Origin of the sequence: Streptomyces sp. SLBN-118 (genome assembly GCF_006715635.1) — a bacterium.
Taxonomy (GTDB): domain Bacteria; phylum Actinomycetota; class Actinomycetes; order Streptomycetales; family Streptomycetaceae; genus Streptomyces.
The window spans coordinates 746,631-861,973 of record NZ_VFNP01000001.1 but is presented as its reverse complement, the minus strand read 5'-3'; the positions used below and the strand labels follow the sequence as shown (position 1 = coordinate 861,973).

98 protein-coding genes and 6 pseudogenes (1 of these 104 only partly in view) are annotated in these 115,343 nt (G+C 70.3%); 47 read left to right on the top strand and 57 right to left on the bottom strand.

From position 1 onward, the window contains the following. Positions 1-418, top strand: partial view of a dihydrofolate reductase family protein gene (locus FBY35_RS04015; RefSeq protein ID WP_142212450.1) — the 3' portion only. The gene continues 149 nt to the left of window position 1, outside the view; only the last 418 of its 567 coding nucleotides appear in the window; its start codon lies beyond the left edge, outside the window; it ends in the stop codon at positions 416-418. 67 nt (positions 419-485) lie between these two features. Continuing rightward, on the top strand, positions 486-932 hold the full coding sequence (locus tag FBY35_RS04010) for a nitroreductase family deazaflavin-dependent oxidoreductase (protein WP_142212449.1): 447 nt from the start codon (positions 486-488) through the stop codon (positions 930-932). Positions 933-1,187: 255 nt separating this feature from the next. Here the strand turns inward: FBY35_RS04010 and FBY35_RS37695 are convergent, their stop codons facing one another. Genes FBY35_RS37695 through FBY35_RS37685 form a run of 3 tightly spaced genes read right to left on the bottom strand, consistent with a single transcriptional unit; the run spans position 1,188 to position 1,954 of the window. Beyond that, positions 1,188-1,553 carry a glycoside hydrolase gene (locus FBY35_RS37695; protein ID WP_313904643.1) on the bottom strand — a complete coding sequence of 122 codons (366 nt, stop codon included), beginning with the start codon at positions 1,551-1,553 and terminating at the stop codon, positions 1,188-1,190. A gap of 7 nt (positions 1,554-1,560) precedes the next feature. Next, positions 1,561-1,815 carry a glycoside hydrolase gene (locus FBY35_RS37690; RefSeq protein ID WP_313904669.1) on the bottom strand — a complete coding sequence of 85 codons (255 nt, stop codon included), beginning with the start codon at positions 1,813-1,815 and terminating at the stop codon, positions 1,561-1,563. Beyond that, positions 1,763-1,954, bottom strand: a complete 192-nt coding sequence (locus FBY35_RS37685; protein ID WP_313904642.1) for a hypothetical protein — start codon at positions 1,952-1,954, stop codon at positions 1,763-1,765. Before FBY35_RS37685 ends, FBY35_RS37690 begins: the two co-directional genes overlap by 53 nt. Before the next feature lie 110 nt (positions 1,955-2,064). On the opposite strand from FBY35_RS37685, the gene FBY35_RS04000 reads away from it, so the two are divergent. Beyond that, positions 2,065-3,102 (top strand): HAMP domain-containing sensor histidine kinase, encoded by a 1,038-nt coding sequence (locus FBY35_RS04000; RefSeq protein ID WP_142212448.1) that lies wholly within the window; start codon positions 2,065-2,067, stop codon positions 3,100-3,102. Between the two features lie 312 nt (positions 3,103-3,414). Then, the gene (locus tag FBY35_RS03995) at positions 3,415-4,914 is read left to right on the top strand and encodes a nucleobase:cation symporter-2 family protein (protein WP_142212447.1); all 1,500 of its coding nucleotides are present in this window, start codon (positions 3,415-3,417) and stop codon (positions 4,912-4,914) included. Positions 4,915-4,954: 40 nt separating this feature from the next. On the opposite strand, the gene FBY35_RS03990 is transcribed toward FBY35_RS03995, so the two are convergent. The 3 genes from FBY35_RS03990 to FBY35_RS03980 form a co-directional block, all read right to left on the bottom strand. Further along, positions 4,955-5,584 (bottom strand): TetR/AcrR family transcriptional regulator, encoded by a 630-nt coding sequence (locus FBY35_RS03990; RefSeq protein WP_142212446.1) that lies wholly within the window; start codon positions 5,582-5,584, stop codon positions 4,955-4,957. 105 nt (positions 5,585-5,689) lie between these two features. Continuing rightward, positions 5,690-7,756 (bottom strand): discoidin domain-containing protein, encoded by a 2,067-nt coding sequence (locus tag FBY35_RS03985; protein WP_142212445.1) that lies wholly within the window; start codon positions 7,754-7,756, stop codon positions 5,690-5,692. A 226-nt stretch (positions 7,757-7,982) separates the two neighbouring features. After that, positions 7,983-8,537, bottom strand: coding sequence for an isochorismatase family protein (locus tag FBY35_RS03980; RefSeq protein ID WP_142212444.1), 555 nt, complete (start codon positions 8,535-8,537; stop codon positions 7,983-7,985). Positions 8,538-8,881: 344 nt separating this feature from the next. On the opposite strand from FBY35_RS03980, the gene FBY35_RS03975 reads away from it, so the two are divergent. Both FBY35_RS03975 and FBY35_RS03970 read left to right on the top strand, forming a co-directional pair. Then, positions 8,882-10,237 carry an MFS transporter gene (locus FBY35_RS03975; protein ID WP_142212443.1) on the top strand — a complete coding sequence of 452 codons (1,356 nt, stop codon included), beginning with the start codon at positions 8,882-8,884 and terminating at the stop codon, positions 10,235-10,237. A gap of 195 nt (positions 10,238-10,432) precedes the next feature. Continuing rightward, complete coding sequence (locus FBY35_RS03970; protein ID WP_142212442.1) at positions 10,433-10,759, top strand: carboxymuconolactone decarboxylase family protein; 327 nt, start codon at positions 10,433-10,435, stop codon at positions 10,757-10,759. 225 nt (positions 10,760-10,984) lie between these two features. Here the strand turns inward: FBY35_RS03970 and FBY35_RS03965 are convergent, their stop codons facing one another. The 12 genes and pseudogenes from FBY35_RS03965 to FBY35_RS03910 all read right to left on the bottom strand — a co-directional run. Further along, positions 10,985-11,239: a hypothetical protein gene (locus tag FBY35_RS03965; protein WP_142212441.1), complete on the bottom strand. Its 255-nt coding sequence runs from the start codon at positions 11,237-11,239 to the stop codon at positions 10,985-10,987. Between the two features lie 38 nt (positions 11,240-11,277). Beyond that, positions 11,278-12,075, bottom strand: coding sequence for a VOC family protein (locus FBY35_RS03960; protein WP_142212440.1), 798 nt, complete (start codon positions 12,073-12,075; stop codon positions 11,278-11,280). Between the two features lie 345 nt (positions 12,076-12,420). Then, positions 12,421-12,795: pseudogene (locus FBY35_RS03955) on the bottom strand (ATP-binding cassette domain-containing protein); the annotation flags it as partial. A gap of 172 nt (positions 12,796-12,967) precedes the next feature. After that, positions 12,968-14,491, bottom strand: coding sequence for an aldehyde dehydrogenase family protein (locus FBY35_RS03950; protein ID WP_142212439.1), 1,524 nt, complete (start codon positions 14,489-14,491; stop codon positions 12,968-12,970). A 98-nt stretch (positions 14,492-14,589) separates the two neighbouring features. Then, positions 14,590-16,152 (bottom strand): GMC family oxidoreductase, encoded by a 1,563-nt coding sequence (locus FBY35_RS03945; RefSeq protein ID WP_142212438.1) that lies wholly within the window; start codon positions 16,150-16,152, stop codon positions 14,590-14,592. 47 nt (positions 16,153-16,199) lie between these two features. Further along, positions 16,200-17,789, bottom strand: a complete 1,590-nt coding sequence (locus tag FBY35_RS03940; protein ID WP_399208228.1) for an APC family permease — start codon at positions 17,787-17,789, stop codon at positions 16,200-16,202. Next, positions 17,786-18,733, bottom strand: a complete 948-nt coding sequence (locus tag FBY35_RS03935) for an aldehyde dehydrogenase family protein (protein WP_142212436.1) — start codon at positions 18,731-18,733, stop codon at positions 17,786-17,788. Before FBY35_RS03935 ends, FBY35_RS03940 begins: the two co-directional genes overlap by 4 nt. A gap of 212 nt (positions 18,734-18,945) precedes the next feature. Then, on the bottom strand, positions 18,946-20,199 hold the full coding sequence (locus FBY35_RS03930) for a GAF domain-containing protein (protein WP_142212435.1): 1,254 nt from the start codon (positions 20,197-20,199) through the stop codon (positions 18,946-18,948). Between the two features lie 97 nt (positions 20,200-20,296). Then, positions 20,297-20,707, bottom strand: coding sequence for a hypothetical protein (locus FBY35_RS37925; RefSeq protein ID WP_142212434.1), 411 nt, complete (start codon positions 20,705-20,707; stop codon positions 20,297-20,299). Positions 20,708-20,796: 89 nt separating this feature from the next. Beyond that, positions 20,797-21,534 carry a dienelactone hydrolase family protein gene (locus FBY35_RS03920; RefSeq protein WP_142212433.1) on the bottom strand — a complete coding sequence of 246 codons (738 nt, stop codon included), beginning with the start codon at positions 21,532-21,534 and terminating at the stop codon, positions 20,797-20,799. Between the two features lie 280 nt (positions 21,535-21,814). Continuing rightward, positions 21,815-23,842 (bottom strand): AAA family ATPase, encoded by a 2,028-nt coding sequence (locus FBY35_RS03915; RefSeq protein WP_142212432.1) that lies wholly within the window; start codon positions 23,840-23,842, stop codon positions 21,815-21,817. Between the two features lie 444 nt (positions 23,843-24,286). After that, positions 24,287-25,219: pseudogene (locus FBY35_RS03910) on the bottom strand (SNF2 helicase-associated domain-containing protein); the annotation flags it as partial. Between the two features lie 338 nt (positions 25,220-25,557). Here FBY35_RS03910 and FBY35_RS36885 point away from each other — a divergent pair. The 3 genes from FBY35_RS36885 (at position 25,558) to FBY35_RS03895 (ending at position 26,738) form a co-directional block, all read left to right on the top strand. Next, positions 25,558-25,833, top strand: coding sequence for an MMPL family transporter (locus FBY35_RS36885; protein WP_260848501.1), 276 nt, complete (start codon positions 25,558-25,560; stop codon positions 25,831-25,833). Positions 25,834-25,942: 109 nt separating this feature from the next. Continuing rightward, positions 25,943-26,125 carry a hypothetical protein gene (locus FBY35_RS03900; protein ID WP_142212430.1) on the top strand — a complete coding sequence of 61 codons (183 nt, stop codon included), beginning with the start codon at positions 25,943-25,945 and terminating at the stop codon, positions 26,123-26,125. A 70-nt stretch (positions 26,126-26,195) separates the two neighbouring features. Beyond that, on the top strand, positions 26,196-26,738 hold the full coding sequence (locus FBY35_RS03895) for an MOSC domain-containing protein (RefSeq protein ID WP_142212429.1): 543 nt from the start codon (positions 26,196-26,198) through the stop codon (positions 26,736-26,738). Between the two features lie 68 nt (positions 26,739-26,806). On the opposite strand, the gene FBY35_RS03890 is transcribed toward FBY35_RS03895, so the two are convergent. The 4 genes from FBY35_RS03890 to FBY35_RS03875 all read right to left on the bottom strand — a co-directional run bounded on the left by FBY35_RS03890 (position 26,807) and on the right by FBY35_RS03875 (position 29,309). Beyond that, a complete protein-coding gene (locus FBY35_RS03890) occupies positions 26,807-27,313 on the bottom strand; it encodes an SAM-dependent methyltransferase (protein WP_142212428.1) in 507 nt (168 codons plus the stop codon). Positions 27,314-27,384: 71 nt separating this feature from the next. Continuing rightward, positions 27,385-28,185: a hypothetical protein gene (locus FBY35_RS03885; RefSeq protein WP_142212427.1), complete on the bottom strand. Its 801-nt coding sequence runs from the start codon at positions 28,183-28,185 to the stop codon at positions 27,385-27,387. 115 nt (positions 28,186-28,300) lie between these two features. Next, complete coding sequence (locus FBY35_RS03880; RefSeq protein ID WP_399208227.1) at positions 28,301-28,597, bottom strand: hypothetical protein; 297 nt, start codon at positions 28,595-28,597, stop codon at positions 28,301-28,303. Between the two features lie 112 nt (positions 28,598-28,709). Further along, on the bottom strand, positions 28,710-29,309 hold the full coding sequence (locus tag FBY35_RS03875; protein ID WP_142212426.1) for a class I SAM-dependent methyltransferase: 600 nt from the start codon (positions 29,307-29,309) through the stop codon (positions 28,710-28,712). 151 nt (positions 29,310-29,460) lie between these two features. Between FBY35_RS03875 and FBY35_RS03870 the strand changes: the two genes are divergently transcribed. The 4 genes from FBY35_RS03870 to FBY35_RS03855 are packed head-to-tail and all read left to right on the top strand — an operon-like array spanning position 29,461 to position 33,620. Next, positions 29,461-30,237 (top strand): MHYT domain-containing protein, encoded by a 777-nt coding sequence (locus FBY35_RS03870; protein WP_142212425.1) that lies wholly within the window; start codon positions 29,461-29,463, stop codon positions 30,235-30,237. 49 nt (positions 30,238-30,286) lie between these two features. After that, positions 30,287-32,767, top strand: a complete 2,481-nt coding sequence (locus tag FBY35_RS03865) for an ATP-binding protein (RefSeq protein ID WP_142214883.1) — start codon at positions 30,287-30,289, stop codon at positions 32,765-32,767. After that, entirely contained in the window at positions 32,764-33,186 is a 423-nt protein-coding gene (locus FBY35_RS03860) for a roadblock/LC7 domain-containing protein (RefSeq protein ID WP_142212424.1), read from the top strand. The genes FBY35_RS03865 and FBY35_RS03860 overlap by 4 nt, the downstream gene beginning before the upstream one ends. Before the next feature lie 23 nt (positions 33,187-33,209). Then, positions 33,210-33,620 carry a DUF742 domain-containing protein gene (locus tag FBY35_RS03855; protein WP_142214882.1) on the top strand — a complete coding sequence of 137 codons (411 nt, stop codon included), beginning with the start codon at positions 33,210-33,212 and terminating at the stop codon, positions 33,618-33,620. On the opposite strand, the gene FBY35_RS03850 is transcribed toward FBY35_RS03855, so the two are convergent. Continuing rightward, positions 33,617-34,216, bottom strand: a complete 600-nt coding sequence (locus FBY35_RS03850) for a GNAT family N-acetyltransferase (RefSeq protein ID WP_142212423.1) — start codon at positions 34,214-34,216, stop codon at positions 33,617-33,619. The two genes, FBY35_RS03855 and FBY35_RS03850, sit on opposite strands and share 4 nt — an antisense overlap. A 64-nt stretch (positions 34,217-34,280) precedes the next feature. On the opposite strand from FBY35_RS03850, the gene FBY35_RS03845 reads away from it, so the two are divergent. From FBY35_RS03845 to FBY35_RS03815, 7 genes are all read left to right on the top strand, one after another. After that, positions 34,281-34,886 (top strand): ATP/GTP-binding protein, encoded by a 606-nt coding sequence (locus FBY35_RS03845; RefSeq protein ID WP_142212422.1) that lies wholly within the window; start codon positions 34,281-34,283, stop codon positions 34,884-34,886. Between the two features lie 85 nt (positions 34,887-34,971). Then, entirely contained in the window at positions 34,972-35,376 is a 405-nt protein-coding gene (locus FBY35_RS03840) for a roadblock/LC7 domain-containing protein (protein ID WP_142212421.1), read from the top strand. 109 nt (positions 35,377-35,485) lie between these two features. Next, complete coding sequence (locus tag FBY35_RS03835; RefSeq protein WP_142212420.1) at positions 35,486-36,457, top strand: DUF6397 family protein; 972 nt, start codon at positions 35,486-35,488, stop codon at positions 36,455-36,457. Between the two features lie 223 nt (positions 36,458-36,680). Continuing rightward, on the top strand, positions 36,681-37,202 hold the full coding sequence (locus tag FBY35_RS03830) for a two-component system response regulator (RefSeq protein ID WP_260848500.1): 522 nt from the start codon (positions 36,681-36,683) through the stop codon (positions 37,200-37,202). A 148-nt stretch (positions 37,203-37,350) separates the two neighbouring features. Beyond that, entirely contained in the window at positions 37,351-38,379 is a 1,029-nt protein-coding gene (gene tdh / locus FBY35_RS03825) for an L-threonine 3-dehydrogenase (RefSeq protein ID WP_142212418.1), read from the top strand. 45 nt (positions 38,380-38,424) lie between these two features. After that, positions 38,425-39,606 carry a glycine C-acetyltransferase gene (locus FBY35_RS03820; protein ID WP_142212417.1) on the top strand — a complete coding sequence of 394 codons (1,182 nt, stop codon included), beginning with the start codon at positions 38,425-38,427 and terminating at the stop codon, positions 39,604-39,606. A 23-nt stretch (positions 39,607-39,629) separates the two neighbouring features. Beyond that, a complete protein-coding gene (locus tag FBY35_RS03815; RefSeq protein ID WP_142214881.1) occupies positions 39,630-40,544 on the top strand; it encodes a LysR family transcriptional regulator in 915 nt (304 codons plus the stop codon). A gap of 23 nt (positions 40,545-40,567) precedes the next feature. On the opposite strand, the gene FBY35_RS03810 is transcribed toward FBY35_RS03815, so the two are convergent. From FBY35_RS03810 to FBY35_RS03735, 15 genes are all read right to left on the bottom strand, one after another. Beyond that, the gene (locus FBY35_RS03810; RefSeq protein WP_142212416.1) at positions 40,568-41,077 is read right to left on the bottom strand and encodes an SRPBCC family protein; all 510 of its coding nucleotides are present in this window, start codon (positions 41,075-41,077) and stop codon (positions 40,568-40,570) included. 46 nt (positions 41,078-41,123) lie between these two features. Beyond that, complete coding sequence (locus FBY35_RS03805) at positions 41,124-42,737, bottom strand: cation acetate symporter (RefSeq protein WP_142212415.1); 1,614 nt, start codon at positions 42,735-42,737, stop codon at positions 41,124-41,126. Beyond that, positions 42,734-43,153 (bottom strand): DUF485 domain-containing protein, encoded by a 420-nt coding sequence (locus tag FBY35_RS03800; protein ID WP_142212414.1) that lies wholly within the window; start codon positions 43,151-43,153, stop codon positions 42,734-42,736. Before FBY35_RS03800 ends, FBY35_RS03805 begins: the two co-directional genes overlap by 4 nt. A 457-nt stretch (positions 43,154-43,610) precedes the next feature. Then, positions 43,611-44,882: a glycoside hydrolase family 16 protein gene (locus FBY35_RS03790; protein WP_142212412.1), complete on the bottom strand. Its 1,272-nt coding sequence runs from the start codon at positions 44,880-44,882 to the stop codon at positions 43,611-43,613. A gap of 247 nt (positions 44,883-45,129) precedes the next feature. Further along, on the bottom strand, positions 45,130-46,839 hold the full coding sequence (locus FBY35_RS03785; RefSeq protein ID WP_260848499.1) for a transglycosylase domain-containing protein: 1,710 nt from the start codon (positions 46,837-46,839) through the stop codon (positions 45,130-45,132). A 267-nt stretch (positions 46,840-47,106) separates the two neighbouring features. After that, positions 47,107-48,342, bottom strand: coding sequence for a HAMP domain-containing sensor histidine kinase (locus FBY35_RS03780; protein WP_142212410.1), 1,236 nt, complete (start codon positions 48,340-48,342; stop codon positions 47,107-47,109). Position 48,343: 1 nt separating this feature from the next. Then, positions 48,344-49,081, bottom strand: coding sequence for a two-component system response regulator CseB (gene cseB, locus FBY35_RS03775; protein WP_142212409.1), 738 nt, complete (start codon positions 49,079-49,081; stop codon positions 48,344-48,346). Further along, on the bottom strand, positions 49,081-49,812 hold the full coding sequence (locus FBY35_RS03770; RefSeq protein ID WP_142212408.1) for a hypothetical protein: 732 nt from the start codon (positions 49,810-49,812) through the stop codon (positions 49,081-49,083). Before FBY35_RS03770 ends, cseB begins: the two co-directional genes overlap by 1 nt. A gap of 115 nt (positions 49,813-49,927) precedes the next feature. Beyond that, positions 49,928-50,782, bottom strand: coding sequence for a hypothetical protein (locus FBY35_RS03765; protein WP_142212407.1), 855 nt, complete (start codon positions 50,780-50,782; stop codon positions 49,928-49,930). After that, positions 50,779-52,395, bottom strand: coding sequence for a serine/threonine-protein kinase (locus FBY35_RS03760; RefSeq protein ID WP_142212406.1), 1,617 nt, complete (start codon positions 52,393-52,395; stop codon positions 50,779-50,781). The genes FBY35_RS03765 and FBY35_RS03760 overlap by 4 nt, the downstream gene beginning before the upstream one ends. A 541-nt stretch (positions 52,396-52,936) precedes the next feature. Next, entirely contained in the window at positions 52,937-53,275 is a 339-nt protein-coding gene (locus FBY35_RS03755) for a helix-turn-helix transcriptional regulator (RefSeq protein ID WP_142212405.1), read from the bottom strand. A 196-nt stretch (positions 53,276-53,471) separates the two neighbouring features. Further along, entirely contained in the window at positions 53,472-53,813 is a 342-nt protein-coding gene (locus FBY35_RS03750) for a hypothetical protein (protein ID WP_399208226.1), read from the bottom strand. Positions 53,814-54,326: 513 nt separating this feature from the next. Beyond that, the gene (locus FBY35_RS03745; protein ID WP_142212403.1) at positions 54,327-54,974 is read right to left on the bottom strand and encodes a hypothetical protein; all 648 of its coding nucleotides are present in this window, start codon (positions 54,972-54,974) and stop codon (positions 54,327-54,329) included. A gap of 552 nt (positions 54,975-55,526) precedes the next feature. Further along, entirely contained in the window at positions 55,527-55,847 is a 321-nt protein-coding gene (locus FBY35_RS03740) for an antibiotic biosynthesis monooxygenase (RefSeq protein WP_142212402.1), read from the bottom strand. A gap of 168 nt (positions 55,848-56,015) precedes the next feature. Beyond that, positions 56,016-56,825, bottom strand: coding sequence for an NPP1 family protein (locus tag FBY35_RS03735; RefSeq protein WP_142212401.1), 810 nt, complete (start codon positions 56,823-56,825; stop codon positions 56,016-56,018). 332 nt (positions 56,826-57,157) lie between these two features. On the opposite strand from FBY35_RS03735, the gene FBY35_RS03730 reads away from it, so the two are divergent. Continuing rightward, a complete protein-coding gene (locus FBY35_RS03730) occupies positions 57,158-57,976 on the top strand; it encodes a methyltransferase domain-containing protein (RefSeq protein ID WP_142212400.1) in 819 nt (272 codons plus the stop codon). A gap of 128 nt (positions 57,977-58,104) precedes the next feature. On the opposite strand, the gene FBY35_RS03725 is transcribed toward FBY35_RS03730, so the two are convergent. Next, positions 58,105-59,055 (bottom strand): nucleoside hydrolase, encoded by a 951-nt coding sequence (locus FBY35_RS03725; RefSeq protein ID WP_142212399.1) that lies wholly within the window; start codon positions 59,053-59,055, stop codon positions 58,105-58,107. A gap of 177 nt (positions 59,056-59,232) precedes the next feature. Next, positions 59,233-60,126, bottom strand: coding sequence for a LysR family transcriptional regulator (locus tag FBY35_RS03720; protein WP_160159222.1), 894 nt, complete (start codon positions 60,124-60,126; stop codon positions 59,233-59,235). 363 nt (positions 60,127-60,489) lie between these two features. Here FBY35_RS03720 and FBY35_RS03715 point away from each other — a divergent pair, with 363 nt between their 5' ends. The 10 genes and pseudogenes from FBY35_RS03715 to FBY35_RS03675 form a co-directional block, all read left to right on the top strand. Then, entirely contained in the window at positions 60,490-67,140 is a 6,651-nt protein-coding gene (locus FBY35_RS03715; RefSeq protein WP_142214880.1) for a type I polyketide synthase, read from the top strand. Further along, positions 67,133-71,545 (top strand): beta-ketoacyl synthase N-terminal-like domain-containing protein, encoded by a 4,413-nt coding sequence (locus FBY35_RS03710; RefSeq protein WP_142212397.1) that lies wholly within the window; start codon positions 67,133-67,135, stop codon positions 71,543-71,545. Before FBY35_RS03715 ends, FBY35_RS03710 begins: the two co-directional genes overlap by 8 nt. Next, positions 71,542-71,892, top strand: coding sequence for a phosphopantetheine-binding protein (locus tag FBY35_RS03705; protein ID WP_186356851.1), 351 nt, complete (start codon positions 71,542-71,544; stop codon positions 71,890-71,892). The genes FBY35_RS03710 and FBY35_RS03705 overlap by 4 nt, the downstream gene beginning before the upstream one ends. A gap of 5 nt (positions 71,893-71,897) precedes the next feature. Continuing rightward, the gene (locus tag FBY35_RS03700) at positions 71,898-72,713 is read left to right on the top strand and encodes an alpha/beta fold hydrolase (RefSeq protein WP_142212396.1); all 816 of its coding nucleotides are present in this window, start codon (positions 71,898-71,900) and stop codon (positions 72,711-72,713) included. Then, positions 72,710-73,879 (top strand): glycosyltransferase, encoded by a 1,170-nt coding sequence (locus FBY35_RS03695; protein WP_186356850.1) that lies wholly within the window; start codon positions 72,710-72,712, stop codon positions 73,877-73,879. The genes FBY35_RS03700 and FBY35_RS03695 overlap by 4 nt, the downstream gene beginning before the upstream one ends. Continuing rightward, positions 73,876-75,747 (top strand): class I SAM-dependent methyltransferase, encoded by a 1,872-nt coding sequence (locus tag FBY35_RS03690; RefSeq protein ID WP_260848498.1) that lies wholly within the window; start codon positions 73,876-73,878, stop codon positions 75,745-75,747. Before FBY35_RS03695 ends, FBY35_RS03690 begins: the two co-directional genes overlap by 4 nt. A gap of 2 nt (positions 75,748-75,749) precedes the next feature. Then, positions 75,750-76,619: a galactokinase gene (locus tag FBY35_RS03685; RefSeq protein WP_142212395.1), complete on the top strand. Its 870-nt coding sequence runs from the start codon at positions 75,750-75,752 to the stop codon at positions 76,617-76,619. Between the two features lie 139 nt (positions 76,620-76,758). Further along, on the top strand, positions 76,759-76,938 hold the full coding sequence (locus tag FBY35_RS37920; RefSeq protein ID WP_399208223.1) for a hypothetical protein: 180 nt from the start codon (positions 76,759-76,761) through the stop codon (positions 76,936-76,938). Then, positions 76,935-77,243: a hypothetical protein gene (locus FBY35_RS37915; RefSeq protein WP_399208222.1), complete on the top strand. Its 309-nt coding sequence runs from the start codon at positions 76,935-76,937 to the stop codon at positions 77,241-77,243. The genes FBY35_RS37920 and FBY35_RS37915 overlap by 4 nt, the downstream gene beginning before the upstream one ends. Further along, a pseudogene (locus FBY35_RS03675) lies at positions 77,131-77,544 on the top strand (TolB family protein); the annotation flags it as partial. The gene FBY35_RS37915 and the pseudogene FBY35_RS03675, both read left to right, overlap by 113 nt. A gap of 19 nt (positions 77,545-77,563) precedes the next feature. On the opposite strand, the gene FBY35_RS03670 reads toward FBY35_RS03675, so the two are convergent. Both FBY35_RS03670 and FBY35_RS03665 read right to left on the bottom strand, forming a co-directional pair. Beyond that, on the bottom strand, positions 77,564-78,847 hold the full coding sequence (locus FBY35_RS03670) for an MFS transporter (protein WP_142214876.1): 1,284 nt from the start codon (positions 78,845-78,847) through the stop codon (positions 77,564-77,566). 53 nt (positions 78,848-78,900) lie between these two features. Beyond that, on the bottom strand, positions 78,901-80,280 hold the full coding sequence (locus tag FBY35_RS03665; RefSeq protein WP_142212394.1) for a hypothetical protein: 1,380 nt from the start codon (positions 80,278-80,280) through the stop codon (positions 78,901-78,903). Between the two features lie 128 nt (positions 80,281-80,408). Between FBY35_RS03665 and FBY35_RS03660 the strand changes: the two genes are divergently transcribed. After that, positions 80,409-80,849 carry an SsgA family sporulation/cell division regulator gene (locus FBY35_RS03660; RefSeq protein WP_260848497.1) on the top strand — a complete coding sequence of 147 codons (441 nt, stop codon included), beginning with the start codon at positions 80,409-80,411 and terminating at the stop codon, positions 80,847-80,849. Between the two features lie 73 nt (positions 80,850-80,922). On the opposite strand, the gene FBY35_RS03655 is transcribed toward FBY35_RS03660, so the two are convergent. Further along, the gene (locus FBY35_RS03655) at positions 80,923-81,447 is read right to left on the bottom strand and encodes a hypothetical protein (protein WP_142212392.1); all 525 of its coding nucleotides are present in this window, start codon (positions 81,445-81,447) and stop codon (positions 80,923-80,925) included. Between the two features lie 184 nt (positions 81,448-81,631). Between FBY35_RS03655 and FBY35_RS03650 the strand changes: the two genes are divergently transcribed. The 8 genes from FBY35_RS03650 to FBY35_RS03615 all read left to right on the top strand — a co-directional run bounded on the left by FBY35_RS03650 (position 81,632) and on the right by FBY35_RS03615 (position 91,075). Further along, entirely contained in the window at positions 81,632-82,186 is a 555-nt protein-coding gene (locus FBY35_RS03650) for a (2Fe-2S)-binding protein (RefSeq protein WP_142212391.1), read from the top strand. After that, positions 82,183-84,558 (top strand): xanthine dehydrogenase family protein molybdopterin-binding subunit, encoded by a 2,376-nt coding sequence (locus tag FBY35_RS03645; RefSeq protein ID WP_142212390.1) that lies wholly within the window; start codon positions 82,183-82,185, stop codon positions 84,556-84,558. The genes FBY35_RS03650 and FBY35_RS03645 overlap by 4 nt, the downstream gene beginning before the upstream one ends. Continuing rightward, positions 84,555-85,412, top strand: coding sequence for a xanthine dehydrogenase family protein subunit M (locus FBY35_RS03640; RefSeq protein ID WP_142212389.1), 858 nt, complete (start codon positions 84,555-84,557; stop codon positions 85,410-85,412). The genes FBY35_RS03645 and FBY35_RS03640 overlap by 4 nt, the downstream gene beginning before the upstream one ends. Before the next feature lie 2 nt (positions 85,413-85,414). Then, positions 85,415-86,293 carry a MoxR family ATPase gene (locus FBY35_RS03635; protein ID WP_260848496.1) on the top strand — a complete coding sequence of 293 codons (879 nt, stop codon included), beginning with the start codon at positions 85,415-85,417 and terminating at the stop codon, positions 86,291-86,293. A gap of 5 nt (positions 86,294-86,298) precedes the next feature. Continuing rightward, positions 86,299-87,459, top strand: coding sequence for a VWA domain-containing protein (locus FBY35_RS03630; protein WP_260848495.1), 1,161 nt, complete (start codon positions 86,299-86,301; stop codon positions 87,457-87,459). Then, positions 87,452-88,564: an XdhC/CoxI family protein gene (locus tag FBY35_RS03625; protein WP_142212387.1), complete on the top strand. Its 1,113-nt coding sequence runs from the start codon at positions 87,452-87,454 to the stop codon at positions 88,562-88,564. Before FBY35_RS03630 ends, FBY35_RS03625 begins: the two co-directional genes overlap by 8 nt. A gap of 10 nt (positions 88,565-88,574) precedes the next feature. Beyond that, positions 88,575-89,237, top strand: a complete 663-nt coding sequence (locus tag FBY35_RS03620; protein WP_142212386.1) for an SRPBCC family protein — start codon at positions 88,575-88,577, stop codon at positions 89,235-89,237. A gap of 434 nt (positions 89,238-89,671) precedes the next feature. Then, on the top strand, positions 89,672-91,075 hold the full coding sequence (locus FBY35_RS03615; protein ID WP_142212385.1) for a hypothetical protein: 1,404 nt from the start codon (positions 89,672-89,674) through the stop codon (positions 91,073-91,075). 36 nt (positions 91,076-91,111) lie between these two features. On the opposite strand, the gene FBY35_RS03610 is transcribed toward FBY35_RS03615, so the two are convergent. Together FBY35_RS03610 and FBY35_RS03605 are read right to left on the bottom strand one after the other, a co-directional pair. Then, a complete protein-coding gene (locus tag FBY35_RS03610; protein WP_260848494.1) occupies positions 91,112-94,027 on the bottom strand; it encodes a LuxR family transcriptional regulator in 2,916 nt (971 codons plus the stop codon). 192 nt (positions 94,028-94,219) lie between these two features. Continuing rightward, on the bottom strand, positions 94,220-95,911 hold the full coding sequence (locus FBY35_RS03605) for a S8 family serine peptidase (protein WP_142212383.1): 1,692 nt from the start codon (positions 95,909-95,911) through the stop codon (positions 94,220-94,222). A gap of 629 nt (positions 95,912-96,540) precedes the next feature. Here FBY35_RS03605 and FBY35_RS36880 point away from each other — a divergent pair. Then, positions 96,541-96,809 (top strand): annotated as a pseudogene (locus tag FBY35_RS36880) (hypothetical protein); the annotation flags it as partial. A 2-nt stretch (positions 96,810-96,811) separates the two neighbouring features. Here FBY35_RS36880 and FBY35_RS36875 read toward each other — a convergent pair. The 6 genes and pseudogenes from FBY35_RS36875 to FBY35_RS03570 form a co-directional block, all read right to left on the bottom strand. Continuing rightward, a pseudogene (locus FBY35_RS36875) lies at positions 96,812-97,059 on the bottom strand (glycosyltransferase); the annotation flags it as partial. An 83-nt stretch (positions 97,060-97,142) separates the two neighbouring features. Next, a complete protein-coding gene (locus FBY35_RS03590) occupies positions 97,143-98,207 on the bottom strand; it encodes a serine protease (protein ID WP_142212381.1) in 1,065 nt (354 codons plus the stop codon). Positions 98,208-98,219: 12 nt separating this feature from the next. Then, entirely contained in the window at positions 98,220-99,353 is a 1,134-nt protein-coding gene (locus FBY35_RS03585) for a trypsin-like peptidase domain-containing protein (RefSeq protein WP_142212380.1), read from the bottom strand. Further along, entirely contained in the window at positions 99,350-102,295 is a 2,946-nt protein-coding gene (locus FBY35_RS03580; protein ID WP_142212379.1) for an ATP-binding protein, read from the bottom strand. The genes FBY35_RS03585 and FBY35_RS03580 overlap by 4 nt, the downstream gene beginning before the upstream one ends. Next, on the bottom strand, positions 102,276-103,400 hold the full coding sequence (locus tag FBY35_RS03575) for a hypothetical protein (protein ID WP_142212378.1): 1,125 nt from the start codon (positions 103,398-103,400) through the stop codon (positions 102,276-102,278). Before FBY35_RS03575 ends, FBY35_RS03580 begins: the two co-directional genes overlap by 20 nt. Before the next feature lie 78 nt (positions 103,401-103,478). Next, the gene (locus FBY35_RS03570; protein ID WP_142212377.1) at positions 103,479-104,423 is read right to left on the bottom strand and encodes a hypothetical protein; all 945 of its coding nucleotides are present in this window, start codon (positions 104,421-104,423) and stop codon (positions 103,479-103,481) included. A gap of 176 nt (positions 104,424-104,599) precedes the next feature. On the opposite strand from FBY35_RS03570, the gene FBY35_RS03565 reads away from it, so the two are divergent. After that, on the top strand, positions 104,600-105,448 hold the full coding sequence (locus tag FBY35_RS03565; protein WP_142212376.1) for a caspase family protein: 849 nt from the start codon (positions 104,600-104,602) through the stop codon (positions 105,446-105,448). 11 nt (positions 105,449-105,459) lie between these two features. Here FBY35_RS03565 and FBY35_RS03560 read toward each other — a convergent pair whose 3' ends face one another. After that, complete coding sequence (locus FBY35_RS03560) at positions 105,460-107,694, bottom strand: endonuclease (RefSeq protein ID WP_142212375.1); 2,235 nt, start codon at positions 107,692-107,694, stop codon at positions 105,460-105,462. 496 nt (positions 107,695-108,190) lie between these two features. Beyond that, positions 108,191-108,655: a hypothetical protein gene (locus FBY35_RS03555; protein ID WP_142212374.1), complete on the bottom strand. Its 465-nt coding sequence runs from the start codon at positions 108,653-108,655 to the stop codon at positions 108,191-108,193. Between FBY35_RS03555 and FBY35_RS03550 the strand changes: the two are divergent. After that, positions 108,656-109,063 (top strand): annotated as a pseudogene (locus tag FBY35_RS03550) (sensor histidine kinase); the annotation flags it as partial. Further along, complete coding sequence (locus tag FBY35_RS03545) at positions 109,060-109,737, top strand: response regulator transcription factor (protein WP_142212372.1); 678 nt, start codon at positions 109,060-109,062, stop codon at positions 109,735-109,737. The pseudogene FBY35_RS03550 and the gene FBY35_RS03545, both read left to right, overlap by 4 nt. Here the strand turns inward: FBY35_RS03545 and FBY35_RS03540 are convergent. Further along, positions 109,715-110,425 carry a helix-turn-helix domain-containing protein gene (locus tag FBY35_RS03540; RefSeq protein WP_142212371.1) on the bottom strand — a complete coding sequence of 237 codons (711 nt, stop codon included), beginning with the start codon at positions 110,423-110,425 and terminating at the stop codon, positions 109,715-109,717. The two genes, FBY35_RS03545 and FBY35_RS03540, sit on opposite strands and share 23 nt — an antisense overlap. A 203-nt stretch (positions 110,426-110,628) precedes the next feature. On the opposite strand from FBY35_RS03540, the gene FBY35_RS03535 reads away from it, so the two are divergent. Continuing rightward, on the top strand, positions 110,629-111,468 hold the full coding sequence (locus FBY35_RS03535) for a class I SAM-dependent methyltransferase (protein ID WP_142212370.1): 840 nt from the start codon (positions 110,629-110,631) through the stop codon (positions 111,466-111,468). Positions 111,469-111,500: 32 nt separating this feature from the next. Here the strand turns inward: FBY35_RS03535 and FBY35_RS03530 are convergent, their stop codons facing one another. Then, positions 111,501-112,256, bottom strand: a complete 756-nt coding sequence (locus FBY35_RS03530) for an ATP-binding protein (RefSeq protein ID WP_142212369.1) — start codon at positions 112,254-112,256, stop codon at positions 111,501-111,503. Here FBY35_RS03530 and FBY35_RS03525 point away from each other — a divergent pair. Both FBY35_RS03525 and FBY35_RS03520 read left to right on the top strand, forming a co-directional pair. Further along, complete coding sequence (locus FBY35_RS03525; RefSeq protein ID WP_313904641.1) at positions 112,198-113,346, top strand: MMPL family transporter; 1,149 nt, start codon at positions 112,198-112,200, stop codon at positions 113,344-113,346. The genes FBY35_RS03530 and FBY35_RS03525 overlap by 59 nt on opposite strands. After that, positions 113,343-114,047, top strand: a complete 705-nt coding sequence (locus tag FBY35_RS03520) for a DUF2993 domain-containing protein (RefSeq protein WP_142212368.1) — start codon at positions 113,343-113,345, stop codon at positions 114,045-114,047. The genes FBY35_RS03525 and FBY35_RS03520 overlap by 4 nt, the downstream gene beginning before the upstream one ends. Positions 114,048-114,149: 102 nt before the next feature. Here FBY35_RS03520 and FBY35_RS03515 read toward each other — a convergent pair whose 3' ends face one another. Further along, entirely contained in the window at positions 114,150-114,971 is an 822-nt protein-coding gene (locus FBY35_RS03515; RefSeq protein WP_160159221.1) for an alpha/beta fold hydrolase, read from the bottom strand. A gap of 144 nt (positions 114,972-115,115) precedes the next feature. Beyond that, positions 115,116-115,316 carry a DUF5988 family protein gene (locus FBY35_RS03510; protein ID WP_142212366.1) on the bottom strand — a complete coding sequence of 67 codons (201 nt, stop codon included), beginning with the start codon at positions 115,314-115,316 and terminating at the stop codon, positions 115,116-115,118. Positions 115,317-115,343: the final 27 nt, after the last annotated feature.

The window sequence follows — 115,343 nt, the reverse complement described above, 5'->3', positions numbered from 1 at the left end:
CGTGGTCTGGGACATGATGGCGGGCTACTGGCCGGACGTCGAGTCGATCTCCGACGACCCCCACGACCTCGCCTTCGCGCCCGTGTGGCGGCGGACTCCGAAGATCGTCTTCTCCCGGACGCTGGAACAGCCGGAAGGCAACGTCCGTGTGATCGGCGGGGATCTCGCCGAAGAGGTCGGCGCCCTGAAGCGGAGTCCGGGCAAGGATCTGCTGCTGTTCGGCGGTTCGACACTTGCGGCCGCCCTCACGGAGCTCGGCCTGATCGACGAGTACCACATCGTCGTGCACCCGGTGGTACTCGGCGGTGGCAGGCCGCTGTTCCTGCAGGGCAAGGAGCGGCTCAGCCTCCGGTTCGTCGAGTCGCGTTCCTTCGACGCAAGGACCGTCCTGCTCCGCTACGAGCGTCCGGCGGAATGACTGCCCCGATCCCCGGTGTTGGAGAGACGAAGCGCGACTTCGACTCTTCGACGATGGGATGGAAACCATGCCTCTTGAGGGTGAGTACGAGCCGAGCCCCGAGAAGTGGGTACGCGATCAGGTCGACCTGTACGAAAGCTCCGGCGGCACGAAGGGGACCACACTGAGGGGGATGCCCGTCATCGTCCTGACCACCCGTGGCGCCAAGAGCGGCAAGCTGCGCAAGTCCCCGCTGATGCGGGTGGAGCACGAGGGCACGTACGCCGCCGTGGCATCGATGGGCGGCGCTCCCAAGCACCCGGTCTGGTACCACAACATCGTGGCCGACCTCCGCGTCGAGCTGCAGGACGGGCCGGTGCGCCAGGACATGACGGCGCGTGAGGTGACCGGGGACGAGAAGGCACTGTGGTGGGAGCGCGCGGTCGCGGCGTACCCCGACTACGCCGCGTACCAGAGGAAGACGGAGCGCGAGATCCCGGTGTTCGTCCTGGAACCGGTGGACAAGGAACACTGACCGGACGGCGTGAGCGCGCGGGTCAGGGCTGAGCGGTCACGAGTGCCGCCTGCAGCCTGGCCGCGGCGGCGGCCGCCGCCCGGTGTCCTTGCGGTCGGCCCCGTCCCGCAGTTCGCGCAACCGGGCATCGATCTGCGCGGCCTGGGTGCGCGCACCGCGAGACGCGCGTTCACGTAGTCGACGTCGGCGTGCCGCCGCGGCCACGGCCACGGCGGCACGCCCGGGCGTCGTGGATGACACCGATTGCTTCGGCCGTCACGGACAGAGGGTGCGTCCAGGGCTGCCCGGCACCTCGGCTCGTACGCAGCCGCCCGGCAGCCCCCGGTACGGCGAGGATCCGAAGTTCGCGGTGACGGTCAGCGCCGTGTCGCCGAAGGTGGTGCGCTGCACCCTGTGGTCGGCGGTGAGCCGGGTGAAGCCGGTCATCGCCCTGGTACCCGCCGCTTCCTGGAGATGAGAGAAGAAACGCTGGAGCTTGGCGATCTCGGGGCCGTGCTTCTTCAAGCTCGCGCCGTCCAGCGTGAAGTTGAGCGGCGTGTTGTAGAGCATGGCCAGCAGCGCGCGGACGGTCTGCTGCTCGGGCAGCTTGTGGTAGCCGAGTTCCCACCTCTCCACGCTCACCACGGAGTCATGGAGCACGTCTGTTCGCGCCGTTGGCGGTCATCGACCTCGTCCGGTCGGCCAGATAGTGGTGCGTGGGCTCGGCCTGCGCCAGAATCTCGGAGCTGACGTAGCACCCTCGGCCGCCGAAGCCGGTCTTCACCCTGCCGTCCGCTCCGCGCACACACGCGTCCGGCCAGACCGGCGCGGGCCACGTGGAGGACGGGGCGTCAGCCGTTGCCGGATCCTGGGCGTTGGACCACGAGTCGTAGGGACCGACCAGATACCCGGCAGGGCCTGGCGTCGGCGTCGTAGCCCAGCCACATCCGGTCCAGGCCCAGTGCTCGCATCCGCTCGACGGACTCCTTGCTCCGCCCGTCGCCCCACAGATACGCGTGGAAGGCGCCGATGAGCCGCGCCACCTGCGGGTTCTCTTCGATCTTGCGTTCCAGGCTGCCGAGCCGCCCCTGCTCGACCAGCCACCGCCGGTAGTCCTTCGCCGCCGCGACCGGCGAGGCGTCGGTCAGGGCGAATGCGACCGTGTAGCGGCGGGGCCGAGCGAGGGGCCCTGGACACCCGTGACGCGCGGGCCGTCGCAGACGGCAGGAAGGCCGCGTTCTTCAGCGCTGCCCGGCACCAGGGCCACCCGGTCCGCATCTACACCGCGCCGGTCGCCCAGGGCCGGGCGGTGCAGGTCTGGGTGCGCTCCGACGGGGTGGAGCGCGGTGTGGCACGCGTCCGTACGGTACTGATCGAAGCCGGAGCGGCAGGCGTGCTCCTCGCCTGCCTTCTGGGATGCATCGTCGCCCGCACGAGCCTCGCCCCGCTGGCCCGGCTGACGGCCGTCGTCGAGCGGATCGCCGCAACCCGTGACACCCGGCACCGCATCGCCGTCACGGGCCACGACGAAGCGGCCAGGCTGACGGGCAGTTTCAACACGATGCTGATCGCTCTGCACGGCTCGCTCACCGCCCAGCGCCGCCTGGTCGCCGACGCCTCCCACGAGCTGCGCACTCCGCTGACCAGCCTGCGCACCAACGCCGAACTCCTGGCCATGATCGCCCCCGACGACATCCGGCGCCGGGAACGCGCCACGGCGGCCCTGGGCCGGCAGATCGGCGAGCTGGTGGACCTGGTCGAGGATCTGGCGGAGCTGGCCCGAGGCGACGAAGGGGCGGACGAACCGGCCGACGAGCTCCGGCTCGACGCACTCGTGACCCAGTGCGTGGACCGGGCACGTGCGCATCGGCCCGCCACGGTGTTCACGGTCGAGACCGAGCCGACGCTGATCTTCGGCGTACGCGCCCGGCTGGCTCGCGCGACGGCGAACCTGCTCGACAACGCCGCCAAGTTCAGCCCCGAAGGCTCGGTGGTGGACGTCCGACTGCGTGATGGCGAACTCACCGTCCGTGACCATGGTCCGGGCATCGATCCTGACGACCTGCCGTACATCTTCGACCGCTTCTACCGCGCCCCGGCCGCCCGCGCACGGCGGCGGTACGGTCATGCGCCTGTCCTTCCGGACGGTCGGGGGCAGGGGAATCCCGTCCTCCAGCTTGTGAACATGTGAATCGTGGATGGTGGCTCGAAATCGCCCCGCTTCAGGGGGACTTGACGGATGCGGGCGAGGGCGGGCCGCCCTGCCTTTGGAGGTTTGGCCAGGTAGAGGCCCCGAGAGCCGCTCTTTCTTTGGATATGTCTACGATGTTCGCCGAGTTCCTCGCTGGCGTTGGATATGCGTCACACAGGACGAAGAGCTGACGGAGACACCGCAAGGCTTCGATCCCCTGCGACTGGCTGAAACCAGGGTGCGCCATCGTCGTCGCGCCACGGATAACCAGAGCTCCCTCTCACTACTTACCTCTTGAAGGGCAAGGCGGAGATGGCACGAGTCGCCCCGTTTTCTGTTGCCGGAAAACAAAGCGAGCACCCGGTCGACGAGGTGCTCGCCCTCCCGAAACTGGCTCTCTACGGTTTCCAGCACGTCCTGGCGTTCTACGCCGGTGCCGTGATCGTCCCGATCATCGTTGGCGGGGCCCTCGGGCTCAGCCGTGAAGAGCTCGTCTACCTGATCAACGCGGACCTGTTCACCTGCGGTATAGCTTCGATCATCCAGGCCCTCGGCATCGGCCGGATCGGCGCACGGCTGCCGCTGATCCAAGGAGTCACCTTCACCGCGGTGTCCCCGATGATCGCCATCGGCCTCGGCGCGGGCGGTGGAACTGCCGCCCTGCTGGTCATCTACGGCGCGGTGATCACTGCGGGCGTCGCCACCTTCGCATTCGCCTGGCTCCCCGCCCGGGCCTTCAAGGCGGTGCTGGGGCTCTTCCCGCCGGTCGTCACCGGCACGGTGATCACCGTCCTCGGGCTGGTCCTCATCCCTGTGGGGCTGAACGACGCGGCGGGCGGGGTGGGCAGCCCGCACTTCGGCGATCCTCAGAACTTCGCCTACGCGGGCGGCACCATGGCCTTCATTCTGGTGCTGATGAAGATCGGCCGGCCGTTCCTGTCCAGCATCGCGATCCTGCTCGGGCTGGTGGCCGGCACCGCCGCCGCCTTCCTGCTGGGTGACGCGAGCTTCACCGACGTCGGCAAGGCGGACTGGCTGGGCGTCACCACCCCGTTCCACTTCGGAGCCCCGCAGTTCCAGTGGTTCCCGATCCTGCTCATGCTGATCGTCATGCTGATCACCATGGTGGAGACCACCGGTGACACGTACGCCATCGGTGACATCGTGGGAAAGAAGATCGACGGCGAGACCGTGGCCCGCGCGCTGCGCGCCGATGGCGCGGCGACCGCCCTCGGAGGTGTGCTCAACTCTTTCCCCTACGTCGCCTTCGCCGAGAACGTCGGCCTGGTGCGTATGACGAAGGTGAAGAGCCGCTTCGTGGTCGTCGCGGCCGGCGTTTTCATGATCGTGCTGGGAATGCTGCCGAAGGCCGCCGCCGCGGTCGCCTCGGTGCCGCACCCGGTGCTCGGTGGTGCCGCGACCGTCATGTTCGCCATGGTCGCCCTGGCCGGTATCCAGACCCTGGCCAAGGTGGACCTCAAGGAGGAGAAGAACGCCTTGGTGGTGGGCATCTCCCTGGCCATGGCCCTGCTGCCGTCCACCGTCCCGGTGCTGTTCAAGGAGCACATGAACGCGGACCTCTCCTCGCTGCTGAACAGCGGCGTCACGCTCGGTGCGAGCACCGCGATCCTGCTCAACCTGGTCCTGAACCGGCTGGGCCCGAAGGAGCAGCAGAGCGAGTCGGCGGCGACAGGCGGGGACCCGGCGGAGGCCGCCCCGGCTCCCACCGTTCCCGCCCCGGCCGGGGTGGCGGCCCAGGTCGCTCCGGCCGCTGCGTCGGGCCCGTCGGTGGACGGGCCGGACGGCGCGTAGCGACTCCCGCCGGGCTCGCTCGCGGGCCCGGCGGACCGCTTCAGTGGTCGATGTCCTCCCGTGCGGTCGGTCGGACTTCGGCGCACACAAGGCCGGTGACATGGTCGGTGATCATGTCGAGGATGTCTGCCGAGGCTTTGTCATCGCCGAGGACGAGGAAGTTCAGGGTCAGCCCGTCCGTCATGGCTGCCAGATAGCGGGCCAGCACGGGGACGGGTACGCGGAGCTCGAACTTCATGCTCTGACAGAGCTGTTCGATGAGTTCGCAGTAGGTGTCGCAGTACAGCGCGTACTGCCGCCGGGCCAACTGCTCGAACCCCGGCCGGCGCAGGGCGTACTGGGTGAGTTCGTATGTGAGCATGTGCTCGCCGGGGTTGGCGGACACATGGTCCCAATAGGCCTGGAAACCGGCCCTGATGGTCTCCCGGAGGGTGGCCTTCGGCCGTATCGCTTCCTTCACCAAGGCGACCGAGTGTTCGGTGATCGCCGCCATGACGGACTCGATCAGGTCCTGCTTGGAGTCGAAGCAGTAGTGGAAGACGCTCAGCGACAGCCCCGCCTCGGCGGCGATGGACCGGGTCGTCGTCCGGGAGACGCCGTCGCGGGTCATCGCACGGATGGCTCCCTCGATCAGCTGCCGGCGCCGCTCGGCCGACGGCATGCGTGCCATGGTGTTCCCTTCGCTCTTGTGCCGCCCGAAGGCAATGGCCGGGGCCGGCAGGATCAGGTGGGCTGATCCGGCCGGCCCCGGCCGTTGGGGCCTCAATCGGTGGTGTCAGCTGCTGTAGACGCCCACTTCGCGGAGCGAATAGCCCCACTTGGTGCCGCGTTCCAGCCCGTGGACGCGTACGTAACGGGCCGTCGTGCCGGGGAACTGCACCGTGTCCAGGCCGCCGTCACCGGCGTTCGTGGACCATACGGACTGCCAGTTCGTGCCGTCGGTGGAGACCTCGATGCGATAGGCCTTCCCGTAGGCGGGCTCCCAGTTGAGGGTGACGCGCCTGATCAGGCTCGGCGCTCCCAGGTCGATGCGGAGCCACTGGTCGTCGCGCCAGCCGCTCGCCCAGCGGGTGTCCGCATTGCCGTCCACGGCCCGGGCGGGTGCGTAACTCGTGAACGGGTTCCACTCCGACGAGCTTGCCGAGACGGACGAGCCCGCGGCCAGGTTCACCCCGGCCTTGTGGTCCTCGGACGCCTTCCAGGTGTCGAGGTAGGACTCGGCCCCCTTGAAGAGGTCGTCCACGACGCCCTGGCCGCCGACAAGCCGGATGTCCTCGATCCAGTCCGGGACGAGACCGTAGTGCGCCGCGCCGTCGGTGTTGATGTCCCAGGTGCGCTCGCCGGTGGTCTGCCTGTCGATGACGGCGCTGCCGTCGGTGCTGCGGAAGGGGTACTTCACCGGGTTCGGAGTGTTCGTGCCGCGGGGGCCGGGCCAGCCGCCGACGCCGTTCATGTCGGTGCCGTAGCCGTAGCCGACGTTGTACTTCTCGCGCAGCGCGTCAGTGCGCTTGGCCTCCGCGCTGAACGCCTCGGAGCCGTTCATGTACTGGGCGACGAAGCCACCGAGACGGTAGACCCGCTCGGTCCAGCTGAGATCCATCCAGCTGTGCGACGAGATCACACCGGGGTACGACGCCGACTCGAAGATGTCGAAGGCCTGGCCCGCTGCCTTGACGCCCATGTGGTCGATCTCCAGCATCATCTTGCGTTTCATCATGCCTCGCACCGCGTACTCCCCGAGCGAGGTGAGACCGCGGGAATTGCACTGCGCGTCCGCGGCGTACGAAGGGACCTGGACGCCCGGTGGCAGCTCCTTCTCCGCCTGCGGCGCCGCCGCGAGGCCGATGGGGTTGTCGTGCTGGGGGCCGGCGCACTTCTCCGTCTTCCAGAAGGTGCCGGTCGACAGGAACTGGCCTACGTTGATCGCCGTGCCGAGGGTGCCCGAGTCGAACCGGACGCCGCACAGGGCGTTGTCGAACTTGTGGCACAGGAACATGCTGCGTACGCCCAGGCCGTACAGCTCGTCCAGCCCGCGGTCGATGTCTTCCCTGCTGCACTGTGCGACGTCGAGGATCTGCTTGCAGCCGAACGGCTCGGAGGTCTCGACCCCCAGGACGACGGCCAGCTTGCCCTGCTTGATGACGTCGCGGGCCTGGGCGCTGTCGGTGACGATCCGGAACCAGCCCTTTCCGGGGCCGCCGTACATCTTGTCGATGTACGCCTGGAGGTCGTACGTCTTCTGCGCCTGAAGGCGGATGGACGTCATCTCGTCGCAGCTGCGGTCCTTGAAGAAATAGACCGAGCAGATCACGCCGTTGGTGACGAGGTCGTTGACGAGCACGCGCTGGCCGCCGCGCCAGGCCCGTTCGACCCAGGCGTAGTAGTTCTGCTGATGCGTCAGCGAGTCATGGGCCGGCCAGTCCTTGAACGTCGGCCATCCGTTGGGGTCGTGCCTGCCGTCGCCGCCCTTGGTGATGAAGTCGAAGACCGCGAGCGAGCCGTCGGGGTAGTGCTCGGGGCAGTCCTTGAGCGCGTCGGCGATGCCCTGCTCGGAGAATGTCTTGCCGCAGATGAGACGGCCACCGAAGGCCTCGTTGGACATCAGGTGATCGTGGGCGTCGACGAAACCCCGTACCTGCCCCTGGGCGTCGGTTCCCTTGAAGGGCTCGCCCGTGACATTGATCTGCGAGTCGGGTGCGGGCCGCGCGGGCGGGGTCCACCAGCCCGACTCGGCGGAGGAATTGGGCGCCGTGCCGAGAACCATGGCCACGACGGTGAGGAGCAGCGACAGAACCGCGAGGGGCCTGCTTCGGCGGTGCGAGTGTCGGGTCGTGGTGGTCATCACTCACGCCTTCGGTCAGAGGATTGTGGGGGTCGGGGATCAATACCGTCCGGGACATGCGTGATTGTCATGTCCGCGTGAACGATGCGACGAGAATCGCTGCTGTCAGATTCGGAGTCAATAGTCCGGGACAGATGACCTGATGGCTCGTCGGATCCGCCGAACCCGGCTGAATCCGGGGCGGCGTGGTGGCCGGATCGCGCTCAACACCGTCGACCTGCCGGGTTCAGCCCGTGAACGTCACGTCCTTCGTCTCCGTGACGCGCGCGGTGCGGGCCGGTGCCGTCTGGTACTGCCAGTAGAGGTTCGTGTGCGCGATGACCATGTCCGGCGGGGGAGCGCCCCAGGTGCTCTGATCCTGCGTCGTGTGCGCGTCACCGACGAGCGTCACGTCGTAACCGCGGACAAAGGCGCCATGGATAGTGGACCGGACGCAGGCATCCGTCTCGGCGCCGGTCACGACAAGGGCTCCGATGCCGGCCATGGCCAGCACGTTCTCCAGCGCGGTGTCCTCGAAGGAGTCGCCGAACCTCTTGTGCACGAGCGGTTCCGACTCCTGGCGTGTCAGCTCCGGGACGTACTCCCAGGCGTCACTGCCCTGCTGCAACTGCTCGTCGGAGTGCTGGACCCAGACGATCGGCGCCCCCTCTTCGCGAGCCCTGTCGACGAGCGAGCTGATGTTGGCGACGACCGCGTCGCGCCGGTGCGCATCGGCCATGACGCCGTTCTGGACGTCGATGACCATCAAGGCGGTGTTGGGCCGATCGGACAGTGTGGTCACGACGATCTCCTCTGCCGGGGTTCGGACGGGCTCACGCCACGCGCATCACGCTAGGCCGATCCATCGACCGCCGCGTCTGGTCCGGTCAATTCGACGCCCCGCGCACCAGGGGATCGTTTGTTTGCCGTATCGGCAAATTGGCTTTGCCGCCCCTATGGGCCGGGCGCACCGTGGGCGCAGACCGGCCGGCGACTGACATCGGCCCCGCGACCGGCACGGCTCACGCCGCCACACGTACGGAGTTCACGTTGAAGCCAACTGTCGCTGGACGGGACGAACCAGTAGCGGGACCTGCACAACGGACGCCTTCGGTCCGGTGGGCGCTCGCCGGCCTCTCGCTGTCCATGCTGCTGTCCTCGCTCGGCACCAGCATCGCCAATGTCGCCCTGCCGACCCTGGCACGGGAGTTCGCCGCCCCCTTCCAGGAAGTCCAGTGGATCGTCCTCGCCTATCTCCTCGCCATCACCACCATGATCGTCAGCGTCGGACGGCTGGGTGACATCACCGGCCGCCGACGGCTCCTCCTGGCCGGAATCTCCCTGTTCACGGCGGCCTCGGTCCTGTGCGGCGTCGCGTCCACGCTCTGGATGCTGATTGCCGCCCGGGCGGCGCAAGGGCTCGGTGCGGCCGTCATGATGGCCCTCACCATCGCGTTTGTCGGTGAGACGGTTCCGAAGGCAAGGACCGGTAGCGCCATGGGGCTGCTCGGAACGATGTCGGCGATCGGGACCGCTCTCGGCCCGTCGCTCGGCGGCGTTCTGATCTCCGGGCTCAGTTGGCGGGCCATCTTTCTCGTCAGCGTGCCGCTGGGTGTCCTGACCTTCCTTCTCGCCCATCGCTACCTGCCCGTTGACCGTCGGGCACCGAAGGCGGGCGGAACCCGCTTCGACAGTGCGGGCACACTGCTGCTGGCTGTGACGCTTGCGGCCTACGCACTCGCCATGACGACGGGGCGCGGCAGTTTCGGTCCGCTCAATGTGGCTCTGCTGTTGGCCGCCGCCTTCGGAGTCGGCCTCTTCGTCCTCGCCGAGACGAGAACGGCATCACCCTTGATCCGGCTGACGATGTTCCGTGATGCCGCGCTGAGTGCGAGCCTCGCCACGAGCGCGCTCGTCTCGACGGTGATGATGGCGACGCTGGTGGTCGGACCCTTCTATCTCTCTCGTGCGCTCGGCCTCGACGCGGCCCCGGTGGGACTCGTCATGTCGGTGGGTCCGCTGGTCGCCGCAGTGACCGGTGTGCCGGCCGGTCGCATCGTGGACCGCCTCGGCGGCGGGCGCATGACCATCCTTGGACTCATCGGCATAGCAGTCGGCTCCCTCATCCTGTCCGCGATGCCGACGAGGCTCGGCATCCCCGGCTACATCGCCCCCATCGCCGTCATCACCGCCGGCTATGCGCTGTTCCAGACGGCCAACAACACCGCCGTCATGTCCGATGTCCGCCCGGACCAGCGGGGCGTCATTTCAGGCATGCTCAACCTGTCGCGCAATCTGGGGCTCGTCACCGGTGCATCCGTCATGGGCGCCGTGTTCGCGCTCGCGTCGGCGACGACCGACATCGGGGCGGCGCACCCGGACGCCGTTGCGACGGGGATGCGGGTCACGTTCGCAGTCGCGGCGATGCTGATCGTCGTGGCGCTCGCCATAGCGGCCGGAAGCCGTGCTCTCGCCCGTCGCTCCCTGGAGCCGACCGGCTGACCGGCTGCGTGGCCCGCAGGTTCCCTCCCGTTGCCCGCCTGGCTGCCTGACTCCTCCGGCTCCTCGGACGGCCCCCTCGACAGGCGATCTGCGGGGAACGGACTTACCGTCGAGCAGTAAGCGCTGCACAGGGATGCGGAGCCCTCTCTTCCGCACGTTGATCCTCGTCACGACACCAGCAGGAGACGACCCGCCATGGCCACAGCATCTGAAACCCCGGTACTCGACACCCTCGCCGCGATGACGGTTGACTCGGTTGAGCGGTGCGGGCTGACCCCGGACATGTTTATGCTCACCCGCATTGCTGCACTCGCCGCCTCGGACGCTCCGCCGATCTCCTACGTCGCCAACATCGACCCCGCCCTCCAGTCCGGTATGACTGCCGATCAGCTGCAGGATGTCCTGGTCGCCATCGCCCCCATCGTGGGCACAGCCCGCGTCATGACGGCAGCCGGCAACATCGCCCAGGCACTCGGCATCGCGATCGCCGTGGCCGACGCAGAGGCGCGGGGCGGAATGTAGAGACGTCGCCCGAGGTCACGGCCGCGCCCGGCGCCGATGAACGGCAGGCTGCGACAGGGACCGACGAGTCAGGGGCACGAGTACGCAAAGGTGCCCTGAGCCAAGGCGCCGGGGACCGCGAGGTCACCGTCCACCGAAGGTGGACGGTGACCTCGCGGTCCCCGCGGCGCGCCGTGCGGCTCAGCTCGCCGGAGTCATGACCGTCACGGCGAAGCCACCGGTACGTCATGGGCCGACCCGACCGTCGGTGGTCAGGACGCCCACCAGTTCGGCGGTCTGCCCGCAGTGCAATCGCTGGGTGGGGACGTGCACTTCGGCGGCGGTGACGGTCGGGCCTGCCGCCGGCCGCAGGAGCAGCGACAGAGCGACGGCGACGGCGACGGCTGACACGACCACTGCCGCCCCGAACCAGGCCCGCCGTCGGCGACGGCGGAGGGGTGCCGGTGCGTCGGCCGGCCACAGAGCGCGGAGAGTCTCCATGCCGAGCACGCCCTGGGTGCACCCCTGTCAACAAAGTCCTAGCTCGGGGTCGGGGTCAGCACCACGAAGTCGGCGTTCGACGGGTCGAGGCAGACGGCCAGGCGGCCGACGCCCTCGGCGTCCTCCGGCCCCATCTGCACGCTGCCACCGTTCTCGGTGACCTTGGCGACCGCGGCGTCGCAGTCGGTGACGTTGAAGACCGGGTGCCAGTACGGACGTCCCTTAGTCAGGGCGAGGTTCTCCTTGGGAAGTTCCATGAGGCCGCCGTGCATGCGCTCCTGGGGAAGTCCGCCGGGGGTGATGAGGATGTACGTGCCTCCGCCGCCCGGCAGCTGCATGTCACTGAACTGCCAGCCGAGGACACCGCCGTAGAACTCCTTCGCGGCCGCGGCGTCGCTCGTGTACAGCTCGGTCCAGGACAGCGAGCCCGGCTCGTCCACCAGATCAACGCCCTTGTTCGTTCCGGGCTGCCAGACGGCGAACTGGCCCCCCAGCGGGTCGCTGTACTGCGCCATCCGTCCCCACTCGTCGAGGTCCATGGGCGCCACCCGCACCGTGCCGCCGGCGCTCTCGACGGCCTGGGTCGTGGCATCGGCGTCGGCGACGCTGTAGTAGATCATCCAGGCCGAGCGTGCGCCTTCCTCGGTGAGCTTGCCGAGCCCGGCGACGATCTTGCCGCCCTTCCGGAACATCCCGCCTTCCATGTCCTCTCCCTCGCCCATGGACTCGTAGTCCCACCCGAGTACGGCGTTGTAGAAGGCGGCGGTGGCAGGGACGTCGGGAGCGGCGAGGTCGAGCCAGCAGGGGGAGCCGGGGACGAAGTCAGTGGTGATCACGGCGATTGCCTTTCGCGGATCGAGTACGACTTCAGCCTGGCACCGGACACTGACACTCGCCCGTCGACCGACCGCGCCAGTTCTCGAGAAGTGAGCAACATTGCAGGTCATGGGCCATGGACGACACCTCGCCTGCCTGCCTGCCGGGCTGGCCGGGCCAGCCACACCTCAAGGCACGACGCCCGGTTGGAGGCGGCCGCGGCCGCCGCTTGCGGTCCCGCAGGCCGAGCACCAGCAGAGGGCGGGGTCTCGGCGCCGGACACGCGAGGAGACGATGGGCAGGGATCAGGGGCGACGATGGGGGCGTAGCAGCGCAGTACGTCGAGGTCGGTGCTGCGGACGACGGACCAGCAGCGGCGGGCGGCGGTACAGGGCCCTGGAACATGCCAGCCTCTGCCACTGCCCGCCGGACAGCTCCGCGCCTCCGAAGATTTCGCGGGCGAGGAGGGTGTCCAGGCCGGCCGGGAGTTCGTCGATCGCATCACGCATGCCGACCGCGTCGACGGCCTCCCACACGGGCCCGTCGTCGACGGTGCGCGGCTGGCCGAGGGTGACGTTCTCGCGGACCCGCAGCGGCCACTGCGCGAAGATCTGCGGGACCAGGCCGGTGGCGTTCCAGACGGTGGCCGGGTCGACTTGGGCCAAGTCCGAACCGTTCCAGCTGACATGACTCTTGTCGGCCAGGTAGATGCCGGTGATCAGACGCGTCAGGGTTGACTTCCACGCGTCGCCGCGTTCGAGGTGCCCGGCATCAGCCGGGCTCGGCGTCCGGCCGGGATCCGGTTCACCCGCACGCGAGTGGCCCCGAACTGCCCGGGAACTGCTGGTCAAGTGTGCGTCGAGAAGGGCGCCTGACGGGCATCTGCCCTGGTCAGGCGCCCTTTCTCTGCGTCTAGAAGAAGCCCAGCTTCTTCGGCGAATACGACACCAGCAGGTTCTTCGTCTGCTGGTAGTGCTCCAGCATCATCTTGTGGTTCTCGCGGCCGATCCCCGACTGCTTGTACCCGCCGAACGCCGCGTGCGCCGGATACGCGTGGTAGCAGTTCGTCCAGACCCGGCCCGCCTGGATGGCCCGTCCCGCTCGGTACGCCGTGTTGATGTCACGCGTCCATACGCCCGCGCCGAGCCCGTACAGCGTGTCGTTCGCCGTGTTGACGGCGTCGTCGAAGTCGCTGAAGGACGTGACCGCGACGACCGGCCCGAAGATCTCCTCCTGGAAGACCCGCATGCGGTTGTCGCCCTCGAAGATCGTGGGCTGGACGTAGTAGCCGCCGGCCAGCTCGCCGTCGTACTCGATGCGCTGACCGCCCGTCAGGATCTTCGCTCCTTCCTGCTGGCCGATGCCCAGATAGGAAAGGATCTTCTGGAGCTGGTCGTTGGACGCCTGCGCGCCGATCATCGTGTCCGTGTCCAGGGGGTGGCCCGGCGCGATCTTCTCGGTGCGGGCGATGCCCGCCTCCAGGAATTCGCTGTAGTGGCCGCGCTGGATCAGCGCCCGCGACGGGCATGTGCACACCTCGCCCTGGTTGAGGGCGAACATGGTGAAGCCTTCGAGCGCCTTGTCACGGAAGTCGTCGTCGGCCGCCCAGACGTCGTCGAAGAAGATGTTCGGTGACTTGCCGCCGAGTTCCAGCGTGACCGGCCGGATGTTCTCGGAGGCGTACTGCATGATCAGCCGCCCCGTCGTGGTCTCGCCGGTGAACGCGATCTTCGCGACGCGCGGGCTGGAGGCCAGCGGTTTGCCCGCCTCCACACCGAAGCCGTTGACGACGTTGACGACTCCGGGCGGCAGCAGGTCGGCGACCAGGCTCAGCCAGAAGTGAATGGAGGCCGGAGTCTGTTCGGCGGGCTTGAGCACCACCGCGTTGCCCGCCGCCAGGGCGGGCGCCAGCTTCCACACCGCCATCAGGATCGGGAAGTTCCAGGGAATGATCTGGCCGACCACACCCAGCGGCTCGTGGAAGTGGTAGGCGATCGTGTCGTCGTCGACCTCGCTGAGCGAGCCTTCCTGGGCTCGCAGCGCGCCCGCGAAATAGCGGAAGTGGTCGATGGCGAGCGGGATGTCGGCGGCCAGGGTCTCGCGGACGGGCTTGCCGTTCTCCCAGGTCTCGGCGACCGCCAGTTCCTCCAGATGTGCCTCCATCCGGTCAGCGATCTTCAGCAGAAGGGCGGCGCGGTCGCCCGCGGAGGTGCGGCCCCAGGCGGGGGCCGCCGCGTGCGCCGCGTCCAGGGCGCGTTCGACGTCCTCGGCGGTGCCGCGCGCGATCTCGGTGAAGGGGCGGCCGTTGACCGGGCTCGGGTTCTCGAAGTACTGGCCGCGGGCCGGGGGGACGTACTCGCCCCCGATCCAGTGGTCGTAGCGGGACTGGTACGAGACGATCGCGCCGTCGCTGCCCGGCGCTGCGTATCGGGTCATCCAAGGCCTCCCGGTGAGGGTGCCGCCCGCCTCTGGACGGCGCTCGCCGCGAGGCTAGGGACCGGGACGTTGCGACGACGTTGCACGACGGTCGTCACTCAGCTCGACCGGATCAGATCCCCGCACTTCTCGCCGATCATCATGGTCGTGATGCAGGGATTGACCGCGGGCAGGAGCGGCATGACCGACGAGTCGGCCACGCGCAGCCCGGTGACTCCCTTGACCCGCAGCTGCGGATCGAGCGGCGAGTCCACGTCGTCCTCGGCCCCCATCCGCACGGTGCCCGCCGGGTGGTAGACCGTGTTGTGGGTCTCGCGAACATACGAGAACAGCTCGTCGTCGCTCCGCAGCGACGGGCCCGGAGCGAGTTCGGTGCCGGTCCACTCGGCCATCGGAGCCTGGGCGGCGATCTCTCGGGCGAGCCGCAGGCCGCAGGTCATCACCCGGATGTCGTGCTCGTGCGTGAAGTAGCGCGGGTCGACCTTCGGCTTGTCCCGGAAGTCGCGGGTGCGCAGCCGGACCGTGCCCAGGGACCGGGCGCGGGTGACATTCGGGGTGAGGCAGAAGGCGTTGTCGGAGGTCGGATAGCCGCGCCGGTAGGTGTTCATGTCGAACGGCACCGAGCCGTAGTGGAGCATCAGGTCCGGCCGGTCCAGGCCGGGCTCGGTGTCGGCGAGGATGCCGATCTCCCACCACTGGGTCGAGGAGGTGACCATGGGCTGCTTCGCCTCCCACATGATCACGCCCTCGGGGTGGTCCTGGAGATGGGAGCCGACACCGGGGGAGTCGACCCGTACGTCGACGCCGCAGTCGCGCAGATGCCCGGCGGGGCCGATACCCGACAGCATCAGCAACTTGGGCGAGTCGATGGCCCCGCAGCAGACGACGACTTCGCGGCGGGCGGTGACAGACCCGCTGTGGATGGCGTCGGGTTCCAGGTACTCGACGCCGGTGCAGCGCCCCTGTTCGCCGAAGAGCAGCCGCTTGGCCTGGAGCCCCGTACGTACTTCGAGCTTCGGCCGCCTCCCGAGAACCGGGTGGAGATAGGACACCGACGCGGATGAACGGATGCCGTCGGGGCGGGCGTTGATCTGGAACCAGTTCGCGCCGCGTACCACCGTGGTGCCGGTGTTGAACGGCGTGGTGGGGATGCCCGCCGCCTCGCAGGCCGCGAGCAGCGCTCTCCCGCACGGGTCGTTCGGCGGTACGGTGCGGATGGTGACCGGGCCCGTCCGGCCGTGGTGCTCGCCGGGCGCGTCATTGGCCTCCAGGCGCTGGTAGAGCGGAAAACAGTCCTTGGCGCTCCAGCCCGTGCACCCCATCGCCGCCCACTCGTCCAGGTCCTCGGCCGGGGCCCAGAAGGCGATGCATGAGTTGTGCGACGAGCAGCCGCCGAGCACTCTGGCGCGGGCCTGCCGCAGGAAGCTGTTGCCGTTCTCCTGCGGCTCCACCGGATAGTCCCAGTCGTATCCCGACTCCAGCAGGGCCATCCACCGGTCGAGTCTGAGGATGTTCTCGTCGCCGACGTCCGAGGGCCCGGCCTCCACCACGCAGACGCTCGACTCCGGGTCCTCGGTCAGCCGGGCGGCGACCACGGCTCCGGCCGTGCCGCCGCCGACCACCACATAGTCGAACTCGTGGGCGGGGTTCTGTGCGGACATCGCAGCTCCAGGTTCGGGACGTCGGATCGGGATGCCGGATCGGGACGTCAGGGGGTGGCGGTGGCCGGAGGCTCGTCCGCTGTGACGGCGCGGTGCTCGGCGAGTACGCCCGTACGGTGGCGCTGCACGAACCAGTAGTAGGCGAAGCCGCCGAGCGCGACCACACCGACGAACAGGAACGCGCCCCAGCGCAGATACCAGTGCTGGGGACCGGTGGCGTTGTAGACAGCGGCGCGCGGCCAGGCGAGGTTGATGGACATGGCCAGGCCCCACACCACGGCCAGGATGTTGACAGGCAGCCCGAACCGGCCGAGCGAGAACTTCCCCTCGGCCGGCTGCCACCTGCCGCGCAGCCGCCGCAGCAGCATGGGGAAAGTGACCAGCAGATAGGCGATGTAGATCATGATGATCGCGATGCTGGTGATCACCGAGAAGATCTGCGGCTGGTTGATGTTGATGACCAGGATGACCACCGCCACCACGCCGATTACCACGGCGGGCACGACCGGCGTCTTGAAGCGCGGGCTGACACGCGCCAGCATCGAGCCCGCAGGCAGGTTGTTGTCGCGTGCCATCGCGAACATCAGCCGGATGCCCGCGGCGTGCACGGCCAGGGCGCACACGGTGATCGCGACGACGACGCACCACAGGAAGATCTCGCCGATCGTCGAGCCGAGGGTCTTGAGCACCACGTACTGCAGTCCTTCCGTCCCCAGCTCCTTCGCGGCGAGATCGGGCACGGCCATCATCGCGAAGAGCAGAATCAGCCCGCCGATGACGAAGGACGCGATCAGGGCACGCAGGATGGCGCGCGGGGCGTTGCGGCTCGGATCGTGCGACTCCTCGCCGAGCGAGGATGCCGTGTCGAAGCCGTACATCACATACGCCGATGCCAGTGACGCGGTGAGGAACGCGCCGAAGTAGCCGAGGGTGTCGCCGCTCCCGAGCCCGTATGTCTCGGTCAGGACGGAGCTGGGGCCGCGGGTGATGTGCGCCGCGAGGAAGATGGCCAGGGCCACGGCGGCGATCAGCTCGATGAACACCCCCGCGGAGTTGATGGTGGCCATGAGCTTGACGCCGAAGGCGTTCACAACGGTCGTGAAGAGGATGAGCACCGTGCCCAGCAGGACGGCGTTGGCGGCGGCGTCGGTCTTGCCGGAGCCGTCACCGACGAACTGGAACCAGTCGTCGATCTGGGGCAGCGTGATCTGGTAGGCGAGGGCCACGGCGGAGAGCGTCACCATGGTGGCTGTCATCATCATCCAGCCGCCGAGCCAGCCGACGTGTGGTCCGCCCATGGTCTTGGACCAGTTGTAGACGGACCCGGCCACCGGGTAGCGGGCGGCGAGTTCGCAGAAGCAGAGCGCCACCATCAGCTGGCCGACGAAGACCATCGGCCAGGACCACCAGTAGGCGGGGCCGCCGAAGGCGATACCGAAGTAGAAGAGCTGGAAGATGCCGGTCAGGATCGAGATGTAGCTGATCCCTGCGGCGAAGGTGTGGAAGTTGCCGAGGGTGCGCTTGAGTTCGGGCTTGTAGCCGAGCTCGCCGAGCGCGTCGTCGTCGTGCTTGCCCTGGGCGCGACGGAGGTAGTGGGCATGTGACCGGTCAGGTCCGCCGCCGCTGCCGCCGCTCACGCGAACCACCTCTGGGGGCGCGGTGCGAGATTGCGCCAGATGTGCTTGGCCTCCTGGTATTCCGCGAGTCCCGCGGGGCCCAGTTCACGGCCGAAGCCGGACTGTTTCATACCGCCCCACTCGGCCTGTGGGACGTAGGGATGGAAGTCGTTGATCCATACGGTTCCGGCGCGGATCCGGGACGCCACCTTGTGCGCCCGGCCGACGTCCTGCGACCAGACCGCCCCGGCCAGCCCGTAGACGGTGTCGTTGGCGAGCGCGACCGCCTCCTCGTCGTCGCGGAACGTCTCGACGGTGAGCACCGGGCCGAACGACTCGTCACGCACCACCGACAGCACCAGATTGGCCACCCCGTCCGGCAGCCCGGCCTCGGACAGCAGACGCATCAGGATGACGGCGGTGTGCGGGGTCAGCTCGCTGGGCTTGAGTACGAAGGTGTTGCCCGCGCCGAGCGCCGGGGCGACCTTCCACGCGGTCTGCAGCAGCGGATAGTTCCACGGAGTGATCAGCGCGCACACACCGACCGGCTCGTGCACCACCCTGCTGTCCGCGTCGGGATTGCCCGTGTCGACGACCCGGTCTCTGCCGCCGGAGCCGGTCAGGCTGCCGAAGTAGCGGAAGCAGCCCGCGATGTCGTCCATGTCGTACTCGCTCTCCACCAGCCGCTTCCCGGTGTCCAGGGACTCGGCGCGGGCGAGTGCGTCCTTGTCGCGTTCCAGCAGGTCGGCGACGCGCAGCAGCAGCCTGCCGCGCTCGGCGGCCGGGGTGGCGGGCCAGGGGCCGCGGTCGAAGGCGTCACGGGCCGCGGCGATCGCCGCCGCGGCATCCTTCGATCCGGCCTCGTCCACGGTCGCGACCAGGGTGCCGTCCGCAGGGCAGCGGATCTCACGTACCTGCCCGTCGACCGCGGCGCTCCACTGACCACCGATGAACAGGTCCGGCATGGGGGCTCCTCCGGGTTCACATGGCCGGGCACCCGACACGGGCCGGCCGGGACATGCCCTGTGGTGCTCCACCCATCGACAGTAAGGAGATCGGCCCGTGTTCGCAGTGCGGGGACCGTCATCCGGTGGGGAAGGAACGCTCCCCTGATCACCGAGTGATCACCGAGTGAAGCCCGGTGCGCGCCGGACCTCCGCGGTCATGGCCCCTGCGGTCACGACCCCTGCCACGCGTCCAGCTCACGCACGCGCGCGAGCGCGGAGGGGCGCTGCGGCAAGGGGAGCGCTTCGGCGAGAGCCCGCCACACCACAAGATCGTCCTCACCCCAGGGGCTGTAGGCCCAGTCCGCCAGCAGCCCCGGATCGGCGCGTGCGACGAGCGCCGCCCGCAGCTGGTCCTCCAGACGCCGGCGCAGCCGCGCCACCGCGGGCGCCTGCGAGGCGGGCAGCAGCGGACCCGCGTACGCGCTCAGCGCCCCGGTCACCGCGCCCGACGCGAGACGCCGCGCCACCGCGGCGAAGTCGGCGTCGACGCGGACCGCGAGCCGGTAGGGGCGGGAGCGCAGCAGTTCGGGGCCGAGCAGACCCCGCAGCCGGGACAGCTCGGCCCGGAGCGTGACGGGGGTGACCGAATCGTCCTCGTACAGCTCCACCAGCAGCTCCTCGCCGCCGATGCCCTCGGGGCGATGGGCCAGCAGCACCAGGATCTCGCTGTGCCGGCGACTCAGGCGCAGCTTGCGCCCTCCGGCCGCGAGCAGTGCCTCGTCCCGTCCGAGGGCGGAGAGCTGCACGCACTCGGCGGCCGGCGCCGGGGCGAGCAGCGCGAGCTGTGACTCGGCGGCCCGCGCCACGGCGCCCACGAAGGCGAGGCTGTGCGGATGCGCCAGCAGGTCCCCGCCGGTGATGTCCACGGCGCCGAGCACCCGTCCGGTGCCCGGATCGTGGATCGGGGCCGCCGCGCACGTCCAGGCCTGGACCGGCCGCCGGAAGTGCTCGGCGGCGAAGACCTGCACGGGCCGGTCGACGGTGATCGCCGTGCCGGGAGCGTTCGTCCCGGCGGCCGCCTCGGCCCAGCGCGCACCCGGCACGAAGTTCATCAGGTCCGCCTTGCTGCGGGTAGCGGGCGGCCCGTCGACCCACAGCAGCCGTCCGTGTGCGTCGCAGACGGCGACCAGATGCTCGCCGTCCTGCGCATAGGCGCCCGTCAGCTCCCTGACCAGGGGCATGACCCGGGCCAGCGGATGGTTTTCGCGGTACGCGGTCAGTGCGTCGGCATCGAGTTCGACGCCCGCCGTGCCGTCCGGGCTGACGCGGGCGCGCGCCGAGCGACGCCAGGAGTCGGCCACCACGGAGCGCACCGGGCGCTCGACCCGCCCCGCCGTCACATACGCGTCGTACGCCCGCCGCAGCACGCCGATCCGCTCCGCCGGATCCGCGCCGGACTCAAGGGCCACCCATGCGTCGCTCAACTCGTCCTCCTGCGCCCATCGTGGCCCAGGCGCGGGGAGCCGACAAGCGTGTCCGTAGGTGTGCCGTATCAACAGCTGGGTCAGCTGAAGCGCTGCGTCACACATCCGCCAGCGCCGCCGCCGGGTCATGGTCCGCCGATCCGGCCGGAGCCCAGCGGCCCCGCTCCTTGCGACAGGGCCACCAGCGGCCGTCCCGTCCCAGTCGCAGCTGAGCATCGGCGCCCACCACCGTCCAGGCGCCTGTGCCTGTTCCCCGCAGCTGCGGTCGGTCGGCCCCTTCCCAGGCCTCGTCGAGCGCCGTCCGCGCCCGGGCGAGTGCATCGGGCTGCGGTGTCCACTCCTCCTCCGGCTTCGCGACGATGTCCAGGGATTCCTGGCGGAGAACACGCGACTGACCCTGGAGAACGAGGAGTTGCGGGACGTCCTCAGCGGGCGCCCGAGCAACGTCACTCCGCTGCGGGCGGGACCAGGTAGCCGGTGAGCGGTAGCGCGAGACACTGTCCCGCAATGCAAATCCACTACAGCCTGGTGGTCGCCTACCCGTCCGAGGCGAACCCCTCGGACGGGTAGAGCAGGGCGCCAGCATGTTTGCCTGGGTCATACCCCCAGGTTCTCTGTCACGGGAAGGCACTCGGCGAGCAGATCGACGACGTCGCGCCAGGCTCGCTGCGCGTGCCGAGGGTGGTAGCCGACTCCGGGGACCACGGGGTGACCGACCGGCGGGTGGTGGAAGGCGTGCAAGGCGCCGCCGTAGACCGTGAGGCGCCAGTCGACGCCCGCCGCCTGCATCTCAGCGGTGAACGCGTTCCGTTGCGCGGGCGGCATGATCGGGTCCTCTGACCCGACCCCGGCCCACACGGGGCAGCGAATGCGCGCCGCTTCGCCCGGTCGACCCGTGGTCAGTGCGTTGACTGTCCCGATCGCGCGCAGGCTGACGCCGCCGCGCCCGAGTTCCAGCCCGACGGCGCCCCCGGTGCCGTAGCCGACGGCGGCTATCCGGTCGGGGTCGGTCCGCGGTTCGGTGCGCAACACGTCGAGCGCCGCATGGCCGATGCCTCTCATCCGGTCGGGATCAGCGAGCAGCGGCAGGCAACGGGCCAGCATCTCCTCGGGGTCACCTAAATAGCGCCCGCCGTGAAGGTCGAAGGCCAGCGCTGCATATCCCAGCTCGGCGAGAGCATCGGCCCTGCGGCGCTCGACGTCGCTGAGCCCCATGCCCTCTGGTCCGAGCAGCACCGCGGGCCGACGGTCGACACCGGCCGGGAGCGCGAGGTGCCCGATCATCGTCAAACCGTCGGCCGGATACTCGACCGTACGCGTCGTAATTGTTGTCATGAGTCTGGACTGTAGTGATCGTCGAGCCCGGTCCGGCCGGTGTTCTGCCGCTGGCAGAACAGCCCGGGTATTCCTCTGACCGGCCCTCGCAGCGGGATACTGAGAAACGCTGCAGGCAAATGACAGCTCCAAGGATCGGCGTCCTCGACGAGCAATAGCGAGCTCGTGCCGGGGTTCATTCACAGCTTCTGAGCAGGGAGGCCAGGGCTACACCAGTGCGTACGTTGACGGCGCGTTGGGGCACTTGTGCGCCCGCGGCGACCACGCGGGCGCCGCGCCATCATGCGGGCTGGGTGGTGATGGTGCACAGGCGCTTGGTGGCCCGGGTCAGGGCCACGTACAGGTCCCTCTCCCCGCCGGGGCGGGCCGTGATGATCTCCTCGGGGTTCAGGACGACGACCCCGTCGAACTCGAGGCCACGTGCTTCGGACGCGGGCACGATGCGTGCGTGGTCGGCGATGCCGTGAGCCGTCAACTGGCTCACCCGGGTGTCCGCGCAGATCACTCCCAGGAGTTCGTCCGGCTGCGCGGTGCTCTGGGCGCGCAGTTCCTCCATGACGGCGGTGACCAACCCGTCCCCATGTGTGGTCACGGTGCGCGGGCTCTCACCGCTGCGCAGTGACCGTGTGGGCCGCTGGTCCGGAGCGATCCGCGCGAGCAGGTCCCGGACGCTCTCCAGGATCTCCTGCGTGGTGCGGTAACTGACCGTCAGGTCGTGCAGTCTGAAACGGTTCCCGACATGCGGGCTCAGGGCTTCCTTCCAGTCGCGTGCCGTCGTGGCGGGGCCCGACTGGGCGAAGTCACCCACCAGCGTCATCGCCCTCGCTGGGCAGCGGCGGACGATCATCCGCCACTGCATAGCGGTCAGTTCCTGCGCCTCGTCGACGACGACGTGCCCGTACGTCCGCTCGGGCGGGCCGTCGACCAGGCTCGCTGCCTCGTCCAGCAACGGCACGTCCGCATCGGTCCACGGGGCCTCCGGGGAACGCAGGAGAAGGGACCGCTCCTGCGGGGTCAGGGTCGGCAGGCGCTCGGCCAGGGCGTCGGCATCCGTCAGCAGTGCCTTCACGAGGTCGCCGGGTACCAGCCTCGGCAAGAGCGCCTCGACCGCCCGGTCGACACCGGCGTCGTCGAGGAGATCGGCCCCGATGGCGTCCAGGTCCAGCTCGTGGACCGGACCCGGGTCGGCGGCGCCCTCGGCACGGCGCTGGGCGATCCCCGTGAACCGGTCGAGGTTCAGGCCCGTCATCTGCTCGGCATCGGCGTCGATCTGCTCCAGGAGGTCGCCCATGTCCCGTTGCATCGCGTCGGTGACGGCGTCGACCAGGAGTTCCTTGAACGCCTGGCGCGCGGGGTTGTGGCCGGATGCGGCCGCCAGGGCGGCGGCGCGTGCAGTGGCGACCTCCTTCTCGGACAGGTGGACCAGTTCCTGCCCGACCCGGACGGTGAAGTCACCGGCGGGGGCCTGGTGGTCTCGCAGCAGGCCGGCCAGGGCGTCGGCGAGGTCCAGGCCGCCCTTGAGGCGCGCCGTGTCGAACGGGTCCACCGCGTCCGGGGACACTCCGGCCAGTTCCTGACAGGTCGCCAGATCGACGTCGTTCTCCCCGAGTGAGGGAAGGACCTGGGAGATGTAGTCGAGGAAACGGGCGTTGGGGCCCACCACAAGGACGCCTTCCTCCGCGGCAGGCGGGAACGCGTACAGGACGTAGGCCGCCCGGTGCAGGGCGACCACCGTCTTGCCGGTGCCGGGCCCGCCCTGCACCACGGTCACCCCGCGGTGGGCGGAGCGGACGATCTCGTCCTGCTCGGCCTGCAGCGTCGCGACGGCCGCGTGCATCCTGCCCGTACGCCGTGCCGACAGAGCCTCGGTCAACGGGCCGTCCCCCACGACGTCTTCGTCGGTCGGGGCGGTCCCGTCGAGCAGTTCGTCGCTCACCGAGACGACCGTGCGCTCCTCGAGGCGCAGGTGCCGGCGCCGCCGCAGATCCATCGGGTGGACCGGTGTCGCCTCGTAGAAGGGCCGCGCCGCGTTCGCGCGCCAGTCCACGAGCAGCGGCAGTTCGTCCTCCTCCGTGTGCAGTCCGATCCGCCCGATGCGCAGGGCCGTGCCGTCCGTCCAGTCGATGCGCCCGAAGACCAGCCCCTTCTCGGCGCCTTCCAGCCGGCCGATCTCTTTGGTCAGACGGTCGGCGGCGATCTCTCTCTCGTACGCCTCGCCGGCGCCGTCCGCCGGGGCCTTCAGTACACTCGCCCGGTTCGCTCGTGCCTCGGAAAGCCGCTCGGTGAGCAGCTCATACAATGAGGACACGTAACCTTGCTCTGATTCAACCGCACGCACGGCAGAATCATTTATGTTTGACAACAAGGGACTCCTTCGATTCGAGCCGCACCATACGGCCAAAGTTCCCTAAAGGTAAGTCTTGACTTACTTGTTGCGTCTATGTCCTTACGGCTGACCGCACTTCGGGTCATACATTCCGTCGTTTCCCTTGAATGCCGGTGGCATTTTTCCGTGCACGGGAAAGGCAGTGAATTCACGGGAAAGGTTCGTGGTCGCGTCACAGGCCGGGACGGGGCTGGCCTGCATTCCAAATGCGGTGGATTCCCGGGACCACCCCCGAGCACGCGTGGACAGACACCGGCGGCCGCCGTGATCCGGTTGTGCGACGCGGCGAGTTGGGTGATGTTCCCGCCGCCGTGTGCGGCCCGGATGCCGGACCTCAACGACTCAACATGCTGACTTGACAGGGAAGATGAGGGTGATGGTCTTGCCCAGGCCCATGTCGTCGGCGAGACATGCGCCGAGGCCGAGTGATGTCATCCCCTTCAGCCAGTTGAGGCCGCGCAGCTGGTAGTCGCGCAGTGTCGCGGCGAGGGCCTCGGGCTGGCCGATCTCCAGTCCACCCTCGGGGTCGGCGAGCCGGTCGCGCAGCCGCTTCAGCCAACGCGACGCCTGGACGTCGACGCGGCGGCCGTCGACCTCGGTGGATCCGGTCGGTACGGCGCCGAGGGCGTCGACGGGAGTCAGCTTGCGGTCCTGGCTCTCGCGGGCGCGCCTGGCCTCCTCGGGGTCGACGAGCACCCATTGATCACGCAGTCTTACGACGGGGCGGCTCGCCTCGGCGAGCTGGTCCAGCTCGGCGCGCGTGAGCCGCTGATCTCCCAGCGCGAACCACCAGTTGACCAGGCCGGGCAGTTCGACACGCAGCGAGAGCCGAACGCCGGCGTCATGGCCAGCGGCGGTGTCGGCCGCCCAGGCGTGCCGGTCCGGCAGCAGCTGCGGCTCGTGCGCGGTGAAGGCGGGGCCGCCGGCGGCGATCGGGGCCGCGGGCGTGCGGGGCAGCCCGTCCGCGACCGCGTCGAGGAACGCGCACAGAAGGCGCTCCGGTTCGGGCAGCAGCAAGGGATCGCCGGCGGCGTCCAGCGGCACGGCGTGCGCGGCGGGCGGCATCGAGGCCGCGAGCGTACGCACCCGCTCACGATCCTGCGGGCTCAGCGGCCCGACCCGCCATGCGTCGCGATCGGTGACGGTCAGTCCGGGCAACAGCAGCCCGCGCGCGGCAAGTTGAAGCGCGAGGATCGTCGCCGCACCCCAGAACGCCGCTGCCGGGGAGGCGTCCGCGTCGGACCGGGCCCTGGTGAGCATCGGCAGCGCTTCTCGTACGGGCAGCACCAAGGCCCGCATGGACCGGGGGCGGACGTCGTCACCGACCACGGTCAGTGGCTCGACTCTGCCCGGCGAGGCGGGGGGTTCGCCGCCGTCGGGAGGGAGTAAGGCGATGCGTCCGGTGCGAGCCGGGTCCCCGGGCAGGAAGACCGCGGCGCAGCGGGCGAGTTCGGCGAGTTCGGAGGGGGCGAGTGGGGGTTGGTTGACCGGGGAGAGCGTTGCCGCAAGGGACGTGTGCACAGCGATGACGCATTCCTCAAATTTGACTACTGCGGGCCGGAGTCGCCGAGGGTACTCCATGTCGTGCCATGAAGAGGCAGGCAAGGCTGTGAGGTGGCCCACTTCGCCGGGTCGGGATGTACGCGCCAGCTCTCCCTCTCGCCCTGTACTGCGGACGGCAACCAGACGGTCTCGGGTTCCACGTCAGCGGACCGGCCGGCTACGCATCCGACTCGATCGAGGCCTTCAGCGGAGGGGGCGGCCTGACAACGATCACCGCGCTGGTGGTGGTCGTGATCCTGCTGCTCACCTACCGCAGCCCGTGGCTGCCACTGCTGTCACTGGTGACCGTGGGAGGCGCCCTGGTCATGACAGCCTTTCTTGATCGCGGGGCCTCGCCGCCGACTCACTGACCCATGTGCACTGCGCGAACCGCTGCGCGCCGACGCATAGTGGAACCGTGGAACGTGGGTGCACGTTCTCACAGCAGGAGCGGCCGAGGCCGCGAATGGAGGCGTCGAGATGTCGACACGTACAAAGCTCGTCATAGGGGGAGTGGCCGTAGGCCTGCTCCTGATGCCGCTGATCGGATTCTGGCTGTCGCTGCTCGTGGTGATCGGAGTCCCCGCGGTGGCGTATTTCATGCTCGACCCCAGCCAGCGCCGCAGGCTGCGCCGGATGTCCCGCAAGGAGATCGGCCGCTGACCAGGTCTTCTCGACCGTGCCGGTAGGGTCGAAGACGATCACCGGCACGGAAGAGGGGGAGTTCCGAGCGATGGACGGAACAGTCACGACGGTCAGCAGCAATGGGGAGTACTCCTTCACGAAGCCGAACCGCGCGAGCATCACGCTGCTCGCCGGACTCGGCGTGGAGGGCGACGTGCACGCGGGGGTGACCGTCAAGCACCGCTTCCGGATCGCGCAGGATCCGACCCAGCCGAATCTCCGCCAGGTCCACCTCATCCACGATGAGCTGTTCAAGGAGCTGGCGGAGGCCGGGTTCGGTGTCGGCCCGGGCGATCTCGGCGAGAACATCACCACGAACGGGATCGACCTGCTGGCTCTGCCTGCCGGCACCGTGCTGCGCCTGGGCGAGGAAGCGGAAGTGGAGATCACAGGACTGCGCAATCCGTGCCGGCAGATCGACGCCTTCCAGGACGGACTGCTCAAGCAGGTTGTCGGCAGGGACGACGAGGGCAACATCGTGCACAAGGCCGGGATCATGAGCATCGTCCGGACCGGCGGAGTCGTCAGGCCGGGCGATGCGATCTCGCTCGAGCTGCCGGACGGGCCGCACACACCGCTCGAACGCGTCTAGGTGCGTTGTCCGGTCGGGCTCGGGGTGCGCACGGTCCCCGGACCGTGCGCTGTCACCCCCCAGCGCCGTCAGTAGTAGTCGCGCATCAGCTCGACCGACCAGCTCGGCTGCACCGTCTCGCCGATCGGACCGAACTCCGCCATATACGGCTTGATGTCGAGGACCGGCGTGCTGTCCACCGCGTCGAGCCCGGTCACATGGATGTCGAGCCCGTCGACCTTCACCAGCCGGCAGCGAGAGACCCCCAGCCGATTGGGCCGGTTCTTGCCGCGCTGCGCGAAGATCCCCACCAGCGGCCAGTCCGTATTGCCGCGCGGGTGGCGAGCGCCCGTCTGGATCTTCTCCGGTGCCACCCGGTCGAAGTGGTACACGATCTCCAGATGTGAGAAGTCCTCGAGGCCGAAGAGCGCTTCGGGCCCGAACCGGCTGCCGTCCAGCCGGATCACCGCGCTCTCCAGACCCCAGTCGTCGTCCTCGACCACGCTGCGGCCTCCGATGACCCGGCCGACCGGGCGGCACTCGACCAGCCCGTCCCGTCCGTTCGGGTCCTGTCCCCCAACTGCAGTCTCCGGCATGACGGTTCCTCCCCGTAACGTGCTGTACTCGCGGGCACGAGCCCGCTGTACGGCGCGCCCCTCGGCCGATCCTAGGCCGGGCGCACCGCCATCGCGTCGAGCGCCTCCAGGAGTGCCGGCAGCTTCGCCCCGCGCCCCACCGGAATCACCTCGCACGGCTCCTCGTCCAGCAGGACGAAGGCGATGTCGTCGGTTCTGGCAACCATGGACCAGCCGGGGCCGTCGGCACGCAGCGTGCGTGCCCCGCCGGGCGCGAAACTGGAGCGGACCCGCCCGACCGGCGGGGCGGATTCCACATAGCTTCGGGCCTCCTTCAAGGCCCGCTGCACGCCCTCGTGCCGCTCCTTCTGTGCGTCCTCTGGCCCGTCCGGCGACGACAGGTCCGCATCGTCGATCTGCTGCCGCCACTCCGACCACTGGAGTGCGATCTCGTCCGCCCCGAGCCGGCGCTGCGCGGACCCCCACGCATCGCTCTCGGGGGGCGTCAGCGGCTCCGGATCGCCCTCTTCGGGCTCCGGATCGTGGGGCTCGGGCAGCCCGGGCGCGGCGACCGCGACGGCCAGGGGCCAGCCCGGCAGCGCCGTGACGACCGAACGCTCACCCGGGGACAGGTCGTACTCCATGCCGCAGTCCCAGGAGGCGATCGCGACGGCGACGAGCGAGACATCGTCGACCACGACCGTCCAGCGGGCACCGTCGGAGTCCTGGCCGAGTACCAGCCCGTATCCCTCGGCGTAGGGCTCGAGACCGAGCGCCGCACACGCCGCGGGGAAGTCGTCGCCGAGCACGCTCGGGTACTGCGCAGGCGTCAGAAGCAACGCGGTCAGCACATAGAGCGCGTCCTCGTCGACGGCGTCGTCCGTCCCGGCCACGTCACCCTCCCCATCCCATCGTTCGTCGGCGCACCTTAACCAGTGGGTAACCCGGCCGTCGAGAGTCCGCGGACGGAAAGTACTCCGGCCGGTTCCGCATCGGCCCCGGCCCGCCTCACGCTGCGGGCAGGCCGAGCAGGCTGCGGGCCACCGTCTGCGGCGACTCGTCCCGCTCGCGGGCGAGGGCGATGACCGCCCGGCAGGCGAGCTCGTTGATCCCGAAGGACAGTGCCTCTGGAGACACCCAGGTCACCGCCTCGTCGATCTGGTCCTGATCGTCCTCCGCGCATCCCGACACATAGACGGCCGCGGCCTCGAAGATGTTGTGCTGCCGCGTCGGAGGCCGGTCTGCCGGCACCTCACCGGGGCGGGGCGCGAGGAACGTGCGGAGCCTGCGGAGTCTGCTGAACACCCGGACCACCTTCCTCAGGGCGGCGGCTGCCACCGATCTTCCAAGTCTCGCATCGCCGGGCAACGTTGGAACTGGGGCGACCGAGAGGGGAAGAGAGCTGTGCGCGCTCAGTTCAGTCCCGGCGGACCGCCAGGGCGAGGAAGCGGGCGTCCTCGTCGACGTAGGAGATCATCCGCCAGCCCGAACCGGCCAGCAGGGGACGCAGATTGGGCTCGGCGCGAAGATCGTCCTCGGTGATCTGCCTGCCCTGGCGGGCAGCGAGGGCCGCCCGCCCGATGGGATGGAAGAGGGCCAGCTTCCCGCCCGGCCGGACCACACGTGCCAACTCCCGTAGATTCAGAGCGGGTTGGGGTAGATGGGCGATCAGGCCCGCGGCGAAAACGGCGTCCAGCGACTCGGTGCGCAGCGGCAGCTGGGCGACATCGGCCAGCAGCAGGTGCCCGCTGCTCCCGCGCCCGGCGCGCAGGGCCGCATGCAGCATCGCGGGCGTCAGGTCCGCACCGATCACCGTCCCCCGCGGTCCCACGGCGGAGCGCAGGGGCGGCAGGGCCCGTCCGGTGCCGCAGCCCGCGTCGAGCACGGCGTCGCCCGGGCGCAGAGAGAGCTCTGCGACGGCGGCGGCGTAGGCAGGACCGTCGTCGGGGAAGCGCGCGTCCCAGTCCGCGGCGCGGGCGCCGAAGAACTCCTGCACATGTGTGTGGTCGTCGGCCATGAGGACATGATCCCCCAAAGCCTCACGCGACCGTTCGGTGCACACGTTCGAGCTCGGCACGATCGTTCTGAAACGTTTCTCTGTCATATTCCATCAGCTTTCGAAATGCGCCCCCAGCGCACGCCCCCCGCGGGTCTAGCGTCCCTGACCCATGGGACACCTGGACCACGCCGCCTTCGGCCTGCTGACCCCCGTGCTGTCGTACGCGATGGCCGTCATCGGCGCCGCCCTCGGGCTGCGCTGCACCGTCCGCGCACTCGACGTGTGGGGCCGCTCCCGCCGCAACTGGCTGATCACCGCGGCGTCGTCCATCGGCACCGGCATCTGGACGATGCACTTCGTCGCGATGCTCGGCTTCGCCGTACGCGGCACCGACATCCGCTACAACGTGCCGCTGACCATCCTCAGCCTCCTCGTCGCGATGCTCGTCGTCGGCGCCGGAGTGTTCTGTGTCGGCTTCGGCCGTGACCGGGTCCGCGCCCTGCTGGCCGGCGGGCTCACCACCGGGCTCGGCGTGGCCAGCATGCACTACCTCGGCATGGCGGCCCTGCGGCTGCACGGCTCGGTGCACTACGACCCGCTACTCGTCGTGCTCTCCGTGGTCATCGCCGTGGTCGCCGCGACCGCTGCGCTGTGGGCGGCGCTCAACACCAAGTCCCCGATCGCCGTCGCTGTCGCCTCGCTCGTCATGGGCGCGGCGGTCAGCAGCATGCACTACACGGGAATGCTCGCGGTCAGCGTGCGAGTCGTGCCTTCGGGCGGTGACCTGCCCGGGGCCGCGGCGATGCAGTTCATCTTCCCCCTTGCCGTCGGTCTCGGGTCGTATCTCTTCGTCACCTCGGCGTTCGTCGCACTCTCACCGACGGCACGCGAGCATGCCGCCTACGCCTCGGCCGAGCGGCCGACCAGTACCACTGCGACCGCCTAGCCGGCCCGGCCGCCGCACCCCCAGCCCCATGAACCGGAACGAGGAGGCCATGCCCACACCCCCGAGGATCCCGGGCGACGGTTCGCCGCCGCCTCCGCTGCCCCCGGGTCCGGCCACCCGCGGTCGACGGGCGCACGCAGGGCCGCCCGCGGTCGAACACACCGGGCAGGAGCCGCCGGACATGCCGGTGCCCCCGCGCGTCGCAGGCGAACGGGGACTGCCGCGTCCCAGAACCGTACGCGCGAAGATCATCTCCCTGCTTATGGTGCCCGTCGTATCACTGCTTGCCCTGTGGGGACTCGCCACGGTCAGCACCGCCCAAGAGGTCTCGCGGCTGCGCCAGTTGCAACGCGTCGACACCCAGGTCCGTGAACCGCTCACCGCCGTTGTCGCCGCTCTGCAGGCCGAACGGCGCGCCGCCGTACGGCAGATCGCAGCACCGTCCGACGAGCGTGCTGCCGCACTCCAGCAGGAGGGCCGGCGCACCGACGAGGCCGTGCGCAGGCTGCGTATCGACGACACGACGACGGTCGCGGCGGGCGGCGGCATCCCGGCTGTGGCGGCGGGACGGCTCGACCGGTTCGTCGCCCGCGCCGAGAAGCTGCGGACGCTGCGCAGCGCCGTACTCGGCCGCAAGGCCACCTGGGACGCCACCTATGAGCAGTACACCGCGGCCGTCAGCTCCGCCTTCGGCGTCAGCGGAGCACTCACCGGTATCCAGGACGCCGGAGCCGGATCCGATGCCCGTGTCCTGCTGGAATTCGCCCGGGCAGGCGAAATGCTCGCCCGCGAGGACGCGTTGCTGGGCTCGGCACAGCTCAGCACGTCCCTTGTCACGGAGCGCCTGCGGCTGTTCACCGGCGCCGTCTCGACCCGTAGAAGCCTCACCGAATCGACCGTAGCCGACCTGCGGGGTCCCGAGCGCACCGCTTGGCGAGACCTCGCCGCACAGAGTTCCTACCGACAGTTGGAAGCGGCCGAGGACAAGGTCCTCGTGGCCCCCGCCGGCCGCACGGCCGCACAGATCGTCCCGGCCGAAACCTGGGACAGGGCCCGCGCCGCCGTGGGCGACGGAATGCGCGGCATCGAGGACGGCGCCCGCACCAGCGCCGCCGACCGGGCCGATCCCGTCGCGGACGGCCTGCTGACCCCGGCCGGCGCGGCCGTGCTCCTCGGACTCGTCGCTGTCACCGCATCTCTGGTCATCTCCGTACGCATCGGCCGCGGCCTCGTCGTCGAACTGATCAGCCTCCGCAACAGCGCACTCAAGATCGCCCGGCACCGGCTGCCGCAGGCCATGCGCAGGCTGCGGACCGGCGAAGAGATCGACATCCATGCCGAGGCCCCGCCGGGACCGCCTGCCGAGGACGAGATCGGCCAGGTCGGCGAGGCGCTCGGAACCGTCCACCGCGCCGCCCTGAGCGCGGCCGTCGAACGCGCCGAACTCGCCGGAAGCATCTCCGGAGTCTTCGTCAACCTCGCCCGCCGCAGCCAGATCCTGGTCCACCGCCAGCTCACCCTGCTGGACACCATGGAGCGCCGCGCCGACGACCCGAACGAGCTCGGCGACCTGTTCCGGCTCGACCACCTCACCACTCGTATGCGGCGACATGCCGAAAGCCTGATCATTCTGTCCGGCTCGGCGCCCGGACGTGCCTGGCGCATGCCGGTCTCGCTGACCAGCGTCGTACGGGCCGCCGTCTCGGAAATCGAGGACTACGCGCGCGTGGAGGTACGCCGGCTCCCCGAGACCGCCGTCGTCGGCGCTGCCGTCGCGGACGTCACGCATCTTCTGGCCGAACTCGTCGAGAACGCGGCCCAGTTCTCCCCGCCGCACACCAAGGTGCGCATCAGCGGCGAGCCGGTGGGCAACGGCTACGCCCTGGAGATCGAGGACCGCGGCCTGGGCATGGGCAAGGACGCGCTCACCGAAGCCAATCGCAGACTGGAGGAGTCCGAGGCCCTCGATCTTTTCGACAGCGACCGGCTCGGCCACTTCGTCGTCAGCCGGCTCGCCTCGCGACGCGAGATCAAGGTCCATCTGCGCCCCTCACCCTTCGGCGGCACGACGGCCGTCGTCCTGCTGCCCACCTCGCTGCTGCAGAGTGCGATGTCCGCGCCGCTCGGCGCCCGCCCTAACGAGGACGCCCCGGCCGCCCGGCCCGAGCGGCGAGCGCGTACGGACAGCGCCCCCGTCCCCGCACCGGAGCCCCGTCGCGCACTCGCCTCCCGGGCAAAGTTGCCGACCCCGCCGCCCGGAGTCACCGCCCTGCGTCCTCGCGCAGCCCCGCAGCAGCCCGACGACTGCGAACTCCCGCGCCGGATCCGGCAGGCACACCTCGTCCCGCAACTGCGCGAAGAGCCCAGGACCGACGAGCCGGAAGCGAGCGGGGCAAGCGCCGAGGACACCCATGAACGCACCCCCGAACAGGTACGGGACCGCATGACGGCGTACCGCAACGGCTGGACCAGAGGCGGCGGCGCCGCACCCGGCACGGCAGCCCCCGGCAGCGAAGGAGACAGAGCATGACCGACTACGAGTCGGCGGCAGGCCGCCCCACCACCGGCGACCTCGACTGGCTGCTGGACGACCTGGTCCTGCGCGCCCGAGAAGTCCGCCATGCGGTCGTGCTGTCCAACGACGGCCTGCCCGTCGGCGCGTCGACGGCGCTGACCCGGGAGGACGCCGAGCATCTGGCGGCCGTCGCCTCCGGATTCCACAGCCTCGCCAAGGGAGCGGGGCGTCACTTCCACGCCGGGAGCGTGCGCCAGACGATGGTCGAAATGGACGACGGCTTCCTCTTCGTTGCTGCCGCTGGTGACGGGTCCTGCCTCGCCGTCCTCGCCTCCGTCGTCGCCGACATCGGCCTGATCGCCTATGAGATGGCCCGCTTGGTCAAACGCGTCGGCGAACATCTGCGGACCCCGCCCCGGATGACCGCGACATGAGCGCCGTGACCGAGGCGAGAGGCATGGACGACGCGCAGGGGACAGCCCACAGCGCCGTCGGCCAGTGGTACGACGACGATGCCGGGCCGCTCGTACGTCCCTATGCGATGACCGGCGGGCGGACCAAACCGGGCCCCGGCAACGTGCGCTTCGACCTCATTGCGCTTGTCGACATCGCCGCCGACGCACCCGGCCAGGACGAGGAGTCCCTTTTCGGCCCCGAACACCGGGCGCTGCTCGCCCTGTGCCACTGCGAGACCCAGTCCGTCGCGGAGCTCGCCGCCGACGCCGATCTGCCGGTCGGCGTCGTACGCGTCCTGCTCGGCGACCTGCTCGAAGCGGGATTCGTCCGCGTCAGCCGCCCCGTACCACCGGCTCAGCTGCCCGACGAGAAGATCCTCAGGGAGGTGATCCAGGGGCTGAGGGCCCTCTAGGGGATGTCGCCCCTCCTGTGGGCGTCGCCCCGAGCCCCAGCGCTCCGTTCCCAGTCGGCCCTGGTCAGGGCGTATTCCACGTCGCCGAGCTCGGAGCCTTCGATGGGCTCCGGCCACTCCTCGAAGAAGGTCCGGACATAGCTCAGACCCGCCTTTTCCATCACCCGTCGCGAACTGGCGTTGGCCGTCATGGTGTTCGCGGTCACCCGCTCCACGCCGAACTCCGTGAAGCCTTTGCGGACCAGTGCAATGGCTCCTTCCGTCGCATAGCCGCGACCCCACGCCGACCGGTTCAGGCGGTATCCGAGTTCGGCCTCCGCGGCGCTGTGGTCGTCCAGCGGCTTCAGTTCGAACCAGCCGAGGAATTCATGGGTGGACCGATCCTGTGCCGCCCAGAAGCCCGGGTGGCCGATGCACGGACAGCGATGGACAAAGCGCGGCAGCGACTCGGCCAGCACCGTCTCCCGGGTGGTCGGCCGGCCTCCGTTGATGAATCGCATGACCTCGGGGTCGTTGTCGAGGTCGAGCAGAGGGTCCACGTCGGCCTCGCCGAGGGGGCGAAGCGCCAGACGGCCGGTCTCCAGGAAGAAGGGCATGCGCCGATCCTCCGCGCGCCCGGCACCACCCGCCAGTGAATATCACTCCCGAGAGAAGTTACCGATGGCCTTCGAGAGCTCTCACAGCACCGGTGGGGACGCCACCGCCCTCGCGCTGAAAATCCTCGTCGCCGGCGGATTCGGCGTCGGCAAGACCACGCTCGTCGGCGCGGTCAGTGAAATCCGGCCCCTGCGTACCGAGGAACAGCTCAGTCAGGCGGGCAGAGCGGTCGACAACACCGGGGGAGTCGACCACAAATCCACGACGACCGTCGCCATGGACTTCGGCCGCATCACCATCCGCTCGGGCCTGTCGCTCTATCTCTTCGGGACACCCGGCCAGGACCGCTTCTGGTTCCTGTGGGACGAGCTTTCGCAGGGTGCCCTGGGGGCGGTGGTGCTCGCCGACACCCGGCGCCTCGTGGACTGCTTTCCCGCTGTCGACTACTTCGAGCACCGCAGGATTCCCTTCGTCGTCGCGGTCAACTGTTTCGCCGGGGCGCGCACCTACGGGGCGCACGAAGTCTCGCGCGCCCTTGATCTCGAACGTGGGACACCCGTGGTGCTGTGCGACGCGAGAGACCGCGACTCCGGAAAGGAGGTGCTCGTACGCCTGGTCGAATATGCCGGTCGAATGCACACGGCCCGGCTGCTCGATTCGGTGGGCTAGGCGCACCTTGCCGAGTCGTCGCGTGTACGAAAGGCTTACGTCAACGCGGGACCACGGGGAACGTATGAGCGGGGAGGAACCGACCATGGCGCTGGACAAGGGACTTGACTGGCTGCTGGACGACCTGACGAAGAGAATCGAGCACATACGGCACGCATTGGTGCTGTCCAACGACGGTCTGGTGACGGGCGCGAGCACGGGGCTTGCCCGGGAGGACGCGGAGCATCTCGCCGCGGTCTCCTCCGGTCTGCACTCCCTCGCCCGCGGGTCCGGACGTCATTTCCGCGCGGGTAAGGCGCGGCAGACCATGGTCGAGTTCGACGAGGCGCTGCTCTTCGTCACGGCGGCCGGCGAGGGAAGCTGTCTCTGCGTACTGAGCGCCGCAGAAGCCGACGTGGGACAGGTGGCGTACGAGATGACGCTCATGGTGAACCGGGTCGGCGAGCACCTGGGGGTCGAGGCCAGGCAGCCGGGCGGAACTTCCCTCTGACCTGGGGGAATTCGGATCGCCGGGAGGTTATCCACAGGTCGGGCGGGATGTGCCTGTGTCCGGATACGGTCGTCACCGAGAGTTGTCACACCTCACGGGGGAGACCGACATGACGGTGAAGGAAGCAGCTACGCCCGGCGGGGCCGTGCGCAGTCTGGCGCCGGGGCGAGCCGCGCAGGAGCTGGGCCTCAAGCGGGGAGAGCTGGATCTCGCGGTCCAGTTGGGACATGTCCGCACCATGCCGGACGCGAGCGGTGACCCGCCCAGGTTCGACCGGCAGGAGATCGACCGGCTTCGAGGGGCAGAAGGCTTCCCCGACGCCCTTCGGGAGCGGGTGCGGACCGTGGGCACGATGGAGGCGGCGGGGCTTCTCTCGATCAGCCCGGCGCGCTTCACCCGGCTCGCCCGCACGGGCCATTTCACGCCGGTCCGGTTCTATCTGAACCGCTACCGCGCGGTCGTCTGGCTCTATCTGGCCGAAGAACTGCGCGAGTTCGCCCTCGCGCACCCCGCACTCCTCAGCGGCAGGACCCCGCCCGAGCTGCGGGTCCTGCTCGATGCGGGCGAGGACCGGCGCGCACGCAACTGGCGGGGCAGGCGACTGGGACTGCTCCTGCGCGTGACCGAAGACCCCTGGCAGCAGGCCGCGACGATTGGCTCGGTGCTCGATTCGGCGACAGTGGCCGAGGTGGTGACCGATCCCTACGAACGCTCCTATCTGCGCGTGCTGCGGCCCGAACTCGTTCCGGGCCGCACGGGTACGCCGGCCGCGAGGGAGGTGGTGGAGCGGCTGCTCCGGGCGGACCATCCCGACGAGATCCTGTGGCACCGGGTCAGCCTGGCTCATGCCTTGCGGGAGGCGCGCGAACTGCGTCCGGCGCCCCGGCCGGACGCGAGGTCCGAAGCACGGCCGCTGGGACGCGAGGTCCCCGTGCGCTCGCGGCCGGAGCCGGGGCTGGGGCCGGTGGCGGTGGCCCACCGGGGTGGCCGCAGTCCGCACGGACGGGGACTGCTCGCGAGACTGCGCCTGCGAAAGGAGCGAAGGGACGCGGCGAGGGTGGGGGGAGAAGGGCGGGGGTGATGGTGCGACAGAAGTTGTTACAGACTGGTCGGTTCGCGTTTCCGGACGAAGGGGGCGCGATACCGTCTGGTGCTTGAAGCCGCCGGAGGCTTCATACTGCCCCTACGCCCGAAGCCCCGCGGGAGCCGGAGGACAAGGACGGGGCTGCTCCAGCCGTATCGCGCGGCATACGTTGATGTTGCCGACTGTCGAGGGAGGCACAGATGGAGACGCGGGTTGTGCCTTGAAAATCCTGGTGGTGGACGACCGCGAGGACAACCTCTTCGCGATAGAGAGCCTGTTACGCCCTGTGGGGCGTCCGGTGGTACGTGCACACAGCGGGGACGAAGCACTGAAGACCGTTCTGCGCGGCGGCATAGCCGTGGTGATCCTCGACGTGGTGATGCCGCAGATGGACGGCCTGGAGGTGCTCGCCTACCTCAAGCGACTGGAACACACCCGCAATCTGCCTGTGGTGCTGATGACCGGCCTCGGCAGGGACGACGACCTGGCCGCCCGTGCGTATGACCTCGGAGTCTCTGACTTCCTGGTCAAGCCCGTGGATCCCTGGGTGGTGCGGACAAAAATCAGGGCGCTCGCCGATCTGTACATGGAGAACCAGAGCCTGCGCGCACAACTCGGCGCCCTGACCGACCGACGGGCCGACACCTCCGCGACCCTATTGCCCGACCTCCTGGAATCGCGTCTTCCGCGCCCCGGCGGAGGCGCGAAGGGCCGCGCCGGAAGCACCCGGGGCACCGACTGAGACCCGCGGCCTGCCGACCGCTTCGCAACGCGATGTGAAGCTGGCCTGTTGACCCGCTTAAGAAATCCTCGATGGACTCCGAAGTCATGGCTGGGCAGATTGGTCCAGGTCCACCACCGATCCCGTCACCATGGCTGGAGCCGCACCGATGAAGGCACTTGTCAAGCAGCATGCCGAGCCCGGCCTGTGGCTCATGGACGTGCCGGAGCCGGAGACCGGCCCGGGCGATGTGCTGATCAAGGTGCTGCGCACCGGCATCTGCGGCACGGATCTGCACATCAGATCGTGGGACGGCTGGGCTCAGCAGGCTGTCAGCACGCCGCGCGTACTCGGCCACGAGTTCGTCGGCGAGGTCGCGGCGGTCGGCGCGGACGTCCAGGACATCGCGGTGGGCGATGTGGTGAGCGGCGAGGGCCATCTGGTCTGCGGCAAGTGCCGCAACTGTCTCGCAGGCCGCCGCCATCTGTGCCGCAGCACCATCGGCCTCGGCGTCGGCAGGGACGGCGCGTTCGCCGAGTATGTCGCGCTCCCCGCGTCCAACGTGTGGGTGCATCGTACGCAGGTGGACCTGGACATCGCCGCGATCTTCGACCCGTTCGGAAACGCCGTCCACACCGCGCTCTCCTTCCCGCTGGTCGGCGAGGACGTGCTGATCACCGGCGCGGGCCCGATCGGCATCATGGCCGCGGCCGTCGCCCGGCACGCGGGCGCCCGCAATGTCGTGATCACCGATGTCAGCGAGTCCCGCCTCGCCATCGCCCGCAAGGCCGGCGCCACGCTCGCCCTGAATGTCGCCGAGCACGAGATCGCCGACGCGCAGCGGCGGCTCGGCCTGAAGGAGGGCTTCGACATCGGCCTGGAGATGTCCGGCCGTCCCGAGGCCATGCGCGACATGGTCGACAACATGACCCACGGTGGCCGCATCGCCATGCTGGGACTGCCCGCGCAGGAGTTCGCCGTCGACTGGTCGAAGATCGTCACTTCGATGATCACCATCAAGGGCATCTACGGCCGCGAGATGTTCGAGACCTGGTACGCGATGACCGTTCTGCTCGAAGGCGGACTCGACCTCAGCCCCGTGATCACCGGCAGCTACGGGTACCAGGACTTCGACGCCGCGTTCGACGAGGCCGCCACCGCCCGCAGCGGCAAGATCATCCTCGACTGGACTGTCTGAGCCCCGCCTCGTCCGAGCCTCCGCAGCCTCATAAGGAGCCCCACCATGTACGCGTCCGTCCGCGACGACCTCCGTACCACCCTCGACGAGATCCGCGCCGCCGGTCTCTTCAAGCCCGAGCGGGTCATCGGCACCCCGCAGAGCGCCTCCGTCTCCGTCGCCTCGGGCGAGGTCCTCAACTTCTGCGCCAACAACTACCTCGGCCTCGCCGACCACCCCGAGGTCGTCGCCGCCGCCAAGGAGGCGCTGGACCGCTGGGGCTACGGAATGGCCTCCGTCCGCTTCATCTGCGGCACCCAGGACGTCCACAAGGAACTCGAGGCGCGCCTGTCCGCGTTCCTCGGCCAGGAGGACACGATCCTCTATTCCTCATGCTTCGACGCCAACGCCGGTGTCTTCGAAACGATCCTCGGCCCCGAGGACGCGGTGATCTCCGACGCGCTGAACCATGCCAGCATCATCGACGGCATCCGCCTGTCCAAGGCCCGGCGCCATCGCTACGCCAACCGGGACCTCGCCGACCTGGAGCAGCAGCTCAAGGAGACCCAGGACGCCCGCCGCCGCCTCATCGTCACCGACGGCGTCTTCTCCATGGACGGCTATGTCGCCCCCCTCGCCGAGATCTGCGACCTCGCCGATCGCTACGACGCGATGGTGATGGTCGACGACTCGCACGCCGTCGGCTTCGTCGGCCCGGGCGGCCGCGGCACGCCCGAGCTGCACGGCGTCATGGACCGCGTCGACATCATCACCGGCACCCTCGGCAAGGCGCTGGGCGGCGCGTCCGGCGGCTATGTCGCGGCCCGCGCCGAAATCGTCGCCCTGCTGCGCCAGCGCTCGCGCCCGTACCTCTTCTCCAACTCCCTCGCCCCCGTGATCGCCGCCGCCTCGCTGAAGGTCCTTGACCTGCTGGAGTCCGCCGGTGACCTGCGCGAGCGGCTGAACGCGAACACCGCGCTCTTCCGTACGAAGATGACCGAGGCGGGCTTCGAGATTCTCCCCGGTGACCACGCCATCGCCCCCGTCATGATCGGCGACGCCGCCGAGGCCGGCCGTATGGCCGAACTCCTGCTGGAGCGCGGCGTCTACGTGATCGGCTTCTCCTACCCCGTGGTCCCGATGGGGCAGGCGAGGATCCGGGTCCAGCTCTCCGCCGCGCACTCCACCGAGGACGTGGAGCGGGCCGTCGCCGCGTTCATCGACGCGCGCGAGGCACTGAAGGGCTGATTTCACCTGGCAAAATGGACCGGGTGATCGACCCCCGGCGGCTGCGCATCCTGCGGGCCGTGGCGGACCACCGTACGGTGACCGCCGCGGCCGCCGCGCTGTACCTGACCCCCTCGGCCGTTTCCCAGCAGCTCAACGCTCTGGAACAGGAGACCGGCCACGCCTTGCTGATCCGCAGCGGCAAGGGGGTGCGGCTGACGGCCGCGGGGGAGATCCTGCTGGCCCACACCCACACCGTGCTCGCCCAGTTGGAGCGGGCCGAGGCGGAGCTCGCGGCCTACGAGGGCGGCGCGGCCGGCGAGGTCACCGTCGCCGCGTTCGCCACCGGCATCGCCGAGGTCGTCGCCCCGGCGATCGCGCACCTTGCCGCCGGCCATCCGGACATCCGGGTGCGGGTGCGGGACGCAGAAGGCGACGAGAGCCTGCCGCTGGTGCTCGACGGCGAGGCCGATCTGGCGGTGGCGGTCGAGTACCGGGGAGCCCCCCGCGAGGACGACCGCCGGCTGTCCCGGGTGCCGCTGTACGCCGAGCCGTTCGACGCCGTACTGCAGGCGGGACATCCCCTCGGCGCGGGTGAACGTGTGGAACTGGCCGAACTCGCCGACAGCGACTGGATCGGCCCCTACCCCGGCAACCCCTGTCACGACATGGTGCTGCTCGCCTGCGAACTCGCCGGGTTCCAGCCCCGCCTCATGCACTCCTCGGACGACTTCCGCGCCGTGGTCGCCCTCGCGGGAGCGGGGGCGGGAGTGGCACTCGTGCCGCGCTCGGCGCTGCGCGGGATGGAGCTCAAGGACGCCGTCGTGCGGCCCGTGGCGGGCCCCGCCGCGACCCGCCGGGTCTTCGCCGCTGTGCGGCGCGGCGCTGAGTCCCACCCGCTGATCAGCCCGGTGCTCGACGCGCTGACCAAGTCGGCGGCCGGGCTCTCCTCCGGCTGAGCGGGGCCGCGCGGACCGGCCGGTCAGCCGGTCGGCGGTGCCTCCATCGCCTTCTTGAGGTTGTCCAGCGTGATGCGGATGTTGCGGCGCTGGAAGTCGGCGAACGTGTGCCCCCGGGTCGCCATCCGGTCGAAGGCGTTGGCCACGGCATCGGGCCAGCCCCGACGGTCGTCGGTCCAGGTCTCGGTCACCCGTGTCTTGCCGTCGACGGCCTCGAAGCGGTACTCCCAGGTGGCGATCCGGCCGGGCAGCAGGGGCCGGCGTCGGCCTATGGCGCGTACCCGGAAGGCGAACCGCTCACCGGGATCCGCGGCGGTCACCGTACACCGCGTGGTCCAGCGCAGCGGCCCGCGCTTGTTGTGGCCGTCGAAGACCATGCCCACGTACGCCTGTTGAACGCCGTCGCGCAGTGTCGCGCCCCGGTTCTCCGGACTCCAGCGGCCCATCAGAGCCGGATTGCTGATCTGCGTGTAGATCGTCGAGGGGGCGGCGTCGATGACGACGCTGTCCGACACCGAGAAGGTTCGTGCCATGGGTACGACTCCGATCGTGAGTTCGGGCGGACAGCGCCGTCGGCGATCATGCGCGCGGCGCTGCCGCGTCGAGGATGGAGGCGTCGACATCGTCGTACTCGTCGCTGTGCCGCAGCGGAACTCCGGCGTTGCGGCGGCTGAGGACGGTGCCGAGCCAGCCGGCGAGGAATCCGACCGGGACGGAGACCAGGCCGGTGGTGGTGTACGGGAACCAGGTGAAGTCGGCGTGGGGGAAGATCGCCCTCGGGGAACCCGAGACGAGGTTGGTCCCCGTGATGAAGATCAGGACCGTCAGCGAGCCGCCGATCAGCGTGCTGAGGAGCCCGGTCCGGGTGTACTGGCGCCAGAAGAGGCTGTAGATCAGCGTGGGCGCGACCGCTGAGGCACCCAGGCAGAAGGACAGGGTGATCATCGCCTGCAGGTTCACATGCCGGGAGGCCGCCGCGAGGAAGATCGCACAGAGGCCGACGGCGGCCGCCGTGCCCCGCGCCATCATCATCTCGGTCCTGTCGCGCTGGGCCCGCTTGCGGCCCAGTCCGTGCGTGATCAGGTCGTGGGCGAGGGTGTTGGCGCAGGCGAGCGTGATACCGGCGACGGAGGCCAGGAGCGTCAGGAAGATCGCGGTGGCCATGGCCGTGAACAGCAGTGTCTCGAAGGTGGACACATCCGTGCCCATGATCGCCTGGCTGACCAGCAGGATGGAGGTCTTGCCCTGCGGATCGCCGAGGGTGATCTGCTGACGGCCCACGATCGCCGCGGCGCCGAAGCCGATGACGGCGCTCAGCACACACATGACGACAACCGTCGACACGGCCCAGGACAGGGAGCGCCGCACGGCGGACGCACTGCGGGAGCTGAACATACGCATAGTGATGTGCGGAAGGCACGCCGCACCGAGAACGACGGTCAGCTGGGCGCTGATCATGTCCAGGCCGTCGCCGCCGAACTGGAGCCCGGGCGCGAGATACGCGTCGCCCACACCGCTCCCGCGTGCCGCCGCGTCCAGCAGTGTGGGAATGCTGAAGTCGAAGCGCTGCAGGATGAGCGAGGCGATGGCAAGGGCCGCGGCGAGCAGCACCACCGTCTTCACGATCTGGATGAACGCGGTGCCCTTCATACCGCCGATGGCCGCGTAGATGATCATCAGCAGGCCGAGCAGCACGATGGAGCCGGTCTTGAAGCCCGCGGCGTCGATGCCGAGGACGAAGGCCAGCAGATCGCCCGCGCCCGCCAGCTGGAAGATCAGCAGCGGAAACAGGGCGATGAGCGAAACGATGCACGCGGTGATGCGTACGGCGGAGCTGGGCTCGCGGCGGGTGAGGACGTCACCCATGGTGAACCGGCCCGCGTTCCGCAGTGGTTCGGCCAGCAGGAACATCAGCAGTACCAGCGAGAGCACGGTGCTGAGAGCGAGTACGAGACCGTCCTGGCCGAGCAGCGAGATGACGCCGATGGTGCCGAGCACGCTGGAGGCGGAGATGTAGTCGCCCGCGATGGCGAGGCCGCTCTGCATGGGGGACAGCGAGCGGAAGCCGGTGTAGAACTCGTCCAGGTCGTCGCGGTCGGGACCGGTCATCACGCACAGCAGCAGGGTCACCGTGGTCACCGCGATGAAGGCGACGAACGACATGGTCTGGGCTTCGGAGCCGAATCCGCTCATCGGCCTGCTCCCTGCGTGGTCGGTGCGGCCCGGCGGCGCATGGCGTCGGCCAGCGGATCGACCCGGCGGCGCGCGGACCTCTCGTATGCGGCCACGGCTATGAGGCTCACCGGGAGTTGGATCAGGCCGAGCAGAAGAGCGATGTTGAGACCGCCGGTGATCTTGCTTGTCATCAGGTCCGGCGCGTACGCGGAAAGGATGAGGAACAGCACGAAGTAGCCGAGGGCCGTCAAAGTCGCCACCCGGCGCAGCCGTCGGTAGGCGGCGCTCAGAGCGCGCACGTCGCGGTGGGGGTCGGACGGCGGCCTGGGCGGGGCCGGGGGAGCGGGCTCCTGCCAGTAGTGGAGCGGGTTTCGCGGCTGCCCCGGGTACTCGGGGAACTCGGGACAGGAGCGCGGTGGTGGGTAGTGGGACATCGGGTGCGGTACCTCGTATGCCTGTGCGGGGGCAGGGGCAGGGCATGCTGGCGGAACGGCTACGTTACTCGTGGGTAGCGGCAGCCGGTGCATTGTTGCATGAACTGTCCGGTCGGTCAGTTGCCTGTTCGTGACCTGAGAACAGGGCCCTTTGATCCACAGACAGGAGGCCCGGGCATCCGCGGAGCGGGTACCCGGGCCGGGCCGGTCGAGAAGACTCAGGACGTCAGTGCTGCGCGGCCAGGAGCCGTACTCCCGGCCTCCTCACGGGTGGCTCACCAGGTCGGCCACGTTCGTGGACTGTCAAAAGCATCAGACTCTGTGGAACGGCAACGGCGGGCGGACGTACTTCTACCAGAACGAGATGCCCTACGACCCGCCCACCCAAGCGGCGTGGATGAACGGTTCGACCCAGGGCTATGTCGCGTACAAGGTCGGCAGTCAGGTGAGGCGCCGGTCATGCGCCCTTCACCGTCCACTTCTGGTTGGCGGCTCCGGTGCAGGCCCAGATCTGCAGGCGCGTGCCCTCGGCTGAGCTGTTGCCCGTGGCGTCCAGGCATTTGTCCGCCTGCGGATTGACGATGTCGTGGGCGGCGGTGACGCTCCAGCGTTGTGCGCCCGATCCGTTGCAGTCCCACAGCTGGACGAGGGAGCCGTTGGCGGTTCCCCCTGAGGCGACGTCCAGGCATTTGCCGAGGGCCCGGATCGTGCCGTCGCTGCCGACGTTCCACTTCTGGGCTGCGGTGCCGTTGCACCCGTAGAGCTGTACGGGGGTGCCATTGGCGCTGTTCGCCGCGGCGATGTCGACGCACTTGCCGCCCAGACCCGTGATGGCACCACCCGTCCCCGGCCGGCTGTCGCCGGTGCTGACGCGCACATGGTCGACGACGAGTTGCTGGGGGAAGGCGGTGCCGCCGTCGGGGTCGCCCGGCCAGTAGCCGCCGACCGCGAGGTTGAGGATCAGGAAGAACGGCTTGTTGAACACCCATTGCCTGCCACCGAGATCGGAGGGTGTCCGGCGCTGGTACACGTTGCCGTCGACGGACCAGGTGATCGAGTCGGGCGCCCAGTCCACGGCGAAGGTGTGGAAGGCGTCCGCGAAGGCCTGGCCGCCGGGCAGTGTGTACGCCGCGCCGATGCCGCCGGAGCCGGAGTAGCCGGGGCCGTGGAGCGTGCCATGGATGGTGGAGGGCTCGAAGCCGACGTTCTCCATGACGTCGATCTCGCCCGAGTTCGGCCAGCCGACCTGCCCGATGTCGTTGCCCAGCATCCAGAAGGCGGGCCACATGCCCTGGCCGCGCGGCACCTTGAGCCTGGCCTCGACATGCCCGTAGGCCTGGGTGAACCGGCCTGCGGTGTTCACCCGGGCGGAGGTGTACTCACATCGTCCGTACCAGCACTGGTAGTTGTCCGGGTTCTCGCGGCGGGCGGTGATGACGAGATGACCCTGACCGTCGAGAGCGGCGTTGCGGTTGCCCGCTGTGTAGTACTGCCGCTCGTGGTTGTTGACGTTGTCGCCCGACTCGATCTGCCACTTGCCGCCGTCGACGGGGGAGCCGGCGGGACCGTCGAATTCATCGGCGAACGTCACGGCGGCCGGTGCGGCGGCCGTGGTGGTCTTGGGGGCCGGTGCGGGGGCGCCCTGTGCGAGCCCGGTGGTGGCCGTGGCAAACGTCAGAACGGACAGAACGGACAGCAGTAGACGCCGTGATGAGCGCGGGGAGTCCATGACTCTCCCTTCTCGATCTGGCATGTATATGACAGGCCACATCGCCGAGACAGTGGGGGGTTCGGGGAGGATGGTCAGTTCACTACGTGATTTAAGAAGTGAACTAAGTCACTGTCAAGGTCTTGGTGCGGACCATTACTTCCGAAGGCGGGCGAGTACGAAGGCGGTCGAGAGGGGAGCGCTCAACCAACCTGGGAAAGGCGGTCGTGGCCCGGCGCGGTCGCGTGGTCATCACGCCGGGCAGAAACTACTGGCCCTCTGCCTGAGGCGTCGGCAGCGGGAGGGCCCGCTTGATGTAGCCGGACCAGATGATCGCGGGGGAGCCGTCGCCGATGTTCTTGAGGGCGACCTGTTTCTGGGTCTTGGCGTCCTCGCCGAAGAGGCCGATCGCGGTGACGAGCTCGTCGGCCGAGCCGATGAACCACTCGGCCTTCCTGTCGTCGGTGCGGCCCTGGGCCGTGGTCACCGTCCCCTCGCGGTCGTCCGCGTACCGGGGACCGCCGACGTCACTCGGGCTCAGGTCGCCGCGGAGGTACGAGGTGACCATGTCGGCCGTCCGGGGATCGATCGCCTGTCCGCCGATCGCCCCGCGCAGGCCGGTCTGCTCGCCGTCCCGCTCCGCGGACTTGACGATCGAGGGCGTGATCTTCCTGCCGTCGTGGCGGAAGGAGGAGTAGACACCGGCCAGTTCCAGCGGGCTGGCTCCCATCAGGCCGAGCGTTGTCGCCTGGGACGAGGCGAAGTCACGTGATTCCACAGCCATTCCAAGAGCCGCGGCGGTCTTTCTGATGTGTTCGGTGCCGGACACATCGTTGGCGTCGGTCTTGGCCTCCATGGACGCCGCCATGGCGATCGGCTCGAAGGTGGGGCCCGCCTGGTAGTCGGCGCGGGAGGCATTGCTGAGGTAGTGGCGGGTCGAGTCACGGCCGCCGTACAGGGCCACGATGCGGCCGGACTTCGGGTCCACCGAGACCGCACCGGCCTGCGTGTTGGCGTCCGCGGCCCCATCGCCGGCCGTCGCTCCCGCCCTGCCGCCGAGGCCCGTGGCGACGGCCTGCTCCAAGGCGCGCTGCTTGGCGGGATCGATGTTGAGGGTGATGCGCCAGCCGCCGCCCGCCAGCTCCTGCTCGCTCACGCCCGAGGCGATCAGCTCACGCGTCGCGGCGTCCACGAGATAGCCGGTCTGGCCCGAAAGACCCGAGGCCTGCTTGGGGGCGACCGGTACGGGGAACTTCATCCGCTGCCGTTTCCCCTTGTCCAGCCAGCCCTGCTCCACCATGTTGTCGAGTACGTAGTTCCAACGCCGGGTGACCAGTTGCTTGCCCTCGGGACTGGCGATGGCCCAGTCGTACTGGCTGGGAGCCTGCAGCAACGCCGCGAGATAGGCGCCCTGTTCGACGCTCAGGTTCTGGACCTCGGTGCGGTAGTACGCGCGGGACGCCGCCTGGACTCCGTACGCGAGCCGCCCGTAATAACTGCTGTTCAGATACCCGGCGAGGATGTCGTCCTTGGAGTTTCGCCGGTCGACCTTGAGGGAGATGACCAGCTCCTTGACCTTGCGGGTGACTGTCTGTTCCTGGCTGAGGTAGTAGTTCTTGACGTACTGCTGGGTGATGGTCGACCCGCCCTGTTTGCCCTTCCCCGTCAGAGTGCTCAGGATGCCGCGGGCGGTGCCGGACAACGACACGCCGGAGTCGCTGTAGAAGTCCTTGTTCTCCGCCGCGACGAAAGCGCGCCGCACATCCGTGGGCACCTTGCTGAGCGGCACGGTCTCGCGGTTGATCTCGCCGGTGCGGGCGAGGCGGGTGCCGTCGCTGAAGAGATAGACGTTGCTCTGGGCCTGGGCCAGTTCATTGGCCTTGGGTATGTCGATGGCGACGTAGAGAACGGTGAAGCCGCCGATCAGCAGAGCGACCAGAGAGATGACACCGGCCAGCGCCTTGCGCCAGGTGAACAACCGCCGGGTCCCGGTCCTTTTGCCGGCCTTCTTCCTCGCCCTCCTGCCGCCGGGCCTGCGCGGTCGATGCCGCCGCAACCGGCTCCCGCGCCCCGGACCTCTCGCCTCCTGGGGAGTACCAGCCTCGTCGCCCTCGCCGCTGATGCCGCTCGGCGTCAGCCAACTCACCCTCTGGTCCGGACTCCACCTGGTACGCATGGCGCCATCCTCAGCGCCGAAGATCTTTGTAAACCCAAAGCGCGACATCGGCCGTGCCTCGGAGGTGTATCAGTCGTGTATCGGCCCGGGCTCGGGGAGTTGGAGAGCGGCACGCGCGCCGCCGCCGGGCGCATTCGTGAACTCGATCGTCGCGCCGATGACGCCCGCCTGGCCCAGGGCGATGGTCAGCCCCAGACCGGTTCCGGTACCGCGCTCGCGGGCACCCGTGCGGAAACGCTGGGGTCCGTCCTCGAGCAGGGAGTCCGGGTAGCCGCCGCCGTGATCGCGCACCGTCACGGTCCTGCCGTCAGCGGAGACGGTGACCGTGACGGGCGCGCGGCCGTGCCGGTGGGCGTTGGCTATCAGGTTGGTGAGGATGCGTTCCAGGCGCCGGGGATCGGTCCACACAGTCGCCTCGCCCGCTCCCTCCTCAACCACAAGGCGCACGGACATGCCGGTGCTCAGGGTGATGTCCTCGACCAGGGAGCCGAGCGGACAGGGCGAGAGGTCGGCCTGTTCGCCGCCGGCGTCCAGCCGGGAGATCTCCAGCAGATCCTCGACGAGCGCGGCCAGCACGCGTACTCGGTCGCGGACGTATCCGGCCGCCTCCCCTTCGGAGAGCAGTTCGGCGGCGGTGACCAGACCCATCAGCGGAGTGCGCAGTTCATGCGCCACATCAGCGGTGAAACGCTGTTCGCTGCGCAGTCGTTGCTGCAGAGCCGCGGCCATGGTGTCGACTGCGGTGGAGATCTCGGCGATTTCGTCGCGCGGCCGGGGCTCGGCCTCGATACGGGCGTCGAGGTCGCCGTCGGCGATGCGCCGCGCGGTGCCCGCCGCGCTGCGCAGCCGGCGGCTCATCCGGCCGGCGCTGAGTACTCCGAGCGGCAGCACAACCGCGGTCGTGAGCGCCCCGGCCCAGGCGATGCTCGTGTCGAGAGCGCTGATGTCCCCCAGCGCGGTGGTCATGTCGACGCGTACGGACAGCACTTGCTCACCCGCGGGGCGCGCTGCCCACATCGCGGGCCCGGTCGCCCCGGCGTCGTACTCCGTTCCCTGGCGGCCCTTGGCGGCGAGGCTTCGCAGCCCGGCGGGCAGTCCGGGTGCGTCGAGGACGGCGCCGGTGCCCTGGACGGTGCCGCTGCGGGTGTAGGCGGCGGCCGCCCGGTCGAGTGTGGTCCGGGCAGCCTCGCGGGCCTGGTTCAGCTCCCGGTCGCGCGAGGCCTGGTGGACGATCACGCCGACGGCCGCGGCGACGGCGCAGATGGCAACGGCGACGAGGGCGGCGATACGCCATCTCAGCGGCATGTCAGCGCCGCAGCTTGTAGCCGAAGCCGCGGACCGTTTCGATCCGTTCGGCGCCGATCTTCGCCCGCAGCCGCTGCACATGCAGATCGACGACGCGGGTGTCGCCGTGCCAGGCGTGGTCCCACACGCGGCTGAGCAGGGTCCGGCGCTCCAGCACGACACCTGGGGACGCGGCGAATTCGAGCAGCATCCGCAGTTCGGTGGGGGTGAGAGCGAGCGGCTGTCCCGCGCGGTGCACTTCCATGCCCCGGGTGTCGATGGCCAGATCCCCGAAGGTCATCGTGGTCGTGTCACTGCCACCCGCACCGGGCCCCGCACCGCCCGCGGGGTGGGCGGGGGTGAAGGAGGCGCGGCGCAGCAGTGAGCGGATCCGCGCGACGAGTACGGCGCTCTCGACCGGCTTGACGACATAGTCGTCGGCACCCGCCTCAAGGCCGGACACCACGTCGAGGGCATCGCCGCGCGCGGACATCATCAGGATGGGGGCGAGGCTCAGTTCGCGGATCCGGCGGCACAGTCCGATGCCGTCGAGCTCGGGCAGCATGACGTCGAGGAGCAGCAGGTCGGGGTGCCGCTCGCGGAACATCTCAAGACCGGACAGGCCGTCGGCGGCGGCGGAGACGGTGAAGCCATAGCGTTCGAGGAGCATGCGGACGGTGTTGCGGATGACCTCGTCGTCCTCGACGAGCAGCAGATGCGCCTCGGTGGCGCTGCCGGGCGTGGCGGCAGGACTTGTCATCACTGTGTCCTGGTCGGCTGCGGGATCGGCGAGGCCGAGTCGGTCGGCGGGGGAGTCGGTGGAGGGCTCTTCTGTGCCGAATCGCCCGTCTGGTCCTGTGGGGCCGCTGCCGACAGCACGTTGCCGTCCCATCGGTAGCGGGTGGTGAAGCGGCCCTCGTTCCCGGTCGAGACGAGCACGAGATCGTGGCCGAACGTCTCACCGGTGAGTCCGAGGGGACCCCAGCTGATCAGCACAGGCCGTACCGCGGTACCGAAGGCCCGGTAGACCTGGACCAGCGTCAGCCCGGCCGCGGGCGCGTCGAGTGCCACGACGAGCTCGTCCTGCCCGTCGCCCGTGAGATCCCGGTAGACGGGTTTGCGCAGACCGCACTCCGTACCCGGGCAGGCCTGCAGCTCGTCCCGTACGAGCTTGGCCACATTGGGATCCTTCTCCAGCAGTTCCCGCACCGGGATCCGCTTCAGCCCGGCCGCGGGCACCTCGACGCCCTTGATGCTCAGATAGCGGCGGTCCGGACCGGTGGGCTCGCTGGTGGGCGTGACCGGAGGGGAGTACTGGGGCCACAGTGGCGAGGCACTGGTCGGCGGCGACAGCTGCGGAGCGACGCCCCCGTCGCGCGCGCCCGTCTCGGCGGCACAGCCGGCCAGGCCCACGACGGCCGCGCATGCGGCGACGGCGGCTGCGCGAAGCCGCCCGCGGTCGTGGGGGCCGGTGCGGGGGGTGTTGGGCATAGGCGTATCAGCGTACCGGCGGGGCCGGGAGGGGCGGACGGGGGTCTCGCCTGCCCCGGTGCGGGCTGCGCGCTCTGCTTCGCCCGGGCTGACGACCGTCGGTGGGGCGATGCCCTCAGGCGCAGTGGTAGCTGAAACGCGTCGTGGCGGTGTCCCCAGTGGGCGAGACGATGCGCAGGACCGCGGCCGCCCGGTATTCGCCCTTTCCTTGGAAGGTCCACAGCAGATGCAGACGTGCCTGCTTCTGGCCGCGCGTCAGCTTCTCCCGGAGAAGGCCCGATGTGGTGCCGTCGCTGCGTTCCCAGCGATATGTCACGGTGCCGGGCCGTCCATTGGTCGACAGGGCGCCCACGATGTCGGCCGTGCTGTCGCAGCCGAGAGCCTGCCCCGTGGTCTGGACCGTGACGCTCTTCACGGCCAGTGCGGGCCCGTAGCGCTGCCAGGCCAGGAAGGCCAGCACCGCAAGCAGCACCGTGCCCGCCAGGGCGTAGCGGCGCAGTCCCGACCGGCGGCGCGCGGGGGGCTGCGCCGGGCCGGCGGGCTGTCCGGGAAGCGTGCCGTGCCAGATCTCGGCAGTGGTGTTGTGGCCGCCATTGCGCTGGAGGACCGCTGCGGTGACTCCCGGGCCGAAACGGAGGACATCGCCCTCCACCCGGTCGGGAGCCACGCTCGCCGGTGGCTCCTCCCTGAGCTGGGTGGCAGCGTCGGGCCCGTCCTCGATCAGCGTGGCCGTGTCGGGCGGGTCCTGGATCACGGTGGCCGTGCCGGGCTCGCCTTGGACCAATGTGGCTGTGTCGGGCACGCCTTGGACCAATGTGGCCGTTTCGGGCTCAGGCTGTGCCTCGGGGCGTTCGAACCAGTGACTGCCCAGCGCGGTCGCGCTGTACCCGTCGCTCTCGGAGGCCTCGACCGCCTTGTCCACGTCGGGTACCTGGTCGTGCGGGCCGTAGGGGACGCGAGGATCGTTCATGTGATTATGCACCGCCGGATCCAGATCTGCTGCGAGGAACTGCCGTTCGCGGCAGCCGGGCTCGTCGTCGCCCGAACACCCCAGTAGCAGCCCTGCCCCTGGAAGGTGTGGTCAAGAGCGATCGTGTACTGCGTCGCTCCGCTCCGTACGAAGGTCTGCGAGCCGTCCGGCGTCCCCAGGTCGCCCTTCACGTCGCTGGTGAACCACGAGATGACGACGGTCACCGGACCGGTCCCGTCCGTGGTGACGTCGATCGACGCGGTACCACTGGTGGGACCGACCTGCCGCAAGCTCGTGACCGACACCGACTTCACGGCTACGGGTGGCGTGCTGGGAGGGGAGGGGCTGGGCTCCGTGGTCGGAGCGGAGAGAGACGGCGACGGCGACGGTGCGGTGGTGGTGGGCAGAGTCGCCCCAGGTGTCGGTGCCGCGGACGTCGTACTCGCACCGGCGGAAGGCGAGTCGGAGACCGAGGCACTGGCAGAGGGGGACGGGCTCGCGGAGGCGGAGGGCCAGACGGGCGGGGCGCCGCTCACGCCCGGCCGCGCGCTCGTGGTGGCGACGGCATGAGCCGTCGTCCGCGTGGGACCGTCCCCGCCCGCACGCGCGGCGACGGCGACCGCGATGGCCAGCAGCACGGCCGCGGCACCCGTCAGTATTCCCCGCAGGCCGGGCTTGAAGATGCGGCGCCAGCCGCTGGTCACAGCCGTCGTGGCGAACGCGGTTGTTCCCGCGGACTGGCCCGCGGCCGAGGGGAAGAGCAGCGGCAGGAGCGCGGCGAGAGCGGCGAGCTTGCGCTGACCCTTCTCCTCCCAGTCCGGGCCGTACGCCGCGCCCGCGATCTCTTCGAGCTCGGCGACGAACGCCTCCGCGTTCTCGGGCCGCTTGCGTGGCTCCTTGGCCATCCCGCGCCGGATGAGCGGGCGCACCGGCTCCGGCGCGTCCTCGTCGGGAACCGGTGCGTCGATGTGCTGCAGCGCGAGCTCGGCGAAGTTCTCGCCGGTGTACGGCTTGCGGCCGGTCAGGCACTCGTAGAAGGTCGCGGTCGCCGCATAGACGTCGGCGGCCGGTGAGGCGGGCTCCCCGTTCCACTGCTCCGGCGCCATGTAGGCGGGAGTGCCCGCGACGCCCGGTGTGCTGCCCCGCCCCGCCGCGATACCGAAGTCGACCAGCTTGGACGAGCCGTCTGCCGCGACCAGGACGTTCTCCGGCTTGTAGTCGCGGTGCACGACACCTGCCCGGTGCGCGGCCGCCAGGCCCAGCAGCGAGCCCTTCAGGACCACCAGCGCCGCTTCGGGACCGGTGGCTCCCTCCCGTCGGAGCAGGGCGCGCAGGGCGACGCCGTCGACCAGTTCCATCACGATGGCGGCGCCCTGCGGAGCCTCCACGTACTCGTACAGCCCGACGACGTACGGCGAGTCGAGATCGCCGAGCAGGCGTGCCTCCGCCCGGAAGTCCTGTACGAAAGCGGAATCGCTACGCATCCGCTCGTTGAGGTATTTGACGGCCACCGGCACACCGGTCGCGTCGTGGACGGCCAGGACGACACGCCCACTGCCTCCGGAGCCCAGTTCCCGGGTCTCTGTATACCCGGGGACCGACCATGTGTTCATTACCGTCCCCCCAGTCGCCGCGATCGCTCTTGCGCGGCCGCCGCACGATAGCTCACCTGCTCTCCCCATGGCAGACACAATTTCGTCACGGGCGGTTCCCGTGGGGTCGAGGCGGGGCACTGGTGCCCGAGGACCAGGACCAGGGGGATGGCGTAGCCGGGAACGGTGCGGCGGAGGCGGGCATCGCGCCGATGGTCAGGCTCGCGCCGACGGCGGCGGTTTCCTCCGAGAGCGCCGCGCAGGAGGGCACGGCGGCCGGTGTCAGCGGGCGGATGCGCGCATCGATTCAAGATCACGGCGGGAAGGTAGGGTCGAGCCCCGGCCGAGGATCAGGTTCGGGATCGGCTGGCTCGAACTGATCCCTTCGGGGCAGGTGCGGCCGTGGCCGGTGCGTGGCCACGGGCCGCAGCAGACCGACGACTGGACGGGCATCGCGGTCGCCCACCGAACGGCGCCAATCCCTTCGAGCCAACCGGCTCGCTGAGAAAAGGGGCCGCACGGTGGAGGCGGCTTCCACCGGCCCTCGCGATGCCAGGCCCGTTCATCGACTCACGTCGGCCTGCCGCAGCTCGGCCAGCAATTCGCCCTGACCGACGATGAGTTCGGTGAGGATACGGCGAGCCGCGCGGAGCAGCTCGGCGACGTCTCCACCGGCCAGGGCGTAACTGACGGTGGCGCCGTCCCGGATGGACACGACAATTCCGGAGCGGCGCAGCACCGCGAGCTGCTGGGACAGGTTCGACGGCTCGATCTCGATCTCGGCAAGCAGGTCTCGCACGGGCACGGGGCCGTTCTGCAGCAGCTCCAGCACGCGAATGCGGACTGGGTGTCCGAGCATGCGGAAGAACTCCGCCTTGGCCTGGTACAGCGGTACCTGCATGAGAACGCTCCTGCTGTGTTCGACGGCCTGCCGTGTGCTGAGGCCTCCGCTGCTGCCGCCCGGAGGCCATGCAGTGCAGGGTCTGATCCTCCCGCCTCCTGGTGCCGCACTCCCAGGGGGTTCAACGCATCGGGATGTGGCTACTTGAAGAAATCTTCAAGTCGTGGGCAGACGAAGGCGGGGAGACCGATGGTGCCTAGATCTCGAGCTCTGACTCGATGCGCTTGAGCCGGTGACGGGCCATGGCCAGGTTCGACTTGGCCTTGTCGAGCACGAGGTAGAGGAAGAGTCCGTTGCCGGAACGACCCTTGAGCAGGCGGATGAGGTGGTACTGGTCGCCCAGGGTGATCAGCACGTCCTCGATCTCGTCCTTGAGGCCGAGTTGCTCCATGGTGCGCGTCTTCGCCCTGATCACATCGGTGTTGCCGGCCGCCGCGACGGACAGATCGAGGTCCTTCCCGCCCCCGAGAGTACCCAGCGCCATCCCGCTGGTGTAGTCCACGAGGGCAACTCCGAGACTGCCCTCGATCGATGTCATCGCTTCCTTGAGAGAGGTCTCCAAACTCACCACGTCAGCGCTCACTCCTCGTCAGACTCCATAGGTGGACGGCAGCTCGCACCTGCGGCTGCCAACGGATTGCGACGATGACGCTACTTGTCGTGTGCAGGATGCCGACGGACATGCCGGAACTGCGACGCGAGCGATGATCAGCCCCTAGGATGCGCCTCCCGACCGACAGGGTGATCGCCCCCGGCTCGCCCGGACGACGGACAGAGTGCCTCTGGCACCTCACCCTGCCGAGGGCTGGCAAGGATTTCCAGCGCCTCCCTGGTGACTACCCCCAGGGGCACCGTGTCTCCCTTGAGGGTCACGCGTTCACCTTGCGGCAGCGCAACGATGTCTTTCAACTCCTGCGCGTCGCGGCGGGTGAAGTCGTCCGGCAAAGGAAAGTGATCTCGTCGTCGGCGAGTTCGATCTGGCGGGCGACGTAGTCCTGCGGGCTGTCGAAGATGGTGACGGCGAGTGGTCGACGACTGACCGTACGGGGGCTTACGGAGGATTCGTGGGCGTACCCGCACGAGTCATGCCGACAGCCGTAAACGTTGCTGCCGCTGCCGTGGCAGCAGCAGTGAATGCGACGACCAGCCACATACCCCCGACAGGGGCGTTCGTCTGCGGCGCGGCGAAGCTTCCTGGCGCCGCGTACACCACGAGCCGGTCCCCTGCCTCCGCGTCGGCGGGGCACGCCTTCCCGACCGGGATGAATTCCGACTCCCTCAGATTCCGCTCGAGTTCCCTACCGTCGAGGCGTTCCAGCGAGCACTCCCACCAGAACCGGGTGACCTTCCCCGTCGGCGAGTTCCGCTCATGCCGTACGGACTCCGTGACGACGGTGTCCACCGGCTTGCCCCACACAGCGAGTACGGCCTGGTCGAGAAACGCCAGCAACCCCAGAGCCAGGAGAAACTCCACGACCGCGGCCACCCCGAAGTGCCAAGGACCAAGACGGACGAAGCACACGCCGATCAAGGAGAACCCCACGCCGAGGACCAACAGCGTCGCAACGACCGCCACCGCCGGGTGAGGCCACCACGCGGGAACCAGCACCACCGCGGCCACGGCCAGCGCGCACATCAGCACTGAAGCGGCGACGCCCAGCAGGACGCCGGCCACCCACAACTGTGGTCTCCCTCTCACTGCCCCCTCCTCAACTGCTCTAGTCCCCAGGCGCATTCATGCCCAGCCCGTCGGCCGTCTGACCCAGGTGCGAGCGAACATCCCGCAAGCACGCACGGTTACTCACCGATCTGGCCGTACGTGGGGAGTTCTTGATGGCCGCTGTCAGGTGAGCAAAACGATGACCTGACGCCCCGCGTCCTGGAAGCGTCTTCTCCGCGCGAGCGGAGGTGGGCTGCAGGTCGGCGAGATCCTCGGCCGCAACAGGCAGGCGTACACCGAGGCTCTGCGGATCTACGAGGAGCTGGGGGCCGCTGCTTCGGCGGCGGATTGCCGCGAGCGGTTGGGGGCGCTCGGTGAATGACGGAGGACGGCGGCGGGGTCCAGCGTGTCGTACGGGACACAAGTGCAGGCCGAGGGGGGAGTTCTTCAGGCGTTCGTGCGGCCGTCCTCGTGCCCGGATTGTTGGTCTGGGCACGAGGCGGGGAGATCTGACGCACGCGGAGCGGGAGCACGCCCCGGGAGGGGTTCGGCCGCTCCGTCAAACCCCGCAGAGAACGCCCGCCCCACCCACTAGTCGCCCTTCGGCGCCGCCTGCTGTACGACCTCGAAGGACCAGAGTGTGGAACCGGATGCCGCGGGCTTGGAGTGGTCGCCGGCACCCTGGTGTGCTGCCTTCATAGGTCCTTCCAGCCAAGCCTGGAAGGACTCCTCGTCGCGCCACCGCGTGTACACGAGGTAGTTGTCGGTGCCTTCGACCGGGCGCAGGAGTTCGAACCACTCGAAACCGTCCGAGTTCTCGACGGCATGGGCGCGGGACGCGAACCGCTTCTCCAGGGTTTCCCGCTGCTCAGCGGGGACCGTCAGGACGTTGATTTTTACAACGCTGGGCACATGACACCTCTCAGGAAACACAGGCCGGGCACCATGCCCGGCCTTGATCACGTGCGTACAGTCTCCTACATCCGTCAGTCAGCACCGTGCTCCGCATCCTCAGCAGCGGTGCCGGGCAAGCCCCCGCCTCACCGTGCCCATGCGTCCATCGTTCCTCACCGCTGAGGTTCAGTGGGAACAGGACTCCCGCGCCACCTTGCCGGGGTTGCCGTTGGCGCTTCCCCACGCCCCCGCGTTCGCCTCGAACTTCTGCTGCAGCGGACTGTCCTTGGCGACCTCCACGAGTCCGCCGCCCTGATCCGCCCATACCGGATGGTCGGCGTGCCGGTACTCATTGGTGTAGGCGGAAATGACGTCCTTGAGTCCGCCCTGGTTGTTGTACATCGAGTGGCTGCCGTACCCGACGAAGATCCGCGGGTGTTCCAGGCCCTTTGCCGCGTGTCCGCGGTCGTGATTCCAGCTCTCCGCGTTGCCCCAGGCCACCACGCGATGGTCGCCGTGCGCGCTGAGCAGGAGCCGGTCGCGGGTCCAGGCGGTGCCGTTCTTCCGCCAGACGACCTCCACATGCTCGAAGTCGTGCCGGTGGCCCGAGGGCCGGAAGCCGCTGGTGGCCTGGTAGATGGTGAACGCGACTCGGATTTCGTCGGCGTTGCACTTCTGGACCGTGTAGTACGTGGGGAACGGCGCACCGTGCGGCGCGCAACCACCGTCGCTGTTCGGCCAGTACTGTACGTTGCCGCCGTCCGCCGGATTGCCGTTGCCGTCGAATGCGGACTCGGGCCAGCACGGATCGTTGCGATTGGCGCGGGCGAAATTCCACTGCGGTACGGATGCCGCGGCGAAGTCCTGGAGGGTGGCGGGTCCTTCGGGAAGGGGTTCGTTGGCCGATGCGCCGGGGCCCGTCACGAAGAGCAGGCCCGATAGCAGGGATACGGCAGCGACGGAACCCGTCCGGACGCGGCGGGGTCGGTGGGACATACATTCTCCTCGTGCTCAGGCCATGGGGGAGACAGGGTGTTCCAGCGACGTGCCGCACCAGAGTAGGGATGTCGAGGCAAGGGAACCAGATCGGATTCGGAACCCGCATTGCAGCTTTTCGGCCTCGGCAAGGCGAGTTGGCAGTCGCAGCCCCCTAAGGGCTACCCCGCAATACCCGCCGGGCGCGCGACGACAGCTACGGCACCTCGCTGCGTTGTCGAATCGCCCGAATACGCCCAGTATGAGGACGACTCTCCGCCTTGCGATGCACCGCATCTGACGCCGCGCGCTCATCCGCCGGGTATTGCGGGACAGCCCTTAGGCTGGTCCGCATGCGGGACTCGCGGCCGACCTCGGCATTTCACTCGGGCAACATCACCGCCTCCGCCACCGACACCTTGGTGGCGGTGCTGGACATGCAGGCGTCGAGCGCCGGCGTACGGCGGCTGCGTGACTGGGCGCAGCTCGGTGTGGCCGCGCGGCCCGGCGAGCGGGCCGTGGACATCGGCTCCGGTACCGGCGCGGTGACCCGGGTGCTGGCTGCGGCGGTGGTGCCGGACGGTGAGGCGATCGGAGTGGAGCCGAATCCCGGTCTGCGCGCGGTGGCCGGGCAGCGCGCTGCCGAGGCCGGCAGCCCGGCACGATTCGTCGACGGCGACGCACTGGCGCTGCCGATCGCTGACTTGGACGCCGATGTCGTCTGGTGCGAGCGGGTCTTCCAGCACCTCGCCGAGCCGGACAGGGCGGCCGCCGAGATCGCGCGAATCCTGCGCCCCGGCGGCAGGGTTGCGCTGCTGGACACCGACTGGGCGACCACGATCCTGCACCCCGGTCACCCGGAGGTGGTCGGGGCGCTGACGGAAGGTGCTCTCGCTGCCGCCGCCAACCCGTACGCCGGGCGCAAACTGGCGGGTCAGTTGGCCGCGGTGGGACTCGAGATCGACGACCTCGGCTCGCAGGCACTGATCCAGGACCCGCGCGAGGTCACCTGGCCGCTCGTCAAGATGCTTGCGGAGACGGCCCTGCGGCGCGAGCTGATCACTGAGGAGCAGCGGGACACGCTGTACGCCGATCTGAGTGCCGCCGCCGAACAGGGCGCCCTGCACATGTCCGTGACCATGTTCGGCGTCATCGCGCGTCGTCCGGCCTGACCCCGGCTCGTCACGGGCCGGCGCCTCTGCTGGAGCGGGGCGGCGAGAGCCGGAAGGGGCCCACATCTCCCGCCGCCCGAGTCCCGGCGCGTGCTCGGGCGGCGCCCGGTGATCACCGAGGAGCCGACCTAGGTTCGCGCCCCGCCCTTCCCAAGTGTCTCCACGGCCGCGATCACCCGGTCCCAGAACAGTTCCGCCTCCAGTGTCACGGCGACTCGCGCGTTCACGGGCCGGTCCAGGTACCGGTGCATGTCCACCACGGTTGCCCCGCGTGTGTACTGTCCGCGCAGTTCCACCGCCACGCTCGCCTCGACGCAGTTCACGATCGCGGGGTCGATGACGCGGGCCACCGCGACGGGATCGTGCAGCGGCGGGGAGTCGAAGCCCCACAGCCGCTTGTACGTGGACGCGAAATAGGTGATCAGCTCGGCGCAGGTACGGGCGAGTTCTGTGCCGAGTCCTTCGAGGCGGGCCAGGATGTCGGGCGTGGCGAGTGCCTGGTGGGTCACATTGAGCCCGCACATGGTGACCGGTACGCCGCTGCGGAAGACGATGTCCGCGGCTTCGGGATCGACGTGGATGTTGAATTCGGCGGCCGGGGTCCTGTTGCCGCGACCGGTGGAGCCGCCCATGAGCACGATCTCGCGGATGTGCGCGGCACTGTCGGGATAGCGGGTGAGCAGCAGGGCGATATTGGTCAGCGGGGCTGTGGGGACGAGGGTGACGGGTTCGGGGTGCCCGGTCAGGATCCGGTGGATGAGGTCCACCGCGTGCTCGGGGAGAGCATCAACGGTGGGTTCCCCGAACCGCGGCCCGTCCATGCCCGAGTCGCCGTGGACGTCGTCCGCCACGAGCAGCGGCTGTACGAGTGGCTGTGCGCATCCGGCCGCGATGGGTACGCCTGTGATCCCGGCGACCGTGCAGACCCGGCGGGCGTTGAGGGTGGTCTTCTCGACCGTCTGATTGCCGGCAACCGTGGTGATGGCCAGCAGGTCGATCGCCGGGTCTCCCGCGGCGAGGATGATGGCGAGGGCGTCGTCGTGGCCGGGGTCGCAGTCGATGATGATCGGGACGGGCACGGTCCGCGCTCCTTGTCGTCCGGGACGGCAGCATCCTCAGTATCCGTCGTTGCGGCCAGGAATGTCCGATGCCACAGGTGCGGCTTCCAAGGCTGACGCGAACCCGCCACACACCACGGGCCGATGCCCGAGCGGCATGACAGCCCGCCCGCGATCGCGGCCGGCGCGGCCGTCACATCATCTGGCGGGCTCCCGGACGGGCGCGTGGTGCCGGGCGTGCCAGAGGAAGGCGCGCGCGGCACGGCTGAGCGGGCGGCGCGGGTGGGCGATGCCGACGGCGCGAAGAAGCGGCGGGGTGAAGGAACGGACCTCCACGCGATGGCCGAAGGCCCGTAACACCATGTCCCGGTACCAGATCAGCGAGCCGAGCCCGTCTGCGACGCTGGTCACCCAGGCCAGCCGCTCATCCGCTTCCACCACGGGCACGGCGCGCACGCCGATCTGTCCGAACATCGCCTCCAGCTCGGTGCGCCGGCCGGTGCCTGGGGTCGGGAGCACCATCCGCAGGCCTCCCAGCATCCGGAACGGGATCGGGTCGGGCAGCCCGGAGCCGGGCGGGGAGATCAGGACGACTTCACGGTCCTGGAGATGGTGCGTCGACAGGTCCTTGTCGAGCGGCAGATCGACCAGGCCCAGCTCCGCCACGCCGTCCGTCAAGGCACGCACCAGAGCCTCGCGGCTGTCCTGCGCGAGAAGACGTACGTCGATTCCCGGGTGGCGCTCGGCGAAGGACGGCACGAGATCGGCGGCGAGGTCGAGGGAGAGGGTCGGGGTGGCGGCCACCGTCAGGGAGGCACGCGAACTCCCGCCGTGCGCGGGGCGGATGTCCTCGATGGCTTCCACGGCGTCGAGGACGGTACGGGCCAGGCGGACGACGCGAGCGCCTTCCGGGGTGAGGGTCGCCCGCCTCCTCCTGCGGTCCAGGAGCTCCACGCCGAGATCCCGTTCGAGGGACTGGATGGACCGCGAGAGCGCGGGCTGGGCGATGTAGACGGAGGACGCGGCGGCTGTTATCGAGCGGCAGTCCGCCACGGCGACGAGGTACCGCAACTGCTGGAGTGTGGGGGTCATGCGCGGACGGTAGCCCCCGAGTCCTGAGGGTGTAAGAGGTACAAGTGCGAACAACTGCCCATAACCACACCTGAGTTGAGACTTGGCCGGCAGTAATCCATACCTCTGAGGCATGAGTGGCTGATGTGCGTTGACAGTGTGGGCCGGCCGCCGCACGATGCAACGCGGCATCGGACGTTACCGTCCGGTCACTTTCTCTCGTAGGTCCCGATCCGTCCCCCGGCACGCCATGGTCCGACCCGCCGTGGCCCCTCGCAGGCCCTGCCCGGAACCCAAGGAGAGCCCGTGATCTCTCAGCCCGCCCGGCACGCCGACCGGGACCTTGTGATCGTGGTCAGCCCTTTCGAAGAGCCCAACGCCCGGATGGTCGCGGCCGCGGAGCGAGCCGGCGCGCTGGGCCTGCTCGACCTCGGCAGGGACCGTGAGGTGGCGTGTGGCGCCATGGCCGGGCTGCGGGGGCGCTACGGAGTCCGCGTACCGGCCCGGTGCCCGCTCGCCCCGGACGAACTGCCCGCCGCGGTGGACACCGTCCTGCTCGCCGAAGAGCACTGGCGCACCGGGACGGCCCAGTGGGCCGCGGACGGCGGACGCCGGGTGTGGGCCGAGGTGGTCAGCCCCGCCGAGGCCGCGGCCGCCGTCGCCGCCGGGGCGTTAGGCCTGGTGGCCAAGGGGCACGAGGCCGGCGGCCGGGTCGGCGAACTGACCACGTTCGTCCTGCTCCAACGTCTCCTGAGCGACGAGAAGTTGAGCATCCCGGTCTTCGCTGCCGGAGGTATCGGCCCCCACACGGCCGCCGCTGCCGTCACGGGTGGCGCCAGAGGAGTCGTACTCGACACCCAGCTCGCGCTGACCACGGAGGGCGCCGCCGGGCTGCCCGGCGACGTCGAGGCGGCCGTCCGCGCCATGGACGGCAGCGAAACCGCCGTCGTCCGTGGTCACCGGATCTACATCCGCCCCGATCTGGCGCCACCGCAGACGGACATCGCCGGACACCTCGGCGCCCGCGGACTGCGGACCCAGCCGCTGCCCATCGGCCAGGAAGGAGCCACCGCCGCCCGGCTCGCCGTGCGCCACCGCACGACCGGCTCGGTCGTCCAGGCCGTCCGGGCGGCCATCACCGGGCACCTGGAAGCGGCGGTACGTGCCCGTCCGCTCCGGCCGCGCCCCGGCGAGGGCCATCTGCCCGTGGCCCAGGGGCCCATGACGCGGGTCAGCGACCGGCCCGCCTTCGCCTCGGCGGTGGCGGACGGTGGCGGGCTGCCCTTTCTCGCCCTTGCCGTCATGGACGGACCCGATGTACGCGACCTGCTCACCCACACCGCGGAGCGCCTGGCAGGCCGGCCCTGGGGTGTCGGACTGCTCGGCTTCGCCCCCGAGGAGCTGCGCCGCGAACAACTCGCCGCCGTCGCCGAAGCACGGCCCCCGTACGCGATCATCGCGGGCGGGCGGCCGTCACAGGCCGCCCCCCTCGCAGCCGCCGGGACCCTGACCTATCTGCATGTGCCATCGCCGGGACTCCTGGAGCAGTTTCTGGCCGAAGGAGCGCGGCGCTTCGTCTTCGAGGGGCTCGAATGCGGGGGACACATCGGCCCGCGTGCCGCCTTCCCACTCTGGGAGGAGCAGATCGAGCGACTGCTCGCCTGTCCGTACGCCGGCGAACTCGACGTGTTCTTCGCCGGTGGCATCCACGACGAGCGATCCGCGGCGATGGCGATGGCCGCCGCAGCTCCACTCGCCGAGCGCGGGGCCCGCACCGGCCTCCTCATGGGCACCGCCTACCTGTTCACCGAGGAGGCCGTCGCCGCCGGAGCCGTACTCCCGGGCTTCCAGCGCACGGCGGTCGACTGCGAAGCCACCACACTGCTGCGTACGGCCCCGGGTCATGCCACCCGCTGCGCCACCACGCCGTACGCCGAAGTCTTCACCGCCACCGCGCAGCGGCTGCAACAGGACGGCGCGAGCCCGAACGAGGTGTGGGAGGAACTGGAGAAGCTCAACCTCGGCCGGCTGCGGATCGCCAGCAAGGGCCTGCGCCGCACGGCGACCGCACTCGTCCCGGTGGGCGAGGAAGAACAGCGCGGCGAAGGCCTCTACATGCTCGGCCAGATCGCCACCGCCCGCACCGCGACGACCACGGTCGCCGCCCTCCACACCCAGGTGACAGAAGGCGCCACCCAGTTGCTCGAAAGACGATGGGAGCAGCTGCGCCACGCGTCCCCGCACGAGGATCATGAGGCACCGCTCGACATCGCGATCGTCGGTATGGCCTGCCGCTATCCCGGCGCCGACGACCTCGCCGGCTACTGGGCAAACATCGTCGCCGGGACCGACTCCGTGACCGAGGTACCCGCCGACAGGTGGGACAGCGCCGCGCACTACGACCCGGACCCGGCGCGGGCGGGGGAGCGGACCCCGTCCCGCTGGGGCGGCTTCCTGTCACCCGCCCCTTTCGACGCGCTCGCCCACGGCATCGCCCCGGCCTCGCTCGGCAGCATCGAACCGGTGCAACTGCTCGCGCTCGACATCGCCGCCCGCGCCCTCGCCGACGCCGGATACGCGGGCGGGCGGCGCTTCGACCGCTCCCTCACCTCGGTCGTCTTCGGCGCGGAGGCGGGCACGGATCTCGCGGGCGCCTACGGCTTCCGTGCCCTGTACCCCGGCTATCTCGGCGAACTGCCTCCCGAACTGGACGAGCAGTTGCCCCGGCTGACGGAGGACTCGTTCCCCGGAGTCCTCGCGAACGTCATCGCCGGGCGGGTCGCGAACCGCCTCGACCTCGGGGGCGCCAACTGCACGATCGACGCCGCCTGTGCCTCCTCGCTCGCCGCTCTCGACCTGGCCTGCAAGCAACTGCGCCACGGGGAAAGCGACATGGTGCTGTGCGGCGGCGCCGACGTGCACAACAGCATCAACGACTACCTGATGTTCGCCTCCGTACGCGCCCTCTCACCCACCGGACGCTGCCGCCCCTTCGACGCGTCCGCCGACGGCATCGCGCTCGGCGAAGGCGTGGCCTGCCTCGTGCTCAAACGGCTGGCGGACGCGGAACGCGACGGCGATCGCATCCATGCCGTCGTCAAGGCCGTCGGCGCCTCCAGCGACGGACGCTCCCTCGGCCTCACCGCTCCGCGCCCCGAGGGGCAGCGGCGGGCTCTGGACCGCGCCTACCGGCTGGCCGGGATCGCGCCCCGTGAGATCGGCCTGGTCGAGGCCCACGGCACAGGCACCGTCGTCGGCGACAGCACCGAACTGGCCGTCCTCACCGAGGCCTTCGGCGACATCGAGCCGGGCCACTGCTCGCTCGGTTCGGTCAAGTCGCAGGTCGGCCACACGAAGTGCGCGGCGGGCCTGGCCGGACTCATCAAGGCGGCACGGGCCGTGCACCGCGGCGTACGGCCGCCGACGCTGCACCTGACCAGCCCCAACCCCGACTGGCAGCCCGACAGCAGCCCCTTCTGCTTCGACACCGAGGCCAGACCGTGGACCGCGCCCGCCGGACGCCGCATCGCGGCCGTGAGCGCCTTCGGATTCGGCGGGACCAACTACCATGCGGTGCTTGCCGGTTACGGGGAGGAGGACGAGCCCGCCCACGGCCTGGACGTCTGGCCCGCCGAGCTCTTCTGCTTCCGCGGCACCGACCGGGCCGCCGCTCTGAGGTCCGTCGACCGCCTCGCCGCCCGACTGGAGCAGAACGACACGGCGGGACGGCCGTGGCCCCTGCGCGACCTCGCCGCGGAGACCTCGTGCGGTGAGGGGACGATCCACGTCGCGGTCGTCGCCACCGGACTGGAGGATCTGGCCGGGAAGCTGGAGCGCGCCCAGGAGTTCGTCCCCGGCGACGGCGTTCATGTGCGCGACGAGGACCCAGATCCCGGCAAGACCGCATTCCTCTTCCCGGGGCAGGGCAGCCAGCGGCCAGGCATGCTCGGTGATCTGTTCATCGCCTTCCCCCGGCTTCGGGCTCTGCTGTACGACGAGGATCCGCGCCGGACCGCCGCCATGTTCCCGCCCGCCGCCTTCACTCCCGAGGGCCGGGCCGCGCAGCGCGCGGCCGTCACCGACACCCGGACCGCCCAGCCCGCACTCGGCCTCACCGGCGCCGCCGCACATCTGCTGCTCACGTCCCTCGGCGTACGTCCGGACTGCACCGCCGGACACTCCTACGGGGAACTGGTCGCACTCTGGGCCGCCGGCGCCTACGACACGGCGACCCTCATGCGGCTCAGCGAACGCCGGGCCGAGGCGATTCTGACCGCCGCCGGGGACGAGCCGGGAGCGATGGCCGCCGTGGCCTCGGCCCCGCAGGACCTGCCGGACCTGCCGCCCGGATGCGTCGTCGCCAACCACAACGCACCGGAACAGAGCGTCATCTCCGGCCCGACGGGAGCGGTCGACGCCGCGATCGGCGCACTGCGCGAGGCGGGCCTCCGGGCCGAACGCCTCCCGGTGGCCTGCGCCTTCCACAGCGAGGTCGTCGCCGGCGCCGCTCAGCAACTGGCCGAAGAGCTGGCCCGGGCCCGCGTCGCCGGGCCGGCGATCCCGGTCTGGTCGAACACCACCGCGAGCCCTTATCCGGCCGGTGCGGCAGCCGTTCGGGAGATGCTGGCACGCCAGGTCGCCGAGCCCGTGCGTTTCGCCGAACAGATCGAGGCCATGTACGCGGCAGGGGTGCGGACCTTCGTCGAAGCCGGGTCGGGCCGGGTGCTCACCGGTCTGCTCGGCCGCATCCTGGGCGACCGGCCCCACACCGCGGTTCCCCTCGACGTCGCGGGAGAGCACGGAGTGACCCGTCTGGTGACTGCGCTCGCCGAACTCGCCGCGGCGGGCGTCCCGTTCGACCCGGAACCGCTGTTCAGGGGCCGCACCGCACCACTGCCGGCCGAGGCGCCACGGCGCGCCGGATGGCTCGTGGACGGCCACCTCGTACGGACGGCGGACGGTGAGCCGGTTGCGGGCGGGCTGGTCCCGGCGCGCCGGGTGGCATCGGCTCCCGCTGCTGCTCCCGCCGGCCGACGGGAGGACGCCGTACTGGAGTATCTGCGAGGAGCACGGGAACTCGTCGCCGCCCAACGGGACGTCCTGCTCGGCTACTTGGGTGCCGAGGCCCCGCCGGACTCCCGCGCGCCGGTCCAGGTGGCGATGCCGGCACCAGCCCCACAGGTCCCCGCTCCGCAGCCGACCGCCGAGGAGACAGACGGCCGGCTCCTGACGCCGGACCAACTTCTCGACGCCGTACTGGAGATCGTCCACAAACGCACCGGCTACCCCAGGGAGATGCTCGACCCCGCACTGGACCTGGAGGCAGACCTCTCGGTGGACTCCATCAAGCGCGTCGAGATCATCGGGGCCCTTTCCGACCGGATCGGGCTCGCGCGCGGCGCGGACGGCCCGGCGGAGTCGGCCGTCGAGGAGTTGTCCCGGCTGAAGACCATCAGCGGCATCGTCGACTGGATCGTCGCCCGCCGCACGACAACGGAACCGGACACCGCGGCCCCCGCCTCTGCCGACGAGCCGTCCTGCGAACCGGTCCTACCGGCTCGGGTCTCCCGGCTTCTGGTCGAGGTCGTCCCGGTGGGACCGCCCGCCGGCCACGACCCCGCCGATGTACTGCCCGGCCTCCGGCTGGCCGTCGTCGACGACGGCCTCGGCGTCGCCGCCGCACTCGCCGCTGCGCTGGAGTCCCACGGCGCCGAGGTACGCACCCTTCACCCCGAGCGGCTCGCGGACGCGGCCGGTGCCGACGGCGTCGTCGACCTGAGCTCGCTGCGTCCCGCACCCGACCCCGTGCTTCCCGAGACCTTCGGCGCCCTGCGCCGGATCCTGACGGCGGGCCCCCGCCGGCTGCTGCTCGTCACCGGCCGCGGTGGCGCCTTCGGCAGGACCGCGCCCTCGCAGGTGGTGCCGGGCTCGGCGTCCGACCCTATCCCCGGCGCCGGCCTGTACGGGTTCGCCCGTACCGCGGCGATCGAGCACCCCGGCACCGCGGTGCGCGCCGTGGACGTGGACCCCAAGGACCGTCCCGAGCGGATCGCCGCCCATCTGATCGCCGAACTGTGCGCTCTCGAGGAGCCCGTGGCCATCGGCTACACCAACGGCACCCGCGCGACCCTTCGTACCGTCGCCGTCCCGCTCTTCGCCGGTGAACCGGAGCCACCGCTCCCGCTCGGCCGCGACGCGGTGGTACTGCTTACCGGCGGGGCCCGCGGTATCACCGCCCGTACCGCCGTCGCACTGGCCGAGGCCACCGGCTGCCACATCGAACTCATCGGCCGCACCCCGCTCCCCGACGACGCCGAGGACCCGTCCGTCGCCGACGCCCACGACCGGGTCGCCCTGCGCGCGGCCCTCGTCCGCCAAGGTCTGCGCACCCCGGCCGAGGTCGAGGCTGCCGCGACCCGTATCCTCGCCGCGCGCGAGATCCGTACCACCCTCGCCGACCTCACCGGCACGGCCGCCTCGGTGCGGTACCACGCGGCGGACGTCACCCATCCCGATGCCGTACGCGACGTGATCGGTGACATACGCGACCGTCACGGCCGCCTCGACGGCATCGTGCACGGCGCAGGAACCATCGAGGACAAGCTGTTGTGCGACAAGGACCCGGCGTCCTTCGCCCGGGTGTTCGCGACCAAGGTCGACGGCGCCCGTCATCTCCTCGCCGCCGCCGACGGCCCGTCGCCCTGCTTCCTCGTCCTCTTCGGCAGCGTCGCCGGTGTCTTCGGCAACCGCGGTCAGGCGGACTACGCGGCCGCCAACGAAGCCCTGGACACCCTGGCCGCCTCCTCCTGGTCGCAGCGCTTCCCGGGCCGGGTGCTCGCCGTCGACTGGGGCCCCTGGGCGGCCGAGGCGGGCGGCATGGTCACCCCCGAGCTGGAGCGGATGTACGCGAGCCGCGGCATCCCCCTCCTCGATCCGGCCGCGGGCACGGCCGCCCTCCTCGCCGAACTGGCCCACGGCACCACCGGCCAGGTCGTCCTCGTCGCACAGGACCCGGTGGAGTCCCGCCATGGCTGAGGAGCGTCGCGGTCCCGGGCCGACCGACGCCGCGATCATCGGCATGGGCGCCGTCTTCCCCGGAGCCGCCGACCTCGCCGCGTACAGGCGCAATCTCTTCGCGGGCACGGACGCCATCAGCGACGTACCGCCCGGCCGCTGGGACCCCGAGGTCTACTACGACCCCGACGGCACCGAAGGACCCGTCCGCAGCGACCACTTCTACTGCCGGCGCGGCGGCTTCATCGACGAGCTCACCGCCTTCGAGCCGACCCGTTTCGGCATCATGCCCGCCGCCGTGGCGGGCGCGGAGCCCGATCAGCTGCTCGCCCTGCGGGTCATCGCCGAGGCCGTGGCCGATGCCGGGGGCGAGGAACGGCTGCCCGCCGACCGGTCCCGAATCGGCGTCATCCTCGGACGTGGCGGCTTCATGGGCGTCGCGACCGCGCGCCTCGACCAGCGGGTGCGCACCGCCCACCAGCTCGCGGCGACACTGCGCGAACTCGCCCCCGAACTCGGCGAGAAGCGCATCACCGAGTTACGCGAAGCCTTCCAGGCCGGGCTGGGTCCCGAGCGGCCCGAGGCGTCCATCGGTCTCGTACCCAGCTTCACCGCCGCCAGGACCGCCAACCGTCTCGACTTCCGCGGCCCCGCGTACACCATCGACGCAGCCTGTGCCTCCTCGCTGCTCGCCGTCGAGCAGGGCGCCGGTCTGCTGGCCGGCGGCAGTTGTGACCTGGTGGTCGCCGGGGCCGTGCACCACTGTCATATCGCCACGCTCTGGAGCGTCTTCACCCAGCTCCGGGCGCTCAGCCCGAGTCAGTGCATCCGTCCTTTCGACCGCCGCGCCGACGGCACGCTGCTGTCGGAGGGCACCGGCGTCGTCCTGCTCAAGCGCCTGGCGGACGCCGAACGCGACGGCGACCGCGTCTATGCCGTCGTACGGGGGGCCGGCGTCGCCGGCGACGGCCGCGCCGCCAGCCTCATGAGCCCCCTGGTGGACGGCCAGGTGCGTGCCCTGCGCCAGGCATGGCAACGGGCGGGGCTCGATCCCCTCGCACCAGGGGCGCTCGGGCTGCTGGAGGCGCACGGCACCGGGACACCCATCGGCGACGAGGCCGAACTCACCACCCTGGCCAAGGTCTTCGGCCCGCGCACGCCCGGGGCGGAACCGGTCGCCATGGGGTCCGTGAAGTCGATGCTCGGCCACACGATGCAGGCCTCCGGAATGGCCGGGCTGATCAAGGCCGTACTCGCCGTGCACGACGGGACGCTGCCCCCGACTCTGCATCTCCAGGAGCCGCACGAGGGCTTCGCGGGCACGCGCATGCGCCCGGTGACGCAGGCGGAGCCGTGGCACCGCGGACGTCTGCCGCGACGGGCAGGTGTGAACGCCTTCGGTTTCGGAGGGATCAACGCGCATGTGGTGCTGGAAGAGGCGCCGGGGGCCCGCACCCCGGGCGGGCGGGCGGTGTCGGGCGCCGCCGCGCCCGCCGCTTGTATGACGCTGCTGGCAGGGGGCTCACCCGCGGAACTCGGCCGTCTTGTGGAGGCGCTGCCGGTCTTTGGACCACAGGGATTGCTGCCTGTGCCCGAAGGACCCTGTCGCCTCGCCGTGCTGGGACTGACACCCAAGCGCCGGGCTCTGGCAGCGGCGGTAGTCGCCCGCGGAAAGCCGTGGCGCGGGCGCGGCGGCGTGTGGTTCACGCCCAGCCCGCTGCTCGCGCGCGAGGGCCGGGTGGCATTCGTCTTCCCCGGCCTGGAACCGGACTTCACGCCGCACATCGATGATGTCGCCGACCGGTTCGGGCTTCCCCGGCCCGCGCTGACCGACGGGAGAACGCTGGTGGAACGGGCGCTGGACGCCATCGCCGTCGGCCGCCTCTTCGCCCGGGTGCTGCCCGAACTGGACATCCAGGCCGACCTGTTCGCCGGGCACAGCCTCGGCGAGTGGACGGCCATGGTCGTCGCCGGGATGTATCCGCAGCAGGCAGTCGACACCTTCCTTGGCTCGCTGCGGCCGGGCGATCTCGACGTCCCCGATCTGGTGTACGCGGCGCTGGGCTGCGGGGCGCGGCAGGCGGCCGCCGCCCTGCACGGGCTGAGCGGTGTAGCCGTCAGCCACGACAACTGCCCCCACCAGTCGGTGCTGTGCGGCGAGCCGCGCCCCGTGTCGGAGGCGCTGGGCCGACTGGCCGCTCAGGGCGTACTCACCCAGGAGCTGCCCTTCCGGTCGGGCTTCCATACGCCCATGTGGGCGCCGTACCTCGACCAGGTGCGCGGCGCGTTCGCCGCACTGCCGCTGCGGCCACCGACCGTGCCGGTCTGGTCGGCGACCACGGTGGCCGCCTATCCGGGCGCCGAGGACGACGTGCGGGACGTGGTGCTCCGCCATCTGCTGGAGCCGGTGCGTTTCAGGGAGTTGACGACACGGCTGTACGGGGAGGGAGTGCGCGCCTTCGTGCAAATGGGACCGGGCAGCCTTCCCGGCTTCGTGGCGGACACCCTGCACGGCCGGGACCACCTCGCCCTCTCCGCGGGCGCGGTGCGCGGCGTGAGCGGTGTCGAGCAACTGCGCCGCCTGGCCGCTGCGTTGTGGACGGAGGGGCTGAACCCCCGCTGGGACCGGCTGGCGACGAGCGAGCCGGACAGTCCGGCACAACCGGCGGCGACGGGCGTCCGGCTCGACCTCGGCTCACCGCTGGTGAGCCTGGGCGCCGCCGCGCCCTCGCTCCGTCCGGCCGACCCTCCCCGGATCTCCGGCACGGACCCCGCGGGAGTGCTGTCGGCCCTCGATGCGGTAGCCGGCGAGACGCAGGACGCGGTGCGTGCCGTCACCGACGCCTGGCGTGCGAAAAGCGTCCGGCCGGCCGAAGTCGCACCGTGCACCTTCCGGCGACGGCTCTCCCTCGGCACCATGCCGTACGTCCGCGACCACTGCGTCTATCTCCAGCCCGACCCCTGGCCCGAGCCGTCGGACCGCTTCCCCGTCGTCCCCATGACGACCCTGCTGGAACTGGCCGCCGATGCCGCACGCACCGCGGTTCCCGGACGGGTGGTGACCGGTTTCGAGGACGTACGAGCCCTGCGCTGGCTGCCCGTCGATCCGCCCGTCGACGCCGAGTTCACCGTGACCCCCGGCACCGGGGCAGGCCGGGTACGGGTGGAGATCGGCGGCTGCGCGAGTGTCATCGTCGTACTCGCCGACCGCCACGCCGCGCCGCCCGCCCCCGATCTCTCGACGCTGACCCGCGCATCGATGCCTCCCGTCAGCGCCCGGGCCCTCTACCGCGACCGGTGGATGTTCCACGGTCCGGCTTTCGCCGGGGTCCACGAGGTGACCGCCGTCGCCGACGACGGCATCCGCGGGGTGCTGCGGGCGCTGCCCGCCCCGGGCGCGCTGCTGGACGCCGCGGGACAACTGCTCGGCCACTGGATGCAGGTGAGACTGACCGCCGACCGGCTGGTCTTCCCCGCCTCGCTGGAGCGGGTGAGCCTGTACGGGCCCGCACCGCGCGACGGAGCGCTCCTGCGCGCCGTCGCCCGTATCCGGTCTGTTCGGCCCGACTCCGTCCTGGGCGATGTGGAACTCACAGCCGGAGACGGAACGGTGTGGGCCCGGCTCGAAGGTTGGACGTACCGGCGCTTCGCCGCCGACGAGCGGGTGTGGCCGATGAAGTTCACCCCGGAGATCTGCGCGATCGGCGAGCCGCAGCCCGGCGGCTGGTGCCTGGCCCGGCGGCGGTGGACCGACCCCGCATCCCAGGAGCTGGTGATGCGGCGCTATCTGGGCGCCGCCGAGCGTGCCGCGTACGAGCAACGCCCGCCGCGCGCCCGCGCGCCCTGGTTGCTCGGGCGGATCGCCGCCAAGGACGCCGTACGCCAGCTTCTGTGGGACGCCGGCGCGGGGCCCCTCTTCCCGGTGGAGGTGCAGGTGGGCAACGACGCGTCGGGTCGTCCCCGCGCCGAGGGTCCGCTCGCCGCCGGACTGCAACTCTCACTCGCGCACAAGGACCGGCTGGCGGTCGCGTACGCCCATCCCTCGCAAGCCGTAGGGATCGACATCGAGACCGTCACCGATGACCCGGAGGCACTGAGCCGCATCGCGCTCACCCCCGACGAGCGGGAACTCGCCGCGCAGTTCGCCGCACGGGAAGGGTGCGGCCGGGCGCAGGCGCTCACCGCGCTGTGGTGCGCCAAGGAGGCCGCGGCCAAGGCCGAGGGCACCGGCCTGGGCGGCCGCCTGCGGCAGTGGACCGTCACCGACGGACCCAGCGGGCTGCGGGTGCTCTCTCCCGAGGACCGCAGCCACGCCGTACGGATCAGCACCGTCGATGATCTGCCCGGCCAGGACAGCTGCCCCGCAACCCATGTTGTCGCCCGGACCCTACCCCCCACCCCCGACCCCGCCGGAGGCCGGCCATGACATCCGACCCCATCGCCGAACAGATACTCGCCGAGATCACCGCCATGCTCGTCGAGACCGTCGGCGACGAGTTCCTCCTCGCCGACGAGGTCACGCCGGACACCACCTTCAACGAGGACCTGGCGCTGGAGAGCATCGAGTTCGTCGCCCTCGCCGAACTGCTCCACCAGCGCTACGGGGCAGCCGTGGACCTGATCGCCTTCCTGGCCGAGAAGGACATGGAGGAGATCCTGGCGATGACGGTCGGCGACCTCGTCTCACACATCGCCGGGACACCCGCCCCGGCCTGCGCCACGGCCGCCGCTCCGACTGTCGCCGGGGCTCCTGCTCCGGCCCCGGCCGGCTGAGCGCCATGGCCGAGATCATCGCCAACTCCCTCCGCTTCCACGTCCAGCGGCTGCCCAGGGCGGACACGGGAGGTGAGGCGGGAGCAAGGGTCGTCTTCCTCCACGGCCTGGTCGTCGACAACCTCTCCAGCTTCTACTGCACGCTCGCCGTCCCGGCCGCCCGGGCCGGTCACGATGTCGTCCTGTACGACCTGCGCGGCCACGGCCGCACCGAGCGTCCCGCCAGCGGATACGACACCGCCACCGCTGTGCGTGACCTGACCGCCCTGCTCGGGGCCCTCGGTCTCGACGAGCACCCCGTCCATCTCGTCGGCAACAGCTTCGGCGGAACCCTCGCACTGCACACCGCACTCGCGCGCCCCGATCTCGTCGCCGGACTCATCCTGATCGAGGCCCCGCTGAGCGGTCCCTGGATCGAGAACATGCTCGACACACTGTCCGTCGCCGCCCTCGACCTCGAAGGCAGCCAGGTACCGCGGGAACTCGCCTCGCTCGGAGCGCGCAAGGCCGCCCGGCTGACTGCCACGGCCGACGAACTTCTCAACCGCACCACCCTGATCGACGACATCGCGGCGGGGCGGCCATTCGCCGCCCGGGACTTCGCCCGGGTGCGCTGCCCGGTGCTCGCCGTCTGCGGAGAGCACTCAGAACTCGCCGCCGGTGCCCGGGAGTTGGCCCGCCACGCGCCCGACTGCACCGTCCGAGTCGTGCCGGGCCTGGGCCACGACGTACTTCAGGGCGGTACCGCCGAGTTGCAGCGGGCCGTACTGGACCGGCTGGCAGAGGCCGTTCGGCGGCAGCCCGAGGCGGTGACGGTATGAAAGTGCTGTTTGTCGTCCCGCCACTGGCCGGACACGTCAACCCCACGGTCGCCGTAGCCGCCGAACTCACCGCGCGAGGACACGAGATCGCATGGACCGGCCCCGCCGAAGTCCTGCCCGGACTCCTGCCGGCCCGTGCCACCCTCATCCCCTCCGGCGAGCCCACCGGCCCCGGCGGCTACGGCGCGCTGCACGGCCGCTGGCGCGACCTGCGCGGTGCCGCCGCACTGCGCTTCCTGTGGGACGAGGCACTCATCCCGCTCGCCCACGGGATGCTGCCCGGTGTCGAGGCCGCCGTCGACGCCTACGCCCCCGATGTGCTCGTCGCCGACCAGCAGGCTCTTGCCGGGGCGGTGGTCGCCCGACGGCGACGGCTGCCGTGGGTGACATCCGCGACGACCACGGCAGAATTCACCCGGCCCTTCGCGGGTTTCCCCAAGGTGGGGGAGTGGGTGAAGGAACGGATCAACGGATTCCTCGCCGCCTGCGGCGCGCCCGGCGGCTGGGACCCGCGCTTCTCCGACCAGTTGGTCCTGGTCTTCTCCACCCCTGAACTCGTCGGCGCGGACGAGGCGTGGCCCGAGCGGTACGCATTCACCGGTCCCGCACTGGGCGCCCGTCCGTCGGACGGCTCGTCGTTCCCCTGGCGGCGGCTGGATCCCGTACGCCGCCGGGTGCTGGTGTCCCTCGGCACGCTCAACCGAGAGGCCGGCGGCCGCTTCTACGCCGCCGTCCTGCGGGCCGCCGAACGCCTGGCCGACCAGATGCAGCTGATCGTGGCCGCGCCCGCCGACCTCGTCGGCGAGGTCCGTGAGGACCATGTCCTGCTTCAGGAGTACGTCCCTCAACTCGCGCTGCTGCCGCACCTCGACGCCGTGGTCTGCCACGGCGGGCACAACACCGTCTGCGAGGCGCTGGCCCACGGGCTGCCCCTGGTCGTCGCGCCGGTCCGCGACGACCAGCCGATCGTCGCCCAGCAGGTGGCATCGTCCGGGGCCGGAATCCGGGTGCGCTTCGGCCGCCCCCGGGCGGACGAGGTCCACACCGCTCTGAGCGCCGTTCTCGACGACCCGAACCACCGGCGGGCCGCCCGCCGTGTCCAGGCATCCTTCGCGGCGGCCGGGGGAGCCGCTGCCGCGGCCGACAGGTTGGAGAAGCTGCTATGACACAGCCCCGCAATCGGACGCGTGCCCGGACGCGCCGCGTCCCGTGGACCGCGCTCGCCGCCCTGGCCGGGCTCACCGCGGGCACGGTGCGCGCCCGCCGACGGCTGGCCGCCGTAGCCGTGCTGGATCCGGCCGCCCCCGTGGACGGCGTGTCCCTGGACGGCTGGCAGTTGATCACCGCCAAGGGCGTCGAGGTCGACAAGGCCACCCTGAGCGCCGCCGTCGACTACGCGGAACGCACCGGCCTGAAGCTCCTCGACCTGCTCCCGGACAGTCTCGACACGGAACGTGCGCTCGGCCTGCTGCGCGATCTCGAACTGAAGGACTCCCGCTTCGGCCGCACCGGCAAGGTGCGCGGCGCGGGACACGCCGTACTGGTCGCCGAAGACGTACGGGGCCGGTCGGAGGCCGAAGTGGAGGACGGCCTCGACACGGCGGAACTGCACACCCTGCTCAGCCGTTTGAAGCAGTACGCAACCGCCGAGACCGGCATCGCCGTCGCCCCCGGAGTGACCGCCCCCTCGCCGTCAGGTCTCGCCGGGCGAGCCGCGGAGCTGCGCGCCGTGGGAGTGCCCCCGCGCCTGGTCGCCGCAGCTCAAGTGGCGGGCCTGGCACTGCTCGTACGCGCGGCAGTCAAGGACCGCCGCTGGGGCGCCGCGGCCCTCGCTCTCTACTGGCTGCAGCCCGCCCTGGTCCTCGGCGGCGGCGGGCGCGGCCCGCTGCGCCCGGCCGACCTGCCGCGCCTTACGGCCGCGCGCCCGCTGCACTCTCTCGCAGCGGCGCTGCGCACCGTCGCGAGCGACGACCCGGGCCGCGCCGAGTCACTGGCCGAGTTCGCAGCCCTGCGGCCCGGCTACACCGCCGACCTCAAGGACGGCAGCGAGCGGTTCCTCGAACCGCGCCGCCCCGACTGCCCCTGGTGCGGCTCGGCGGAGCTGACGGTACGCACCCACATGCCCGATCTCTACCAGGGCAAGCCGGGCCACTTCACCCTCGAAGAGTGCGGCGCCTGCGGACACGTCTTCCAGAACCCGCGCCTCACCCTCGACGGCCTGGACTTCTACTACCGCGATTTCTACGACGGCCTCGGAGTCGGCGGCGCGGCCCATGTGTTCGGCACGATGGGCAGCTCGTACCGTGGCCGCGCGGAGATGCTGAAGCCGTTCGGGAAACCCGCCGCCTGGCTCGATGTGGGCACCGGGCACGGCCACTTCTGCGACAGCGCGCGCGAGATCTGGCCCGACACCCGCTTCGACGGACTGGACATGGCGGACGCCGTGCGCGAGGCGGAGGCCCGCGGCTGGGTGGGCACCGCCCACTACGGCCAGTTCCCCGAGCTCGCCCCCGAACTCGTGCACCGCTACGACACCGTCAGCATGTACCACTATCTGGAGCACACCCGGGACCCGCTCGCCGAGCTGGATGCCGCTGCCAAGGTGCTGCCGCCCGGCGGGCATCTGCTCATCGAACTGCCCGACCCCGAGTCACGGCTCTCCCGGCTGCTCGGCCCCTACTGGGTGCCCTTCTTCCAGCCCCAGCATCAGCACCTCATGCCGATCGCCAACCTCCGCGCCGCACTCGCGGACCGCGGCTTCACGGTCCTGGCCGAGGAGCACGGCGCCGCCCACCAGGCCTGCGACTTCGTCGGTGCGGTGCTGCTCACGGCGAACCGGCTCGCGCCCAATCCGTACGCACCGTGGGGACCGGGCCGAACCACCGTCCCACGAAGGGCCTTCCGCACCGCCGTCCAGACCGCCGCGCTGCCGTGCTACGCCGTCGCCGCGGTCCTGGACAGGCTGCGGGCGGCCGCCGCCCGCGCCACCGACGGGGGCAACGCCTACCGACTGATCGCCCGCAAAGGCGCGTAGGCATGCCGGACCTCGCCCGCCGCCACACCGCCGACCCGCTCTTCCGGCTGGTCGCCTACGCCCTCGAATCGGCACACGACCGGCCCCCGGCGACGGTGTGGAGCGCCCCGCACGCCTTCCATCTCGGCTCGCCGCACCTGGTCGCGGCCGCGGGCTGGCCGGTCGCTGCCGCCGCGGCACCCCGTGACGACGGCCTCGCACGGCTCAGTTCGCTCGCCCACCCCGCGCACAGCTGCGAACTCCCGCTCACCGGCCCGCCATCGCCCCACCCCGACTGGGCCGCCCGCACCTACGCCCTCCTGCGGACCATGGCCCGGGTCGGATACGGCCGGGGCGGCATCGACCTGCACATCCACTCCACGCTGACCCCCGCGACCGGTCTGTCGAGCGCCGAGCCACTGGAGTGTGCCGTCGGCCTCGCGGTCGCCGATCTGTACGCGGGGCGGGCGAGACCACCGCGTGGAAGGCTCGCCGCCCTGGCCCGGGCAGCGGCACCCGGCGGTGACCAGGCGCTGCGCGAGGCCGTACTCTTCGCCCGCCCCGGCAGGGCCCTGCTGCTCGGCGACGGCGGTCGGCGTCAGGTCCGTTTCGACCCGGACGAGCACGGTGCGCGGCTGACCCTGCTGGTGACCCGTGGCGAAGGGCGCGGCCCGGGTGACATCAGGGACGCCGTGGCGATCGCGCGGCGTGCGGGTGCGACGGCCGCCTGGTGGCCCGGACACGGGCCCGGGCGCAGCGCTCTGGTCCTGCTGCCGAAAGACCTGCTGGCACAGATCCGTACCACCGTGACCGAGGAGTTCCGCTCCGGCGGACGACGCGTGCCTCGCTTCGTGAACATCACCGTGGCGGGCGCCGCCCGACGCGAGGAGTGAGAGGAAGAGGAGGAACACCTCAATGAAACCTGAAGAGTTGCCGTGCCCGACCCCGACCCGAAAACCGGTGGCCGACAGCGGCCGGTCCGTCAGAAGGTGGCGAGCGGCCGCCGCCGGGATCTTCAGCACACTGTGTCTGGTGGTCACCCTCGGCGCGGCCGACTCCGGCGCTGCCGAGCACCGGGCTGCCGCCGCGCTCCGCACGTATGACCACGTGGTCGTCGTCGTCTTCGAGAACAAGCAGTACGGCGAGATCATCGGAAGCCCGGCGCCACACAGGGCATCACCGGGGACGGCTGCTACACGCCCCAGTCGATGAGTGCGGCCAACCTGGGACAGGAACTGATCGCGGCGGGGAAGACCTTCGCGACATACAACGAGGATCTGCCGAGCGAGGGTTCCACCGCCTGCACCAACGGGCAGTACGCGCAGAAGCACAACCCCTGGTTCGCCTTCAAGAACGTGCCACTGGCCGGCGGCAAGACCTGGGCGCAGTTCCCCACCATCCCGGGGCGTCACGTTCGCGGCCGACGACAACCGCTTCTACGCCACCCTCGCCACCGGCGGCCGCACCTTCCTCGTGGAGGGCGACCTGGTCCGGCGCACCCTGCGCACGCTGCGTGAGAACGTCGAGTGCCCCTCCCTCTCCCCGGACGGCACCCGCATCGCCTTCAAGAAGCGCGTCGCGGGCGCCGGCACCGACACGCCGTGGCGGCTGTACGTCCTGGACCTTCGCACCGGCGGGGCGACGGCGCTCGCCGAACCGAGAAGCGTCGACGACCAGGCGCTGTGGCTGGACAGCCGCACCCTGCTCTACGCGCTGCCGGGGGACTTCGGCGCGGATCTCTGGTCGGTCCCGGCGGACGGGAGCGGGGCGGCACGCATGGTCGTGAGGTCGGCAACGTCGCCGGCGGTGGTCCGGTAGGGGTACGCCTGCGGCACCTTCAGCCCGTCCGGTGTGTGAAGGCGTCCTGCGCCTCCGCCCGCGACGTGTCCGGCAGCAGCACAACGCACCCCAGGCTCACCCCGCACAGCACCAGCAGATACACCGCCACAGCCCACGGCGTCCCCTCCACCCCCGACGACAGCCGCGTCGCCACCAGTGGTGTCACCGCGCCGCCCAGCACCGCGCCGATGTTGTAGGCGAAAGCCGTGCCCGTACAGCGCAGTTGGGGCTCGAACAGTTCGGGAATGTACGCGCCCTGCACCCCCAGCATCGTGATCACGGCGAGCAGAACCATCGACGTTCCGGCGAGGATCGGCCCCACCCGCCCGGTCTGCAGCATCGCCAGGTAGGGCACGACGGCCAGCGCCATCGCTCCGCACCCGAGCAGGCTGAGCCTGCGACGGCCGTAGCGGTCGCCGAGCATGGCCACGAGCGGCGTGGCGACACCCATCACCCCCATCGCCCCCATCAGGCAGAACAGCATGACGGTCGGGTCCAAGCCCAGCCGTTTGGTGGCCTGGGACAGCGCCCAGGTCGTGGCCGCGTAGTTGACGGCGTACGCGGCCGTGACCGCACCGGCCACCAGCAGCACCCGCCGCCAGTGGTGGCGCATCAGCCGGGCCAGGGGCGCGCGCACCAGGGTGCGGCGGGCAGTGAGTTCGAGAAAGGTCGGCGTCTCGTCGACCTTGGAGCGCAGGATGTAACCGGCGAGAGTCAGCACGCCCGCGCAGAGGAAGGGCACGCGCCAGCCCCACGTACGGAACTGCTCGTCCGTGAGCGTCGCGGTCATGGCCAGCATGATGCCGTTGGCGAGCACGAATCCGGCGGTGGGTCCGGTCTGCGGGAACCCTGCCCACAGGCCGCGCCGTCCGGGCGGGGCGTGTTCGGAGGTGAGCAGTACGGCCGCGCTCCACTCACCGCCCACGCCCAGTCCCTGGACGATGCGCATGAGGGTCAGCAGGAGTGGGGCGGCGACCCCGAGGCTCCCGTACCCGGGCAGGAGTCCGATGGACACGGTCGCAAGTCCGGTGGCGAGAACGGAGATCAGCAGGACTGTGCGGCGTCCGTGCCGGTCGCCGATGTGTCCCAAGAGCAGCGAGCCCACCGGGCGGGCGATGAAACCGGTGGCGAAGGTGGCGAACGCGGCAAGGGTGCCCGCGGTGCTGGAGAAGTTCGGGAAGTAGACCGGCCCGAAGACGAGGGCCGCGGCGCTCCCGTAGATGAAGAAGTCGTAGTACTCGATGACGGTGCCGATCGAACCGGCCGCGGCGACACGCGCCATCGACGGCCGTACGGCAGGCGCCGCGTCCTTGACCTGGTACTCGCTCGATTGGGTCATGCGTGGTCTCCTGCCAGCCACAGTCGGGCTCGTTCGTCGAAGTCCAGGGCGGCCTGCGACCCCCGGTGGGCGAAAGGCGCCAGATCCCGGCGCATGGTTCGCGCTGCCAGCACAACGCGCGCGGACCGGACGCCGTCCATGAGTTCCAGGGCCTTGTGCCACGTCGTGCACGCCTGCTCGACATGCCCCTGCCTGCACTGCATGGATCCCGCGTGAGCCAGGCTCAGCGCGGTGATGCGCTGGTGCGAGCAGCCCGAGGTGCTCCAGACGGCCCGGGAGAAGTGGCGTTCGGCGATGTCGTAATGGCCGAGTAACTCGGCCGACTTGGCGGTGTGGTTGCCGACACAGGCACCGGCCGATCCCCACAGCGCGGCCCAGAAGGGCATCTCGCTCTCGTCCGCGCCGTCCACCAGGCGCGCCGCGCGGGCGGCTTCCGTGACGGCTTCGCGGCTTCTGCCCGCCAGGGCGAGCGCCCGCGCGCGCGTGATGACGTACAGCGACTCGGTCGCCGGGTCGGTGCGGCCCTTCACCAGCCGCAGTGCCGCGTCGATGAGGTCCAGCGTGTGCTCGCCGCGCCCCGTCTCCAGGCCGTGATGGGCGAGGATCCGCAGCACGAACGCCGTGTGCAGGTCCAGATCGGCCTGCCTGGTGAGCTTGAGGGCCTGGAGGTAGTAGCGCTGCGCCAGACCCGCCTCGCCCGCGTCGTACGCCTTCCATCCGGCGAGGTAGGCCACGCACGCGGCGGCCGAGAGCATCTGCTGCTTCTGCGTCTCGGTGCGAAAGCGGCCGCGGCACAGGGTGGCCACGTCGGAGACCAGATACTGCACGACGGCGGATCGCCCGTGCTGGCCGCCGTGCCGTTCGTCGACGGCCGTGAACAGGGTGGTCATCTCCCGCACCGCCCGGATCTCCCCCTCGCCCGCGATGCAGGCCGGCCCGGCGGCGGTGCGGGTGCGCGGCAGGGCGGGGGAGGGAACGGCCACGGGCAGGGCGGCCGCCGGGACGGAGTAGGGGGCGGAGCTGATCCACGTCCGGCGCTCGATGTCGGCCCGTCCCAGCCGGATGAGGGCGTCGACCGGGTCCTGCTCCATGTCGAGGCCCAGCGACTCGTCGGCGCTCGAAGGTATGCGTATGAGGCCGAGTTGCTCGGGTGTGACCAGCCGCCCCAGTTTCCGCGACAGCGTCTCGGCGAGAATGCGGGCGGCGGTGGCGCCCGGCTGCGTACCGGCGATCCAGTGGGCGACCGCGGAGGAGTTGGTGCGCAGCTGCGCCACTCCGCTCTCGGCGGCAACGGCTCTGACATCCCTGGCCAGTTCGGCGTAGGAGCAGCCGGCCTCGGTCACGGCCCGTCTCAGTTGCTCGTTTCCTCTGGTCATGCAGCCCTGGTCGCCCCTCGGGTTTAAGCGGCTTAAGCGAACTCCTGAGCCACGGACCCTACCGACGCCGAGCGATGCTTCGTTCACTTTCCGTCGACACAACACACGCAGGGGTGAGGAGGCCGTCCGTGCCGCATCGAGGATGCCGGCCGGGAGACAGCACGCATACGACCGTCGAGCGCGAACTGGTCTGCCAGCTCGTCCTGGAGGCCGGGCGAGCGGTTCCCGTGCCGACTCGGCTGGTCTACCGCACCGACGACCCGTACGCCGTCCATGTCTCCTTCCACACCGACACCGACGAGCCCGTCGAATGGTGCTTCGCCCGCGATCTGCTTGTCGAGGGGATCTTCCATCCGACGGGCGAGGGCGATGTGAAGGTCTGGCCGGGCAGGACGCGGCGCACCATGGACTTCGTCTATCTGCTGCTGTCGGGGCCCACGGACGACACCCTCATCCAGGCACCCTCCCGCGCCGTCTCGGCCTGGACCGAGCGCACGCTGCGCCTGGTCCCCCCGGGCACGGAGGCGGAGCAGTCGCCCTGTGACGCCGACGACTTGGGGCCGGGGTGACCGGCGTCCCGGCCGCCTTCCGGGCGGACGCGTGACCGGCTGCCGCCTTGCCGGCCGTCACGTGACCAGCCTCCTATCCGGCGTCCGGGCCCTGCGCCCGTACCTGTTCGACGTGCTGGAGCGAGTCCCGCAGGTCGCTCAGCCAGGTGTCGGCGTTGCGCTGCACCAGGCGTACGCACCAGGCGAGGGCATCACTGCGGCTGCGGGCGACGCCGCCGGCGATCAGGGTGTCGAGGGTCTGGCGCTCGGGCTGGCGCAGTCGCGTCATCACGGGTGCGGAGACGGTGGTGTACATGGCCCGCTTGTCGCCGCACTCCACGCCCCACGAGACCTTTCGCCCGAACCGCTTCTCGGCCTCGCGCGCGACCCCTATGCGCTCGTCGCGGGTGCGCTCCCGGAATTCGGAGATGCGCCCTTCCAGCGAGGCCTCACGTTCGGCCGGTGACGCTTCCGCGCCGAGGTCGGGCTCCGGGATCCGGCCGACGACGGTGATCTCCTCACGGTCCACGGTCAGGTCCAGGAGCTCGACGAAGAGTCCTTCCGGCAGCCGCCCGGCGAACCAGCCGCGCAGTGCTTGTTCCTGTTCCTTTGTAATCATGTAATTCATATTACTCGCCTGGTCCGCGGATGGAAGTGGTGTCAGCCCACGGCGAAAATCGCACGCGCCCGGCCATGTGGGAGCCCGTCCCGAGGGCTCGCGCCGGCCTGAACGCCGTCCTAGAGTTGACGTGTATCAGGGCAGAACGGCAGATACCACCCTGCCTGTGTCTCTGGGAGGGCATATGACTCATATCTCTCTGACGGTTGACGGCGCGACCCACGAGGACGACGTGGAACCCCGCCTCCTGCTTGTCCACTATCTGCGCGACAACCTGGGCCTCACCGGTACCCCGGTCGGATGCGACACCACGAACTGCGGAGCCTGCACGGTCGACCTCGACGGTGACAGCGTCAAGAGCTGCTCGGTTCTGGCCGTGCAGGCCGACGGCTGTGAGGTGACGACCATTCAGGGACTGGCATCCGGCACCGAATGGGACCCGCTCCAGACGGCGTTCCACCAGCAGCACGCTCTGCAGTGCGGCTACTGCACCCCCGGCATGATCATGGCCGCCCGGGACCTGCTCAAGGAGAACCCGGACCCCACCCCGGAAGAGATCCGCCTCGGTCTCGAGGGCAATCTCTGCCGCTGCACCGGATACCAGAACATCGTCCGTGCCGTCCTCGCGGCGGCCGCCGAGGAGCGGCGCCGCCGCGCTCCCGCGCCCGGAGCCCTCAAGGAGACCGCGCCGGTCGGCTCCACGGCCCCGGCCGCAGCCGGGCAGGAGGCACCGGTATGACCACCGAGCAGCTCAGCGCCGAGGTCGGCCGTTCGCGGGGCCGCAAGGAAGACGCCCGGCTGGTCACCGGCCGGACCACCTGGACCGACAACATCGCCGTCCCGGGCCTGCTGCACATGGCGATCCTTCGCAGCCCCATGGCACACGCCACGATCGACCGCGTCGACGTCTCGTCCGCGCTGGGGCGGCCAGGAGTGATCGCGGCGTACAGCGGCCGCGACCTGGCCGGCGAACTGGGCTCCATGCCCTGCGTATGGCCCGTGACAGAAGACATCGTCATGCCCGACCACCCGCCGATCGCCGTCGACGAGGTCCGCTACCCCGGAGACCCGGTGGCCATCGTCATCGCACGCGACCGTTACGCCGCGGCCGATGCGCTGGAGGCCGTGGAGGTCGACTACACGCCACTGCCTCCCGTGCTGGATCTGGAGGCCGCGCTGGCCGACGGCGCTCCGCTCGTCCACTCCGGCAAGGGCACCAACCGCTGCTACACCTGGCCGCTCGCCACCGGGGACTACGAGGCGGAGAAGGCCCGTGCCGACATCGTGGTGCGCCGCCGCTACACACAACAGCGGCTGATCCCCAACGCGATGGAGCCGCGCGCCGTCGTCGCCACTCCGCCCACGGCGTCCAACGAGTACACCCTCTACTCATCGACTCAGGTCCCGCACGTGGCGCGCGTGACGCTGTCGATGGTCACCGGCATCCCCGAGCACAAACTGCGGGTGATCGCCCCCGACGTCGGAGGAGGCTTCGGGTCCAAGCTCCAGGTGTACGGCGAGGAAGCAGTCGCCCTCGCCGTGGCCAGGCGGCTCGGCCGGCCGGTCAAGTGGACCGAGTCGCGCTCGGAGGGCTACCAGGCCACCCATCACGGCCGCGGCCAGATCCAGGACATCGAGATCGCCGCGACCCGGGACGGCAAGGTCCTCGGCATGCGGGCCGACCTGCTCGCCGACATGGGCGCGTATCTGATGCTGATCACCCCCGGCACCCCGCTTCTGGGCGCTTTCTTGTACTGCGGCATCTACAAGATGAACGCGTACGACTTCAAGTGCACCGGCGTCTTCACCACCAAGACGCCCACGGACGCCTACCGCGGCGCCGGCCGCCCGGAGGCCACCTTCGCCATCGAGCGGACGATGGACGAGCTGGCAGTGGAACTGGGCATGGACCCCATGGAGCTGCGCCGCCGCAACTGGATCGGCCACGACGAGTTCCCGTACACCAGCATCTCAGGGCTCACCTACGACAGCGGCAACTACGAGGCGGCCACCGACCGCGCCGTGGCGCTCTTCGGCTACGAGGACCTGCGCGCCGAGCAGCGCGCCCGCATCGAGAACAACGATCCGGTGCGCCTGGGCATCGGCATCTCGACGTACACCGAGATGTGCGGCCTGGCTCCGAGCCGCATCCTGCGCGATCTGCGCTACGTCGCCGGCGGCTGGGAGGCCGCCGAAATCCGCATGCTGCCGACCGGCACGGTCGAGGTGGCGACCGGCACCAGCCCGCACGGGCAGGGGCACGCCACCAGCTGGAGCCAGATCGCGGCGGACGTGCTGGGTGTGCCCTTCGACGACATCGAGGTGGTGCACGGCGACACCAGGGCGGTACCGCAGGGCATGGACACCTACGGCTCCCGCTCGCTGGTGGTGGGCGGACTCGCCGTCCACCATGCCGCTCAGAAGGTGGTGGCCAAGGCCCGCAAGGTCGCGGCGCATCTGCTGGAGGCGAGCGAGGCCGACCTGGAGTTCTCCGGCGGAGTCTTCTCGGTGAAGGGATCGCCCGAGGCGACGAAGACCATCCAGGAGGTGGCCTTCGCGGCGTTCTCCTCGCACGATCTGCCCGACGGCATGGAGCCGACGATCAACGCCGAGCACCTGGTCGACCCGGAAACCTTCTCCTTCCCGTTCGGCACCCACCTGTGCGCGATCGAGGTCGACACCGAGACCGGCCGTGCCCGGATCCGCAGTTACGTCTGCGTCGATGACGTCGGCAAGGTCATCAACCCCATGATCGTCCAGGGGCAGATCCACGGTGGCGTGGCGCAGGGAATCGCCCAGGCGCTCTACGAGGAGGCGGTGTACGACGCCGAGGGCAACCTGCTCTCCGGCACCATGGCGGACTATCTGGTGCCCTCGGCGGCCGACCTGCCCGACTTCGTCACCGACCGCACCGAGACCCCGGCGACGTCCAACGCGCTCGGCGTCAAGGGTGTCGGTGAGACCGGGACGATCGCCTCCACACCGGCCGTCGTCAACGCGGTCGTGGACGCACTGCGGCCGATGGGTGTCAAGGACGTCGCGATGCCGTGCACCCCGCAGCGGATCTGGCAGGCCGTCACGGCGGCCCGGGCCGAGGAGGCAGCAGCATGATTTCCGCGGCATTCGACTACGCGCGGCCACAGACGGTCGACGACGCGGTCCGCGCCCTGGTGGACGGCGGCGAGGAGGCGAAGGTTCTGGCCGGCGGCCAGAGCCTGATCCCCATCCTGCGGCTGCGGCTCGCGTTCCCCGAACTGCTCGTCGACGTCGGCAGGATCCCCGAGCTGCGCGGTGTCCGCGAAGAAGGCGACGCTCTCGTCATCGGAGCCATGACGACTCACCACCATGTCATCCACGACCCGCTGGTACGCAGCCACGCAGGGCTGCTGGCCGCCGCGACCGAGACCGTCGCCGACCCGTCCGTACGCCACCGGGGCACCATCGGCGGCTCGCTCTCCCACGCCGACCCGGCGGGGGATCTGCCTGCCGTGCTGCTCGCACTCGACGGCGAGATGGTCGCCATGGGGCCCCAGGGCAGGCGCACCGTCCCGGCACGCGAGTTCTTCACCGACTACCTGCAGACCGCTCTGCGGCCGGACGAGCTGCTGGTGGAGGTCCGGGTGCCCAAGAGCGACAACTGGGGCTTCCACTACGAGAAGTTCAACCAGGTCGCGCAGGCCTGGGCGATCGTCGGTGTGGCCGCCATGGTGCGGCGCGGCGACGGCCATCTCGTCGAATCCCGTGTCGCGCTGACCAACATGGGCGCGACCCCTTTGCGCGCGACCGCCACGGAGGAGGCGCTCGCCGGTGCGGACGCCGACCCGGCCGCGGTGGCGCGGGCAGCCGAATCGGCGGCGGACGGCACCCGTCCGGCGTCCGACCTGTCGGCGTCGCCCGAGTACCGCGAACACCTGGCGCGGGTGCTCACCCGCCGGGCGGTGCTGGCTGCGGCCGGGATGGAGTGACGGTGACGGCCGGGCCCGACGAGCTGCGTACGAGACTGGAGACGACCGGTTATCTCGTCGACGACGGTCTGGCCATCGCCTGTTACCTGGCCCTCGAACTGCACAGGCCGATCTTCTGCGAGGGCGACGCGGGCACGGGCAAGACCGCACTCGCGTCCGCCCTCGCCCAGGTGCTCGAAGCGCCCCTGATCCGCCTGCAGTGCTACGAGGGCATCGACGCGTCGCAGGCCCTGTACGACTGGGACTTCCCGCGCCAGCTGCTGCACCTGCGGGCCGCCGAAGCCGCCGGGGTCACCGACGCGGAGCGTTTGGAGAGCGAGCTCTACAGCAGGCGGTTCCTCATCGCGCGCCCGCTTCTGCAGGCGCTTCAGACGCAGCCGTCGGTCCTGCTCGTCGACGAAGTCGACCGGGCCGACGACGAGTTCGAGGCTTTCCTTCTGGAGCTTCTGTCCGAGTACAGCGTGACCGTTCCCGAACTGGGCACCCTGCGCGCGGCGTCACCGCCGGTGGTGGTCCTCACCTCCAACCGTACGCGCGAGGTCCACGACGCCCTGAAACGGCGCTGCCTGTACCACTGGTTCGACCACCCCGGTTTCGACCGCGAACTGGCGATCGTCCGCAGACGCCAGCCGCAGGTGACCGAGCGCCTGGCCGCACAGGTCACCGCCGTCGTACAGACCCTGCGCACCAAGGAGCTGCTCAAGCCGCCCGGGGTGGCCGAGACCATCGACTGGGCGGAGGCCCTGGACGCACTCGGCGCGACCGAGCTCGACGCGGAGCTGGCGCTCGCCACGCTCGGATCGGTCCTCAAGTACCGCGAGGACGCCGAACGGGCCCGTTCCCTGGACCTGTCCGCGCTCCTCGCGGCACGGGGAGCGTGAGCACCGTGCCCCGTACGCCCCTGTCCCCAGCACCGGCGGTGGACGCGACCGCGGTCCTCGTCGGATTCGCCCGTGCGCTGCGCGCGGCTCACGTCGCCGCGGGACCGGACCGGGTGCAGAGTTTCCTGGCCGCGCTCGCGCTCCTCGGGTCCGAGCGGCGCTTTGACGTCTACTGGGCCGGCCGGCTCACCCTCTGCGGCAGCCAGGACGACCTCGAACGCTACGACCGCGTCTTCGCCGCCTACTTCACCCAGAAGCGGCCCCTCGGTGATCGCACGCACAGAGCCCCGGAGCCCAAGCCCGCGCTGCACGTGGTGACCGCCGAGGCCGCCATGACTGCGGGAGGGGAGGAAGACGACGGTCCGGCCTCGCCCGCCGCCACTCTCGCGAGTTCCGCCGAGGTCCTGCGCCACCGGGACATGGCCGACCTGTCCGAGGCCGAGCGTGCCCAACTGCGGCGGCTTATGGCGGCGTTCGCCCTGCGTGGTGAGCCGCGCCGCACCCCGCGTCTGCTCCCGGCCCGGCGCGGCGGCGTCGATCCGCGACGCACCGTACGGGAATTGCTGCACCGCGGCGGTGAACCGGCCCGGCTGCGTTTCCGGGCCCCCGTCACCAAGCCCCGCCCGGTTGTGCTGCTGCTGGACGTCAGCGGCTCGATGGACCCGTACGCGAGCGCCCTGCTCCGCTTCGCGCACGCCGCTGCGAGGGCATCGGTCACCACCCGTACCCGGACCGAGGTGTTCACGATCGGCACGCGGCTGACACGCGTGACCCGTGAGATGGCGCACCGCGATCCGGACGCGGCGCTGGCAGCCGTCGCCTCCGCGGTGCCCGACAGGAGCGGCGGCACGCAGCTGGGCGAGATGCTCCGCGCCTTCCTCGACCGCTGGGGACAGCGGGGCATGGCCCGCGGAGCGGTGGTCGTGGTGCTCTCCGACGGATGGGAGCGCGGCGATCCGGAACTCCTCGCGGCCCAGATGCGGCGGCTGCACCGACTGGCGCACCGCGTGGTGTGGGCCAACCCGCGCAAGGCACGTCCGGGATACGCCCCGCTCGCGGCCGGGATGGCGGCCGCGCTGCCCAGCGTGGACGCCTTCGTCGAGGGACACAGCCTGGCGGCTCTGGAGCGGCTGGCGGCCGTGGTGAGAGGTGCGAGCGATGCGTGAGATTCTCCCTGTGCTCAGCCGGTGGTACGCGTCAGGAACGCCCTTCGGGCTCGCCACCGTTGTCGCGGTGAGCCGCAGTGCGCCACGCGGTCCGGGAGCCGCGATGGCGGTGGGCCCGGACGACCAGGTCGTGGGCAGTGTCTCCGGCGGCTGCGTGGAGGGAGCGGTCTTCGAGCTGGCGCAGGAGGTCGTCGAGACCGGTGAGGCACAGCTGCAGACCTTCGGCTACAGCGACGAGGACGCGTTTGCCGTCGGCCTCACCTGCGGCGGGGAAATCACCCTTCTCGTACGCTCCGTGTCGCCCGCAGCGGACACTTCGTTCGGGCAGGTCGCGGCATCGGTCGCCGAGCACCGCCCGGTGGTGGTGGCGACCGTGACCGACGGTCCGGCCCTGCGCGGGGCCGCCCTTGCCGTGTGGCCTGACGCGGTGTCCGGCTCGCTCGGGTCGGAGGGCCTGGACGCGGCCGTCACCGCGGACGCGCGCGGGGAGCTGGCGCTGGGTGCGACCGGGCTGCGGCACTACGGCCCGCACGGGGAGCGGCGCGAGGACGATGTCACCGTGTTCCTGAACTCCTTCGCCCCGCCACCGCGGATGCTGGTCTTCGGCGCGATCGACTTCGCCGCCGCGGTCGCCCGGATCGGCGCGTTCCTCGGCTACCGGGTCACCGTGTGCGACGCGCGCCCGGCCTTCGCCGACCCCCGCAGGTTCCCGGAGGGGGCCGAGGTGGTCGTGGACTGGCCGCACCGGTATCTGAGCGGAACCGAGGTGGACGACCGGACCGTGATGTGTGTGCTCACCCATGATCCGAAGTTCGATGTCCCGCTGCTCGAAGTGGCGCTGCGCTCCCCGGCCGCCTACATCGGAGTGATGGGCAGCCGCCGCACCCACGACGACCGCATGAAGCGGCTGCGGGAGAAGGGACTGGACGAGGCGGAACTGGCGCGGCTGCGCTCCCCCATCGGCCTCGATCTCGGTGCCCGTACGCCCGAGGAGGTGGCGGTCTCCATCGCGGCGGAGATCGTGGCGCTGCGCTGGGGCGGCAGTTGCACCCCTCTCGCGGACACGGCAGGAGCGATCCATCATCCGCATCTGAAGCCGGTGTGAGGAGCAGACCATGGAACTGCAGCACTCGTTCACCGTCCCTGTACCGGTCGATGAGGCATGGCGGGTGCTCCTCGACATCGAGCGCATTGCCCCCTGCATGCCCGGCGCCTCCGTCGACGGCTTCGACGGCGAGACCATCGAGGGAGGCGTGAAAGTGCGCGTCGGCCCCATTACCGTGACCTACCGGGGCACCGCGACCTTCCGGGAGAAGGACGAGTCGTCGCACCGGATCGTTCTCGCTGCCAAGGGCAAGGAAGTACGCGGACAGGGCACGGCGAACGCCACGGTGACCGGAACGCTGGCAGATCGCGACGGACAGACGGCGGTCGTGGTCGTGACGGATCTGACGATCACCGGACGGCCGGCCCAGTTCGGCCGCGGGGTCATGGCCGAAGTCGGCGACAAGCTCATCGGCCGGTTCGCCGACTGCCTGGCCCAGCAGCTGGCCGGACCCGAACCGGCCGCGGGCGTGCCTGCCGAGGCACCGCAGAAAGCCGCTGCCGAGATCGACGGCGGACCCGCTGCCGAGGTCGCGGGCGCCGGAAGCCATGAGGCCGAGCCGATCGATCTCCTGCGTACGGCGGGCTTCCCGGTAGCCAAGCGTGCGGCGGGAGTTCTTCTCGCGGTGGCCCTCGCGGTACTGGCCGTCGTCCTCATCCGCAGGAAGCGCTGACCGTCCGGGCGGCGAACCGTGTGTCCGATTCGCTGACCGAACCCGATTCGCTATGTCGAACTCGGCGCGCCCTGCATGATCGAGGTGTCCCCGCTGGTCGCCACGCGGGTGGACCGATGAGTACCGACGTCGCGGGCCGGCAGGACGGCCGTGAGGTGTTCACCGTCCGTGTGACCGCGCTCGAGTCCGTCTGATCCCTGACGAGATCCCGCTCGATCCGCTGGATCGGGCGGGATCGCCTGCCCGGCTGAGGCCCGAAGTGGCCTGGCAGGGCTGCGCGTTGACAATGTGACGGAGTTCATTCCCGGGCCTCCGGTGAAGATTCGCTTCGGCCGCGATGTGTGTGGGATCGTCAGGCGGGTTGTTACTCGCGGGTACTCGCGAGTCCCTTCCTGTTGCGCGTATCCCCCAACACACGCTCCGAGGATTCCCACGTGCGTAAGCTGTCCGCCAGACATGCCTTGTTGGCTGCCCTGGCCACCATTTCCCTGTTCGCCTCCGGGTGTTCGGCCGGTACCGGGGAATCGTCCCCCGCCGCGGCCGCGGCAGATGGGCCGACTCCCACCGTCACCCTGACTCCCGACCCCGGCCCCTCGCGGCAGCTCCCCGTCGCCGCGGCACCCGAGGGGAAGCCGACCGCCGTCGCCCGCTCGGGCGCGGGCGGCGCGAAGAAGTCACCGCTCAAGGTCGCCTCGTACGACCGCGGCAGTCGACGTGCCGTCATATCCACGGCGGGGAAGTCACCTTCGACGACCTCCCCGGACACCTCCCCTTCGGAGACCGCCCCGGCCGAGGACGCCCCGGCCGTCGGTGACATCATCGCCAGCGGGCCCGCGCCCGGCGCTCCCGACGGGCTGCTCGCCAAGGTCACCGGCGTGGCAGGAAAGACCGAGAAGGGCACCGAGGTCAGGACCGAGCCGTCGACGCTCGGCGCGCTGCTCGGTGACGACAGGGCCGAGGGAACCGTCCCCGTCGACCCGGCGAGCGTCGGCGTCGAACCGCTGGTCAAGGGAGTCAAGGTCTCCTGGGCCAAGACCGGGAACATCCATGTGGGTCCCCAGGGCGCGAAGGTGCCCCTGGGAAGCCTGCGGATCGATGTCGGGGCCTCCGTCCCGCTCCCGGTCACCGAGGGCGCCCCGGTGTCGGGCGGGGCGTCGGTCTCGGGCTTCGTACAGCTCGCCCCCGAGGTCGAGTTCTCCTACGACGGGTCCTCCGCCTTCACCCCGGACTCCGCCTTCCTCGGTCTCACCGGTGACTGGACGTCCCGGTGGGAGCTGAAGGGCAGGGCGAGTGCGGGCGGCAAGCCGGTGCGGATTCCCTTCGCCAAGCTGCACGCCGATCCCGTGATCCAGGTCGGGCCCGTGCCGGTCGTGGTGAACCTCGACCTCACGGCATATGTCCAGGTGGCCGCGGACGGCACCGTCACCGTCGAGGTCAAGCAGGACCTCAAGGGCGGCTTCCGGATCGGCGGCAGTTATACGAAGGCGGGCGGCTGGAAGCCGGTCAGCACTTCTGACATCACAGGTACTCCGGTACAGGCGAAGGCAACGGCGGCCGGTCAGGTGAAGGCCGCCCTCGGCGCCGAGGCGACGGTCGGTCTGTACGGCGCGGCGGGTGTCACCGCGGATCTCGCTCCGTATGTACGGGGAGAGGTCAGTGCCACCGCGACGCCCGGATCCGTCGTGGGAGCCTGGAAGATATACGGCGGCGTGGACTTGGCAGGGTGGCTGCAGCTGCAGCTCTCCATCTTCGGCACGCCCATCTTCGAACACCGCATCCCCCTGGGTGCGTTGCACCGTGAGTGGCCGCTGGCCCAGGGCAAGGGCGCCCTTGTCTGACCCCTCGTCGACAAGGGGTGGACCGGCCCGGCGGGATCAGCCTCCCGCCGGGCCGTCCGTGGTTTCCGCCGCCCAGTGGCCCGGCCAGGCATTGAGGACGATCGCCAGCTGCGCGCGCGAACGGACGTCCAGCTTCTGGTAGATGCGGGTCAGACGCGCCTCGACCGTCTTCACGCTGAGATACAGCTTGGCCGCCGCCTCCTGGTTGCTGGCCCCCTCGCGGACCAGCAGCGCGAGGCGCAGTTCCGCCTCCGTGAGGGAGGCGGGTGCGCCGCCGCGGGCGGCGTCGGGTTCGGTTGCCCGCGACGACACTGTCTCCGCCGCCAGCGCCAGCCAGGGGGTTGCTCCTGCCCGTTCGAAGAGCGCGGCCGCCGACTGGAGCGCGTTCTGGGCGGCCGACCGCCGTCGGCGACGGCGCTCGACCCGCGCGAGCGCGATGAGTGCCCGTCCGCGCTCCAAGGGCAGACCCGCCGTGTCGAAGCGGTCGGCGGTCCGGGTCAGCAGGCACGCCGCCTCCTCGGCTTTGCCGCTCGCCGCCAGGTACAGCGCGTACGCCCGGTCGCAGCCGAGCAGGACCGTCGTACGGCCCAGGCGCTCGGCCACCGGCCGTACACCGGCGAGCAGGCTCGCGGCTTCCTCCGGTGCGTCGTTCGCGAGCAGCGCCTCGGCCAGCTCCTCGTGCCAGCGCAGCATGGAGGGGTCGACGGTCGACTGGGCGTGCTCGGCGACCTGGACCCGGCGCAGCGTCTCCAGAGCGTTGCCCACATCCCCGGCGACGAGCTGAACGCGGCCCAGTGCGTACAGACTCCGGGAGAGAAAGACGTGATCGCACTCCTCCTCGGATGCCTGGACGCTGCGCCGGGCATAGCTGGCCGCGCGGGCGAAGCTGCCGCCCGCCGTCTCGGCGAGAGCGAGCGTGTACCAGGCGGGGCCGGGCGAGAGACCGGCCTCCAGGGTCAGCGCGAGGGCCTTTCCGGCGTGCGCGAGCGCTGCCGCGCACTGCCCCTGCCGGGCCTCGACCGCCGCGAGCGTGTGGAACAGCTCGATGGCGTCCTCCACCGGGCCACGGCGCTCCACCAGCGGCAGCAAGGCGTTGAGCTGGTCGCGGGCGTCAGCGAGACGGTCGTCGAAGAGAGCATGACGGATCGTCAGAATCTGTGCCGTGTTACGGATACCGAGCGGGCGCTCGAACACCTCCAGGGCTCGCGCCTCCGCGAGAATCCGCTCCGCGTCCGGTGCGCCGAGGACCCGTTCCATCCGGGCCCGCACCGTCAGCGCCCTGGCCGCCGTCTTGCGGTCGCCCACCGATCCGGCCAGCGCGGCGGACTCAACGGCGGCGGCCCGGGAGCGTACGGGATCGCCGTCCGCCAGGACGTACTTCACCGCCAGCCGCAGCTGCACGGCCGCCCGCAGCGCCGTGTCGCCCTCGGAGTCCTCCATCGCGTGTACGTAGATCTCGTCGAGGTCGCTCAGGCCCTGCCCTGCCGTGTCCAGCACCGCGAGCCGCGCGCGGACCCGGTCGGCGGGCGCGGCGTCGCGGGCGAGGAGATCGGTCGCGGCCCGCATCGCCAGATCGGCGCGGGCAGCGCGGGCCGCCTCCTCGGCCGCGTCGACAAGCCGCGTGATCCGCTGCGCACCGAGCCCGACGGGGGTGGACTCGGCCGCGAGCATGGCGAGTTCGGCCGCCAGCGCGCTGTTGCCGCGGCGGCGTGCGGTCTCGGCCGCCGCCGCGACCTGTGCCGCAAGATCCTCGTCGGGGACGTCGGTGGCCAGAGCCCGGTGCCGTACTGCCTCGACGGGGTCGTCCACGACGCGCGCGAGCGCGGAGTGACCGTCGCTGCGCTCGGTCCAGCAGGCGTCGTGCACCAGAGTGGAGGGCAGCACGCCGGCGGTGAAGGCGACCGTGCCGTCCTCCTTGAGGGAGATCAGGTTGGCCCGCTCGGCGGCCGCGAGGTCGGCCTCCGCGGTGAGGCGGCCCGCGCGGCGGATCAGGGACGCCGTCGGCCGCAGCGCCAGAGCGGACAGCAGGAGCGTGCGGCGTACGGCCGGGGAGGCGGCGCCCAGCAGCTGCCGGGCGAGATCGCGCGCACGGCCGGACAGGGACAGCGCCTCGGCGTGGTGCACCGGCGTCCGCGCGTCGGCGAGGGAACGGCCGACGGCGAGCGCGAGCCGCGGATTGCCGCCGCTCGCCCTGTGGATGCGCCCGGCCATCCGGGACGGCAGCCGGTGGTGGACGAGGAGTTCGGCGATCTCGTCGGCGTGCAGCGGCGGCACGAACAGCACATCGGCCTCGGAGGGCACCCAGAGGGGCTCCGGGTCCGCCCCGTCCGGTTGCGGCACATCGGTGCCGGCCGGGTCGGAGCCGTATGCGGCCGGGGTCTCCACGGCGATGACCCGCAGCCCGGCCGGGGCCAGATGGAGGGCGAAGCGCAGCAGGTCGGCGCTGTCGGCGTCGATGCGCTGGACACCGTCCACGACGAGCAGGACGGGACCGCGCGCGGCAAGGGTCCGCAGGATCTGGGCGAGTGCCAGCCGAAGCGCGATGGGATCCCAGCCGTCCTCCGGGATCGGTGCTTCGCGGCACAGCATGGCGACGGCGTTCCGCTGCGGACCTGGCAGCTCTTCGAGCATGTCGAAGCCGCCCGGACCGGCGGGAGCTCCGGGCCCGCCGGGCGTCCCTGGCACGGGCCAGGACACGCTTGCGGTGATGGAGGCGACGAGGGCTGCGGCCGCGGCGCCGGGTATGTCCCGGTCGGCGGGGAGCGTGGCGAGCCAGAGCACCCGTTCGCCGCGTGACTCAGCACGCGCGGCGGTGGCCAGAGCGACTTCCGTCTTACCGACCCCGGCAGGGCCGGTGAGCAGGGCGCGCCCCCGGCTGTTGAGGACCCGTTCGAGCCGGGCGAGGAGCTCCACCCGCCCGACCGGCGCAGGGCGGTACGCCGCCGTTGCCACGTGCCCACCACCACCTTCCGGCGTGCGCGGACCCCCTGCCCACGTGTGCAGAGAATACGAACCAGGCCCGCGTAGTCCAGGCCCGGTGTCCGGCATGCGGACTCCGGGCCTCGGACAGGCGACGGGGCGCGTCTGCGGTGAGCTACCGCGGACGCGCCCCTGACCAGCAATGATGCAGTAATTCGGGGTGGTTCAGAAGGTGAGGCTCCAGCTGTCGATGTAGCCGGTGTCACCCGATGCCACATCGCGGACCCGGAGCTTCCAGGTGCCGCTTGCGACCTCGCTGGACGCGTCGACCGTGTACGTCGCGAGGACGTTGTCGGCGCTGTCCGAGCCCGAGGAGGTCTTGAGGTTGCGCACGGTCCCGTCCGGGGCGATCAGGTCGATGACCAGGTCGCCGCGCCAGGTGTGCTTGATGTCCACGGCGACCTTGAGGGCGGCCGGGGCGTTGCCCGTGAGGCCGGTGACCGCGATCGACGAGGTCGAGGTCGAGTTGTCCGAGATCGTCACGTCCGTGGCGTTGGTGAAGGTCGTACCGCCGGGGGTGCCGGTGACCGCGTTCACGGTCTTGGTGGCGTCGGCGATACCGGTGCCGCAGCCACCGGTGCAGGTGCCCGGAAGCGGCCTGGCGTTGCTCTTGATCGCGGCCTCGATCTCGGCCGGGGTGAGAGTGCTCTTGGCCGACTTGAGGAGCGCGGCGAGCCCGGCGATGTGCGGGGCGGCCATCGACGTGCCCTGGTAGGGCTTGTAGGTCTCCGTCGACTGGGTGGTGGCGCCCGAGTTCAGCGTGGAGAGGATGCCGTTCTCGGGGGTGGTGACGGTGCCGGGCGTGTCGGTGGCGCGGCGGGTCTCGCCGCCGGGCGCGGCGACATCGACGATGCTTCCGTAGTTCGAGTAGAACGAACGGTTGCCCTCACGGCTGGTGGACGCCACATTGATGATGTTGGCGCAGTTCGCGGGGGTGAACCCGGAGGCGTTGGCGTTGCTGTTGCCCGCTGCGACGACCACCGTGGTGCCGCGCGAGACGGCGCCGTTGATGGCGTTCTGGTAGACGCTGGGGCAGGTGGAGCTGGCGCCGCCGAGGCTCATGTTGATGACCTTGGCGGGCGTCGGGTTCGCCGGGACGCCGGGGACGGTGCCACCGGACGCCCAGGTGATGGCGTCGGCGATGTCGGCCGATGAGCCGCCGCACTTGCCGAGCACACGCACGGGCTGGATCTTCGCGTTGTACGCGATGCCCGCAACGCCCTTGCTGTTGCCCGTCGTTGCGGCGATGGTGCCGGCGACGTGGGTGCCGTGCCAGGAGGAGTTGCTCGCCTTGGAGCCGGTGCCGCACTCGCCGTCCGTGGCGTTCCAGTCGCCCTCGTCCTTGGCGTCGCTGTCGCGGCCGTTGCCGTCGCGGGCGTCCGCGGCGGTGGAGATGAAGTCGTAGCCGGAGACGACATTCGACGCGAGGTCCGTGTGGGCCGCGTAGCCGGTGTCGATCACGGCGACGGTGACGCCGCTGCCGGTGGACTTGTCCCAGGCGCCGGGGACATTCATGCCGCCCGTGGCCTCGAACAGGTCCCACTGCTTGGTGTACTCGGTGTCGTTCGGGGTGACCGCCATCGCGTAGGCACGGATGTCGGGCTCCACGGACGCGACCGAGGAGTCGGCGCGGAAGGCGTCCATGACCTCGGCGACGTCCTTCTTGGACGTCTCGCCCCCGAGGTCGATCAGGGCGGCGCCGCCCGCGAGACGGCGCTCGAACGACAGGCTCTCGCCCGTCTTGGCGCCCTTGGCGGCGGCGTCGGTCTTCGCCGCCGCGTTGGAGCCCGCCTCGGCCGTCTTGGCCTTGTAGGTGACGATGACCTTCTCGACCGGTGCGGTCGGCAGCGAGGTCATCGCCTGGGCGGCCGGAGCCGGCTTCGGGGAGGGCGAGGGAGTGGCGGCGAGTGCTACGGACGACGTCGCGGCGACGGCGGCGATCGTCGCGCTCGCGGCCACGACGGATATGAGTCTCCGTCTGGAACCGTTCAAGGTGTTCCCTTTCCACTGACGGTGCGGAGCGCGGGCGGGCGGCGCAGGAGCCACGGTTCGCTGTGGGGGTGCGACCCGCGGTGCCCTTGGGCCGGGTGTTGCCCGTGCGCCGCCCGCCCGTGCGACGGCCCCTGGTCAAGGGCCGCCACCGGACGGAAACCCATGATTTACATGCACCTGACACTTAAGGGTCAGAAGATGAGATCCGCCGGTGCGGCAGACAGTAGGGAACGCGGAGATGAACTCGATACGGGGAAAACCCTTGTCACCCCCGGTGGGGGTGACGGGGAGGGACCGGGGCGAGGCGGGGGCGGTGCCCCCGGGCTGACGGCCCGTCGGGCCATATGGGGAGATAACGACACACTTCGCACGCGTGGCATGCGGCAGGTGTCGCGGCGCGCGGAACGGCGCAGTGTCAGTGGTGGCTGGCATGCTGAAGGCGACCGGCACATCTGTCATCCACCGCGCACACGCGGGAGGAGAATTGCGATGTTGACCAGCTGTTTTGGTTCATCCTCGGGCACGAGATGCTGCACGCGGCCCTGCGGCGCGGCGAGCGGTGCGGCGCGCGCGACCCGTTCCTGTTCAATGTCGCGGCCCACTATGTCGTCAACGGCTGGCGGTACGCGATGGCGTCGGCGCGATGCCCGAAGGGCTTCTGTACGACCAGGAGTTGCAGGACCTCTCGGTCGAGGAGGTCCACGACCGCATCGTCGGTGATCTGCGACAGCGGCGACGTCTGGCGACGCTGCGGGGCAAGGGCGCCGACCGCGCCAGGTCGACCACGCGGAGCAGTTTTCCGGCGCCGGTGGCGCTGCGGTGCAGAGCCCGGCCCGCTGCGGATTCCAGTGCGGTGCGCGGGTCTACGGGCAGTGGATGGAAACGTACGTGTGCGGAGTAGACGAGAGGCGCGAGGCGCGTGTGGTGACGAGGGTGACGTCGTACCCGGACCGTGCTGGGCCCTGGCCGAGTCCGGTGCAGGGGGCGACACCGCCGCGGGAGCCCGCCGTCATCACTGCCACGCGCATGACGGCCAGTATGGCGAGAGCGCGGGCACGGCCGCCCGAGGCGCGCGCCGGGAGTCCCGGCCCGCGATTCAGACGAAGTTGACGTCGGCGCGGTCCAGCAGAGGATCGTCGACCATCTGGAAGAGGGGCACGGCATAGTTGCCGAAGCCGTACCGGCCGCCGAAGTGCAGGCCGAGTACGCGGTGATCGGTGAGGTCGAAGACGGGGGAGCCGCTGTTGCCCCCGAGCGTGGAGCAGTCGTGCATCATCACGCTCTGTTCGGGCCGGAGTTCCGTGGTGGTGCCGGGCTGCAGACGTTTGACGTTGTAGATGTCCATGAAGATTCTGCGCATCGACTCCGGTTCGTTGCGACGGCCGTCGTACGCCGGATAGCCGATGCAGTACACCGGACGTCCGGGCAGATCCGCGGGCACGTCGGCGGCGACCGCGAGTGGGGTCGGCAGCGCGGTGCCACCCGCCGCGGGGGAGACGCGCAGCAGAGCCATGTCGACGTCCTGATGGATGCCGATCACCTCGGTGATCTCGTACGCCGGTTCGCTGCTCGCCGGGAGCGCGCCGTACTCCTCCGCCACGTCGATCCGGGCGCTCATGCCCTGCTGGAACGTCCAGCCGGCGCCGTCACCGCGCGAGAACTCCGCCGCCACATGACGGTTCGTCATCACGACATCCGGGCCGACGAGGAAGGCCGTGCCGAGCCAGTCCAGGCTCGCGTGACCGGAGACCTCGACCCGGCCCACGCGCGCGATCGACTCGCGGATCGCGTCCCGATGGCCGTCCAGGACGGCCCAGTCGCCGCCCTGCGGGGCGAAGTCGTGGTTCTGGACGAGAATGGCGGGTCTGCCCTCCAGCAGGACGATCGCCTCCATGCCGAAGGACTCGTCGTCACTGATCTCGTCCTCGCGCCCCTCGGCCAGTTTGTCCAGACCGTTCGCGCCCGCGGACAGAACGCGGTCCCGTTCCTGCTGCGCGAACTGGGATATCTCTCCGGCGGCATGCTTTTCGGCGGGGAGTTCCTCCGAGGACTCGGGTACTTCCTGCCACAGCCCCTCCCGTACCCGCTGCGCGACGTCGCGCAGATCGGTGAAGACCTGCTCGGGACCGGTCGCCACCGGTGATCTGCTCCGGCTGCCCATCTCTCGCCCTCCTCAGTCGTGTTGTGCCTTCTCGATCTCGGCATGAATGCCGGGGCTGTTCGACTTCAGGTGGCGCATGATGATGTCCATCTGTGTGCCGACGTTGACGAACGCCGTCGTCCTGCCCTGGAACATCACGTCCTCCACGCGCCGTGTGCCCCGGTGAAGTGCCACCACCTTCCAGTCGTCGGTGAACACGGGCGATCCGGAGGATCCGCCGCGGGTGTCGGTGAAGTAGCGCACGTCGCTCCCGTCGGCCGCGTAGACGAGGTTGTTGCGCAGCGCGACCCGCTTGGGCGCTCCGCCCGGGTGCTGAATGATGTTGACGGCCACGACGTCGCCCTTGGCGAGGGCCAGCGGCTCCCTCGCCAGCTTCAGCGACGGCCGTGACGGCTCGGCGGTCAGCCGTACGATCGCGTAGTCGAGTTCCGGGTCGGTGGCGACGAGCTCGCTGACGGTGGCCTCCTCGGTCTCCACGTCGTCCGTGTCGTAGTCGAACCGCGCCCGCGCGTGCTGTGCCTGCAGGCGCAGGTCCTCGGTATCGGCCCGGGGACGTCCCGCCCCCGTGCCGGACCGGGCATTGACCACATGGTGGTTGGTGATGAGGAGGTCCGGGGCGATGAGCCATCCCGTGCCGGAGTGCGGGAATCCGTTGGGCTGAACCGGGGCCCCTCCCTGATAGGGGGGAACCTTGATACGCGCGACCGCCGTGCCCGCCAGGTCGCCGCCCCGCAGGAAGTCGAAGGGGACCGTGTCGTCGCGGTGGACGATCTCCTCCTTGATCTCCCGGATGTCCGAGCCGGGCATCCCCGCCATGATGTCCGGCTCTCCTCCCGCGCTGCGCGCCACATCGTCCAGGGTCCGCTGGAGGAGGGCGAGCGGTTCGGCTTCGGTCGTCTGGGCGATGGCGTTGCGGAGCCAGATCTCCAGCGGGACGGAACCGTCGACGAGCCGTTCGACCCGGTTCATCTCGTTGAGGTCCGAGTGCAGTTGCCGCCCTGGAGCCGGAAGCATCGGCAGCGTGCCCCGGTATTTGGGCATGATCCCGTCGAACAGCAGCGGCCGGACCATGGGGTCCGCGAGCCCGGTCTCCAGGGCGGCGTCGCGTACCTGGAGGATCTCGTGGGCCGTGAGGTAGCTGTTCATGACCGACCAGGCCGCGGGGGGCCGTTCCCTTCGCTCACGTTCTCCGGCTCCGCCGTGTGGGCCGTGGAGCTCGGCGTCGGAAGGCCGCTCGCGCCCACCCTCATGGCGGCGGCAACCCCGGCCGCGATCTCACCGCTTTCGTCGTCGACGGCCAGCAGCCGCTGGGCGAGTGGGTCGAGGGTGCCGCGGTCGCGTGCCAGGCGCAGGATTTCGGTTGTGCTGGAGGGGCCGGTTCCCGCGTGCGGGCCGGCCGGGTCCGCAGCATCGCGGAGGATGTCCATCAGCTCACCGAGCAGGCGTGGCTGACGGGCGGCCGCGCGGCGCATGGCCGTTCCAAGGGTCTCCAGCGCCTCGTCGTCCCCGGGCAGCCCCACGACGTCCAGCGCGTGTCCGAGGGCGTTGGGGTCCTGCGGGTAGATCTGTGAGGCGACGGCGCGTACGAGCGCGGGCTGGTCGGCGAGTACGGCGTCGGGCAACCGATGCAGCCTCTCGGCGAGTCTGCTGTCGGCTTCCGCATCGGGTTCGTCGGCGCCGGCGGCGAGCCGGGCCCGGGCCAGCAACGCGCCCATCGCTTCGAGATCCTGCCCGAGGTCGACCGCGATGTCCTCCGCCGCCCGCAGGTCGTCGCCCGCGCCTTCCACGTCGCCCGCCTCCTCCGCGAGGCGGGCGGACAGCAGGAGCAACTCCAGTTGTCTCTCGGCGCAACCCGCGCCCGCCGCGGCGGTGACGGCCTGCGACACCGTCCCCCGCGCCTGTGCCCCTTGTCCGAGTCTGTTCATCGTCTCGGCCAGCAGGGAGTGCAGGGGGCTGCACGCCGTCCAGGGCCTGCGTTCACCGAGCCGGACGAGCGCCGCCTCGGGGAAGCCCTGGGCCAGCAGGTCCTCGACCTCACGGGCGGCGATCCGCTCCCAGTCCTCCTGGTCGGCGCCCTCGAGGACATGGTCGGAGGCTCCGCCTCCGAGCTTTGCGGTGAGCAGGCCCGCGGCCCGGGGGGTCATGTCCTGCTGCGCCCCGATCAGGAACCGCTCGACGCCGGGCAGCCACCGTTCCTCCACCGATCGCGGGTTCTCGTCGAGGCGCAGGCGGTGATAGATCTCCTCGGCGCGTGCCTCCAGACCCTCGCGTGTGGCGTGGTACTCGACGGCACGCCGTTCGATCGTCCGCATCACGCCGGTGCGGTCACCGCCGGGCAGGCGCAGCATGATGGCGCGGACGTCGCCGCGGTGCCGTACGGCGCCGGGCCCGGCCGGTTCGACGAGGTCGAGGCGGGAGAGCTCGTCGAAGAGCACCTGGGCGTCGTCGAGGGTCTCCACGGGCAGCCCGCAGGGGTCGGCCAGGACGTCCTTGATGATCTCGGGAGTGATGATCCGGAGCACCAGGCCCGGATGGGCGACACGGCGTACGTCCTGGTTCGCGATGTGGTTGAGGATGCGGTCGTACAGGAGGCCCTGGATGAGCATGCGGTCGACGCGGCGGGTGAACTGCCGGCGCTGGGCCGGCATGCTGCTGAGCAGTTCGCCCATCGACTCGGCTTCGCCTCCGGCGAGGGTGACGGCCCGGGCGGCGAGCTTCAGGCTGAGCGGGTGGCCGCCGACACGGTCGGCCCACATCCCCGCCATCACGGGGTCCGTGACTCCGCAGGCCGTCAGAAGGCTGATGGCGGCGTCCCGGTCGAGTTCGTGGAGCTCGATGTCCTGCGGTGTCACGGTCCGTGCCGGATGGTCGACGGGAGCACGCCCGGAGACGACGACACGCAGCCCCGGATAGACGCTCTGGAACGTGACGCACATCCTCCACAGCCTGCCCATCACGGGTGAACCCCGGTACTGGGCTTCCTCGAACGAGTCGATGACAAGAACGAAGGGCGGGTTCTCCATGCCCGCCGCTTCCACCACCCGGACGAGGAGTTCCGCGGTACGCCGGATGAGGTCGGTGTCGCGCTCCGCGGCCCGGATCTGGAACTCGTGGGAGGAGCTGCGGCCCAGGACGGTTCTGGTGGTGGCGAGTTCGTGCAGCTGGGTCACCTGTTCCTGTCCCTCCCGCTGGCCGCGGGCCGTCTGCTGACATTCGTACGCCAGTGCCTCCAACTCGTCACGGTGAGCCGGGTACTGGATGCCGAGCTGCCGCGCGGCCTCGGCGATGAGCGTGACCGGTTCGTGGATCGAGAGCGTGGGCCGCTCGAAGTCGATGTACGCGAAGGGGAAGCTGAGCTCGCGTTCGTGGATGCTGTCGAGGAGGAACCTGGCGAGCAGGGTGCTCTTGCCCATGCCGCCGGGTCCATGGATGACCAGTGGGGGGACCGGCGTGGCGGGATCGGGCGAGGTGCCGATGTAGTCGCGGAGTTCGTCGAGTTCGCCGGTACGTCCCTGGAAGGGCGCCTGGACGAGACGTTCGAGAGGCTCCAGGAGTCTGGCGCGCTCCAGCGTGTGCTGGAGTTCACCGGCGTCCGGCAGCCCGGTCATGCCCGGCACGCAGGACAGCCACAGCACCGCCTGGAGCGTGTCGGCCAGTTCGGTTGCGTTCTCAGCGGCCGGCTGGTGCGACCTGCCCGACAGATAGGCCAGGCAGATGCGTTCCGGCCCGGGCGCCTGTGCGAACTGGTCGAGATTGCACTCCAGCGCGCGCCGGGCGGCCTCGGGACCGGAAAGGCCACGCAGCGCCTGATCCCGGGCATCGGCCTTGAGGGCCCAGACGGCTCGTGCCTTCATGCCCATGCCCATGGTGGTGCAGTCGTCGAGCAGTTCGAGGACCGCGCCGCCGGAGGCGTGGTCCTCGCCGGGCAGCCGGAGCAGCATGGGGTCGAAGCGAGTGAGCAGACAGGCGGCCTCCCGATAGGCGGCGCGGGAGTCCGGGACCGTCTCGGAGTCGCCCTCGCCGGCGCGGAGTTCCTGGCGCAGCAGGGCAGCGAAGATCTTTCCCGCCTCAGAGGCCCCGGTAGACACGGATCGCCCCCTCCGCCGCCGTGCAGACTCGTCTCATGTAGCTCTCGCTGCCGGTGCGCGTCTCCGCGGCCCGCAGTACCTCCTGGACGGCCACGTCCACGAGTTCGGTGATCGTGGCCTCGTCGGGCGGTCCGCCGCCGAGGAAGCCGGGAGGCGATTCGTGGAAGTACTGGTCGAAGAAGGTACGCAGATCGGCGGGTTCGGCAACCTTGGCCGTGTCCCAGCACATGCTTCCCCGCAGGTCGTAGGGGAGTTGGCGCATCGAGGGCCCGTAGCCGAGCAGTACCAGGCGGGGTGCCTGGTCGCCTCGTACGGCGGCGTGTTCGTAGATGGCGAGTGCCAGCTGACCGATGAAGTCCCACACATCGGAGCTGGGGTCGAGCTTGTCGCACTCGTCCAGGACCAGCCAGAAGCGGTCCTCGACAGCTGTCGCTCTGCCGACGACCCAGTGCACGGCGTCGTCGATCGACGGCAGTTGGTCGTTGAGCTCCGTGGGGTTCAGCGGTGAGACCCCCGAGCGGGGGTCGGAGACGAATTCGGCGAAACGGCGGACCACCTTGTCCGCGGTGGACGTGTGCGACAGGGTCACCCGGGCGGGACGGAATCCGTAGTGCTGACCGACATGGCGGATGAGCTTGTACGTGTACGACCGTCCGCTGTCCTCGTCGCCGTCGACCAGCAGGACGGATTTCTCGGGATCGTCGACGAACTGACGCAGTGTCTCGCGCAGGTTCCTGCGGTCGATGAAGACCTCGGTGCCGTTCTTGAGGACGCAGGTGCGGAAGTTGTCCTGCGAGGCGTGGACGCGGCAGTCCTCGCGCAGCCGGTCCTGGAATTCGAGAACCTTGGAAACCTCAGGCAGGACGCTGAGTCTGTCGACCGTGGCGACGACTTCGACGAGTTTGAGCTGGCCCTTGATGTCTTTGCGTGAAGCTTGAACCAGTGCGCGGGCATTTTCCGCGCTGACAGCGGTCAGAGGCAGGGCGGCGACGAATTCCGGGGCGAAACCATACTGGACGAGCTGAGTGTGGGGCTCGGTGGTGTCGAGCAGGTACTCCCGTACCCACATGGTGACGAGGTCCCATTCCGTGTCGGCCAACGGCATGTCACACCTGCCCAGCCGCCCCCTGGGGAGCATGAGAACGGCCATCTCCTAGTTGTCATGCTTCCACCCGGTTTGCACTCACGCAAGGTGGCTGAACATCCGCTGGAACGGCTCTCTCACCTTCGGATTTCCCAGATACTCGGAGATGCCGTGATGGTTCTTGCTGTCGTTGGTGACCAGCAGATCGGTCACCTTTTCAACCGGCGCGTACTCGGGCCTGAGCGTGTGGTCGAGAGCGACCAGATCACGCAGATCCGAGGCATTGCGCCAGGCCCGTACTCCGGACGGAACCGCGGGTGGTTTCGCCAGGTGGTCCTGCACCTCGGTGATCGCCAGCGGCGACCCCACGGTGACGAAGAGCTCGACGTCGCGCTCCTCGTCGGCCAGCACCTCATAGGCGACGATGGACCCGAGACTGTGCCCGACGACCGCCAGCGGGGCGCTGTCCAGGCCCTCCAGCATTCCTTTGACCACACCGCGGATCGCCGCTCCCGCACCACCGAAGAAATAGGCGTGGACGTCCTTGAAGGTGTGCTTGACGAGCATCCGGAACACCGCCTTGCGGGCGGGACCCGGCAACGGCATTGCTTCGAGGGGCAGTTGTGCGCCCTGCCCTGTCTCCTCCGTCTCGGCGAGTGTGTCTCCGAGGTACGTCATCTCAAGCAGCCAGTTGGTGAGCGCGTGCTTCACCCCGCCTGCACCGGGCACCGACTCCGGCGCGATCCCGCCCCCGTCGAACCGGGCTTCGTGGATGGTTCGCGCCACGAATTCCTCCGGCGCCTCGAACTCCTCCGGGGCGTATCTTCCCTCGGTCTCCACAGTCCCGCCGTCGACCGGTCCACCCTCCAGCGGGTCGGGCCGGTGGTCGGGCAGGGGTTTGTCGTAGCGAAGCGGAGCCCAGTACGCCATGCGTGAACAATCGCCCATGTCCCGGCCGAAAAGAGCCGTGTCCCACTGGGACTTGAGCAGTTCCGAGCGGACCTTGTTCCCATTGCCGTGGACGTAGATGACCCTGGGTTGCATTGAGCCTCCCGACAGGGCACGGACGCCGCCCACCGGGGCGTCGGTGATTTCAGTATTGGCCTGCCGTTGCGTGTCCGCCATTCGGGCGCCCGCTCGCCGGAAGAGGGTTCAGACACCGAAGGTGCACGGAACTCATCCAGACGACGCACGCCACCCAGGCACAAGGAGCACTTCTCATGTCCACTGGCCTCTCCCTCCACGTCGGACTCAACAAGGTCGACCCAGCGAAATACGGCGGCTGGGACGGCGAGCTCGTCGCATGCGAGAACGACGCCAACGACATGGCCCGCCTGGCCCGCGAAGCAGGCTTCGACGACACGGTTCTCCTCACCTCCGACGGCACCGTCGAAAACGTCACCGCGGAGCTGCGCAAGGCCGCCAAGACACTGAGGAGCGGGGACATCCTGATGTTCACGTACTCGGGTCACGGCGGTCAGGTCCCGAACGCTGTCGGCTCCGACGACGAGCTGGACGACTTCGACGAAACCCTCGTCCTCTTCGACCGCGAATTCCTGGACGACGAGCTCTACCGGGAGTTCAGCCGCTTCGACGACGGTGTGAGGATCCTCGCGCTCCTCGACTCCTGCCACAGCGGGACCGGTATCGAGGTACGGGAAGTCCTCAGCGCCGAGGCCATGCGGGAGCAGTTCCAGACCAGCGACCCCGACGAGATCGAGAACGCCTCACGGCTCATGCCGGTCGCCAAGCAGTTCGAGATCTACCAGCGGGACAAGGAGTTCTTCCAGGAGATCCAGCGCGCGCTGGGCACCCGCAACGGTGAGCAGGAAGTGAACGCCCTGCTCATCTCCGGCTGCCAGGACAACCAGCTCTCCTCCGACGGCCCGGTCAACGGCAAGTTCACCGGCACGCTGCTGGAGGTGTGGGACGGCGGGACGTTCCACGGCGGGTACCGTGCCTTCCACCGCGACATCGTGCGGAACATGCCGGCCACGCAGAGCCCGAATCTCTACGTGACCGGCCATCCCGGGGACGCGTTCCTGGAGCAGCGCCCCTTCACGGTCTAGAAGGCCGCTCGTCAGCCGCCGTCGGGCCAGGCACCGGCGAAGTCGATCTCCTCGGCCCACTCCGGGTGGTCGATGAGCGGATTGCGGTTGCCCTGTATCTCGGCTGTCGCCGCGTTGCGGTGCCGCTCGTACTCGCTGACCGCGTCAGCGGCGTGCCAGGACAGCAGAAGGTCCAGACGCTCGCGCTGGAGTTCGCGCCCTTCGTCCCCGATAAATCCGGGGTAGCGCAGCAGGAAGTACAGCGTCGCGCGGGCGACAGGCCCCTTGCCCGCCGACGGCTCGAACTTGAGCGGCTCGCGGCGCCCGCAGGAGTGCCGTACGACTTCCTCGCTGTCAGCGAAGTCGAAGTACGGAATGTTCCCGCGGAAGCTGTTGCATGCCGACTCGCAGGCGAAGAGATGATGGAGATCCCCGCGCATGGGCTCCTTCTTGGCGAACCAGGACTGGGGCACGACGTGCTCGCAGTTGAACGGCAGTGCCGCCTCCAGGGCGTCGAACTCGGCCTCCAGTGCTCCGGGGCCGGGCGCACTCTCGTGCAGGAGGAACTCCTGCCAGCGTCCGATCCGGGCCGCCTCCACCGCGGCGTCGGCCTCTATCAGCTCTTCGGGAGTGAAGTCCTTGCCCGAGTAGATGCTGCGCAACTGCTCGTCCGGGTGCAGGTCGACCCACGGGTAGAGCATGCGCATCGGCTTGTACGCGGGCCGGTGCTCATGGGTCGCCTCCAGCAGTTCGGCGAGCGCGCGGCGAAGGCCGGTGGGGCTGCCGGTGCGGATGTCCGCGTAATAGGCGTCCCGCGCGATACGGTCCGCGGCCGCGTCGTAGTAGGGACGAGTCCTGGCGGCCGCGAGGTTGACCCGTGCGGCGGCCAGGTCGTTGTCGGCGGGCGACTGACCGTCGATGTGACCGACGGCGATGCCCGGAAGGCCCGGAAGGCCCGGAAGACCTGCAAGGGCGGTGGCCGGAACGGGCGCCGGTGCCGGAGCCGCGGCCGTGGTGGCGGCCTGCGTCTGGAAGGTGGCGGGGTCCACGCTGATAGTGATGTTCAGCGGGACGCTCAGACGAACTGGCCCTGCGGGCACCGGCTGCTGCGCGGTCCCGTTCGCCACGGGGCCCGCGAGACTCTGGGGCCCGACGCCGTTCGTCCTGCCCGGCGGTGGCGACACCTCCACCGGGTGCAGTGCCGCACCGGCCGCGAATATCTCCTCGCGGAGCGCCGCGGCGGGGCCGGACATCGGGACCTGCCGGAGCGCGCCGAGGACGCGGCTGATCCGTACGCCCTCATTGGCCTTCCAGTCGAGCCGGTGCTCACCCATGCTCGGCTCCCAGACGGATCCGTCGACGGCAAGGGGCCTGCCGTGCTCGTCGGTGCGAGGAACACCGGCGTGATGCAGGGCCACGACCTCCCACTGGTCGTTGAAGACCGGAGACCCGGACGAGCCGGGGGCCGTGTCGGTCTCGTAGTGCACGAACTTCTCCAGCAGGTCCACCACGGTGTTCTCGCGCAGCGCGAGCTGTTTGGGCTCGCCGTTGGGGTGCTGGATGATGTTGACGACCTCGCCGAGTATGACCTTGCCCTCGGCTTCCCGCAGGGGCAGCCGGCCGAACGGCGTGAGCGGCTGTCCGTCCTGGGAGCGCTGTGCCACGGCGACCACGCTGAAGTCGAGGTCCCGGTCCGTGACGAAGAAGGTCTGCGGCTCCAGCCGGAACACCACGGGCAGGAGTGGCTGTCCGTCCAGCCCGGCCTGGAAGTTGAATTCGATGACTCCGTTGCTCGCTTCGTCCGCGGTGCGCAGCACATGATTGTTCGTCATCAGGAGCGTCGGGGAGATGAGGAATCCGGTGCCGTGATGGCCCCCGCCGCCTGCCCGGACGGTCACGCGCCCGATCGAGCGCGCCGCTATGAAGCCCGTTTCCAGGAAACCGACTTCGATGAGGTCATTGCGCCCCATAAGGCGTTCGAGACCCAGTACATCGGCGCCGAAGGAGTCCGGGGCCAGCTCCAGACTGCTGCCCGTGGTGGCAGCCGTCGGTGTCTGTTCAATCGCTGTCGCCAGCGCCAGGTCGGCGCCGAGGCGGGCCAGCCTCTTCTCCACGCGCTCCGGGGCGTCGGTGTGAAGGATGCCGCGCCGGTCGAGGACGCGCAGGTTACGCGCACGCTCCGCCGCACGCATCTCGTAGCGCTCGTGGGCCTGCTTTATTTGTGAGAGATATTCTGTTTCGGCATGCGACAACTGCTGCACTGTCATATCGGCCCGCCTCCCGGCCTTGCCCGAACATGGGTTTGCTGCCTGTCGCCCCTTCTCCATTATGGACACGGATTGTCGATCGGTGCTCACTCGAACGGATCAGTGGTTGGCCCTTCAATACTGGACCGCTGGATTATTGCGGATTTGAATTGCCGTGCCCGGACCAGAACTTCCCCGGATCAGAGCTTCCCGACCGGAAATTGCCCGGAGCACAATCCGTCGAGCACCCAATGGCCCGGCTCCTATGCTCGAAATTGGGAACCCCAGTCGAAAGAGAAACGATCGAGCGGCATTCAGCCGAGAAGAAGTCATGTGCACCTACCGGACCTAATCACGCGGTTGCCCATCCCGCCCGCGCGCAGGAACTCGCTGCCGTCACCTCGCCGTTCACGTCGCCTCCGGACAGCAGCAGGCGGCCCGGCTCTCCCGCGAAGGGAGGACCGGGCCGCACTCCGGTCGTGCCGGCGGTGTTCGCCGGCGACGACCGTCCCCCGTCTCAGCGGTAGTAGTAGGCCTTCGCCTCGACCGTGTGCGCCTTGCCCTTCAGGTAGATGCGCATGTAGTACGACGTCCCGGACGACGCGTTCGCCTTCACCGTCATCCAGCCGCCGTTGCAGTACCCCCAGCCGCCCTTCTTGACGACCTTCTTGTCGCGCGTCCGCACAACGTCGATCTTGTACTTGGTGCCGTCACCGCCGTTCCAGCAGCGCGCGTTGACGCCGAGCGTGCCGCTGCGCGGGACGAAGTCGGGCGTGGCCCAGTACGTGGTGGGCTTGTGGCTCTTCGGCCCCCAGATCAGGTGCCAGCCGGCCTTGGAGGCGGAGGCTCCGGTCTGCGAAGCGGTGGTGCCCGGCGTGCTGTGCGCCGCCGGCGCCGCCAGGGCGGCCGGAGCGGCCATCGCGAGCCCGGTGCCCAGCGCCACCGTGGCCGTCGCCAGGGCGAGGCTCTTTCGTGCTGTCATCGTGCTGGGGAGATGGTCGAGCGCGTACGGTCCGGGGGCGTGTGGCTCGACCTGCGGATCGAGGGCACGGCCCGCCCCCTTGCGCCCGGCGTCGACCTGTGCGCGTACCGCGTGGTACAGGAGGCGCTGACCAACGTACTGAAGCATGCGCCCGGAGCCCGCGCGAGCGTGGAACTGCGCTATGAGCCACGCCAGTTGGAGGTGACCGTCACGGACGACGGACAGGGGGTGATTCCGGACAAGGTTCGGCCCGGCGGCGGGCACGGGTTGATCGGCATGCGTGAGCGGGCCAAGCTCTACGGCGGGCGGGTCGACATCGGCCCGCGGAGCGAGGGAGGTTTCGCGGTGCGACTGACCCTGCCGACCTCCACGCAGGCCGTACGCGAGGGAGACGACACGTCGGGATGACCAGGGTGCTCGTCGTCGACGACCAGTTCCTGATCCGCGCCGGACTGGTGGGGCTGCTGCGCGCGGCACCCGGCTTCGAGGTGGTCGGGGAGGCGGGCGACGGCGAGGAGGCCGTCGCGCTGGCCGCACAGACCCGTCCCGACGTCATCCTGATGGATATCCGGATGCCCGGCATGAGCGGCATCGCGGCCACCGAGAAGATCCTCGCCGAGGCGCCGGACCCGCTGCCCCGCGTTCTGGTGCTCACCACCTTCGACCTGGACGAGTATGTCTACGGCGCGCTGCGTGCCGGTGCCTGCGGCTTTCTGCTCAAGGACTCGGGGCCGGAACGGCTGCTCGCCGCGGTGGCGGCGGTCCGCGGGGGAGATGCGCTCTTCGCGCCCAGCGTCACCCGCCGGCTGGTCGAGGCGTTCGCCCGACAGGCCGGCAGTGCCGAGAGTACGGACGCCTCGCCGCCCGATCTGGGGGCGTTGACCTCGCGCGAGGTGGAGGTGCTGAGGCTGACCGCCAGGGGCCTGTCCAATCTGGAGATCGCCGGCGAGCTGTTCATCAGCGAGGCGACGGTCAAGACACACCTCAACCGCACGATGAGCAAACTGGATCTGGGCAGCAGGGCGCAGGCCGTGGTGGTGGCGTACGAGACGGGCCTGGTCACTCCGGGCGGCGCGGGCTGACCGGGGCGGGCTCAAGCGGACGGGGCGCCGCCGCGTACGCAGGCAGCGTGAACCATCGTGGCACCGCCCGGCGCATCGCCTCGGGGCCCTGTACCTCGAGCGCGCCCGTGCGCAGAGCGTCGGACCAGCTCAGATCGCCGCGCCAGACCTCGATCACGCGGCGCAGGCCCGCGGTCACCGTCACCGCCACTGTGAAGCCGGGGTCCGCGTCGCAGACGTCCGCACCGGCGGCGGTGATCACCAGCCACCAGCGGCGGTTGCGCGCGGGCACGTCCGGGAACTGGAACTGGACCACCGTCCGCCCCTCCGGGACGGCTTCGGCGTCGACGCGGCGATGCATGTCCCACAGCAAGAGCTTCGGGTCGAGATCCTCGTCGCCGAGTTCTCCGATCCATCGGACACCCCAGACGCTGAGCGCCTCCACCACAGGCCGTAGCTCGTCGCCGGCCGGTGTCAGGACGTACCGCACCTCTGTGCCCTCGGTCCGCCTCTCGACGATTCCGGCGCGTACCAGCTGCTGCAGCCTCTTGGACAGCAGCGTGGGGGACATCCGCGGGACGCCGCGGCGCAGCTCGTTGAAATGCTCGCTCCCGGTCACCAGCTCCCGGACGATCAGCAGCGTCCAGCGCTCGTCGAGCAGCTCCATCGCCTTCGCGACGGGGCAGAACTGGTAGTACGAGGACCCCATGTCTTGCAGGTTAGGTCCCGTCCACCGGCACGACCAGTCCGGCGGACACCCCGGCCCTGCGGGGCCCGGCCGGTGGGGATCTGCGTGCTCCCCGCGGTACAGATCTCGTACTAGGACGGGAGGGCGCCCCTTCCTACTGTCGAACTCATGGCACATCCGAAAATTTCCGGCCTCTGCCGGAGAGACCCCAGAGGAGACCAGCCATGAGCAAGATCATCGACGCCGTCGAGGCCGACCGTGCCCTCAAGGCCAGGCACCGGGGGATGTGGGCGCTGGGCGACTACCCTGCCGTGGCTGCCGACGTCGTCTCGGAGCTGGGTGCGGTCCTGGCGGACGCGTGCGACATACGGGACGGAGAGCGAGTGCTGGACATCGCGGCCGGGTCGGGCAACGCCGCGATCCTCGCAGCGCTCGCCGGTGCGAACGTGGTGGCGTGCGATCTCACCCCGGAGCTGCTGGAAGCAGGGCGTCGCGTGGCTGAGGAGCGCGGCGTGGAACTTGAGTGGCGCGAGGCCGACGCTGAGGCGCTGCCCTTCGCCGAGGCCTCGTTCGACACGGTGATGTCCTGCGTAGGGATCATGTTCGCCCCGCATCACCAGGTCAGCGCCGACGAACTGATCCGTGTGTGCCGCCCCGGCGGCACCGTCGGTCTGATCAACTGGACGCCTGAGGGCTTCATCGGCCAGATGTTCACGACGATGAAGCCGTACGCGCCCGCGCTCCCGCCCGGCGCGCAGCCCGCACCACTGTGGGGAAGCGAAGAGCATGTCCGTGCACTCTTTGCCGACCGGGTGACCGATGTCGTCGCTCAGCGCCGGACCGTGCGGATCGACCTCTTCGAGAAGCCCGAGGACTTCCGCGAGTACTTCAAGACCCACTACGGCCCGACCATCGCCGTGTACCGGAGCATCGCCGGCGACCCCGACCGGGTCGCCGCGCTCGACCGGGATCTCGACGAGCTCGCCAGGCGGCACGACCAGGGCACGGGAACCACGGTGATGGACTGGGAGTATCTGCTCCTCACCGCCCGCAGGCGCGGCTGACACGAGGTCCCGTCCAGTCGATCACACAGGCCTCATGGCCGTCGAGAAAGCCGGACCGAGAAACAGGCCCCTCCTTCGGGGCCGTGCCCCTGAGCGGTCACCGAACCGCCGAGGCGCTGGGCCAGCCGGTGCACGATGGCCAGGCCCAGGCCCGTTCCGGAGGGCCGGATCCCCTGGTAGCGGGCGTGCAGGGCGCCCCGGAGGTCGGCGAGTTCGCGCGGCCCGCCCTGCTCGGCGCGCAGGCCGCGCCCGCCCTCGGCGAGGCGCCGTGCCGTGGTCGCCGCCGTGGTCAGCGGCCGCGACAGGCGACGGGCCAGCAGCAGGCCGCCGAGCGCGGCACCTGCCAGACCCACCGCGAGCGGCAGGATCAGCGCCCCGCGCACACGGGAGATGCTGTCGCCCACGACGGTGTAGGGCTGGGTGAGGACGACGGCGGTGTGCCCGTCCCCCGGGCGGCCCTCCACCAGGACCTGTTCGCCGTCGAGTCGCCCCTCGGTGGATACGGACTCGCCGTCGAGCAGGGCTGCACGGGTCCGGGCGGCCACGGCCGCGGCGGCAGGCCCCGCCGCCTCCCCGGCGGGCCCGACGACCGCCAGCCGGACCCCGTTCGATCCGGCAAGCCGCTGTTCGCGGTCGAGCAGCAGCTGGGAGAAGACGGGAGTACGGCTCAACACCTCTGCCTGACGCCCCAGTTGGTCGCGCTGCCGTGCCTCGGCGCCGTCCCGGATCATGTACCAGGCGACCGCGCCCGTCAGCACGACGGCGAGAAGGGCGACCGCGGTGGTCACCAGGGTGATGCTGCGGGCGACGGGTCCCGGCCGGCTTCCTCTCAGTCCTGAGCGTGCCGCTCGCCTCGATACGCGTCGGCCACATCGACGCGGGTGCCAGCCCCGGCGGCTACACCGAACGCCAGGCGTACGACCTGGTCTCGGACGGGTTCGGGCCCGGCACGAACGGTCCGCTCACCGTCGTCGTCGCACCGGCCCGGGGCGCTACGGACACGGACCGGGTCGCGGCCGACGTACGCGCCTTGCTGGAGCGGACTCCCGGCGTCGTCTCCGTCACCCGGCCCGCATATACGCCGGACCGGGCCCTGCTCACGGCCACCGTCGTCCCTCAGCACGGCCCGCAGGACACGTCGACCACCCAACTCGTCCACAGGCTCGAGGACGAGGTGCTGCCAAGGACCTGGACGGCACCGGCGCGCGGGCGTACGTCACCGGCACCACCGCCGTCCACGTGGCCTTCCGCGATGTCGTGGTGGAGCGGCTGCCGTGGATCGTCGCGGTCGTCGTCGGTGCCGCGTTCCTGCTGTTGCTCTGCGTGTTCCGCAGCCTGCTCGTCGCCGTGAAGGCGGCCCTGCTGAACCTGCTGTCGATCAGCGCGGCCTACGGGGTCCTGGTCGCCGTCTTCCAATGGGGCTGGGGCGGGCGGCTGTTCGGCGTCACGGAATCCGTGCCCGTCGAGTCGTACGTCCCCATGATGATGTTCGCCATCGTCTTCGGGCTCTCCATGGACTACGAGGTCTTCCTGCTCGCACGGATCCGCGAGGCATGGCTGGAGACCGGCGACAACCATGACAGCGTGGCCGGCGGACTGGCCGCCACCGCCCGCGTCATCAGCTGCGCGGCGATCGTCATGACCAGTGTGTTCCTCGCCTTCCTGCTCTCCACCCAGGTGGTGATCAAGATGCTCGCGCTCGGGCTCGGTGTGAGCGTGGTGATCGACGCGACGGTGGTCCGGCTGCTGCTGGTGCCCGCCACCATGTACCTGTTCGGCCGGGCCAACTGGTGGCTGCCACGGTGGCTGGACCGGCTGCTGCCTCGCCTGGATCCGGAGGGGACGACGGCACGGTCCGGGCAGGGGGCGGGCGCATGAGGCGCCGGACATGGATCGCCCTGGCCGTGGCCGGAGTTCTCGTCGCGGTGCCGGTGTGCGGCGAACTCCTCGCACGGTCCGTCCTTGAGGGCCGCATCGAGGCGGCGGCGGCCCGGGCTCTGGACGGAGAGGTCGACATCGACCTCGCGTCCAGACCCGCGCTCCTCCAACTCGGCGACAGGCACCTGCCGTTCGTCGAGCTGGACGGCGACCATGTACGACTCGGCCGGGTACCGGACGCCGAAGTCCACGCGCGCCTGGACGACGTACGTTTCGCCGGTGGCGCTCCGGACGGCGCCACCGTGGGCTCTGCCCGCGCGACGGTGGTGATCCCGGTGAGCGCGGTCGCGCAGATGGCGGGAGACCTCGGCGGAATGCCGGTCACGGAGGTACGGACGGATCCCGGAACGGACACGCTCACCCTTGTCGTCGGCCGCGCGGGAATCGGCAGCCTGACGCTTCGGCCCCGGATCCGGGACGGCCGCGTCGAGATGACGGTCGCGTCGGCGGCCATCATGGGCAGGCCCGCCCCCGACCGGATGACCGACCGCATCGGCGACTCCCTCGCCCGCCGGGACGAGGGCCGCGACTACCCGCTGGGCCTCGAAGCGACGTCCCTCGAGGTCCGGGCGGACGGAATCCAGGTGCACCTGACGGCGGGCAGCCCGTCCGTACTGCCGCCGCGTGAGGGACCGCAGTGACAGAGCAGGGCTTGTCAATGGATTCGCGCCGTCCTTCGCGGGGAGGCCGGGCGGGACGACCGCCGGGAGCCACTGGCCCGGACACGGCTGTCTCCTCTCGCATCACGGGGCGGCGGCCGACGCCGTGCTGGTGGCGAAGGCGACCAGGTCGGCGATGACGCGTTCGGGCTGTTCCCAGTGGACGACATGGCCCACGCCCTCGTAGGTGAGCAGACGCGAGCCGTGGATGGCGTCGAGGATGGTCTGCTGGTCGCCGCGCGGCAGGAAAGCGTCCTGGTCGCCCCAGACGACGAGCGTCGGCACCAGCATGCCCCCGAGTGTGGCCCGGAGATCGGCTTCGAGCAGCCCGCGCATCGTCTCTTTCCAGACGTGGGCCGGGACTTTCAGGCTCTCCTCAATCATGGTCTCGAGGAAGCCCCTGGCCACCGGCCGGGCCATCATGCCGGACATCAGGTCCTCGACGAACGCCCGCGGGACGGGATCGCAGAGCCCTTCGATCTTCTCCTGCAGAGCGGTCGCCGCGGGCTTGTCCGCGAGCGTGCCGGGGACGCCGAGCAGCACCAGCCCGGCAACGCGGTCGGGATGGCTGCCGGCCACGATGCGGGCGGGCACGCCGCCGCTGGAGGCCCCGACGAGGATGGCGCGGTCGATGCCGGCCGCGTCGAGGAAGGCCACGAGATCGGAGGCGAAGTCCTCGGGCCGGTAGCCGTCGGCGGGACGGTCGGCGTCCCCGTGGCCGCGCTGAGTGGGCGCGTAGCCGTGCAGGGATGCCGGGAGCCTCCTCAGGAGAGGTTCGAAGGACCACCAGGAGTCGGCGATGGCGTGGACGAAGACGACGGGAGTGCCACGGGGGTAGCCCGCCTCGGCGTAAGGGAGCGTGAGCCCTTCCCGCAGAGGCGCGGCCTTGACGGAGATGGTGGTCATGGCGGCCTTCCTCGCCGCGTCCGGTCGCCCCTGTCCGCGAGCCCGGGGGAGCCGAGCGACGATCATTCCGATCGTACCGACGAGCGGCCCCTCCTGCCGGATGGCGAAAGAACCTCGCGCGGCACAGGGCCCCGACCGCCGGTCCTACTCGGCGATCTCCGTCCGTTCCCACCAGTCGTAGACGGGCAGCCGTCCCTCGGGCGTTTCCTGATGCCGCGACGTGACCTTGAAGTGCTCGTATCCGCCGCGGTGCGGGATCTTCAGCTCTTGTCCGGGAGGTGTGATCGGGACGATCCGCTCCGGCAGATCGTCCGGGCCGCCCTCGAGGACTGCCTTGGTAGCCATAAGGCCAGTCTTCCTACCGGAGCGACC

Excerpts from the sequence above, each read along its gene's own strand:
- FBY35_RS03945 (WP_142212438.1), bottom strand. The coding sequence starts at position 16,152 with ATGTCCGCACAGAACCCCGCCCACGAGTTCGACTATGTGGTGGTCGGC.
- FBY35_RS36885 (WP_260848501.1), top strand. The coding sequence starts at position 25,558 with ATGTACGCGCCAGCTCTCCCTCTCGCCCTGTACTGCGGACGGCAACCA.
- FBY35_RS03920 (WP_142212433.1), bottom strand. The coding sequence starts at position 21,534 with ATGACAACAATTACGACGCGTACGGTCGAGTATCCGGCCGACGGTTTG.
- cseB (WP_142212409.1), bottom strand. The coding sequence starts at position 49,081 with ATGACAAGTCCTGCCGCCACGCCCGGCAGCGCCACCGAGGCGCATCTG.
- FBY35_RS03510 (WP_142212366.1), bottom strand. The coding sequence starts at position 115,316 with ATGGCTACCAAGGCAGTCCTCGAGGGCGGCCCGGACGATCTGCCGGAG.
- FBY35_RS04010 (WP_142212449.1), top strand. The coding sequence starts at position 486 with ATGCCTCTTGAGGGTGAGTACGAGCCGAGCCCCGAGAAGTGGGTACGC.
- FBY35_RS03780 (WP_142212410.1), bottom strand. The coding sequence starts at position 48,342 with ATGCCGCTGAGATGGCGTATCGCCGCCCTCGTCGCCGTTGCCATCTGC.
- FBY35_RS03720 (WP_160159222.1), bottom strand. The coding sequence starts at position 60,126 with ATGACCCCCACACTCCAGCAGTTGCGGTACCTCGTCGCCGTGGCGGAC.
- FBY35_RS03970 (WP_142212442.1), top strand. The coding sequence starts at position 10,433 with ATGGCCACAGCATCTGAAACCCCGGTACTCGACACCCTCGCCGCGATG.
- FBY35_RS03585 (WP_142212380.1), bottom strand. The coding sequence starts at position 99,353 with ATGAACAGCTACCTCACGGCCCACGAGATCCTCCAGGTACGCGACGCC.
- FBY35_RS03705 (WP_186356851.1), top strand. The coding sequence starts at position 71,542 with ATGACATCCGACCCCATCGCCGAACAGATACTCGCCGAGATCACCGCC.
- FBY35_RS03545 (WP_142212372.1), top strand. The coding sequence starts at position 109,060 with ATGACCAGGGTGCTCGTCGTCGACGACCAGTTCCTGATCCGCGCCGGA.
- FBY35_RS03850 (WP_142212423.1), bottom strand. The coding sequence starts at position 34,216 with ATGCCCTTCTTCCTGGAGACCGGCCGTCTGGCGCTTCGCCCCCTCGGC.
- FBY35_RS03895 (WP_142212429.1), top strand. The coding sequence starts at position 26,196 with ATGGACGGAACAGTCACGACGGTCAGCAGCAATGGGGAGTACTCCTTC.
- FBY35_RS03565 (WP_142212376.1), top strand. The coding sequence starts at position 104,600 with ATGTCCACTGGCCTCTCCCTCCACGTCGGACTCAACAAGGTCGACCCA.
- FBY35_RS03525 (WP_313904641.1), top strand. The coding sequence starts at position 112,198 with ATGTACCAGGCGACCGCGCCCGTCAGCACGACGGCGAGAAGGGCGACC.
- FBY35_RS03900 (WP_142212430.1), top strand. The coding sequence starts at position 25,943 with ATGTCGACACGTACAAAGCTCGTCATAGGGGGAGTGGCCGTAGGCCTG.
- FBY35_RS03690 (WP_260848498.1), top strand. The coding sequence starts at position 73,876 with ATGACACAGCCCCGCAATCGGACGCGTGCCCGGACGCGCCGCGTCCCG.
- FBY35_RS03810 (WP_142212416.1), bottom strand. The coding sequence starts at position 41,077 with ATGGCACGAACCTTCTCGGTGTCGGACAGCGTCGTCATCGACGCCGCC.
- FBY35_RS03995 (WP_142212447.1), top strand. The coding sequence starts at position 3,415 with ATGGCACGAGTCGCCCCGTTTTCTGTTGCCGGAAAACAAAGCGAGCAC.
- FBY35_RS03730 (WP_142212400.1), top strand. The coding sequence starts at position 57,158 with ATGCGGGACTCGCGGCCGACCTCGGCATTTCACTCGGGCAACATCACC.
- FBY35_RS03790 (WP_142212412.1), bottom strand. The coding sequence starts at position 44,882 with ATGGACTCCCCGCGCTCATCACGGCGTCTACTGCTGTCCGTTCTGTCC.
- FBY35_RS03985 (WP_142212445.1), bottom strand. The coding sequence starts at position 7,756 with ATGACCACCACGACCCGACACTCGCACCGCCGAAGCAGGCCCCTCGCG.
- FBY35_RS03715 (WP_142214880.1), top strand. The coding sequence starts at position 60,490 with ATGGTCGCGGCCGCGGAGCGAGCCGGCGCGCTGGGCCTGCTCGACCTC.
- FBY35_RS03685 (WP_142212395.1), top strand. The coding sequence starts at position 75,750 with ATGCCGGACCTCGCCCGCCGCCACACCGCCGACCCGCTCTTCCGGCTG.
- FBY35_RS03975 (WP_142212443.1), top strand. The coding sequence starts at position 8,882 with ATGCTGCTGTCCTCGCTCGGCACCAGCATCGCCAATGTCGCCCTGCCG.
- FBY35_RS03665 (WP_142212394.1), bottom strand. The coding sequence starts at position 80,280 with ATGACCAGAGGAAACGAGCAACTGAGACGGGCCGTGACCGAGGCCGGC.
- FBY35_RS03760 (WP_142212406.1), bottom strand. The coding sequence starts at position 52,395 with ATGAACACATGGTCGGTCCCCGGGTATACAGAGACCCGGGAACTGGGC.
- FBY35_RS03700 (WP_142212396.1), top strand. The coding sequence starts at position 71,898 with ATGGCCGAGATCATCGCCAACTCCCTCCGCTTCCACGTCCAGCGGCTG.
- FBY35_RS03845 (WP_142212422.1), top strand. The coding sequence starts at position 34,281 with ATGGCCTTCGAGAGCTCTCACAGCACCGGTGGGGACGCCACCGCCCTC.
- FBY35_RS03655 (WP_142212392.1), bottom strand. The coding sequence starts at position 81,447 with ATGATTACAAAGGAACAGGAACAAGCACTGCGCGGCTGGTTCGCCGGG.
- FBY35_RS03570 (WP_142212377.1), bottom strand. The coding sequence starts at position 104,423 with ATGCAACCCAGGGTCATCTACGTCCACGGCAATGGGAACAAGGTCCGC.
- FBY35_RS03575 (WP_142212378.1), bottom strand. The coding sequence starts at position 103,400 with ATGCCGTTGGCCGACACGGAATGGGACCTCGTCACCATGTGGGTACGG.
- FBY35_RS03965 (WP_142212441.1), bottom strand. The coding sequence starts at position 11,239 with ATGGAGACTCTCCGCGCTCTGTGGCCGGCCGACGCACCGGCACCCCTC.
- FBY35_RS03755 (WP_142212405.1), bottom strand. The coding sequence starts at position 53,275 with ATGCAGGTACCGCTGTACCAGGCCAAGGCGGAGTTCTTCCGCATGCTC.
- FBY35_RS03555 (WP_142212374.1), bottom strand. The coding sequence starts at position 108,655 with ATGACAGCACGAAAGAGCCTCGCCCTGGCGACGGCCACGGTGGCGCTG.
- FBY35_RS03620 (WP_142212386.1), top strand. The coding sequence starts at position 88,575 with ATGGAACTGCAGCACTCGTTCACCGTCCCTGTACCGGTCGATGAGGCA.
- FBY35_RS03605 (WP_142212383.1), bottom strand. The coding sequence starts at position 95,911 with ATGACCTCGCTGCCGACCGCACCGGTCGAGAAGGTCATCGTCACCTAC.
- FBY35_RS03800 (WP_142212414.1), bottom strand. The coding sequence starts at position 43,153 with ATGTCCCACTACCCACCACCGCGCTCCTGTCCCGAGTTCCCCGAGTAC.
- FBY35_RS03820 (WP_142212417.1), top strand. The coding sequence starts at position 38,425 with ATGTACGCGTCCGTCCGCGACGACCTCCGTACCACCCTCGACGAGATC.
- FBY35_RS03770 (WP_142212408.1), bottom strand. The coding sequence starts at position 49,812 with ATGCCCAACACCCCCCGCACCGGCCCCCACGACCGCGGGCGGCTTCGC.
- FBY35_RS03935 (WP_142212436.1), bottom strand. The coding sequence starts at position 18,733 with ATGCCGGACCTGTTCATCGGTGGTCAGTGGAGCGCCGCGGTCGACGGG.
- FBY35_RS03540 (WP_142212371.1), bottom strand. The coding sequence starts at position 110,425 with ATGGGGTCCTCGTACTACCAGTTCTGCCCCGTCGCGAAGGCGATGGAG.
- tdh (WP_142212418.1), top strand. The coding sequence starts at position 37,351 with ATGAAGGCACTTGTCAAGCAGCATGCCGAGCCCGGCCTGTGGCTCATG.
- FBY35_RS03875 (WP_142212426.1), bottom strand. The coding sequence starts at position 29,309 with ATGGCCGACGACCACACACATGTGCAGGAGTTCTTCGGCGCCCGCGCC.
- FBY35_RS03735 (WP_142212401.1), bottom strand. The coding sequence starts at position 56,825 with ATGTCCCACCGACCCCGCCGCGTCCGGACGGGTTCCGTCGCTGCCGTA.
- FBY35_RS03855 (WP_142214882.1), top strand. The coding sequence starts at position 33,210 with ATGGACGACGCGCAGGGGACAGCCCACAGCGCCGTCGGCCAGTGGTAC.
- FBY35_RS03750 (WP_399208226.1), bottom strand. The coding sequence starts at position 53,813 with ATGACATCGATCGAGGGCAGTCTCGGAGTTGCCCTCGTGGACTACACC.
- FBY35_RS03695 (WP_186356850.1), top strand. The coding sequence starts at position 72,710 with ATGAAAGTGCTGTTTGTCGTCCCGCCACTGGCCGGACACGTCAACCCC.
- FBY35_RS03805 (WP_142212415.1), bottom strand. The coding sequence starts at position 42,737 with ATGAGCGGATTCGGCTCCGAAGCCCAGACCATGTCGTTCGTCGCCTTC.
- FBY35_RS03835 (WP_142212420.1), top strand. The coding sequence starts at position 35,486 with ATGACGGTGAAGGAAGCAGCTACGCCCGGCGGGGCCGTGCGCAGTCTG.
- FBY35_RS03535 (WP_142212370.1), top strand. The coding sequence starts at position 110,629 with ATGAGCAAGATCATCGACGCCGTCGAGGCCGACCGTGCCCTCAAGGCC.
- FBY35_RS03650 (WP_142212391.1), top strand. The coding sequence starts at position 81,632 with ATGACTCATATCTCTCTGACGGTTGACGGCGCGACCCACGAGGACGAC.
- FBY35_RS03640 (WP_142212389.1), top strand. The coding sequence starts at position 84,555 with ATGATTTCCGCGGCATTCGACTACGCGCGGCCACAGACGGTCGACGAC.
- FBY35_RS03870 (WP_142212425.1), top strand. The coding sequence starts at position 29,461 with ATGGGACACCTGGACCACGCCGCCTTCGGCCTGCTGACCCCCGTGCTG.
- FBY35_RS04000 (WP_142212448.1), top strand. The coding sequence starts at position 2,065 with ATGCGACCGTGTAGCGGCGGGGCCGAGCGAGGGGCCCTGGACACCCGT.
- FBY35_RS03890 (WP_142212428.1), bottom strand. The coding sequence starts at position 27,313 with ATGCCGGAGACTGCAGTTGGGGGACAGGACCCGAACGGACGGGACGGG.
- FBY35_RS03840 (WP_142212421.1), top strand. The coding sequence starts at position 34,972 with ATGGCGCTGGACAAGGGACTTGACTGGCTGCTGGACGACCTGACGAAG.
- FBY35_RS03520 (WP_142212368.1), top strand. The coding sequence starts at position 113,343 with ATGAGGCGCCGGACATGGATCGCCCTGGCCGTGGCCGGAGTTCTCGTC.
- FBY35_RS03560 (WP_142212375.1), bottom strand. The coding sequence starts at position 107,694 with ATGACAGTGCAGCAGTTGTCGCATGCCGAAACAGAATATCTCTCACAA.
- FBY35_RS03625 (WP_142212387.1), top strand. The coding sequence starts at position 87,452 with ATGCGTGAGATTCTCCCTGTGCTCAGCCGGTGGTACGCGTCAGGAACG.
- FBY35_RS03865 (WP_142214883.1), top strand. The coding sequence starts at position 30,287 with ATGCCCACACCCCCGAGGATCCCGGGCGACGGTTCGCCGCCGCCTCCG.
- FBY35_RS03950 (WP_142212439.1), bottom strand. The coding sequence starts at position 14,491 with ATGACCCGATACGCAGCGCCGGGCAGCGACGGCGCGATCGTCTCGTAC.
- FBY35_RS03590 (WP_142212381.1), bottom strand. The coding sequence starts at position 98,207 with ATGGGCAGCCGGAGCAGATCACCGGTGGCGACCGGTCCCGAGCAGGTC.
- FBY35_RS03670 (WP_142214876.1), bottom strand. The coding sequence starts at position 78,847 with ATGGCGCGTGTCGCCGCGGCCGGTTCGATCGGCACCGTCATCGAGTAC.
- FBY35_RS03645 (WP_142212390.1), top strand. The coding sequence starts at position 82,183 with ATGACCACCGAGCAGCTCAGCGCCGAGGTCGGCCGTTCGCGGGGCCGC.
- FBY35_RS03860 (WP_142212424.1), top strand. The coding sequence starts at position 32,764 with ATGACCGACTACGAGTCGGCGGCAGGCCGCCCCACCACCGGCGACCTC.
- FBY35_RS03990 (WP_142212446.1), bottom strand. The coding sequence starts at position 5,584 with ATGGCACGCATGCCGTCGGCCGAGCGGCGCCGGCAGCTGATCGAGGGA.
- FBY35_RS03765 (WP_142212407.1), bottom strand. The coding sequence starts at position 50,782 with ATGAACGATCCTCGCGTCCCCTACGGCCCGCACGACCAGGTACCCGAC.
- FBY35_RS03515 (WP_160159221.1), bottom strand. The coding sequence starts at position 114,971 with ATGACCACCATCTCCGTCAAGGCCGCGCCTCTGCGGGAAGGGCTCACG.
- FBY35_RS03710 (WP_142212397.1), top strand. The coding sequence starts at position 67,133 with ATGGCTGAGGAGCGTCGCGGTCCCGGGCCGACCGACGCCGCGATCATC.
- FBY35_RS37915 (WP_399208222.1), top strand. The coding sequence starts at position 76,935 with ATGAGTGCGGCCAACCTGGGACAGGAACTGATCGCGGCGGGGAAGACC.